Consider the following 115,343-nt stretch of genomic DNA (forward strand, 5'->3'; position numbering starts at 1 on the left):
ACCCGAATTTCTTGACGACCATAGAGCGTTGGAACCACCTGATCCCATCCCGAACTCAGAAGTGAAACGATGCATCGCCGATGGTAGTGTGGGGTTTCCTCATGTGAGAGTAGGTCATCGTCAAGATTAAATTCCGAAACCCCAATTGCGAAAGCAGTTGGGGTTTTGTTTTGCCCGCAGGAAAGTTTTCAATGGCGTCAACGAGCACGGTTACCATGAGCTTCAGTCCGGCAGGAGGCAGGCAGTGCAACTCAAGTTCAGTCACGTCGATGTATTGGTGAATAACCTCGAAGAAGCCTGTGCGTACTATGCGCATATATTAAAGGCGAGCATCTCCAGGACGCTGGTGTGGGAACGGGGCGGCCTGCATGTGCGCTATGCGATTGCGTTGGTCGGGCAGGAACGTTTCATGCTGGTTCAGCCATTGGCCGGGAATCTGCGGGAGCTCCTGGATAGTGCGGGCGAGGGCATGATCTATCGTCACTGCTATTCGACTCCCGACATCGAAAAAGCCTACGACGAACTGGTCGCTGAAGGCGTACAGCCTGAAGATGAAAACGGTAAACCGTTGCCCCGCGAACACCTGCAATCGCCGGCAGGGGCACGCATCATCTGGCTGCCCAAGCGCTTCGGTCACTTCTCGATCGAAATTCTGGAGGAGAAGACGTTGGAAGCGTTTATCGAAGAGGCCTTTACCTGACCGCTTTTCCTCTTGTGATAGGCCATGACTACCCCGTATAAGAGCGACTTTCACTTCCGATATAAGAAAAGGGTGCACGCATGAGCAATGCCTGGAACGAGGGATATTTCACGGACGAAGGCTACACCTACAGTTACAGCCGGGAAATCAATCCGGTTTTCCAGCGTTATTGTCTGCTGTTGCGCGGTTTTGCCACGCTGGAGAGTAGCGACGGTCACCACTGTGAGCTGGGTTTTGGTCAGGGTGTTTCGATCAATATCCATGCGGCGGGCAATCCGGGCTCTTATGTCGGCACCGACTTTCACCCAGGTCAGGCGTCCCATGCCATCTCGCTTGCAAGCGACTGGGGTAGTGATGCGCGACTGTATGACGACAGCTTCGAGCAGTTGCTGGCCCGTCATGATCTGCCTCAGTTCGACAGTATCAGTCTGCACGGCATCTGGACTTGGGTCAGCCGCGATAACCACAAACTGATCGTGGAATTTGTCCGTCGCCATCTCAAACCAGGTGGCCTGCTGTACGTCAGCTATAACTGCTTTCCGGGGTGGGCGCCTCAGGCACCTTTGCGTCAACTTTTCAGCCTGCACGACCGTTTCGCCAGTCAAGCCTGTGCGCGCCCTGATCAACGTATCGACGCTGCGTTGCAGTTTTCCGAAGCGCTGCTGGCTGCAAATCCGAAATATGCCAACTCGGCGCCAGGACTGGACGCCAAGCTCCGGAGCATCAAAGGCCAGGATCGTCAGTATATCGCCCATGAGTATTTCAACCGCGACTGGAACTGCATGTATTTCACCGACGTGGTTGATGCCCTGGCGCCCGCCAAGCTCGACTATGCCACGACAGCCGTCCCGCTGGACTCCGTCGATCCGCTCAATCTGAGCGCCGAAGGCATGGACTTTCTGGAAAATATCGACCATCCCGTCATGCGCGAGCAGGCGCGTGACTACTTTGTAAACCAGAGTTTCCGCCGGGATCTTTATGTGCGCGGCGCCAACAGGCTGTCCGCCTCCGAGCACCGCGAGCGTATGCTCAGCACGCGCTTCGTCCTGTTGCAGGCAGCCGACAGCGTGCCGGCCAACGTCACCGGCCCGGCCGGTGCAGCTACGTTGCAGGCGGAGATCTATGGTCCGGTACTCGCAGCGCTGGCGGATGACGCCTATGTGCCGAAGACCTTGCGGCACTTGCTGGATCTCGTGCCCCCGTTGACGTACGGCGACGTGGAGCAGGCCCTAAACGTGTTGATCGGCATGGGGGCCGTGGCGCCCTGTCAGAGCGAAGCGAATGAAAAACTGGTGCAGGCCCGTTGCAATACCCTCAACCTGCAACTGTGCAAGCGTTCGTTGTATGGCAACAAGATTCAGACCCTGGCGAGTCCGGTGACCGGGGGTGGGGTGACGGTCAGTCGCTTCCAGCAGCTGTTCCTGATATCGATCAAACAGGGCAAAAAGCACCCTGCTGAATGGGCGCAACTGGCATGGGGCATCATCGGCGGCCAGGGTGAAGGTCTCCTCAAGGACGGCAGGGCCCTGACCACCGCGCAAGAAAACCTTGCCGAACTGACCGAGCAGGCTCAAGCGTTTGCCGAAAGTACTCTGGTCATTCTCAAGGCTTTGAAAATCGTCTAGTGGAGAAGGGGACGGCAGGACGCCTCGCGCCGCCTGCCGTCGTCCGGGGCACCTCGGATTCTTGCGCAAAACCAACACGAGAGCACCGCGGCGGACGCGCGGTCGATGTAATGCCCCGGTCAAACAATAGCGGTGACGGAAACCGGACTTTCCATAGGTACTGAAGTGAAGCGTGATACTCACCTTGTAATGCTCTTGCTGTTGGTAATCGGCTGTTCCCTGGCATCGCTGACCATCTGGAAGATACTGGGCTCTCGGGATCGAGCGCTGGATGAAGTCAATGTCCATGGGTTGAACCTGACTCAGGCGCTCGCGACTTATTCCGAAGGCATTGTCCGGCAGAGTTCGCTGCTTCTGCTCGGACTCGTCGAACGGCTGGAAACCGAAGGCAGTGGCCCAGCGCAAATCGAACGGCTCAAGACTTTGATCAACCGGCAGCGACCGCTGATGCCGCAGCTCAGTGGCATCACTATCTACGACAACAAAGGTCACTGGTTGATGTCATCCAACCGACCGATTCCTATCGGTGCAAACAGCAGTGATCGTGCCTATTTCATTCATCACCGTGACGATCCATCTCGCGAACCCTTCATCGGCCCACCGATTCGCAGTCGTTCGAATCAGGAATGGGTGATTACCATCAGCCGGCGTTTCAATGACGATCGCGGAGAGTTTGCCGGTGTGGTGTCGGTCACCCTGGGGGTGGAAAACTTTCTGCGTCTGTTCGGCCAGCTCGATGTAGGGCAGGAGGGCGCCATCGGCTTGTCCTACACCGATGGCACGCTGCTGGTCCGTTACCCTTTCCGCGAACAGGACATGGGGCGCAACTTCTCCAATTCGCCGATCTATGCGAAGTACCTGATAGACAAATCGGTTGGCACTGCATCCTTCACGTCCAGTCTGGACGGCGTGGAACGGCTTTATGCCTTTCGCAAGAGTGAAACGTTGCCACTGATCACCACTGTTGCGCTCGGTAAGCGCGAAGCCCTGGCGGCGTGGCGATTTGAAGCGCTGCTGTCGATTGGTGTGGTTACCACATTGCTGGGGCTCACCGGCGTCATTGGCTGGTTCCTGATCCTGGATATTCGTCGCCGGACGCAGGTAGAAGGAGAGTTGCGCGATACCCAACAACAGTTGCTCGGCACGAACCGGCAACTTGAACTGTTGGCTATGAAGGATGCGCTGACAGGCCTGGCCAATCGGCGATGTTTCGATCAGACCCTGGCGATGGAGGCGCGCCGGTCGAAGCGTGACGCAACTTCGTTGGCATTGCTGATGATTGATCTCGACTATTTCAAACTGTTCAACGACGCCGAAGGGCACATTGCCGGCGATGCCTGTCTGCAGCAGGTGGCCAAGGTGCTTGAGACCTGCGTGCGCAGACCATCGGACCTGGTGGCGCGTTATGGGGGGGAAGAAATGGCGGTGATCATGCCCGATACCGACAGTGACGGCGCAGCGGTCGTGGCGCAAATGATCCTGAAGCGATTGGCGCAAGAGCCTATCGCTCACCGAACCAGTCCATTCGGCCGAGTGAGCGTGAGTATCGGCATCGCGGCCGCCACCGGATCGCAACTGGACACGGTACAAGGCCTGATCGCCGCGGCAGATCAGGCGCTGTATCAAGCCAAAGGGGCGGGCCGGAATCAGCTCGCCAACAGTGTCGCCAGCGAAAGCTAATCGGCGTACACCGGGTAATCCACATAGCCTTCGGCATGCCCGCCATACACTGTGGCCGGGTTCAGCGCGTTCAGCGGCCAGTCATTGGCGATGCGCGCCGGCAGATCCGGGTTGGCCATGAACGGGCGACCGAAAGCCACGAAGTCTGCCAATCCGGAGTCGAGCAACCGTGCCCCGGACTCCGCGTTGTAGCGACCGGCGTAGATGATCGCGCCGCTGAAGGTCTCGCGCACCGCTCGACGGAAGGTTTCCGGCATCACTGGCGCGTCGTCCCAGTCGGCTTCGGCGATCGACAGGTAGGCGATGCCGACGTCTTGCAGCACCTTGATCGCTTCGATGTAAGTGGTGTGCGGGTCTTCCTCGACCATACCCAGATAAGTCCGCGCTTCATCGGTGGTGGTGAACAGCGGCGCGAAGCGCACGCCGACCTTTTCCTTGCCGATGCATTCGGCGACGCCAGCCACCACTTCGCGCAGAAAACGCAGACGGTTATGCAGCGAACCGCCATATTGATCGGTGCGCAGGTTGCTGTGGGCGGAGATGAACTGGTTGACCAGATAACCATTGGCGCAGTGCAGTTCGATACCGTCGAAACCGGCGTCCATGGCATTGCGCGCCGCCTGGATATACAGCTGAACCAGTTCCTGCACTTCCTCGGTGGTCAATGCGCGAGGCGCGGACGGCGGTACCAGAGCCCCCATGCCCGGCCCGGTCTCGATGAAAACGCTGACCCGATCGGTGGCGACAGCGGAGGGCGCCACTGGCGCGGCGCCATCGGGTTGCAAAGCGCTGTGCGATACACGACCGACATGCCAGAGCTGGGCGAAAATCACCCCCTCTCTGGCGTGAACGGCCTCGGTGACCTTGCGCCAACCGGCAATTTGCTCAGGTGTATGAATGCCCGGGGTCCAGGCGTAACCCTGGCCACGGGGTTCGATCTGGGTGCCTTCAGTCACCAGCAAACCGGCACCGGCACGTTGCTGGTAATACTCGGCCATCAATTCGTTGGCGACATTGCCCGGTTGAGTGCTGCGTTGGCGGGTGAGGGGCGGCAGTACGATGCGGTTTTTCAGGGTGTGGTGGCCCAGGGTGGCGGGGGTGAAGAAACGGCTGTTATTCATGGATGCATCCTGTCCAAGGGTTTATTAGACCAGTCGACTATTTAATGGGCGAAAAAAAGAACACCGTGTAACACGCACACGGTGTTCGGATCGGTCATTGAAACGCGAAGCGAAATTCTTCAGCCGAGCAGCTTCAACAGTTTTTCGGCGACGGCCGCCGAGCTGGCAGGATTCTGCCCGGTGACCAGTTTTCCATCCGTCACCACATGAACCTGCCAGTCAGAGACTTTGGAGTAGCGGCCGCCAAGACGCTGAAATTCGTCTTCGATCAGGAAAGGCACGACATCCGTCAGACCGACCGCTGCTTCTTCGGAGTTAGTGAAACCCGTCACTTCGCGATGCTGGATCAGCGGTTTTCCGTCTGCGTCGACAACATGACGCAGCACTCCCGGCGCATGGCAGACGAAACCATGAGGCTTATTGCTGCGGGCGAAAGCTTCGATCAGCGCAATCGAGTGTTTGTCTTCGGCCAGATCCCAGAGCGGGCCATGGCCACCCGGGTAAAACACGGCATCGAAGTCTTCGGCACTGACGTCGGCCAGGCGGCCAGTGTTCGCCAATGCCTGTTGGGCGGCGGGGTCTTTGCGGAAACGGTCGGTTTCTGCGGTTTGTGCATCGGGCTCGTCGCTCTTCGGATCCAGCGGAGGCTGGCCGCCAGCGGGCGAAATCAGGGTGACGTCGGCGCCGGCGTCCTTGAAGGCGTAGTAGGGGGCGGCGAACTCTTCGAGCCAGAAGCCGGTCTTCTTGCCGGTATTGCCGAGTTGATCGTGGGAAGTCAGAACCATCAAGATTTTCATAGAGCACCCTGGGTTGGTCAGGTGGCGTTCATGAGCAAGGGATTCGCACAGGTTCGACACCGCGGAAAAGGTTTGTCGGAGCGCAGCATAGTTTCCAATTAGACCAGTCGTCTAGTAATTTTTTCTGTGAAGCTTTTTCATGGACAGATGTGGCAAACTCGCGTTCCTTTGAGTTAAACGACTGGTCTATTGCCTGGTAATCTGCGCCCCATGAAACCGACCTACGACGACACCCGCCAACATTTGCTCGACACCGGCCACCGGATGATGGCCGAGAAAGGCTTCACCAGTGTCGGCCTGAACGAGATCCTGCAGACCGCCGGCGTGCCCAAGGGCTCGTTCTATCACTACTTCAAATCCAAGGAACTGTACGGGCAGGCCCTGCTCGAGGATTACTTCGTCGACTATCTGGCCGACATGGAGCGACGCCTGACGCTACCGGATTTGAGTGCTCGTGAGCGGCTGATGGATTACTGGCAGGGCTGGCAGGATCGCTGCACCCTCGAAGGCCATGGCGACGAATGCCTGGTGGTCAAACTCAGCGCCGAGGTGTCTGATCTGTCCGAAACCATGCGCCTGACCTTGCGTGATGGCGCCGAGCGAGTGGTGGCGCGCATCACCACGTGTATCGAACAGGGTCAGGACGATAAAAGCCTGCCTCCGGGGGATGCCCGGCAGTTGGCCGAAACCCTGTATCAGCTATGGCTGGGAGCCAGTTTGCTGAACAAGCTGCAACGCACAGGGCAATCGTTGAGTACGTCGATGGCGACCACCGAGCGCTTGCTGAGCGTGTGAGAGGGAATGAACGCAAGAGGTTGAGAGTCAGCTGCATAAACGAATGGGAACGCCTATCAATTGCGTAAGGCTTGGTATACCATCCCTCGCGTTTCGCTGGCAGTTATCCCCTTCGTTCTGGCTTATCCGTAAGGTTCTCCCCTCATGCGTCGAACTCTGCTGTCCATCTGTGTGTTGCAAACGTTGTCTCCCTTGGCGTGGGCCGAGCTGTCCGATTCAACGGCGTCAGCGCTGGAGCTGGATGCAACCGATGTGGTCGGTACCGCTGACTACGAAAGAGCGGACGGCCCGGTACAGGGATATCGCGCGACCCGTTCGGCCAGCGCCACCCGAACCGATACCGCGATCCATGAAACCCCGCAGTCGATCAGTGTCGTCACCAAAGATGCGGTCGAAGACATTGGTGCTACCCGGCTGCAGGACGCACTGGATTACGCGGGTGGCGTAGGGCGTGCCAACAATTTCGGCGGCCAGGGACTGACCACGTTCACCGTGCGCGGATTTACCACTGGCGAGTTCTACCGCAATGGTTTCCCGATCAACCGCGGTTATCCGAACATGCCGGATGCCAACACCATCGAGCGTCTTGAGGTCCTGCGCGGTCCGGCGACCATGCTCTACGGCCGGGGCGATCCGGGCGGTACCTTCAACGTCGTTTCCAAACAACCGTTGCCCGAGCGCACGGTCACACTCGGCAGCCAGTTGAATGACCAAGGCATGCAGCGCGGCACCCTGGATGCTTCCGGTCCGCTCGATGAAGAGGGACGTCTGGCCTATCGCCTGAACGTGGTGGGCGAGGGCGGCGATACCTTCCGCGATCACGTTGAAACCGAACGCTACGGCGTGACCCCGGTGCTGACCTGGCAAGCCAGCGATGACACCCGAGTCATCTTTGAGGGTGACTTCATGCGCAACAACCATCCGCTGGACCGGGGCGCAACGCGTTATCCCCGGCAGATCGGCACCGCCTCCCGCGACACCTTCTTCGGTGAACCGGACGCTGGCAAGTTGCACAACGACAACAACATGGCGCAATTGCGCTTCGAGCATGTGCTCAATGATGACTGGACACTGGGCGGTGGTTTCCAGTGGCTCGACGGAACCTTGCAGGGCAATGCCATCGAAGCCAACGGCATTGCCGCCGACGGCCGGACTTTGGGACGAAACTTCAACTACCGCAAGCTGGAGTGGACGGACAAGGACACCCAGCTCAACCTGACCGGTCACTTTGCCACGGGCGGCCTGCAGCACACCTTGCTCACCGGTATCGAATACGAAGATTACGACTACCAGTCGATCATCCAGCGCTCCAGCGGCGCGGTAAGTGCCTATCCGATCGACATCTTCAATCCGGTGTATGGGCAGCCCCGTCCGGCACTGACGCGCACCCCGACCCACGACAAGGAAAATCTCAAGACCTACGCCGCGTTCGTACAGGATCAGGTGGCTCTGACCGATCGGCTGAAAGTCCTGGCCGGCGCACGTTTCGAACGCTTCGAACACGACTACGAAACCTACGTGCCCGGCGGCAAGAACTGGCAGGCCAGTGACAATGCCGTCACGCCCCGCGTCGGTGTGACCTATGACCTGACCGACACCCTCGCGGTTTACGCGGACACCGCGCGTTCTTTCAAACCCAATACCGGCGCGAGTCGGCAGGGTGGCGGCTTTGAACCGGAAAAAGGCAAGTCCTGGGAGATGGGCATCAAATGGGAAGCGCTGGATCATCAGCTGAGTGTTGACGCGGCGATCTATCAGATTGAAAAGCGTAATGTCCTGACCACTGACCCGGTGGACTCGACGTTCAGCGTGGCTGCCGGGGAAGTGCGCAGTCGAGGGTTTGACCTCAATGTTGCCGGCAATCTGACCCCCGAGTGGCGTGTCATCGGGGGTTACGCCTACGTCGATGCCGAGGTGACCAAGGACAACGTGATCCGCTCCGGCACGCGACTGATGAACATCCCGAAAAACAGCTTCAGCCTGCTCAATGTCTACGAGTTCCAGGACGGTGCGCTCAGTGGTCTGGGTCTGGGAACCGGCCTTAAATATGTCGATGAGCGCGCCGGTCAAACGGCGAACACTGCGTTCTCGATGGGGAGCTATACGGTTGTCGACCTGCTCAGCTACTACAAGGTCAATGACAAGGTACGCCTCAACCTCGACCTGAAGAATCTGTTTGACCGTGACTACGACGAGGGCGCATTCGGTAACGTCTACGCCTATCCGGGGGCACCGAGAACGGTGCAGGTCGGCATTTCCTACACGTTGTAGTCCGATCGAGTCTGAAATCCATCATCGGGGGCAGCGGCCCCCGATGACTGTGAGGCTCAGCTGGTCACACACCCTTGCGGAGTCTTTCCGGCAAAACTGTCCACCAGGCTCGCCACAACCATCTCGCCCATGCGGGTGCGGGTCTGCAGGGTCGCGCTGGCGCGGTGCGGTTGCAGTACCACCTGTTCCTGGGCAAACAACGCTTCAGGCACGTTGGGCTCATCGACGAAAACATCCAGCGCCGCACCCGCGATCTCACCGGCCGTCAGGGCCGCCACCAGATCGGTTTCATTGACCAGTTTGCCGCGCGCCACGTTGATCAGGTAGCCGCCCTTGCCCAGGGCCTGCAGCACGGAGGCATCGATGATGGCCTCGGCCTTGTCGGCGGCCGCCGCGAGAATCAGCGCATCACTGTCGCGGGCCAATTGCTTGAGGTCGGCGATGAAGGTGTGGCTGACATCGCTCATCGGTTGCAGATCGGTGTAGCTGATCGGACAGCCAAACGCGGCAGCGCGAGTGGCGACCGCTCGGCCAACCCGGCCCATGCCCACGATGCCGATTCGCATGCCGGACACCTGCCGCGCCAAAGGCAGCGGGGCCAGTGGCGTCGGGCTTTGCGGCCACTGGCCCGAGCGAACATAACGGTCACTGGTACACAGCCCGCGACACACGGCGATCAGCAAACCGATGGCCAGATCGGCCACGTCTTCGGTCAGTGCGCCGATGGTCGCCGTCACGCGAATCCCGCGATCCCGGGCGTAGGCCAGATCAACCGCATCGGTGCCGACACCGTTGACCGCCACCACTTCCAGTTTGGGCAGTTGCGCCATCAGCGTCTGGCTGATGCCCGTGTGGCCACCGGTGATCACGCCGCGAATGTTGGCGCCGTGTTCCTGCAAATACGCCGCTTTGTCGGCCTGCTCGAAATAACGCCTGATCGTGAACAGTTCGCCGAGACGGGCATTGATTTGCGGAATCAGGATCGGGCTGAGCTGCAAGACTTCTGGCTTCATGTAAACCTCACTTACGCAATAAAAAAGCCGGCTCAACCACGGCCGGCAAACGGCATGGCAGTCGCCATGACGGTCATGTTCAGGACGTTGGCCGACAGGGGCAGACCGGCGATGTAGCGCACGGCGTCGGCGACATGCTTGACGTCGACCATCGGCTCCACGGCGATGCTGCCGTTGGCCTGGCGTACGCCTTTGGTCATGCGCACCGACATTTCGGTCAAGGCATTGCCGATGTCGATCTGGCTGCAGGCGATATTGAAGTCCCGACCATCCAACGCCAGGGATTTGGTCAGCCCCAGCACCGCGTGTTTGCTGGCGGTGTACGCGCTGCTGAAAGGACGCGGGGTGTGCGCCGAAATCGAACCGTTGTTGATGATGCGCCCGCCCTGTGGCTGCTGCCGGCGCATGAGTCCGAACGCTCCTCGAGCGCAGAGAAAAACACCGTTGAGGTTGGTGTCGATCACATTTCGCCACTGCTCGAACGTCAGCTCATCCAGCGGCACGGCGGGGGCATTGACCCCGGCGTTGTTGAAGACCACATCCAGGCGTCCATAGACTTCGGCAATGGTTGCAAACAGCTGATCGACACTGGCCGGGTCGCGTACATCGGTGGGCACCGCCAGCGCTTCGTTTCCTTCGCTGGCCGCCAGATCGACCAACGCCTGCAAGGGTTCGGGGCGGCGTCCGGCCAATACCAGTGTGTATCCGTCGGCCAGCAGGCCCAAGGCCACGGAACGGCCGATTCCGCTACCGGCGCCGGTCACCAGGGCAACTTTCAAGGGTTGAGTGTCAGACATCTTGTTGTTCTCCTTTTTTCCAATCACTTAAGGCCAGACTCAAGACCGGGGGCCGACGCGCATTTCGAGTTGGCCGATGCCGTCGATCCCGGCGCTGATGACGTCGCCGGGTTGCAAGACATCGACGCCGGCGGGGCTGCCGGTCATGATCAGATCGCCGGCCTTGAGCGTGACGGATTGCGAGATGCGGCTGATGACTTCACTCACCGACCAGATCTGGCTGTCGAGTCGATCGCGCTGGCGTTCTTCACCGTTCACGCTCAACCATAATTCCCCTTCGAGCCGACCGGTCCGAGTGACCGGCACAATGGCGGTCATCGGTGCGGCGCCGTCAAACACCTTGGCACCTTCCCATGGCAAACCGTCGCGCTTGGCCAGTCGCTGTACGTCACGGCGGGTCAGGTCCAGTCCGGCGGCGTACCCCCAGACATAGGCCAGCGCCTGGCTTTCGGGGATCTGCGCGCCGCCTTCGCCGATGGCCACGACCAGCTCGATTTCATGGGCAAACTCTTCGGTCAGTGACGGGAAGGTCACTTCACCGACGGCGTCTAACACGCAGCTTGCCGGCTTCATGAAAAACACCGGCGGCTGGCGCGGCTGGCCCAGGGTGTCCGGCCACGGGTAGTTGCGGCCGACGCAGAACACGCGTCCGACGGGAAAGCGTTGCTCGCTGCCGACAACCGGCAAGGTCACTGGCAGATCCGGGGTAAAGACGTATTCGGTCATGTTCATCCTGCTGCAAGTCCTGTGTGAAAGGTAAGCGTACGGCGGCAAACGCTGGCGAAGTTGGACGAAAGCCGCCTCAAATTGGAGAAACCGGTTGTTCTGGCTTCAGCGCGTTTTCAACTCGATGCGGTACAGGCGACCGAGCAGCAAGGAATAGGAGAGGGTGCCGATCAGCGCCACGGCACCAATGAACCAGAACGCCCAGGCGAACGAGCCGGTGGCGTGGACGATGGCGCCGATCACGATCGGAGTGACGATGCCGCCGATGTTCGCGGCCAGGCTGGTGATCCCGCCGGTCAGCCCGATCAGTTCCTTGGGCGCCACCTCCGACACCGCCGCCCACGAGGACGACGCGATGCCCTGAGCGAAAAAGGCAATGGTCAGCACGGCGATGCAGATGACGTTCGAGTCGGTGAAGTTCACCAGCACGATCGACATGCCCAGCATCGACCCGACCACCAGCGGCAGTTTCCGGGCGAAAGACATTGAATAACCACGACGGATCAACAAGTCGGAGACGATGCCGGCGAGCAGGATGCCGACCGTTGCGCCCACGAAGGGCATCACGGCAAAGATCCCGGCCTTGATCGTGGTCAGATGGCGTTCTTCAATCAGATAGGTCGGGAACCAGGTAAGGAAGAAGTACAGCGCCGAGGTGCTGGCGAACTTGCCGATGCAAATGGCCCAGACCTGACGGTAACTGAACAGCTCGGCGATCTGCCGCCAGTTGAAACGAGTGCGTTCCTGACTGCTCTTGACCAGTCCGCCACCGGCCTCGATGTATTTCAACTCTTCTTTGCTGACCTTCTTGCAGTTCAGCGGATCGCGGTACAGATACAGCCACAGCACACCGAAGATGATGCCGAGCGCGCCGGTGCTGTAGAAGACATGGCGCCAGTCAAAGGTTGTGGCCAGCCACAGCAGGGCACCGGTAAACAGCGCCGTGCCCAGGTATTGCCCGCAGACGTAAATGCTGCTGGCCAGTCCCCGTTCCCGCGCCGGAAACCATACGGTTACCGCACGGCTGTTGGCCGGAAACGCCGGCGCTTCCATCGCCCCGACGGCCAGGCGCAGGCCGAACAGCGAAGCGAAACCCGTGGCGAAGCCTTGAAATACGGTGACGGTCGACCAACTGATCAGTGAAACCCCGTAGGTAAAACGTGAGCCGAAGCGGTCGGCGATAAACCCGGCCGGCACCAGCGCCAGTGCGTAGGTCCAGGCAAAGGCGGAGAAGATCAGCCCCATTTCAATCTTGTCCAAGCCCAGGTCCTTGGCCATGAACGGAGCGGCAATCGAGATGTTCACCCGGTCGATGTAGTTGATGATCGTCGCAATCAGCAGCAGCGAGAGCATGAACCAGCGCCGTCGTGTCGGCAGCCGCCGGGAGGAGACGGCGTCCCTGTCGCCGGCAATCAACGGCGGGGCGGTGGTGGGGGAGGTGTGTGAATTCGACATGAGTGGACCTCGTTATTGTTAGAAGTGTCGAGTTGTTTGCGGACAGCCGACGCCGTTGCCCGCTGTTCGGGGGCAAGGCAATCGAAGTTGAAACCAATGGCAAAAACGGCCAGGGTCAGACGTTCAGCTACGTCTTCCGGCTGGCATCGTCGGTAAAGGGTGGGGAGGGGCGGCGGGGAGCAATTGCAGATTCATGACGTGCGCACCTTTTTTGTTTTTGAATGAGGTTGGGCTGCATGGGGAAATACAGTGGTCGTACAACCTCTTGAAATCAATCAAGGTGTTAGATCATTTTTTCCGGAGAAGGGCGCGTCGGATAAACCTGTCCAAAAAAATCCACACCGTGAATTTTCCTTTTGTTTTTCGATTATTTTCATAAGTTGTTGTTTTTGATATTAAAAAAAATGCCTGTGTGGTCGCTTTTTTTGGACAGTGATCATCGGCAGTGGTGGTGTAAAAAATCACTGAACCTGATGTCATCGTATGACTGCTTGAAGGGCTGGCGCCGAACCTTCAAGATGAGCCACGCCGATTGCTCGGCAACGCCAGGAAAACCTGCCCGAGTACCTGTCGAGGATTCTCAAGAAATGACGTCACAATGCCGTGTGCCCACCTACGTCATGCAGCAACGCAGCGAGATGATGGACTTCTATATTCGTGACAAGAAAGGTCGCCGCGCCGAGACCAGCCCGCATCGACACGAATACTTCCAGATCCAGATCAACCTCGGCGGCGACACGGTGCAGCATATTGGCAACGCGGTTCGTCCATTTCCGCGTAACGCGCTGGCATTCATCCTGCCGCACCGCGTGCACGTGATCCCGCATCCGGCGGACAGCAACTTCATGGTGATCAACTTTTCCCAGACCTTTCTGCTGCCGCATTTGCAGTGCGACCCGATGGATCTGGAGGAGGTATCAATTCTCCTGGCGCCCGAACTGTCGCCGTTCCGCTTTCAGGAGCATCTGGATTTCATACTGGGGGATGAGGACTTCAACGAGGTCTGTGGCTTGATCGAACAGATGCGCGGCCTGGACGAGAATCGTCAGTTCGGTACACGCGAAGTGCTCAAGGGATTGCTGCTGCAACTGGTAGGCAAGGTGTGCGTCCTGTATGCCGAACCGCTCAAGCGCCTGGCAGAAGAGAATGCCGCGCAAGCCAGTCGGCGGGATGCGCTGAGCCGGATGTTCGAGTATCTGCGCAAGAACATTGCCGACCCCGATCTCAATCTGATCAAGGTCGCGGCGGCGACCTATCTGTCACCGACCTATCTCACGCACTGGCTGCGCAAGGAAATCGGCAAGACCTTCACCGAGCTGGTGCTGGAACGCAGAATGCACGCGGCACGCAATTACCTGCTCAATGGAACCCGGCCGGTGGGCGAGGTGGCGAGGTTGTGTGGGTTTGCGGATGAAGCTTATTTCTCCCGACGGTTTCGCCAGATCCACGGACAGCCACCTGGACAGTTCCGCCGTCGGCAACTGGACCCGGACACCCCGCAGTCACCTGTAGATGCCTGATCGGCTAATGCGACGAAACATAAACCGAGGCCGACGACGGCGCAGGCAACGCATACGTTGCCTTCATCCACTCGATCTCCGCTTGCGGCGTTCGGCCGAAGAAGCGTTTGAACTCGCGACTGAACTGCGAAGCGCTTTCATAGCCGACGCTGAATGCCGCCGCTGAGGCAGTCATGGCATGGCGCAACATCAAAAGTCGCGCCTGATGCAGGCGCGTCGATTTCAGGTATTGCATGGGAGAGGCGTCCGTCACACTGCGAAAATGCAGGTGAAAACTGGGCACGCTCATGCTCGCCTCGCGCGCCAGTTGCTCGACGTCCAGACGCTCCTGATAGCTGCTGTGGATCTTGCGGATCGCCCGCGTCACCTTGCCGAAGTGCCCCTGTCGATTGAGTGCGGCGCGCATCGAGCCGCCTTGTTCGCCGGTCAGGATGCGGTAATAGATTTCCCGCAACAGCGACGGCCCCAATATCTGCGCTTCACCCGCAATGCTCATGGCTTCGAGAAAGCGCAGCGTTGATGCGCGCAGGCGGTCGTCCATCGGCGAGGCGAACATGCCCTTGGGTAGCGCATCACTCGGGCCGTGAATCTCATCCACCTGCGGCATCAACTCGCTGGCCACCTGGAAATCTAGTTGCATATAGATCGCGAGCATTGGCTCGTCCTCAGAGGCATCGGTCTCCATGGTGAAGGGGATCGGAACCGACACCACCAGGTAATGCTGGGCGTCATACACGTAGACGTCATCGCCCAGATACCCGCGCTTCTGGCCCTGACAGAGAATCACGATGCCGGGGTCGTACAGCACCGGCGTGCGGGTCAGTGGCCGGTTCGAGCGCAGGAAGCGCACGCCCTCCAGCGCGCTGAGGTTATAGCCCTCGACCGGTGCCAGCGTTTCCATGAGCTGCACCATGCGCGAAGTGCTTGGGTCGGCCTGTTTCATCGGGTTCTCTCTGTGGGCCGTTCAATGGTCGGTGGAACGGGTCAGCGCTTCCCATTGATCGATCTCGCTGGCGGCGCGTTTCAGCTTGTCGCGCACCAGGCTCAATGCATCGCTGCCGAGCAACAGATGCGCCGGTGGAGCAGGGCTGGCGATGATCTGCAACATCGCCTGCGCCGCTTTGCGCGGATCGCCGAGCTGCTTGCCGCTCTTGTCTTCGCGCGCCTTGCGCACCGGATCGAAGCTGGCGTCATAGTCGGCGATGCTGCGGGGTGTGCGCTGCATCGAACGGCCGGCCCAGTCGGTCCGAAATGAACCCGGTGCGACGGCGGTCACGAAGATATTGAACGGCGCCAGTTCCTTGCTCAGGGTATCGGAGATGCCTTCGAGCGCAAACTTGCTGCCACAGTAGTACGCGATACCCGGCATGGTGATTGTGCCGCCCATCGAGGTGATATTGAGAATATGACCCGCCCTCCGCTGGCGAAAGAACGGCACAAACGCCTTGGTCACCGCGACCGCGCCGAACACATTCACGTCGAACTGGCGGCGCATGTCCTCCAGCGGCGATTCTTCGAAAATGCCTTCGTGACCGTAGCCGGCGTTGTTGACCAGCACATCGACCGGGCCGTGGGTCGCTTCGACAGTCGCCACGACGCCTTCGATGCGGTCGAAGTCCGTGACGTCCAGCAGCACGCCGTACGCATTATCGATAGAAAGAGCCTGAAAGGCTTGCAGGTCGGCTTCGTTGCGAACGGTGCCGATGACGCGGTGGCCGGCAGCCAGCGCTTCTTTGGCCAGCGCGTGGCCGAAGCCGCTGCTGACGCCGGTGATGAAGAGGGTTTTGGTGGTGGTCATGAAGGGCTCCCGTGAATGCGGTTTCAGCTCATGGTATCCATCGAAGGAACACTCACCTATGTCGGTTTGTCTTTGATCATTGCCTATTCCTATCAACGGGGCGACAAACGGCCAAAGAGCTTTTTGCGTTGCTCCGGGCATTCAGGCAGCAACAGATCCAATGTGCTGATATTTTTCCATTCTGCGCAACGCTCGCGAATAAAGAGGACGAAATGAAGAAATCAATGGACTGGCCCGCAGACGATAACGAGTTGGCGCAATTGCGCGCGTTCAACCGCAAGCTTGCCCGGCTGCCGCGCTTTCGCATCCGCAATCGCATCACGCCACGGGCGATTCAGTTGCTGTTGCGGCTAAGCCAATTGGGCGGCGCAAGAAAGTTGCTCAAGCACGGGCTCGAGGCTGAACGAACAGTGGTGGGTGTCGACGGCGCATCAGTGCCGGTGCGGATTATTCGGCCAAAGACAAAGGCCAAAGGTGTGGTGCTGGATATTCATGGTGGAGGCTGGGTCATCGGCAACGCGCAGATGAACGACCCCCTCAATATCGCCATGGTGAAAGCCTGCGACGTGGCAGTGGTCTCGGTCGACTATCGGCTTGTGGTCTCGACTCCGATCGAGGGCGCCATGCAGGACTGCCTCACAGCGGCCCGCTGGCTGCTGAGCGATGACTGCCGCGAGTTTGCGAACCTGCCCGTCATCGTCGTGGGCGAGTCGGCAGGCGGCCACCTCGCCGTCGCGACCCTGTTGCAACTCAAACAGTGGCCGGACCTGCTCGAACGGGTGAGCGGGGCGCTGCTGTATTACGGCGTCTATGACCTGACCGGAACCCCCAGCGTACGCAACGCCGGGCCCGATACCTTGCTGCTGGACGGGCCGGGAATGGTTGAAGCGCTGCAAATGCTCACGCCGGGATTGAACGATGAAGAACGCCGGCAGGCGCCGTTGTCACCGCTGTACGGTGACTTCACCGGTTTTCCGCCAGCGTTGATGTTTGCTGCGCAACTGGATCCGCTCAGGGATGACACGCTTGAGTTGGCTGAGCGTTGGGGCAGGGCGGCGGAAGTGGAGGTGCATCTGTTGCCGGAAACCGCACATGGGGTGATTCATTTTCCGCTGGGGTTGGCGGGGAGGGTGCTTGGGTATAGTCGTGCGTGGGTTGCGGGGCGGCTTGTTGAGGGGTGAGCCATCGACCCTCACTCAGCCGCCACCTTGAATTGCTCGAGAATAAGTTCAGCCAATTTCCTGACAGGCTCGGTGAAACTTCGCCGAGGCCTGTGCACCAGTCCGATATCACGATGGAACGTGTGTTGGCCGAGATCAAGCGCCCGCACACCTGACGGCCATTGCTGATGGGTGGCCGTCTGCGGCACAAGCGCGACCCCTACGCCATTTTCCACCAGCCTGATAATGGCCTCCAGCTCATCCAGCTCAGAGACTTCACGCAAAGTGAAATGCATCTGTCGCAGAAAACGATCGACCTGCCTGCCGCCGAATGAAGAGCGGTCATAGCGAATGAACGGCAGGCTTGAGAGCAGTTCGATCCAGTCTTCTCCCGGTACGTCCTTGGGCACGATCAGACGGTAGGGTTCAAGCGCCAGTGTGGTCCAGCGCAGATCGCTTTGAAGCGAGAAGGGTGGCCGAATGATCGCTGCCATGTCGATTTCGCCGGTGTCCACCAGGTTCACCAGCTCCATGGAAAGGCCGGGCACGACACGCGTTCGGCATTCCGGGCACTGTTGGTGAAACCTGGCGAGTGCGTCCGGGAGAAACGATCGCTGGACAGAGGCGATTGCGCCGACGTTGACCAGAATGCGGGTGGAAAGACCGACGGTGGTCGATCCCAGGTTGTCGTAAAGACGAAGCAGCTCCTGCGCCTGAAGCAGGACTTGCTGGCCCATCCTGTTGAGGTGGGCCGTGCGTCCTTTTCTGTCGAATATTTCAAAGCCGAGCTCGGCTTCCAGACGTTGAATCTGGGCGCTCACCGCCGCCTGGGTGAGGCCTATCCGGTTGCCGGCAGCCGCGAAAGTGCCTTCCCGGGCGACGGCAATGAGGGTCTTGAGTTCTTTGATCATTCACAAATATTAGTTGTGTTTCTGAGAAATATATATTGATTTTTTTGCTGTCAGTGTCGCCCTACGATGTGCTCACCAACCACAAAAACCGTATTGGAGTCCTGATGAGCCTTTCGCCATTCCACCTCGCCATCCCCGTTTACAACCTTGCTGCAGCCCGCACTTTTTACGGTGAGGTCTTTGGCCTGGAAGAGGGTCGTTCCAGTAACCAATGGGTCGATTTCAACTTTTACGGGCATCAACTGGTGATTCACGAACACCCGAAAACCGCGTCTCAGGAAAGCGTTCACAGCAACCCGGTCGACGGGCACGACGTTCCTGTTCCTCATTTCGGCATCATCCTGGGATGGGAAGAGTGGGAAGCGCTGGCAGAGCGCCTCAAGTCTTTCGGTACCGAATTTGTGATCGAACCTTACATTCGATTCAAAGGACAGGTTGGCGAGCAAGCCACGATGTTCCTGTTCGACCCTTGCGGCAATGCCCTCGAATTCAAGGCCTTCAAGGATATGAGCCAGCTCTTCGCCAAGTAAGAAACGCAATGGCACAACGGCGTTGTGCCATTTGATCTCAAATGAGCTGGAAGCTCATGACTCTAGCAACTGCCGAATTGATGCAGTCCTTTCATTCCAACAAGAAGGCTAGACATGAAACGTATTCCCCTGGTGTGGCAAATCGTTGCCGGGCTGTTGCTTGGCGTGCTCGTTGGTTGGTACTTCAACACCCATCCGCAGTATCAGTCGTGGGTCAGTGCGGAGATCCTGAAACCGCTTGGCGATATCTTCATCAAGATGATGAAGATGGTGGTCGTGCCCATCGTGTTCTGTTGCATGATCCTGGGTATCGCCGGTGGCGGGGATAACAAGTCGTTCGGCCGGATGGGCATCAAGTCGCTGGGCTATTTCTTTGCGATCACCGGCCTGGCCATCGTGATCGGCCTGTGTTTCGCGAACCTCTTCGAACCCGGTACGGGCACCGATATTTCGGGCATCGCGCACGGTACTACCGCCATCACGATGGAGCCTTCGAAGGGCGCGCTCGTGATTATGCAAAACATCGTTCCGGATAACGTTCTGGTGGCGATGTCCGAGGCGAAGCTGCTTTCGGTGCTGTTCTTCGCGGTGTTGTTCGGTGTTGCGCTGAACGCATTGCCCAAGGAAAAAAGTGCACCTGTGGTTGCGCTGGTTCAAGGCATTTCGGATGCGATGTTCAGGATCGTCTCGATCGTCATGGCCTATGCCCCGATAGGGGTGTTCGGCATGATCGGTGCGACCGTCGCGACCTTCGGTTTTGCCTCGTTGTTGCCCCTGCTCAAGTTGATTGGTGTGGTTTATCTGGCGCTGATCGTCTTCGCATTGGTAGTGCTCGGAGGAATCAGTTACCTGATCGGCGAGAACATCTTCAAGTTGATCAGGTATTTCCGCGACGAGTTGATTCTTGCGTTCTCCAGTGCTGCCTCCGCAGCGGTCATGCCGCAGTTGATGAGCAAGCTGGAGAACTACGGGGTGCCACGGCGTATTGTCAGTTTTGTGGTGCCAGTGGGGTACGCGTTCAACCTTGATGGCGCGTCGATCTTCCTCGGGGTGGCGACAATTTTTATCGCCCAGCTCTATGGAATCGATCTGTCGCTTTCTCAGGAAATCCTGCTGGTGGTGACCATGGTGCTGACCTCCAAAGGTGCTGCCGGGGTGCCTGGATTCGCTATCGTCATCCTGTCGGCCACATTGGCGTCTGCCGGTCTTCCGCTGGAGGGCGTGGCACTGATCGCCGGCATCTTCAGGATTATCGACAGCGGCACCACCACCCTGAATGTGTTGGGCAATGCGATCGCGCCCCTGGTGATCGCCAAATGGGAGAGGGTGACTCTTGAGCCTTCGCGCACCCGCCCGGACGTACAAAAGGCCTGACGATCACAAGGAGCACTGACGGCGCTGCACGAGTAAACGCCTGCTGATGTACAGGCGATTTTTTTCATCAAGTTACTAGACGACCGGTCTGATATTGAGGGTATGCAACATGATTGATAACAGTCGCAATACGGATCTTTTTTCTCCCATGCAAATGGGCGCCCTGCAATTGGCCAACCGGATTGTCATGGCGCCCGTGACCCGCAGCCGGATGGCTGAAGACGGCGTTCCGAACGAGTTGCACGCTACTTACTACGCACAGCGCGCGAGTGCCGGCTTGATCATTGCCGAAGCGACAAACATTTCGGCGCAGGGGCGTGGCTACGCCATGACGCCGGGGATCTGGTCGGACGCGCAGGTGGCGGGGTGGAAAAAAGTCACGGACGCCGTCCATGCCGCAGGTGGCAGGATTGTCAGCCAGCTGTGGCACGTGGGGCGTTTTTCCAGCGTCGAGTTGCAGCCCGACCGCGCCGCTCCCGTTGCGCCGTCGGCGATCAAGGCAGAAGGCAGCACCTACACCGAGAACGGCTTTGTCGAAGTGTCGATGCCCCGGGCGCTGGAGACGTCGGAGATTCCCGGCATCATCGAGCAATACAAGCGCGCCGCTGAAAATGCCAGGCGTGCCGGTTTCGATGGCGTGGAGGTTCATTCGGCGAACAGCTATCTGCTCGACCAGTTTCTGCGTGACTCGACCAATCAGCGCACTGACCGGTATGGCGGCACCATTGAGAACCGCGCCCGACTGACGCTTGAAGTCACTGAAGCGGTGATTTCGATCTGGGGCAGTGACCGCGTCGGCATTCGTCTTTCGCCGGTCACGCCCGATGCCGGAAACACACCTCCCGACAGCAATGTCATGGCGACCTACGGATATCTGATTCAGCAGCTCAACCGGCTCAATCTGGCCTATCTGCACTTCGTCGAAGGCGCCACCGCGACCTCGCGCACGGTTCCTGATGGCGTTGATCTGGATGCATTGAGCGCGCAGTTCGAAGGCCCCTTCATCGGCAATAACAACTACGACCTCGAGATGGCACTGGAGCGCCGGGCGCAGGGCCGGATTGACGCGGTGGCGTTCGGGCGCCTGTTCATTTCCAACCCCGACCTCGTGGAGCGCCTGCGTCGGGGCACCGAACTGACCATCGCACCACGCGAGAGCTACTACGGCGGCGGCGCCAAGGGCTACACCGACTGGCCAACGGCTGACCATTGATGTGTGCGCCCTGAACCGGATCGGCGCAGGGCGGCTTGATTGAAAAAACATTCACAGCAAACAGGAGTTCATCATGAGCCATCCAACTTACGTGCAGGAATACAACGCAATCGTCGAAGTGCTCAGCCAGTACAACGAAGGTGGAGCAAAGGCTGACAGCGCCTTGATGAAGCCCGCGTTCAATGCGCAGGCGACCATGTTCGGGGTTGACGACGGCAAGCTCGTCGGCGGCGCGATCCAGAATCTGTATGACGTCATCGACAGCGCGTTCCGTCCATCCCCCGAAGCCGAAGCCGCCATCGTTCGCATCGATATCGTCGGCACGGCTGCGAGTGCCCGGGTCGATACCGACAACGTGTCGGGGTTCCGTTTCACCGACTTCTTCAACCTGCTGAAGGTGGACGGCAAGTGGACGATCGTCAGCAAGATCTACCACACCCACCCGAGCGCCTGAGCCCTCGTCGTCTGCCCCGGCAGCACCGGGGCAGCACCGTTTACGCCTGATCCATCGCCTCAGTCAGTCCCTGATCCTCACCCAGAAACCCGCCACTCTGGTGCTGCCAAAGCCGCGCATAGGTGCCGTTCTTCGCCAGCAATTCGGTGTGGGTGCCTTGCTCAATGATGCGCCCCTCATCCATGACAATCAGTCGATCCATCGCCGCAATCGTCGACAGTCGATGCGCAATCGCGATCACGGTCTTGCCCTGCATCATTTCATCGAGGCTTTCCTGGATGGCGACTTCGACTTCGGAATCAAGGGCGCTGGTGGCTTCGTCGAGCAACAGGATCGGCGCGTTCTTGAGCATCACCCGGGCGATGGCGATGCGTTGGCGCTGGCCACCGGAAAGCTTGATGCCGCGTTCGCCCACCAGCGTGTCGTAGCCGGAGTGGCCCTGGCGGTCGCTGAGCTGGTTGATGAAGCCGGCGGCCTGGGCATTGGCCGCCGCGCGCTGGATCTGTTCGTCGGTCGCGTCCGGTCGGCCGTAGGCGATGTTGTCGCGAATCGAGCGGTGCAGCAGGGAGGTGTCCTGAGTGACCATGCCGATCGCGCTGCGCAGACTGTCCTGTGTCACCCGCGCGATGTTTTGCCCGTCGATGCGAATCTCGCCGCGATCGACGTCATAGAAGCGCAGCAGCAGATTGATCAGCGTGGATTTACCGGCGCCGGAGCGGCCCACCAGACCGATTTTTTCCCCCGGTCGGATGCTCAGGCTCAAGCCGTCGAGCACCTGGCGTTCGCCGTTGTAGTTGAAACTCACGTTGTCGAACTCCACGGCGCCGCCGGAAGGCACCAGCACGCCGGCGTCCGGCGCATCCTGCACCTTGGGGCCACGGGTCAGGGTGCCCATGCCGTCCTGCACAGTGCCGATGTTCTCGAACAGCGACGTCATCTGCCACATGATCCAGTGCGACATGCCATTGATGCGCAGCGCCATGGCCGTGATCGCCGCCACGGCCCCGGTGCCGACTTCGCCCTGATGCCACAGCCACAAGGCGTAGCCGCCGGCGCCCATGATCAGCCCGACCACCAGCGCCTGATTGACGATCTCGAACTGGCTGACCAGACGCATCTGGCGGAAGCCGGTCTGCTTGAAGTCCTCCATTGCCGCCCGAGCAAAGTGCGCTTCACGTTTGGAGTGGGAGAACAGTTTCACCGTGGTGATGTTGGTGTAGGCGTCCGACACCCGGCCCGTCATCGACGAGCGCGCATGGGCCTGTTCCTGGCCGACCTGGCCCAGGCGCGGTACGAAATACAGCATCGCCAGCCCGAACAGCGCGACCCAGGCAATGAACGGCAGCATGAGTTTCAGGGCGAAGCCGCCGGCCAGGGCGATGATCGCAATGAAATAGACGCCGATACCCGGTGCGATTTCGATGACGGTGAACAGCACCTCGCGCACGGCCAGCGCCGTCTGCATCACCTTGGTCGTGACCCGACCGGAAAACTCGTCGGAAAAGAACGAAAGGCTCTGCCGTAGCATCAGCCGATGGAAATCCCAGCGCAGGCGCAGCGGCAGATTGATCGCCAGCACCTGGTGCTGAACCATCGTGCGCAGCGCCACCAGCCCGACGCTGGTCAGCAACACGATGCCGATGCCCCACAGCACGCGGCTCTCCTGGCCGTTCACATCGCCGCCGGCCTGCCAGGTCGAGAGCAGATCCACGACCTGACCCAAAAAGGAAAACAACCAGGCTTCGTAGATCGACACACCGGCACTGAGCAGCGCCAGCGCGAGGATATAACCGCGAGCACCGCGGGTGCAGGCCCACAGGAATCGCGCCAGACCGACCGGCGGTGGCGGCGCTTCGTCGGGCGGGAAGGGGTCGAGCCGTTGTTCAAACAGGCGAAGCATTGGGGGTCTCCGAAATCATCAGTTGCGGGGGATTCTGCCACTTATCGATCACATTGAGGGGCTGCAGGTTCAGCGCATGATCTTTTGAGGGAAAACCCTCATTGTTGTAACGCTGACGCCTTACTAGCATGAACTCCGACGTTGACCCACTCGATGGAGAGCACCATGGCTACCACGCAGACTGACGACAAGCGCCCAACCCCCGATCCGGCCGAGGACAATGCGTTTTTCCCCTCGCCGTATTCCCTCAGCCAGTTTACTTCGCCCAAATCCGATCTCAGTGATGCCGAGTACCCCAATCGTTACAAGGGCGGGCGCTGGAAGATTCTGATGATCGGCGCGGACGAGCGCTATCTGTTGACCGACAACGGCACGATGTTCTCTACGGGCAATCACCCGGTTGAAACCTTGCTGCCGATGTATCACCTCGACAAGGCCGGTTTCGGCTTCGACGTCGCGACGCTGTCGGGCAATCCGGTCAAGTTCGAATTCTGGGCCATGCCCTCCGAAGACGCCGAAGTGAAGGGCTTCTACGAGCAATATCGTGATCAGTTCAAGCGTCCGCTCAAGCTGTCCCAAGTGATCGAAGAAGCGCTGGGCGAAAACTCGGACTACATCGGCGTGTTCATTCCCGGCGGGCACGGTGCGCTGATCGGCCTGCCGGAAAGTGAGGACGTGAAGAAGGTTCTGCAATGGGCCGTCGCCAAGGACAAATTCGTCATTACCCTGTGCCACGGCCCGGCGGCGTTGCTGGCGGCCGGCCTCGGTGAAACAAAAGATTCATGCATCTTCAACGGTTACCGGATTTGCGCCTTTCCCGATGCGCTGGACGCGACAACCCCCGACATCGGTTACATGCCCGGCCACCTGACCTGGAAGTTCGGCGAGCAGTTGCAGGCGCTCGGTGTGGAAATCACCAACCAGGACATTTCCGGGGCCACGCTTCAGGATCGCAAACTGCTGACCGGTGACAGTCCGCTGGCGGGCAACGCACTGGGCAAACTGGCGGCGGCCGCGCTCCTCAAAGAGGTCACGTCGGGGTGAGCTCCGGACCTGCCGAGGCACTCTTGCGCGCCGCCCTCGACATCGAGGCGGCGCAAACGCTGGTGGCGATCCAGAAGGTCGTTCGCGGTTTCGCCGGGGCCTATGGTTACGATCGGTTCGTCCTGTTCTCCGCCACCTCGGCATCGGAGGACGTGGTCGAGCGCATTTACTGGGTGGAAGGCGACTGGTTTGGCGACGGCATCGCTGTCGACGCCCAGACCTACGTTCAGCGCTGCCCAGTGACTCGCCACCTGTTGGACGCCCGCGAATCGTTCTTCTGGAGCAAGGTGCAGGAGCAGAGCGGCGAACTGTATCGGCTGGTTCGCGTGCCCAGTGGCTCTGGTGTGCATGGCTTGCAGATTCCGGTCTTCGGCCCGCAAGGGCTTGAAGGCGCCATGAGTCTGGGCGGCGAACAGATCGATGCCTCGGCGCGGGTTCGTCTGGCGCTGGGCATGCTCGCCTCGGTGGCGTTTTTCTCCGCCCGACGCTTGCTCGAAGCGCCGCTGGACGAGACGGCCGGAAAACTCTCGACCCGCGAGCGCGAAGTGCTGGCGTGGGTTGCTGCCGGTCGCCGGCAGGCCGACATCGCCGCCACACTGGGCTTGTCCGGGCGCACGGTGGAAAATCACCTGCGTTCGGCGCGTCGGCATCTGGGCGTGGCCACCACTGCTCAGGCCATCAAAATTGCCATTCGCAAGGGTGAAATAAAGGGGTGAGGTTCTCACTCTGCCGGTGCCGTGCTTGAACGGCTGCGCAAAACTCCTATGATGCAAAGGGCCTGCGCCGGCTGTCTGCAACCGGCTTCGCCCCCTACGTTTTTTAGAGAGATCGATCCTCGTGGAGTCTTTTCCGGACGCATTGCACGAATCCCTCACGACCGAATTCATTTTTGGACCGTTCTGCGTCGTTCCAGGCAAACGTCTGCTGACCCGCAACGGGGTGGCGGTCGAGATCGGCGGACGGGCGCTGGATCTGCTGATCGCCTTGCTCGAGCAGCCGGGGCGGGTGCTGTCCAAGTACGACCTGATCGACAAGGTGTGGCCCGACAGTGTGGTGGCCGAAGGCAGTCTGCGTTTCCATATGACCGGCCTGCGGCGGATTCTCGGCGATGGCGAGGAGCAGGCGCGTTACATCGCGACCCAGGTGGGCGTGGGGTATGCCTTCGTCGCGCCGCTGGAAAGAAAACAGACCGCTGTGCCCCCGGCGCCCATCGCGACCCGAGCCACAGAGGGCGTCTGCAGTCTGCCGCCACGGGCCAGACTGATCGGCCGCGAGACCGATCTGCAACTGGTCATCGACCATATGCAGCAACCGAGGCTGTTTACCATCGTCGGCCCCGGCGGCGTCGGCAAGACCAGCCTGGCCATCGAAGTGGCGCACCGCATCGCCGCCCAAGGCTATGAGCGCGTCAGCTTCGTCGATCTGGCACAAGTGGAAGACTGCGCGCTGGTGCCATCGGCACTGGCCCGATCGCTGGACATCCCGGTGCAGGCCGAAGACCCGATGTTCGTCCTGCTGGCGCATTTGCGCGAGCAGCGGTTGATGCTGGTGATCGACAATTGCGAACACCTGATCGACGCGGTCTCGATCCTTCTGGAACAGATCAGCGATACCGCGCCGGATGTTGGTGTTCTGGCGACCAGTCGCGAGCCGCTGCGGGTGCGTGGCGAATACGTGCACTGGCTCAATCCACTGGAATTTCCCCGTGAGCCGCAACACCTCTGCGTTGAGGAGTTGCTGGCATTCCCGGCCATCAAGCTGTTTGTCGAACGCGCGTCGTTGAGCAATGCCACGCTGCTGCTGGAAGCGGGCGGCGGGCAAATGATTGCGGACATTTGCCAGCGGCTGGAGGGCATGGCGCTGCCGATCGAGCTGGCGGCGATGCGGGTCGCCAGCCACGGATTGAAGGCCACCCACGCGCTGCTCGGCGAGCGTTTTTCGCTGGGCTGGTCGGGACGCAGGACGGCGGTGCCGCGCCATCAGACCCTGCGTGCCATGCTCGACTGGAGCTATGACCTGCTGTCGCCGCAGGAGCGTCTGGCGCTGGAGCGGTTCTCGGTCTTCGTCGGGCCGTTTTCCCAGGAAGCCGCCGCTCAGGTGGTGGCCGAATCACAACATGAAAGCGCTGCGGCGGCTGCGATTCTCGACGATCTGGTGTGCAAGGGACTGGTCACGGTCGATCACAGTGACTCGACGGATTCGTATCGCTTGCTGGAGATGACGCGCGCCTACGCCCGGGAGAAATTGACAGCGCGGGGAGAGGCCGAGGTCAATGCGCTGGCGTTCCGGCACGCGGCGTTTTACATGGATTTGCTTGGGCATCTGGGAACTTCCCCCGACGAAATTTTCCGTCACTCGGCGCGTCTGACCAGCCAGTTGGGCAACGTTCGCGGTGCGCTGGAATGGAGCTTCGGGCCCCACGGCGATCCCGGGCTGGCGTTGCCGCTGGCGGCCGCGAGCGCGCCGTTGTTCCTGCATTTTTCATTGCTGGTCGAGTGCCGCACTTGGTGCTCCCGGGCGGTGGAACTGCTGGAGCTGGGGTACTACGGCACGCCCACCGAGATGGAACTGCAAGCCGCGCTCGGTCTGGTGCTGATGTTCACCCGAGGCAACAGTGAAGCTGCCGAAAAGGCTTTGCTCCGGGCGCAGGACATTGCCGTCGCGTTGAACGACTACGGCTCACAATTGCGGCTGCTGGGCCGCTTGCAGATCTTCTACGAGCGCATCGGTGATTTCCCGTCGTCGCTGGCCTGGGCGGAGCAGGCCGCCGTGGTCGGCAACATCCTCAACGAGCCTGCCGCCATCGCGATTGCCTCATCGCTGACCGGCATCTCCCATCACTTGCTCGGCAACCAGCGTCTGGCCCGCCAGGAACTGGAAAGCTCGCTGCGCAACAGCTTGCCGTCCCATCCCAGCAACACGATTTACTACGGCTTCGATCACCGCAATCGCACGGGGCTGGCGCTGGCGCGTTCACTCTGGCTGCAGGGCTATCCCGATCAGGCCCGGCGCTTGGCCGAGCAGATCGAGGCCGAAGCATTCGCGCTGCAGCATCCGGTCACTTACTGCATCGCCATGGTCTGGATTTTGTGCATCTATATCTGGACCGGTGATCTGGCGAAGGCCACCGCGAGCCTCGAGCGGTTCCGCGCCATCGCCGAAACCAACGCGCTTGGCCCTTACATTGCCGCCTGCCACGGGTTGCGCGCGGCGATCGCCATCCGCGCCGAGGAGCCGGGGGATGCAGTTGCCATGCTGGAAGAAAGTCTGGCGCGGTTGCGCAGCATGCGTTACGAACTGCTCACGACCTCATTTGAAATCGCACTGGCCGAAGGCCTGATGCTGGCGGGCGAACACCAAAAGGCACTGACGCTGGTTGACGGCACCATCGCTCACTGCCGGCAAAGCGGTGATGCCTTTGCGCTGCCGGAGTTACTGCGGATCAAGGCCGGTATTCTCAAGGTCATCCAGGCCGAAGATGAACAAGTCATGCTGGCCGTTCTTGAGGATTCCATCGCGTTGAGCCGCGAGCAGGGCGCCTGGGCGTGGGAGTTGCGGTCAACGATGGATCTTGCCCGCTTCTGGCTTGAACAGGGTCAGCCGGATCAGGCCCGGACGTTGCTCGGCGCCTGTCGCGAGCGGGCTTCGGAAGGCTTCGACAGCCTTGACCTGCGTCGGCTGGAAAGCTTCTGGCAGAGCCTGCCCGCTACTCCGGCGTAATCAGGGCGGCCATTTTCACCAGGTCCGCCAGCGAACGGGCCTTCATCTTGCGCATGACCTTGCCGCGATGGGCCTTGACGGTGATTTCGCTGATGTTGAGGTCGGCGGCAATCAGTTTGTTGAGTCGCCCGCTGACCACCGAAGCCATGATTTCCTGCTCGCGCGGCGTCAGGGTCTTGTAAGCCTCAAGCAGTGCACGCAGATTCTTTTCTCCCTCCAGCGCCACACGACTGCTTTGCAGCGCATCGGCCATGGCGCCGAGAATCACGTCGTCGTTGAACGGCTTGGTCAGAAACTCCACCGCACCGGCCTTCAAGGCCCGCACCGTGCGCGGAATATCGCCGTACCCGGTGATGAAGATGATCGGCATGTTGTGGCGTTCATCGGCCAGGGCGGTCTGCAGATCCAGGCCGCTCAGGTCCGGCAGGTTGATGTCCAGCACCAGACAACTGGGCACCAGCGCCCGGGGCGCGTCGAGAAAATCCTGGGCGGACTCGAACAGTCGTGGTTGCCAACCGGCGAAGCGGATCATCAGTTCCAGCGACTCGCGCACGGAAATGTCGTCATCGACAACGAAGACGACGGGCGTGACATCACTCATCGGTAATGCTCCACGGGAAGGGGCGATTGCGTTGTTCGCGTTCAACATGTCGATTCCTTGTTCTGTTCGGCTTCACGCTCAATCGAGGGGCAGGGCGGCGCTCAGGGCCTTGAGCAATTGGGCTTCGCTGAACGGTTTGAACAGGCACTCGACCGCGCCACTGTTCAGCAGCTTCGCCTGTTCGCTGGCGTCGCCGTGCGCGGTGATGAAAATCACCGGAATGCGATAGTCACGCCGAAGCAGCTCCCGTTGCAGATCAGGTCCCGACATGCCGGGCATGGCCACGTCGAGAATCAGGCAATGGGTCAGGTCCAGATAGGGCGATGCCAGAAAAGCCTGCGCCGAGGCAAACGCCTGGACGGCAAAACCGAACTCCTTGATCAGGTCTGGCAGTGATTCACGAACCGATTCGTCGTCATCGACCACCGATACGAGCAAAGGCGTACCCATCAATCATTCTCCACGGTGCGATCGGCGAGGTCGCGGTTAGCGGTTTGCGGCAAGTCCGTCGAACTCGGGATGGCAAAGGTAAACGTCGCACCCGGTCCGTCGTTGGCGCTGGCCCAGAGTTTGCCGTCGTGGCGTTCGATGATCGAGCGACTGATGGACAGACCGACGCCCATGCCCGAGCTTTTGGTGGTGTAGAACGCATTGAAAATGCGCTCGATGTCCTGCGGATCGACGCCGTTGCCGCTATCCTTCACCGCCAGGTAAACGCTCTCGTCCGAGCCCAGACCGGTGCTGACGATCAATTGCCGGGGCCGGCCGTGGACCGCACTCATGGCCTCGGCGGCATTCATGATCAGGTTAAGGATCACCTGCTGCAGCTGGACCCGGTCGCCTCTGACCAGCGGCAGGGCTTCGGCAAATTGCGGATGCAGCACCACGCCGTTGCGTTGCAGTTCGCCCAGCAGCATGGCGATGACTTCCCGTGCCGCGTCATTCAGATTGACGTCCTCGATCGTGATGCTTTTTTTCGAGAACAGCGCCCGCAGTCGATTGATCACATCGGCTGCGCGATTGCCATCGCGAATGGTGCGGCGCGCGGTTTCCCGGGCGCCATCGACATTCGGCGGGTCGGCGCCCAGCATCCGCAGGCAGGTGCTGGCGTTGGTGATGATGCCGGCCAGTGGTTGATTGACCTCATGGGCAATCGACGCCGTGACCGCGCCGAGGCTCGCGACCCTGGCCAGATGCGTCAGTTCCGAGCGCGCCTTGCTCAAGACCTCTTCGGCGAGCCGGCGCTGGGTAATGTCCTGCAGGGCGGCGATGTATTCGAAACCGTCCGGCGCATGGGGGATCGAGTGCGCCACCAGTCGCACGTATTTCACCGTGCCGTCGGGCATCAGCAGCCGGTGCTCGTGTTCGAAGTCGCGCCCCTTGCGGCGTTGACGCTTGATCATTTCCCGATGACTAGAGATATCGTCCGGGTGCACGCGGCGATAGATCGCCTCGAAACCTGGCGGCGTGTCCGGGTCCAGTTCAAGGATGCGGTAGACCTCGTCCGACCAGGTGATTTCGTCGGTGCTCACCCGCCAGGAAAAAGTACCGGTGGCGCTCAGGCGTTGGGCCTTGGCCAGAAAGACTTCCGCCCGTTTACGGTCTTCGATGTCGGTGTTCTCGCCATACCAGCGCACGACCCGCCCCGTATCGTCGCGCTGGGGCACGGCGCGGATCAGAAACCAGCGGTAAATGCCGTCGAAGCGTTTCAGTCGAGCCTCGTATTCGCCGGCGCTGCCCGATTGCAGAAGCGCTTGCCAATAGCCTGCCAGCCCTGGTGCGTCGTCCGGGTGGATGGACGCTGTCCAGCCATCACCGCAGGCTTGTTCGAGGGACATGCCGGTGTAATCGCACCAGCGTTGATTGACGAAACCGACGCTGCCTTCCGGTGAGGCACTCCAGACAAAACCGGGAACGGCGTCGATGATCCCGCGCAGACGTTCTTCCGACGCACTGACTTCGGCCAGAGCACTGGCGATCAAGGCCTTGTCCCGCCGGCGCTCATCAATATCGACTTGCAGCACGCACCAGCGCGTGATGGTGCCTTCGCTGTCTCTGATCGGCAGGCCGCGCACATGGAACCAGCGATAGACACCGTCTGCGCGGCGAATGCGATGCTCGATCTCGTAGGGGGTGCCGGTGCTGACTGAATGCATCCAGGCGGCGATGACCGAGGGCAGGTCGTCCGGGTGCACGGTTTCGCCGGCCTGCCATTTTTTCAGTTCATGGAGAGGGGCGCCGATGTAGTCCATGATTTGCCGATTGACCTGTTCCAGTTCACCGGACGGCGTCATGAAGGCGACCATGGCCGGGATGCTGTCGATGATCGAGTCGACCCCCGGCGCTGGCATGGTCGCGTCACTGCTGCGGTCTGGACCGTCCTCGATGACGCGCTCCTGCTCGTTCGTCATACCGATTCTCATTGTGTGCAGTCACCGTTGAACAAAGATGCGCCTTCTGCTGGCACTCGCCCATCATACTTTGGTGTCGCCTGTAGCGAATATCGGTTGCCGTCGCACACTGCGACGGGCATCACAGTGGCGCTTTTGTAAGCCACTGTATCTACGGCCCTTCGAGCCATACAAGCATGCAAATGAGCCTGTTCGCGAAACTGCGCGGATACACCACCCGCTCACTCTTGGCCCTGGTTTCAACGTCCTTCGACGTTGAGTGAAAGCAACGTGACGTCCGCGCTCCTGCCTCCCGAAAGGCAGCAGGACCGGTCGTCCCGATGACAGGGCAGAACATTATGAAAGCAGTGGTAATCGAGGCCTTTGGCGGGCCTGAAGTGTTGACGGTACACGACATTCAACTGGCAGAACCAGGGCCCGGGCAAGTCTTGGTCAAGGTCATGGCGGCGGGTATCAATTTCATGGACACCGGTGTCCGACGCGGGCTCGGCGGCGCCTGGGAGTTGCCGCTGACGCCGGGTGCGGAAGGCGCCGGCATCGTCCTCGCCACCGGCCCGCAGGTGACGGAGTTCGCTATCGGTGATCGCGTGGCCTGGCATTACGTACCGGGCAGCTACGCCGAACAGGTGATCGCCCCGGTCAGCCAGTTGGTGCCGTTGCCGGATGATATCGACTTCAGCACCGCTGCCAGCCTGATGATGCAGGGCCTGACCGCCAGCAATCTGGTGGACAAGGTGCATGCGATCCAGCCGGGTGACGTGGCCTTCGTGCACGCGGCGGCGGGGGGCGTGGGGCTGATGCTGACTCAGTTGATCAAGTTGCGGGGCGGCAAGGTCATTGGCCGGGTGTCTCACGCCGACAAGATAGAAGCGGTGCTCGCGGCCGGGGCTGACTATGTCGTGATCGGGCGAGCGCAAAACATTGCCGGACAGGTCATGCGCCTGACCGACGGGCAGCGGGTGAATGTGGTGTACGACGGCACCGGCGCGGAAGGGTTCGCCGATTCGCTGGAGATGCTGGATTATTTCGGCACCCTGGCCTTGTACGGACCGTTCATGAATCCGACACCGCCGATCGATATCTTCAGCATGCCGCGCAGCATCAAGCTGTCGTATCCCTCGGTCATGCACTACGTGCGCAACCGCGAAGTGCTGCTGGAAAAGTCCCGGCAACTGTTCGCGTGGGTCAGTGCCGGCAAACTGAAAGCCGTGATCGGCAAGCGTTATTCACTGGATGATGCGCAACAGGCCCATCGCGATATCGAGTCGCGCAACACGACGGGCAAGCTGATCATCGTCCCTTGACGCCACGCCAGATCAGCAGGGCCGCCAACACCTGGCTAGCGGCGAAAAACGTGAACAGGTGTTGTGCGGTCCATCCGGCATCCAGCAGAAAACCGGCGACCAGCGGCGAAATGATCGCCCCCAGACGCCCCGTCGCCAGCACCACTCCGACGCCGGTCGTGCGAACCGAAGTGCAGAACGCTTGGGGGGCCAGGACATACAAAGCCGCGACTGCACCATTGAGCATCAGCCCCAGCGTGACCGCCACGAGTGTCGCCAGACCGGGGACGCGAGTGGCCGGCAGCATCAATGGCAGCAGGGCGGCGTTGAGCAGCAGAAAAGCCGATAGCAAACGTCGGCAGCCGTAACGATTGGCCGCCAGACCCAGAAGCAGGGCGCCGAGCATGCCCCCCAGCGCCAACAGCATCCCGATCCGGGCGCCTTGTTGGTCGGTAAAGCCATTGTCGACCAACAGGGCCGGCGTCCAGCTCATCACGAAGTAAAAGCAGAACATCAACAGAAAGAGTGCCAGTGCCAGCGATAGAGTTTGTTGCCATTGACCGGGCGAAAACGGCCGGCTGACGTCGTCAGGCGACAAGGGAGGAATAGGCGCGCGGTGTTCAAGTGCCAGAAATGACGGCGATTCTCGCAGCCAGAAGACACCGACCAACGCCGCCGCCAGCGTGATGCAACCCCCGGCCAGAAAGACATAACGCCAGCCCATGACATCATTCAGCACATGCGCCAGCACACCGCCCAGACTGGCGCCCATGGCGAAGGCGAGGGATTGCAAAGCGATGGCCAGGTTGCGCCGCTGCGGGCCGGCGTGCTCGAACGTCAGCACATTCGCCCCCACCAGCACCGCCCCCGTGCCGATGCCGGTCAGCAAACGCAGGAACATCAACACGTGATGATTCGGGCTCCAGAACGACAGCAACATGCTCAGACCACTGAGCAGCAGGCCGGCGAGCAATAAAGGCCTGCGCCCGAAGCGGTCGGCCCTGGGCGCGGCCAGCAGCGAACCAAGCGCCATCCCGACCAGGCTTGCGCTCAACAACAGGCCCAGTTGCGCGCCGCTCAACGCCCACTCGGCTGCAACCCGGCTGGCGGTGAAGGCCATGGCCATCACGTCCAGCCCGTCGATCACGTTGAACAGCATGCACAGCCCGATCACCCACCACGGCGAAGTGGTCGATGGCGTACTGCTCAGGCGTTCGAGCGCTGTTTCCCCACGCATCCGCGATCCTTGTTCCGCTCTGTGATTCAAATGGGTCTTTTCCCCGCCGCATTCTGCCCGTTAAGCGCTGCTGAGTTCGAGCGCGATTTTGTGCGCCAGGCCTGCGCGTCATACCAAGGTATCGACCGACACCATCGTGTAATCGCCCCGGTGCCAGCGCAGTGGTCTGATCCGATTGGCGATGCCTTTCGAATAATGACTACAAGGAGATCCATCATGGTTGCGGTTTCGTCCGGTCTTACCTGGCGCCATTGCCTGGCGTCATCCATCAGGGGCGGCGCGCTCGGCGTTGCCGTACTCGCTGGCAGCAGCGGCGCCTGGGCCGCGACCCCGGCCGCGGATCCGGAGCAAGCCATTCGCCCGTACACCATCCATGTGGACGAAGCGAAGTTGAGCGATCTGCGCAAACGCATCGCCGACACTCGCTGGCCGGACAAGGAAACGGTCAGCGACGTGTCCCAGGGTGTGCAACTGGCGCAGGTCCAGGCGTTGGTGAAGTATTGGGGTGACGGCTATGACTGGCGCAAGGCCGAAGCCAGGCTCAACGCCTTGCCGGAGTTCGTGACCACCATCGACGGCGTCGACATCCAGTTCATCCACGTGCGTTCGCGCAATCCCAACGCCATGCCGCTGATCCTTACCCATGGCTGGCCGGGTTCGCAGTTCGAATTCTTCAAGACCATCGGCCCGCTGACCGATCCCGTGGCCTATGGCGGCAAGGTCGAGGACTCGTTCGACGTGGTGATCCCGTCGATTCCCGGCCATGGTTTCTCCGGCAAACCGACCGAGCTCGGCTGGGGCCCTGACCGGGTGGCGAAGGCCTGGGATGTGTTGATGAAACGCCTGGGTTACAGCCATTACGTGTCCCAGGGCGGCGATCACGGTTCGGTGATTTCCGATGCGCTGGGTCGTCTGGCACCGCCCGGTTTGCTGGGTATCCACCTGAACATGCCGGCCACCGTGCCGCCGGAACTGGTCAAACCGATCAACAGCGGCGACCCGGCCCCGGCAGGGCTGACCGCGCCGGAGGTGACGGCCTTCAATTCGCTCAGCCAGTTCTTCGGCCGCAACGCTGCCTACGGCGCGATGATGGTGACCCGACCGCAAACCATCGGTTATCTGCTGGCCGATTCGCCCGCCGGCACGGCAGCCTGGATGTACGAAAAATTCGCCGCGTGGACCGACAGCGACGGTCAGCCCGAGAAGGTCCTGAGCCGCGATGAAATGCTCGACGACATCAGCCTGTACTGGCTGACCGACAGCGGGGCGTCGTCCTCCCGTTTCTACTGGGAGAACAACAACAATAACTTCAGCGCCGCCGCGCAGAAGACTGCCGACATCAAGGTGCCGGTGGCGATCACCGTGTTCCCCCACGAAATCTACCGGGCGCCGAAAGTCTGGTCGCAGCGCGCCTATCCGTCGCTGGCCTACTTCAGTGAAGTCAGCAAGGGCGGTCACTTTGCGGCATGGGAGCAACCGCAACTGTTCAGCGAAGAACTGCGCGAAGCCTTCCGGCCACTGCGCGCGGCGGCGCAGAAAACCGCTGCGCAGGCAGCCCGCTAGCCCTGCAATCCGCAAGCCCTTTAACCCCAAGCCCGGAACCGCCGCCCGGCGGTTCACGAGGGAGACTCGGCATGACTGACTCTAACGCTGTAACCACATCCCGGCGCGTGCTCGCCGGTTCGATCCTGGCGCTTGCGCTGGGCATCGCCTCGGCATACGCCAGCGCCGCCGAAGTGCCCGCCGGCAAGATCGACGCCATTACCGCCGGCACCCACGTTTCGTTCGGCGCGCTGAAACACGTCAAGGCCGGACTGCTGGACGTGTCCTACGCCGAAGTCGGTCCCGCCGACGGTCCGGTGGTCATCCTGCTGCACGGCTGGCCCTACGATATTCACAGCTACACCGATGTCGCCCCGGCGCTGGCGCAGAAGGGCTATCGGGTGCTGATTCCCTACGCGCGCGGTTATGGCGACACGCGTTTCCTGTCTGCCAAAACCGTGCGCAACGGCCAGCCGGCGGCGCTGGCCAAAGATCTGATCGACTTCATGGACGCCCTGAAGATCAAGCAGGCCGTGCTTGGCGGCTATGACTGGGGCGCGCGTACCGCCGACATCGTTGCAGCGCTCTGGCCCGAGCGGGTGAAGGCGCTGGTGGCGGTGAGCGGTTACCTGATCGGCAGCCAGGAAGCGGGCAAGACGCCGCTGCCGCCGGCGGCGGAGTTGCAGTGGTGGTATCAGTTCTACTTTGCGACCGAGCGTGGCCGTCTGGGCTATGAAAAGAACACCCACGACTTCGCCAAACTGATCTGGCAGCTGGCCTCGCCGAAATGGAGCTTCGACGACGCGACCTACGACCGCAGCGCCGCCGCGTTGCAGAACCCGGATCACGTCGCCGTGTCGATCTTCAACTACCGCTGGCGCCTGGGGTTGATCAAAGGCGAAGCGCAATACGACCCGCTGGAGAAAAAACTCGCGGCATTTCCCTCGATCAGCGTGCCGACCATCACTCTGGAAGGCGACGCCAATGGCGCGCCGCACCCACCAGCCGAGGCCTATGCCAAACGCTTCACCGGCAAATACGAATATCGGCTGATCAGCGGCGGCATCGGCCACAACCTGCCTCAGGAAGCGCCGCAAGCGTTCGCTCAGGCGGTGATCGATGCCGATCATCTCTGACTGCTGGCCTGAGGGGATCCGACCATGAAACTCAACCATTGGGCCGTGTTGCCAGCGGCGATTGCGATCGCGGCACTGGCGGCCACCGGTGTCGCGTTGGGCGAGGCCGATGACGGCGATGCCTCGCCGATCTACGGTGTGAAGCTGCCGAAAAACTATCGCCAGTGGGCGCTGATTGCCCCGGCCCAGGAAGCCGCGCCGCTGGATGAACTGCGCGCGGTGCTGGGCAATGACCGGGCGATCAAGGCTTACCAGAGCAAGACGCTGCCGTTTCCCGACGGCACGGTGCTGGTGAAGCTGGCGTGGAAACACGTGCAGTCGCCGGAGTTCGAGCCGGCCTCGATTCCGGGGGCGGCCACCACCGTTCAGGTGATGGTCAAGGACTCGCGCAAATACGCTTCGACCGGTGGCTGGGGATTCGGCCGGTTCATCAACGGCAAACCCGCCGATGAAGCCCAGCACCAGACCTGCTTTGCCTGCCATCAGGCGCGGGTGCAGAACCACGATTTTGTCTTCACCCGATACGCCCCCTGAACCCGTCATACGAGGAACATCCACATGAAAAAAACACTGACTGCACTCAGCATTGCCGTTGGCCTGTGTCTGGGTGCCAATGCCTTCGCCCAAACCGCCAAACCCACGGTCGTGCTGGTGCACGGCGCGTTCGCCGACGCGTCGAGCTGGAACGGCGTGGCGAAGATTCTCGAGAAGGATGGCTACACGGTGATCGCCGCCGCCAACCCGTTGCGCGGCGTCAAAAGCGATGGCGCAGCGGTATCGGCCTTGCTGAGCAGCATCCAGTCGCCGGTGGTGCTGGTCGGTCATTCCTATGGCGGGAACGTCATCAGTGATGCGGCCAACGATCATGCCAATGTCAAAGCGCTGGTCTACGTCAGCGCGTTTGCCCCAGAGGCCGGTGAAACCGTCGCCGGGCTGGCCGGCAAGTTTCCCGGCAGCACCCTCGGGCCAACACTGGCGCCACCCGTTGCGCTGGCCGATGGCGGCAAGGACTTGTACATCCAGCAGAGCAAGTTCCATGACCAGTTCGCCGCCGATGTCCCGGCTGCACAAGCGGCGCTGATGGCGGCTACTCAACGTCCGGTCACCGAAGCGGCGCTGAACGAGCAGGCCGGAACGCCGGCCTGGAAGCACATTCCGTCGTGGTACATCTACGGCGACAAGGACAAGAACATCCCGCCCCAGGCGATGGCGTTCATGGCCAAGCGTGCAGATGCCAGGGCCGTCGAGGTGGTCAAGGGCGCCTCGCACGTGGTGATGGTGTCGAACCCGGCACCGGTGGCGCGGCTGATTGAAAAAGCCGCGGCGGCCAACTGAAACCCTGCGACGTGCCGAGGCGCGTCGCAGGTCTGTCACCCCCCGCTCAGGCAACGGACACCTGCGGCGAAGTTGCCGGTGCCAGTCTGAGCAGGGGCGTGATGCCGAGCATCAACAGCAGTACCGCGAACAGCAAGGTGTACGCCGGGCCATAGTGTCCGGCGTATTCGCGCAGGGCACCGAACAGCAACGGCCCGAGCGCGGCGATCAGGTAACCGATGAACAACATGAACACCGTCCACAATCCGGCCTGTTCGCTGGTGCGGGCGTGATCCAGCGGCAAGGTCATGGCCACGGTGAAACCCATGCCCAGGCCGATGGCCGCGAGCACCACGTAGAGCATCGGCCAGTACGCCGGCAGGAACGCCATCCCGCCCACCCCGAGCAGGGCCAGCAACGCCGACAGCCCAAGCAAACCGCGCCGGTCGTGGGCCTTGCCCGGAATCAGCCCCGCACCGACGCTGGCCACGGCGAACACCGCCGTAAAAATGCCCAGCAGGACGCCCGGGGAAACACTCGATGTGGCCGCTTCCACCGAGGCGGGCGCCATCCAGGCGAAGAGGGCATAGACCACGAATTGCCCGGCCCCGAAATTCAACGCGATCAGCCAGGCCTGCGGATTGCCCCAGGGCAGGCGTTTGCTCGGGCTCGATGGCGATTTCACGGTGGGCGCCGGTGTCGCAAAACGGCGTGCCATCCACACCCAACTGGCGATGGCGGTGAGGCACAGCACGCTCCAGAACCCGGCGCTGACCCGCCAGTCCTGCGCCAGCTCGGCAATCGGTGCGCTGAGCACCGCCGCGAGGGTCGCGCCCAGACTCAAGCCGCCGCCATAGATGCCCATGAACAGCGCCGGGCGTTGCGCAAAGTGAGTCTTGATCCACGCGCCGGTCATCGCGCCGGCAACCGCAATGCCGATGCTGGCAAAGAACGTACTGCCGAGCAGGAAGAATGCATTCGGCGAGATCGCCCGCAACAAGGTCGAGGCGCCCAACAACGTCAGGGCGACCACCACACTGCGATCGATCCCGAAGCGCCTGGCCAGGCTCGGAACCACCAGCGCGAACACACCCATGCACACGTCAGGAATCGAGGTCAGCAGCGCGGCCTGGGTGTAGCTCAACTGAAAGTGCTGCTGGATCAGTAACAGAATCGGCCCCACCGAAATGATCGGCGGCCGCAGGGCGATGGACAGGATCAGCAGGCCGATCACCGCCGTGACGCTCTGCTGGTGGCCGGAGAGATTGCGGGTGATTGCCATGGGAAAGGCCTCATTGATGAACAATGAGCGCAAGGCTAACAATGGACCGGCCATGGCAAATGCCAGGATTAGTCGCCAAAGTGACAATCGCCGCTTTAACACGATCAAGGTCTGTTTTCAGGAGAAAGCACTCGATGAAACAAGAGGTGCGCAAGGTCGTCGCAAAGCGAGAATCCGCGCCGCGCAGCGAACGTTATCCCGACTATCAGGACGTGCCGCGAGTGATGACCGTGCTGGTGCGTGATCAGGCCACCGGCGAATACAACGAGCCGCACGTGCATCGGCACGGGCAGTTGCTGTATGCCTCGAACGGCGTGATGCGGGTGGCCACCGAGCGCGGGTTGTGGATCCTGCCGCCGAAGCGCGCGCTGTGGATTCCGCCCGGAATGATCCACGACCAGTTGATGCTCAGCGCGGTCAAGATGCGCTCGATCTACATCGAGCCGCAAGCCTGCGCAGAGCTGGGCCATCACTGCAAAGTACTGGAGATCCCCGGACTGCTGCGCGAGTTGATTCTGGCCCTGGCCGAGCAGCCGATCGAATACCCGCAGGAAGGTCGCAACGCGCACATCGTGGCGTTGATACTCAGTGAATTGAAGGGAGCCCGGACGTTGCCGATCGAAGTGCCATGGCCGGTCGACCGGCGACTGGTCACGGTGTGCGAGGCGATTCTGCAGGACCCCGGACAAGACCATTCGATCGGCTATTGGGCCGACCGGGTCGGCGCCAGTTCGCGCACGCTGATACGCCTGTTCGTCAATGAAACCGGTCTGAATTTCCGCCACTGGCTGCAGCAGGTACGGCTGGCGACCGCTATCGATCGGCTCGACAAGGGGCAATCCGTCGGGGTGATTGCCCGGGATCTGGGCTACTCCAGCCAGAGTGCCTTCAGTGCCATGTTCAGACGGGTGATGGGCGAATCGCCCCGTGAATTTCTCGTTCGCGATTAGCGCGTTTCGGCGATTCCGATACCTTCGTATTCTGTCGTCGAAGGGAGGCGGGTGGTATCAATGACACTGCTGTTGCAGGTGCACTGAACACCCAGCCTCGTTCCGCGAGGAACCTTCGAAGAGTGAGAATCCTGATGCTTTTATACCTATCGACCTGGTCCGAAATCGCCCAATTCCTCGAACGCAGCCGCACCATCGTCATCCCGATCGGTTCCAACGAACAGCACGGGCCGACCGGCCTGCTGGGCACCGACTGGATGTGCCCGGAAATCATCGCCCATGAAGCGCAGAAAAACGCCGACATCCTGATTGCCCCGACCTTCAACATCGGCATGGCGCAACATCACCTCGGCTTCCCCGGCACCATCTCGCTCCGGCCTTCGACCTTCATCGCCGCCATCGCCGACTGGACCCGTTCGCTGGCCGCCCACGGCTTTGAAAAGATCTTTTTCCTCAATGGCCACGGCGGCAACATCGCGTCAATCGAAGCGGCATTTTCGGAGCTGTACGCCGAAGCGAGTTTCGCCCGCCGCAAGGTCGGGTTCGCCCTGAAGCTGTGCAACTGGTGGGATCTGGAAGGGGTGAACGAGCTGGCCCGTGACCAGTTCCCGACCGGCCACGGCATTCATGCCACGCCTTCGGAAATCGCCGTGACCCAATGGGCCTACCCCGATTCCATCAAGTCGGCCGACTATTCGCCGCAGATCGCCAATTGGGGGCCGATCCGGGAAGCGGCGGATTTCCGTGCCCGTCACCCGGACGGCCGCATGGGCTCGGACCCGGCCCAGGCTTCGCCGGAAAAAGGCCGGCAACTGGTGGAAATGGCCGCTCGTGGTCTGGTCCAGGAGGTGCAAGCCTTCAGCCGTGAATCATTGCCCGACTGAGCCGTCGCCCTGACTAACGCCCGGATTTTCCGGGCGTTGCTGTTTCAACCCTTGGGAAAATCGCCATGTGGACTATCAAGCACAGCTACATCGATGGTGCGTTCGTGCCCGTTCAGGGCCGTGAAACGATCGAATGCATCAATCCGGCGACGGAATCCGTCATCGGCACGGTCACCTTGGCCAATCGCGAGGATGCCAGGCAAGCCATCGCCGCCGCCAAGCGTGCGCAAATCACAATGGGCCGGACCTCGAAAGCCGAGCGCATCGACATGCTCAGGCGCCTGCAGGCGGCGGTGCTGGAGAGCACCGAAGAGATACGCGACACCGCCATCGAGGAATACGGCGCACCGTTGGCACGTGCGCAATGGGTCAGCCAGTACGCCTCGCAATCCTTCGTCAACGCGGCGCAGATTCTCGAAAACTACGAGCTGGTGCGGCCTGTGGGCCGTGCAAGCGTCGTGATGGAACCGGTTGGGGTATCGGCATTGTTCGCGCCCTGGAACAGCACCGCCGGTACGGTGTGCAGCAAACTGGCGGCGGCGATTGCTGGCGGCTGCGCCTCGGTCATCAAGCCGAGCGAACTCAGCCCGTTGCAGACCCAGGTGCTCGCGCTCGCCTTGCACCGTGCGGAACTGCCAAACGGGGTGATCAATATTGTCTCGGGCCGTGGCGGCGAAGTGGGCGACGAGATCAGCACCAGCCCGCACATTGCGAAGATTTCGTTCACCGGTTCCACTGCCACCGGAAAACTCATTGCCCGCGCGGGTATCGAGACCATGAAGCGGGTGAGCCTGTCGCTCACCGGCAAGTCGGCGTCCATCGTGCTCGACGACGCGGATCTCGACGCGGCCATCCCCATGGCGCTGAATGCCGCCTTCATGAACAACGGTCAGGCCTGTGTCGCCGGCACGCGGCTGTTGGTGCCGCGCGCGTTCCTGCCGCAGGTGATCGAGCGGGTAAGAGCCTTGGTCGACGCCATAGTGGTCGGTAATCCCCATGATCCGGCGACGGCCATCGGCCCGTTGGTCAACCAGGCGCAGTTTGATCGCGTGCAGGGCTTTATCCGGCGCGGGCTGGAGCAGGGGGCGCGATTGATCGTCGGCGGGGAGGGCCGGCCTGCCGGGCTGAGCCAGGGCTATTTCGTCAAGCCCACGGTGTTTGCCGAAGTCAGCAACGACATGGACATCGCCCGGGAAGAGATTTTCGGCCCGGTGCTGTCGATCATCGCCTACGACGACGAGGAAGACGCCATCCGCCTGGCCAATGCCAGTGTCTACGGTTTGCAGGCCTATGTGTTTACCCGCGAGGTCGAACATGGCCGACGCATCGCTGCGCGGCTGGAGGCCGGTTCGGTGCTGATCAACCGGATCGCACCGGAGTTGCTTGCGCCGTTTGGTGGGGTCAAGCAGTCGGGGATCGGCAGGGAATTCGGGATATCGGGACTGGAAGCGTTTCTTGAAGCGAAAAGCATCGTAGAGGACTGACGACGACAGCAGGGCAAACAGGATCAATCCTGCTTGCCCTGCTTACGTCGTTATGGATCAGCTTAGTGCTTCGATGGCCTGCGCAACGCCTGCACCGTACGCCGGATCGGCACGGGTGCAGTTATCGATGTGGCGTTGCCGGGTCTGGGCACTGGCGCCATGGATCGAGCGCGCGGTGTTCTCGAACAAGACCTGTTGCTGGGCGGGGGACATGGCCCGGAACAGCGCGCCCGGTTGCGAGAAGTAGTCGTCGTCCTCGCGGTGATTCCAGTGCCCGGCGCTGCCTTTGAGGGCCAGCGGTGGTTCGCTGAAATCCGGTTGCTCGGCCCACTCGCCATAGCTATTGGGCTCGTAGCCGATTGTGCTGCCCGCGTTCGCATCGGTGCGCATCTGGCCGTCCCGGTGATAGCTGTTGACCGGGCAGCGCGGGGCGTTCACCGGAATCTGATGATGATTGACGCCGACGCGATAGCGCTGCGCATCGCCATAGGAGAACAGGCGCGCCTGGAGCATTTTGTCCGGTGAGAAGCTGATGCCGGGCACCACGTTGGCCGGGTTGAAGGCCGCCTGTTCGACGTCGGCGAAGTAGTTGTCCGGGTTGCGGTTGAGTTCGAGCACGCCGACTTCGATCAGCGGGTAATCCGCGTGGGGCCAGACTTTGGTCAGGTCGAACGGGTTGATTGGGTAGGTCTCGGCGTCCAGCTCCGGCATCACTTGCACGTAGAGCTTCCATTGCGGGAAGTGCCCTTCCTCGATGGCGTTGTACAGGTCGCGCTGGGCGCTTTCGCGGTCATCGCCGATCAGCGTCGCGGCCTGTTGATCGGTCAGGTTCTCGATGCCTTGTTGGGTCTTCCAGGTGAACTTCACCCAGAAACGCTCGTTCGCCGGGCTGATGAAACTGAAGGTGTGGCTGCCGAAACCGTGCATGTGGCGGTAGGTGCGCGGCAGGCCACGATCGCTCATGACAATCGTGACCTGGTGCAACGCCTCCGGCAGCAAGGTCCAGAAATCCCAGTTGTTGCGGGCGCTGCGCATGTTGGTGCGCGGGTCGCGTTTGACCGCATGGTTGAGGTCGGGGAATTTCAAAGGATCGCGCAGAAAGAACACCGGCGTGTTGTTGCCCACCAGGTCCCAGTTGCCTTGCTCGGTGTAGAACTTGATGGCGAATCCACGGATATCGCGCTCGGCATCCGCCGCGCCACGTTCGCCGGCCACGGTCGAGAAACGGACGAACACATCGGTGGTCTTGCCCACGCTGGAAAACAGCCTGGCCTTGGTGAAACGGGTGATGTCGTGGGTCACGGTGAAGGTGCCGAACGCGCCGGAACCCTTGGCGTGCATGCGCCGCTCGGGGATGACTTCCCGATCGAAGTGCGCCAGTTTTTCCAGTAACCAGACGTCCTGTAACAGCATCGGGCCTCTCGGGCCGGCGGTCTGTACGTTGTTGTTATCAACCACGGGCGCGCCCGCGGCAGTCGTCAGCTTGTTCATGCGCAACTCCTGGCTTTTGTCGGTTTCCCGTCATCACATCAAAAGCCCCGGGCGCGATCTATTGCACCATGGTGTCGCCGGATCGTACGAAGGTGTGGTTGGAAGACGCTGTGTTTTGGTGTCGGCGGGGGCTGGTCAGGCGAGGATGATGCTGACCTTGATGTTGTTGCGTGTGGCCTTGGAGTAGGGGCAGTTCTGGTGTGCCGCGTCGATCAGTTGCTGCGCCACTTGCGGTTCGATCTCCGGCAGTGACACTGCCAGTTTCGCTTGCAGGAAGAACCCGTGCTCGCCGTGGAGCAGGTCGATTTGAGCATCCACCCCGGCCATGGCCGGAAAAACGATCTTGCGCGCATTGCAGGCATGGCGCAGCGAGCCGAGGAAACAGGCTGACCAGCACACGGCGAACAATTGCTCGGGGTTGGTTCCGGTGCCGGGCGCACCCGGTGGCGACAGCTTGAGATCCAGTCGGCCATCGTGACTGCGTCCTGTGCCCTCGCGGCCGCCTGTGGTGCAGGTGTGCGCGGAGTAGAGGGTTTTTTCGATATCGATCATGGGCATTCCCTGAAGGGCATTTCACAGCGTGGAGGGCGGTTCATGTGGCCCGAGTGGGTTCATGACATTCGCGTGCCGACGCACCCGCCAGCGCGTCGGCCACGGCGTCAGCGCCGCGATGGCCAAGATTGTGGAGCAGGGTTGAGCGGGCGATCTCGATCAGCCAGGCGCGAAACGGAAAGCTCGGGTCATGGGCGGCCTGTTCCTGATAAAGCGCCCTGAAGGCCTGCTGAACGAGGCCGCCGGTGTCTTCACGACGGATCCGCCCGGCTTGCACCTGACCTTCGTAAAAGGCGATGAGCAACGGCGTCACCGTCGCGAACAGCTGTTGCGCTTCACTTCGGCCATGGCGGACGGCGCCCGCGACCAAGGCATACAGTTCGTCGTTGCCGAGCCGGTCGGCCTCGCACAGGCAATTGTGGCGATAACCTTCAGCCATGGTCGAATCCCTCGCAAAACCATCGTTCGACTGAGCGCCGCGACCGAAAAGGTTCGCAGGTGGCCTGGCGTTCAGCGGTGAGATTCAAGCCTGCCTTCACCGCTGAATGACTGCCAGTTATGCGTTGTTAGCGCTTGTTAGCGCCCGGAAACTGCGGTGACTATTGCGCTGGCCAGTCGGCATTTTGCGCGGGTTTTCGACGATCGGCGCCTGCCAGGAACAGAGGCTGGATTCTCGGCATTAATGACATCTCTGTCCCTTTGCCATCGTCTCGATCAGGTAGGAAACGTCCGATATTTATTTCGCAAATTTCCTACATTTTGTTTGCCTCCCTAACAAAAAACGTGGTTATTATCCGCCGGCGCTTCGGGTCACAAACCCGGCGCCAGAAGATTGCCGCGTGTCTACAGGCCCGGCAGTCGCAGCCGATCGGGACCACCCTGGCGCTGTCATCCCCGCGCAGGTTGTTCCTCGTCGTTGACCCTCAAATGGAAGTCGAGGTTTCAATTGGTCACGCGGTTTGCAATCGACGATGCAATGAACGGGGCGACTCCTGTCGCCAATGATCCGGCCCACTTTCCATCTGCCTGCGCCGACCGCGCTGCGGTGTTCTTCTCCAGCCTGTCTCCCCCCGAGTTTCTGCGTGTGCCCGCGTTCAACGTGAGTCTGCACGCGCGCGCCGCGCCATCCTCCTGAATTCGAAAGACCGTGCCGGCACCTGATGCCGGGGCCTGACTGGCAGGAAGCGTGCTGACACCTGCCTGATCACAAAAATAAAGTAGTCATGGACGGTAGCCTCCGATGTTCGACAACACTTCCTTGCGTGGGACGAATCCCGCGCAGCCCGACGTTTGCTCTTTGAAACCGTTCGATGCACACCTGTGCGTGCACGGTCTGTTTGAAGCGCAGGTGCTGCGCACCCCCGAGGCCATCGCTGCGCGCTGGCAGCAGGAGGCAATCAGTTACCGTGAACTGAACACCCTCGCCAATCGCTTGGCCCATCACCTGCGCAGCCTCGGGGTCGGGCCGGACGTGCGGGTCGGGCTGTGTCTGGAACGTTCGCTGGAGATGCTGGTCGGCGTACTCGCCGTGCTCAAGGCCGGTGGGGCCTATGTGCCGCTGGACCCGGCCTATCCGCAGGCGCGGCTGGCGCACATGCTGGCCGACAGCGCACCGCCGGTGGTGCTGACTCACGGCCAGGCAAGCAATGTTTTGCGGGCGGCGCTCGAACCGTCAGCGACTGCACCGACGGTGCTGGATCTGGCCGCCGCCCGTGATTGGGCTTCGCTCCCGGCAGACAACCTCGATCCTCACTCGATCGGCCTGACACCCCGTCACCTGGCTTACGTGATCTACACCTCCGGCTCCACCGGCACCCCGAAAGGCGTGATGGTCGAGCATCGCGGACTGGTCGCCGTGAGCGCCGACTGGGCCCGGCTCTATGGATTGGGCGAGCCGATCAACCACCTGCAAATGGCCGGTTTTTCCTTCGATGTGTTCAGCGCGGATCTGATCCGTGCGCTGGGTTTTGGCGGTACGCTGGTGCTGTGCCCACGGGACACCCTGATGGACCCGCCGGCCCTGTATCGTCTGATGCGCGAGGCGCAGATTGGCTTTGCCGACTTCGTGCCGGCGCTGCTCAATCCGCTGTTGGCGTGGGTCGAAGCGACCGGCCATGACCTGTCGTTCCTGCGCACCGTGGTCTGCGGCTCGGACATCTGGACCGCCCACAGCGCGCGGCAATTGCGCAGGCTGTGCGGTGATCGCGTGCAGATCGTCCAGGCCTACGGCGTGACCGAAGCGAGCATCGACAGTACCTGTTTCGAGTTCACCGAAAACAGCCAGATCGACGCGGTGCTGCCCATCGGCCGGGCACTGCCCAATACCCGGATTCACCTGCTCGACACTGACGGCGCACCGGTTGCCGAGGATGTCGCCGGCGAGCTTTACATCGGCGGCGTCGGCGTGGCGCGCGGTTATCTGAACCTGCCGCAACTGACCGCCGAGCGTTTCATCGACAACCCGTTCGTGACGGGCGAGCGTCTTTACCGAACAGGGGACCTGGCGCGCTATCGGGCCGACGGCCAACTGGAGTTCCTTGGCCGCAACGATTCCCAGGCCAAATTGCGCGGCCTGCGTCTGGAACTGGGGGAAATCGAAACCCGGCTGGCGGACATCCCGGGCGTGCGCGAAAGCGTGGTGTTGCTGCGCCAGGACAGTCCCGGTGAACCGCGATTGGTCGCCTACTACTGCGAAAAACCAGACTCAACGCTGAGCCCGCGCTTACTGCGCGAACAACTGCATATCAGCCTGCCGGACTACATGGTGCCGACCGCTTTCGTGCGTCTCGATGCACTGCCGCTGACCGCCAACGGCAAGGTCGATCGGCCAAATCTGCCGGCGCCGGACGTTGAGGCGTTCGATCAGCAGGACTATCAAGCCCCCAAAGGCTCGCTGGAAACCGCACTCGCCGCGATCTGGGCCGACGTACTCGGCGTCGAGCAGGTCGGGCGTCAGGATCAGTTCTTCGCCCTCGGCGGTCACTCGCTGCTGGTGATGCGGGTGCTGGCGCAGGTTCGCCACACGCTGGGGCTGGAAGTGGCGCCTTCGACGCTGTTTGCCGCGCCGGTTCTGGCGGAGTTTGCCGAACGGCTGCAAGCCAGTCAGGCGGCGGCTCGTCCGGCCATCACAGCCCTTGAACGCTCGGGCGCGCAAACGTTGTCGTCTGCTCAGCAGCGCCTGTGGTTTCTGGCACAAATGGAGGGTGGCAACGCTGCCTATCACATGCCGTTGAACCTGCGTTTGCGCGGTTCGCTGGACGTGCCGGCACTCGAACGCAGCTTCAACCAACTGGTGGCGCGCCATGCTGCGCTACGTACGACGTTCATTGCTGTTGAAGGGGAAGGGCGCCAACTGGTTTCGCCGCCTGCGCACAGTGTCCGGCTGACGGTGACCGACGTGCAGGGGCACGATGCGCAAGAGCGCCTGACCCGCTTGATCGACGAGGAAGGCGCACGACCGTTCGACCTGAGCCGGGGCCCGCTGATGCGGGTCAGCCTGCTGCGGCTGGCGGTGGATGACCATGTGTTGCTGCTGACCCAGCACCACATCATCTCCGATGGCTGGTCGATGGGCGTGCTCACCCGCGAGCTGGGGCAGCTGTACGCAGCGGCGTTGCAGGATCGCGACGATCCGCTGCCGCCCTTGCCGGTGCAGTACGTGGATTACGCGGTGTGGCAAAAGCAATGGCTGTCCGGCGACGTGCTGGAGCAGCAAAGCCGTTACTGGCGTGAAACCCTCACGGGCGCGCCGGTATTGCTGGAGTTGCCGACCGATCACAAGCGTCCGCCCGTGCAGGATTACCTCGGTGGCTTTGTTCCATTGGTCTTCGACGAAGCGTTGACCGCGCGATTGAAAGCCCTGGGCATGCAGCAAGGCACCACGCTGTTCATGACTCTGCTGGCCGGGTTTTCATTGCTGTTGTCGCGTCTGTCCGGGCAAAGCGACGTAGTGATCGGCGTGCCATCGGCCAACCGTCCGCAACAGGAACTGGAAGGGCTGATCGGTTTCTTCGTCAATACGTTGGCTCTGCGGATGACCCGATCAGGTGCGCCGTCGGTGGCGCAATGGCTGCAACAGGCGCGGCGAGTGGCGCTGGACGCTCAGGAGCATCAAGACCTGCCGTTCGAGCAAGTGGTGGAATTGCTCAACCCGCCGCGCAGCCTGGCCCACAGTCCGCTGTTCCAGGTGCTGTTTGCCTGGGAGCAGGATCAGGATTCCGACCTGCTGCTGACCGGGCTCGACGTTACGCCGGTCGAGAGCAGCCATCACGTGGCCAAGTTCGATCTGCAACTGGCGCTCAGTGAGCGCGACGGGCAGATCGTCGGTGGTCTGGAATATGCCTCGGGCCTGTTCGAGCGCGGCACTGTCGAGCAGTTCGGCGAGTACCTGCGTCGGGTGCTGACGCAGATGGTCGAGGACAGCCAGCAGTCGCTGGCGAGGATCAAGCTGCTGAGCGCCGAGCAACATCAGCAGATCGTTCATGACTGGAACCGCACCGCGCGGGATACCGCGTCGTTGCCCGGTTGCGTGGCGCGCTTCGAAACCCTTGCCCGGCAAACGCCCGATGCCGTGGCGTTGCTCGCTTACCGTGAGCAACTGAGTTATGGCGAACTGAATCGTGCCGCCAACCGCCTCGCGCATTACCTGATCGAACAAGGCGTCGGCCCCGAGCATCGCGTCGGCCTGTGCCTGGAACGCTCGCCACAAATGGTCATCGGCCTGCTGGCGATCCTCAAGGCTGGCGCTGCGTACGTGCCGTTTGACCCGGCTTACCCGAGCGAACGTCTGGCATTCATGTTCAGCGATGCGGCGCCGACCATGCTGCTGACCCAGTCGAGCCTGATGGCCGGGCTGCCGGCCAACGGGGCGAAAATCTGCTGCCTGGACACTGACGCATCGCATTGGGCACAGCACCCGGCGGATGATCCGCACGTCACGGTGAGCCCGGAACACCTCGGCTACGTGCTCTACACCTCCGGCTCCACCGGACGCCCGAAAGGCGTGGCCCACAGCCGTCGCGCGCTGGACAACCTGATTGCCTGGCAACTCGATCAAGCCGCAGCACCGCAGCGTGTGCTGCAATTCGCCTCGCTGAACTTCGACGTTTCGTTCCAGGAAATCTGCAGCACCCTCTGCCAGGGCGGCAGCCTGTTGCTGATGACTGAAGACAGCCGCAAGGACCTCGCCGCACTGCGCCCGACCCTGGTGGCCGAAAGCGTGCAGCGGGCGTTCCTGCCGTTCGCCGTGTTGCAGCAACTCGCCGGTCTGACCGAAGCCGATGCGCCGATGCCGGCCGGTGGTTGCGAGATCATCACCGCCGGTGAAGCCCTGCAAATCAATGACGAGCTGCGTGGCTTTGTCCGTGGGCTCGGCGGTGCGCAGTTGCATAACCAGTACGGGCCGACCGAAACCCATGTGGTCAGCCAGTTCAGCCTCGACTGCAACGACGCCGAGTCCTGGCCGGACGCGCCGCCCATTGGCCGTCCCATCGCCAATGCGCGGCTGTACGTGCTGGACGAGCATCTGAATCCGGTGCCGGTCGGCGTGGCGGGTGAGTTGTACATCGCCGGCGCCTGCCTGGCCCGTGGCTATCTGAACCGTCCGGACCTGACCGCCGAACGCTTCCTGCCGGACCCGTTCAGCGCCGAGCCGGGCGCGCGGATGTACCGCAGCGGCGACCTCGCGAAATTCCAGGCCGACGGCAACGTGCAATACCTGGGGCGCATCGACCAGCAGGTGAAACTGCGCGGCTTCCGCATCGAACTCGGTGAGATCGACAGTCTGTTGCATCAGCAACCCGGTGTGCAGGAAGCCGCCGTGTTGCTGCGTGAGGACGTGGCTGGCGACAAACGTCTTGTGGCTTACGTGGTCGGCACCGCGACCAGCGAATCCCTGCGCGCCGAACTGCAACGCCAGTTGCCCGAACACATGATCCCGAGTGCCTGGGTCCGGCTCTCGCATTTGCCGCTGACCCGCAACGGCAAGCTCGACCGTCAGGCGCTGCCGGCACCGGAACGCAGCGCCGGGGCGACTTACGAAGCGCCGCGCAACGACACCGAACGGCAAATGGCCGAGATCTGGGCCGAAGTGCTCAAGTGCGAACGGGTCGGCATCCACGACAACTTCTTCGACCTCGGCGGCCACTCGCTGCTGGCGACGCGGATGATCTACGCGATCAACCAGCGCATGGGCGCGCAACTGTCCCTGAGCAGTCTGTTCCAGACCCCGGTGTTGCTGGATCTGGCGGCGCAGGTGTCGCGTCAAGAGCAAAGCGTTGAACCGGCATTCATCCAGATCGAGCCGGATCGCGCTAATCGACATGAACCGTTTCCTCTGACCGATATCCAGCAAGCGTACTGGTTCGGTCGCGAGGCCACGGTCAGCCTCGGCGGCGTCAGTGCCCACGGCTACGAAGAACTGCGCATTCCCGAATTCGACGCCGAACGTTTCGAGCTGGCCTTGAATCGCATGATCCAGCGCCACGACATGCTGCGCGTGGTGTTCCTCAGCGACGGCACGCAACAGGTGCTGGCGCAGGTGCCGACCTATCGCATGCCCCGCAGCGACCTGCGCGGGTTGCCCGCCGATGTCGCGCAACGCACGCTGGAAGCGACCCGCGAACGCCAGTCCCATCAGGTGCTGGACGCCAGTCGCTGGCCGCTGTTCGAGTTCAGCCTGTCGCTACTCGATGACGGCATCACCCATTTGCACATCAGCCTCGACGCGCTGATCGTCGACGCCGCGAGCACGCAGATTCTTGCTCGCGAACTGATGGCGTTCTACCTCGATCCCGCGCTTGAGCTGGCGGAACCGGGCCTGACCTTCCGCGACTATGTGCTGGCCGAACAGCAGCTGCGCAATGGCCGCCGCTACGAGCAGGCGCTGGGCTACTGGCGTGAGCGGGTGACCACGCTGGCCCCGGCGCCAGACCTGCCGCTGGTACGCCAACCCGAAAGCATTGCCAACCCGCACTTCACCCGCCGCGACCGCGACATGTCGGCCGCGCAGTGGGCGCAGCTCAAAGCCGTGGCCAAGCAGTTTGCGGTGACGCCGTCGGTGATGCTGCTGACCGCGTTCAGCGAAGTGCTGGCGCTGTGGAGCCGCACCCCGCGTTTCACCCTGAGCCTGCCGCTGTTCAACCGCATGCCGCTACACCCGGATGTCGACGAGATCATCGGCGACTTCACCTCACTGGTACTGCTGGAAGTCGGCATCGACGGAACACAAACCTTCACCGACAAGGCCCGCGCGGTGCAGGCGCAACTGTGGCGCGACATCGACCATTCGGTGGTCAGCGGTGTGCGAGTGCTGCGCGAATTGTCCCAGGCCCGGGGCGTGCAGCAGACCGCGATGCCGATCGTGTTCAACAGCACGCTGTCGGAAGCGGCGCCGGAGCTGGCCGAATTCAACCTCGCCGACGCGTTGAACGCCAAACACATGCACAGCATCACCCAGACCCCGCAAGTGTGGCTCGACCACACGTTGCTGGAGCTGGAAGGACGCCTGTTGTTCAACTGGGACAGCATCGACGAACTGTTCCCGCAAGGCATGATCGAGCAGATGTTCGTCGCCTATAACTCCCTGCTCGACAGCCTCTGCGAGCCGGCAGCCTGGGGCGCAAACACGCCGCAGATGCTGCCGCAGGCACGCTTGCCGGCACCGGTCGACCATCAGCAAACGCTGCCATTGATGCACGAACTGTTCGAACGTCAGGCCCTCGCCACACCGGATGCATTGGCGGTGATCGGTGCGCGACAGCTGACGTACGCTCAATTGCGCAACGAGGCCCGGCAACTCGGTGCCCGATTGCAAGCGCAGGGTGTGCTGCCGAACCGCTTGGTGGCGGTGGTGATGGAGCGCGGTTGGGAGCAAGTGGTCGCAACGCTGGCGATTCTGTATGCCGGCGGCGCTTACCTGCCGATCGAACCGACCCAGCCGGCGGAACGGCTGCGGCATATTCTGGAACGGGCGGAGGCGAGTCTGGCCCTGACCCAACCGACGCTGCTCGACAAAATCGAATGGCCGGCGCAGGTCACGGCCATCGCGGTCACCGATGAAGTCTCGAACGATGAACTGCCACTGCAACCGGTGCAGGTGGACGAAAGCGACCTGGCTTACGTGATCTACACCTCCGGCTCTACCGGCCAGCCGAAAGGCGTGGTGATCGACCATCGCGGTGCGGTCAACACCTTGCTCGACATCAACCGGCGCTTTGCTGTCGGCCCGACCGACCGCGTATTGGCGATCTCGTCGCTGAGCTTCGACCTGTCGGTTTACGACTTCTTCGGCACGTTGGCCGTGGGCGCGGCAGTGGTCATCCTCGACCCGCAACTGACCCTCGATCCTGCGCACTGGCTGGCGTTGATCGAACGTCATCGGGTCAGCCTGTGGAACTCGGTGCCGGCGCTGCTCGGCATGCTGGTCGAGTACGTGGAGGGTGAGGGCGGTGCGCTACCTGCCAGCCTGCGGGTGGCGATGCTGTCCGGCGACTGGATTCCCCTGACGTTGCCCGAGCGGGCCTGGGCCTTGCAGCCGGATTTGCAACTGATCAGCCTGGGCGGTGCCACCGAAGCGTCGATCTGGTCGATCTGCTACCCGGTGCAACAGGTCGACCCGGCCTGGCGCAGCATTCCCTACGGCAAGGCCCTCGATCATCAGCGCTTCTACGTGCTGGATGAAGCGCTGCAAGTGCGCCCGACCTGGGTCGCGGGGCAGCTTTACATCGGCGGCATCGGTCTGGCGAAAGGTTACTGGCGCGATGAACAACTCAGCGCGGGCAGTTTCTTCGATCATCCACTGACCGGCGAACGGCTGTATCGCACCGGCGACCTGGGCCGTTTGCTGCCCGACGGCAACATCGAATTCCTCGGTCGCGAAGACAATCAGGTCAAAGTCCAGGGCTATCGCATCGAACTGGGCGAGATCGAAGCTGCGCTCAATCGCCATCCCGGCGTGCAGAGCGCGGTGGTGCGGATTCTTGGCAGCACGCTGGGCGAGAAGCGTCTGGCGGGTTACGTGCTCAAGGCCGATCCGGCGTTGCAGGCCAGCGATTTCAGCGCGTACCTGAGCGACAAGCTGCCGGCCTACATGATTCCGCCGTCGTTCACCTTTGTTGAAGCCTGGCCGTTGTCGTCCAACGGCAAGGTCGACAAGAAACGTCTGCCGGAGCCTGAGCAAGTCGAAGAGCAAGGGCCGGCGCTGGAAGTCGACGGCCCTCAGGAACATCGGCTGGTGGAAATCGTGCAGGATGTGCTCAAGCGCGAATCCATCGCCGCCAATGCCAATCTGCTGAACCTCGGCGCAACGTCGATCGATATCGTCCGGATCAGCAACGCGTTGTCCGGCGCCTTGCAGTTCCGCCCACACGTGGCACAACTGCTGGCCCAGCCGACGTTGCTGCACCTGCTCGGCATGTACCGCCAGAATCGGGCGCGTCAGGAATTGCTCGGCAACGTGCAGCAGGCTCCGGAGCCCGTGCAGGACATCATCGAGGATCCCCAGCAGCGGGCGCAGTTCAAAGCCGAACAGCGTGGGCGCCGTGACTTCGCTCAAGCCCTGCCGGCAGTGGCATTGGATCTGCCGCAAGACCCGGCCTTCGCCCGGCGTTTGAGCGATTACCGCTCGGTGCGTCAATACGATCGGCAACCGATCGCCACCCAGGCCTTTGCCCATGTATTGGCGGCACTGGCCCAGGGGCAACTCGACGGCGAGGTGAAATACCAGTTCCCGTCGGCGGGTGGCCTTTACCCGATTCAGGCGTACCTCTACGTCAAGCCGGATCGCGTGCTCGGCGTGCCCGGCGGCGCGTATTACTACGATCCCCGCCAGCATCGCTTGCTGGCGCTCCAGAGCGGAGCGCTCGACCCGGACACCTACGACTATTTCGTCAACCGACCGGTGTACGAGAACGCCGCGTTCTCGCTGTTCTTCATCGCCGACATGGCCGCGATTCGCCCGCTGTACGGCGAGCGCAGCCGCGACTTCTGCCACATCGAAAGCGGCGCCATGGCCCAGTTGCTGAGCATGACCGCCGTCGAGCACGGCCTGGGCCTGTGCGGTATCGGCTCGGTCGAGGAACAGCAACTGACGACGCTGTTCGATCTGGGGCCAAGCCATGAATTGATCTACTCGATGATCGGCGGGCTGCGCACGGCCGATGAACAACACCGCGCGCCGGTCGAGGCGTTTGCCATCGAGCCTGTGACCGCCAGCCTGGACGACGAAGACATGGAGGAGTTCGAAGTATGAATGCCGATCAATTGCTGGCGTTGTTCGCTCGCCATGGCGTGGTGCTCGAGGTGGACGGTGACAGGCTGCGCTGCAAGGCGCCGCGCGGGTTTCTCACCGAAGAACTGACCCAGGCGCTCAAGCGTCACAAACAGGAACTGATTGCCTTGCTCGGCGGGCACGATGACGCGGTGATTCCGCGCCGTGCTGGCGCGCACACGTCCTGGCCGCTGTCGTTCTCGCAGCGGCAACTGTGGTTTCTCGATCAACTGGAACCCGGCAACCCGTTTTACAACGTGCCCACGGCGGTGACGCTCAAAGGGCAGTTGGACGTCGCGCAGCTGGAGCGGGCGCTGAACCAACTGGTGGCCCGCCACGAAGTCCTGCGCACGACGTTTGGCAGCGTGGACGGTGAACCGCGTCAGGTGGTGCATCCATCGATGCCGTTGTCGTTGTCGGTGACGGATCTGCGCCAGTTGCCTGCCGACGAGCGTGAGCAGCAAGTGCGTTTCGCCGTCGAACAGGACGCACGTGCGCCATTCGATCTGGCCACCGGCCCATTGTTGCGGGCATCGTTACTGCGCGTGGCCGACGATGAATACCTGTGGTTGTACAGCGTGCATCACATCATCGCCGACGGCTGGTCGATGGGCTTGATCCTGCATGAGGTCGCCACGCTGTACGGCGATTATCTGCGTGGCGAAACCCCGACGCTTGCGCTGCTGCCGGTGCAATACGCCGACTACGCCTGCTGGCAAAAGCAGCGCATCGGCGGTGCGGCGCTGGACGCTCAGCTCGATTACTGGCGCCGTAACCTGGACGACGCGCCGCTGTTATCGACGTTGCCCGCCGACCGGCCACGACCGCTGGTGCAGCGTTATGTCGGCGCCACGTTCAGTTCCTCCGTCGATGGCGGCACCTTGCGCGAACTCACGGCGCTGGCCCGGCAGACCCAGGGCACGCTGTTCAACGTACTGCTCGGTGCTTTGGCGGTGCTGCTGTGGCGCCACAGCGGTCAGCAGGATCTGTGCATCGGCACGCCGTTCGCCAACCGCAATCGCCCGGAAGTCGAGCCGCTGATCGGCCATTTCGTCAATACGTTGGTGCTGCGCCAGCGCCTGAATCCGCAGCAAACCTTCGCCGAGCTGCTGCGCGACGTGCGGGGTCAGATGCTCGACGTCCACGCCCATCAGGACGTGCCATTCGACCGCGTGGTCGAGGCCGTCAACCCGCAGCGCGATCCCGGTCATTCGCCGTTGTTCCAGGTGATGCTGGTGCTGCAGAACACACCGGGCAACGCGGTGCAGATGCCCGGCCTGGAACTGGCGCCGTACGGCACCAGCAGTGCCACGGCCAAGTTCGATCTGGCATTCGAATGGGTCGAGCGGGCAGGGCGGCTGGACCTGCTGGTGGAATACAACACCGACCTCTACGACGTTGCGACCATCCAACGCCTGAGCGGGCACTACCGACATCTGCTCGAACAGATCGCCGCCGACGCCAAGCAACCGATCAATGCCTTGCCGTTGATGAACGAGGCTGAGCGTCAGCAGGTGCTGGTCGACTTCAACCGCGCCGCGCCACTGACGCAAGCGACGCCCTGCGTGCATCAACTGGTCGAAGCGCAGGCTGCGAGCAACCCTCGGGCCTGCGCGGTGGTGTTCGAGGGCGAATCCCTGAGCTACGCCGAACTCAATGCCCAGGCCAACCGACTGGCGCGGCATTTGCGCATCTTGGGCGTCGGTTCGGACGTGCGCGTGGCGGTGTGTATCGAGCGTTCGCTGGAGTTGCCGGTGGCGCTGCTGGCGGTGCTCAAGGCCGGCGGCGCCTACGTGCCGCTGGACCCGGACTATCCGCTGGGACGCCTGAGTCATATGCTCGGCGACAGCACGCCGGCGGTGCTGCTGACCCTTGGCTCGGCGCACGCAATCTTGCGTCAGGCCGTGCAGGGTTCGAACTGGGAAGCGCCGATCCTCGACCTTGAACAAGATGCGGCGAGCTGGGCGTCGTTGCCGGCGGACAATCTCGATCCGCGCAATGTCGGCGTTACCCCTGACCATCTCGCCTATGTCATCTACACCTCCGGCACCACCGGCTTGCCCAAGGGCGCGATGGTCGCCCACCGTGGCTTGAGCAATCTGCTGTTGTGGTGTTTGCAGGTCTGCGGCGAGGCGGGGGCGATGTTGCACAAGATCCCGTTCGGTTTCGATGCCTCGGCGTGGGAGACCTTCTGGCCGCTGGCAACCGGCGGGCGGCTGGTGATCGCACGGCCCGGCGGCCATTACGAACCGGCGTACCTGGCACGCGAGGTGCGCGAGCAGCAGGTCACGGCGCTGGTGTTCGTGCCGGCGATGTTGCAGCTGTTTCTGGAGGTCGACGAGGTCAGCCAGTGTGTGTCGCTGACCGATGTGTTCAGCGGCGGCGGTGAACTGCCGCCGGCTCTGGCCCGGCGCTTCCAGGAGCGTCTGCCCCATGCGCGGCTGCACAACGTTTACGGCCCGACCGAAACCACGGTGATCAACAGCATCTGGACCCTGGAGCCCGGCGCCGAGGTGCCGGCCCGGCAACTGCCGATCGGCCGGCCGATTGCCAACAACCGTTTTTACGTGCTCGATGATCGCGACCAGCCGGTGCCGGTGGGCGTGACCGGGCATCTGCACATTGGCGGCGTCGGTGTGGCCCGTGGTTATCTGGGGCTGGCGCAACTGAGTGCCGAGCGCTTTATCGACAATCCGTTCGTGGCAGGTGATCGGCTCTATCGCAGTGGCGATCTGGCGCGCTACCGCCCGGACGGTCAGCTGGAATTTCTCGGTCGCAACGATTTTCAGGTCAAGCTGCGCGGCGTGCGTCTGGAGCTGGGTGAAATCGAAGCCCGGCTCGAAGCATTTCCCGGCATCCGCAGCGCCGTGGTGCTGATGGTCGGCGAAGCGGCGCAGGATCAACGATTGGTGGCCTGTTGCGTGCTGGCCGAACCCGTGGACGAAGCAGCGGTGCACGCCCATCTGGCGACGACACTGCCCAGAGCGGTAATCCCCGGCAGCTATCTGTGGCTAGACGCGCTGCCGCTGACTGCCAACGGCAAGGTCGATCGCACTGCGCTGACGGCATTGGCGGATGAGGAATTGGTCAATCGTCAGGTCAACCTGAGCAGCCCGCGCGATCACATCGAACTGGCGCTGTACCAGATCTGGAAAAGCCTGTTGCTGGCGCCGCAGATCGGCATTCGCGACAACTTCTTCAATGTCGGCGGCACTTCGATTGCTGCGATCAAAATGGCCCATGAAATCAGCCAGCAGTTTGCAATCGAAGTGCCGGTGCGCGTGGTGCTCAGCTACCCGACCATCGAAGCGCTGGGCGGCTGGCTGCGGGTTGGGGCGAATCCGGCGCTGGCCCAGAGCAACCTGATCGAATTCCGTCGCGGCAGCGGCCAGCACAACGTGGTGTGCATTCACCCGGCGGGCGGTACGGCGTTCTGTTATCTGTCGCTGGCCAAGGTGCTGCCGGATGAAGCCGGCGTGTACGGGGTGCAATCGCCGGGACTGAATCCGGGGGAGAGCACCGAGCCGACGGTCGAAGCGATGGCCGAGGCCTACTTGCGCCAGATCGAACCGCTGACGCAGCAACCGCTGATCCTCACCGGGCTGTCGTTCGGTGGTCTGGTGGCCTATGAAATGGCGCGGCGATTGACGGCGGCCGGGCATCGTCAGGTGACGGTGGTGCTGCTCGACACCCAGGGCAGCGACGATCCGGGTTTCCGCGAGCAGATCGGCACCGTGGACATGGCCGAGTTCCGCGACAAGCTGGTGCGCTTCAATGGCATGTACCCCGGCATCGAAGACGCCCAGGTCGAACGCTACTTCAACATCTACAACCACAACCGGCTGGCCATGGCCGCCTATGAGTGCGCGCCGCGCGCCGGTCGCGTGGTGCTGATTCAGGCCCGGGAAGATTTCAGCCGCCATCAGTTGCATGAACTGCGTTGCTTCTGGCGGCGCCGCGCGGGTAGCGGCTATCTGGCGAAACTGGTCAGCGGCGGGCACTGGGACATGCTCGAAAGCGCGGAAATCCATCGGGTCTCGCAAATCATCCGTCAGGAGCTGCAACGCTTCGACGCGCAGGAGGCGAAATGATGAGTGCGTCCAAAGACATGCCGTTGCTCGCACGTTTTGCCGAGCAAGTGGCGCGTAATCCTCAAGCCCCGGCGGTGATCGATCAATCGCTCACGCTGACGTACGCGCAACTGGCCAGCGCCAGCGAACGCATCGCCCGAGGGTTGCTGGCGCGTGGCGTCGAGCCCGGTCAGTCGCTGGCGTTGTGCATGCCGCGCTGCTGGCAGTGGCTGGCAGCGATTATCGGCGCCTTGAAGGTCGGCGCGGTGGTGGTGCCGCTGGATCGGGCCAGCCCGCGCCAACGTCGGGAATTGATGCTGGCGGATGCGGCGTGTGTCGGCCTGATTACCCTGGATGAAGAAGCGCTGTGGTCGCCTTCACTGTGGCAAATTAGTGTCGAGGCTTTGCTCGATCAGCCGGACGCTCCAGCGCAAACGCTGGCCGAAGATTTTGCCGAGGTGATGTTCCTGTTCTACACCTCGGGCACCACCGGCACGCCGAAAGCGGTCGAGGTGGGCGAGCGCGGCTTGCTGCGGCTGGCGCACACCAACGGCTATATCGAGATTCGCCCGACGGACCGGTTTGCCTGCCTGTCCAACCCGGCGTTCGATGCGTGCAGTTTCGAGCTATGGGCGCCGCTGCTCAACGGCGGTTGCTGCGTGATGATCGCCGACGACGACGTGCTGGATGCGCGGCGTCTGGCCGAGGTGCTGGAGCGGACGCAGGTCGACAACCTGTTCATGACGGTATCGCTGTTCAACACTTTGATTGCCGAGTGGCCGTCGTGCTTTTCCAGCGTCCGTCAGGTGCTGATCGGCGGTGAGCAGATCAGCGCTGCCGCCGTGCGCGGCTGGTATCGGGCCAATCCTGAGAGCCGCTGCCGGATCTTCAACGTCTACGGCCCCACCGAGTGCACCACGTTTGCCCTGTGTTGGCCGATCAGCCGCGACTTTGCCGCTGACTCGGCGCCCATTGGCCGGCCGTTGCCGGACACTGGCGTGTTGGTGCTGGATGAGCAGCAGCGTCCGGTGCCGGCGGGCGAGGTCGGCGAGCTGTATTTGAGTGGCAGCGGTGTCGCCCGTGGCTATCGCAACCGGCCTGAAGAAACCGCCCGCCAGTTCGTCCGTTTGCTCGACCTCGACGGTGGCGCGCAGGTGCATTACCGCACCGGCGATCTGGTGCGGCGCAATGCCGAAGGCTTGATCGAGTACCTGGGGCGCGTCGACCGGCAGGTGAAAATTCGTGGTTTCCGGATCGAGCCGGGGGAGGTGGAGCAACGGATGCTGGAGTATCCGGGCGTGGCGCAGGTGTACGTCTGCACCCGGCGTCAGGCGGCTGAAGATCATCAGTTGCTGGCGTTCATCGTGCCGCGCGGGGATCTGGACTATCACGCCTTCGAAAACCATCTGCGGGCACAACTGGCGCCGTATATGCGGCCGCATCAGTTGTTTCTGCTGGAGCGCTTGCCGCTGACGGCGAATGGCAAGATCGACCGTGACGGCTTGCTGGCCCAAGGGTTGAGTCCGTGGCACCCAGTCCTGGCAGCTACGGATAACGAAAGCGTTTCACCGGCGCTGGACTGGTTGCTGAGCCAGGCCCGTTCGCTGCTCGGTCAACCGGCCCTGAGCGGGCAGGATGACTGGCTGGGCAGTGGCGGCGATTCGCTCAAGGCCATGCGCCTGCGTTCGGCGATCCGTGTCCGCTGGCAGCGCGAGATCGCGATCGATACGTTGCTCAACGAGTCGTTCTTGTCGTTGGCCGCACAACTGACCGGTGAAACGAACCGCGAGTCGATCTACCCACCTGCGCCTCCGATCAGCAGCGCCAAACGCCTGCCGGCCACCGCCGAACAGCGACGGCTGTGGCTGTTGCAGCAACGCTCGCCGACCTCGACCGCCTACAGCGTGCCGTTGATTCTGCATCTGGCGGCAGGTGTCGAAGTTGCGGCACTGGCCGAGGCTTTGGGGCGTCTGGTGCAGCGTCATCCGGGATTGCGCACTGCATTCGCGGCGGGTGCCGACGGACTCGATCAAGTAATCACCGAGCAGGGTCCGACCTGTCGCACCTTCGCGGTCGGGCATTTCACCGAGAACAACTGGCAGGCCTTCGCCGAGCTGGTGTTCGCCGCGCCGTTCGACCTGACCACGCCGAACCTGTTTCAGGCCTGGCTGTTGCCGTTCGCCGATGGCAGCTGCCGACTGTTGCTGAATCTGCATCACATCATCGTCGATGGCTGGTCGGTGAACCTGCTGTTCGAGGACCTGACGCAGCTTTACACCGATGTCCTGCAAGGCCACGACAGCCCGCAACCAGCCGCCCGATTGACGACGCTGGAGTTTGGCCAGTGGCAGCGCCAGTGGAGCGTCGATCCGCATTATCGCGACCAGCGCCGCGCCCTGGCCGAGCTGCATCGCCGTCAGGAAGAACCGTCGCCTGCATTGACGCCAATGCGCGAAATCAGCCCGGACGCCCGGTTGCACCGCGAGCCCTTGGGCACAGTGCGCAGCGCCGCCCTCGAACGCTTTTGCACCCAACAACGGCTGACCCGTTTCGAAGTGCTGTTCAGTGTCTTCGCCTGGAGCCTGTACGCCCTGACCGGGTGCGAGCGGCCACGGATCGCCAGCCCGGTGTCCAACCGGCCGCTGGCGGAGTTCGAAGACAACGTCGGCATGTTTGCCAACACCGTGCTGATCCCCACCGTCGTTGAAAACGCATGGCCCCTGAGCGAGCAATTGCGCAAGCAGACCACCACGGTGCGCGAGGTGCTGGCGTTGCAGGACGTGGCGCTGGCGGATCTGGTGGAAGACCTGCGGCTGTCGTCGAGCCCGTCGCTGTTCGATTTCATGTTTGTGCTGGAAAACACCGATTACGCGGCGCTGACCGATTCCAGCCTGCGCGCCACGCTGGAATTCAACGAGCAGTTGCACGCCAAGTGCCCGCTGACGTTGTTGATGGTGGGCAGCGGTTCGCAGCTGGAATGCTGGTGGGAATATCAGTGCAGCTATTTCGATGCCGAACAGATGCGGGCGGTGAACGCGTTGTTCCGCCGTGGTCTGGATTTGTTGCTGGAAACTCCGGCGGCCAATCTCAACGATTTGCTCGGTCCGTATCGAAGCAGCCTGCCACCGGCCAGCGAAGGTCCGCAGATTGCGCTGCCGTTCAACACACTGTCGGACGGGTTCGAGCATCAAGTGCATTGCACGCCGGAGGCGGTCGCGCTGGTTCAAGGCCAGCAGCGCCTCACCTACAGCGAGCTGAATGCGCTGGCCGATGTTCTGGCGGCAAACCTGATCGAGCGCCATCCGTTGCCGGCCGGGAACGCGCCGTTGCATGTCGTGCTGTTTCTCGATGCCTCGGTGGAGCACATCGTCGCCTTGCTGGCGCTGGCCAAACTCAACCTGACGGCCGTGCCGCTGGACCCTGCTTACCCGGTGGCGATCCAGCGTCAGGTGCTGGAGCAGGCGCAGCCGCTTTGTGTGCTGTTCAGCGACGCGACCAAGGCTGCACTGGATGACCTGAACGCCGGACGATTCGCCACCCATCGGGTTGATCTGCGCGCCGATGCCGGAACGTTCGAGCGTCCTCGCCACGCTGGCGAACGGCCGTTGTACACGCTGTTCACTTCCGGATCGACCGGCACGCCCAAAGGTGTGCAAGTGTCGGAACGCACCCTGTGCAACCTGCTGCAATGGCAGCGCACCGAAGGGCAGTTGCCGGCGAAAGCGGTGACCCTGCAGTTCTCGATGCTGTCGTTCGACGTGTCGTTCCAGGAGATTTTCAGCACCCTGTGCGGCGGCGGTTGTTATCACCTGATCACGCCGCGCTGGCGTCAGGATGCCGAGGCGTTGCTGGATTACATGGTCGAGGCGCGGATCGAGCGGTTGTTCCTGCCGTACGTGGCCTTGCAGCATCTGGCGCAAACCGCCGTGACCAGGGGCATTTACCCTTCGGCGTTGCGCGAGGTGATCACGGCCGGCGAGCAACTGCTCTGCACCGAGGCGCTGCGCAACTGGTTCGGCGGCATGCCGCACGCCTCGTTGTTCAACCACTATGGCCCGACTGAAACCCACGTGGTCAGCGCCTTGCGCCTGCCGCCCGTGGCACGGGACTGGCCGCTACGCGCGCCGATCGGCCATGCCGTGGGCAATGCGCGGTTGCTGCTGGTCGATGAGCACGACCGCCCGGTGCCGATCGGCAGCCGTGGCTATTTGCTGGTGGCCGGGCCGATGGTTGCTCGCTGCTATCTGGCAGACCCTGAAATGAATACCGCGCGGTTTGTCGAGCTGGCGGACGGCTGTTTGTACTACCGCACCGGCGATCTGGCGTGGGCCGATGCCCAAGGCTGCCTGCATTACCTGGGACGTGACGATCAGCAGATCAAACTCAGCGGCCATCGGCTGGAGCTGGGGCAGATCGAGGCGGCGCTGATGCAGGTGCCGGAAGTGGTCAACGCGGTGGTGGCGGTGCAGGCCGATCCACCACGGCTGATCGCCTGGCTGCAGCTTGAGGGTGAGCCTGCGACTTCCGGTGAACTGGATCGTCAGGTGGCGCGGCTAATGCCGGCCCATGTGCGAATCGATGAATACCGACGGATCGACCGCTGGCCACGCACCCCCAGCGGCAAGATCGATCGCAAGGCCTTGCCGGATTTGGGCGAGGCTTTGGAGCGGCGCAGCACGCCAGCAACGGCTGTTCAATTGACCGCACTGGAACGGCAACTGAGTGAGTTGTTCCAGGCTGTAATCGGCCGTGACATCGAGCCGGAACAGACCTTCTTCGAGGCCGGCGCCACCAGCCTTGGCCTCATGCGTTTGCATGGCCGTTACGCCGAAGAACTGCCGTACAAGGTGACGATGGCCGATCTGTTCGAACACGTCACGGTGCGGCGTCTGGCGGCGCATCTGTCGACGGCGCCGGTCGCAGCGGTGCAGCAGACACGGCAAACCGACGCAGGTCACCAGCCGATGGCGATCATCGGCATGTCGGTCAATGTGGCCGGGGCGCAGAACCTGTCCGAGTTCTGGGCGATGGTGCAAGGCAATGGGCTGGGCATCGAGCACTTTGCCGCCGCAGAGGGCCTGGTCGGCGCCCGCAGCCAACTGGCGGGCCTGCTTGATTTCGATCCCGAGTACTTCGGCATCAGCCGCCAGGAAGCGCGCCTGATGGACCCGCAACAGCGGCATCTGCTGATGGCCTGCGTGCAGGCCCTGCAACACGCGGCCATCGTTCCGTCGGCGGACGGCCCGCGCATCGGTCTGATCGCCAGTTGCGGCGAAACCACGTACTTCCAGCAAATGTTGCGTGAAACCGCCGACGACGATCTGCCGGACGGCTTCCAACTGGCGCTGCACCACGACAAGGATTTTCTGGCGACCAAAGCCGCGTATCACCTGGACCTCAACGGCCCGGCCCTGAGCGTGCAGGCCGCTTGCGGCAGTTCGCTGATCGCCGTGCACCTGGCCAGTTCGATGCTGCGTCAGGGCGACAGCGACGTGATGCTCGCGGCCGGGGTGCTGATCGACCCGACCCTGACCGAGGGCTACCGGCACCGCTCGCAGCACATTTTTTCCGCCGATGGTTTGTGTCGTCCGTTCAGCGACGATGCCAGCGGCACCCTTGGCGCCAGCGGCTACGGGGTGGTGGTGCTCAAACCGCTGGCCAAGGCGCGGGCCGATGGCGACCGGATCTATGCGTTGGTCGAAGGTTCGGCGTTGAACAACGATGGCCGGGCCAAGATGAGTTACACCGCGCCGTCGGTGGCGGGGCAGAGCGCGGTTATCAGTGATGCCTTGAACCGGGCCGGATTGACCGGTGCCGACATCGGCTACATCGAGGCCCACGGCACCGGCACCTTGCTGGGCGATCCGATCGAAGTCGCGGCGTTGACCAAGGCTTTTGGCGATGCGCCGGCCGGCAGTTGCGCGCTGGCCTCGGTGAAAAGCCAGATCGGTCATCTGGGCGCGGCGGCGGGGGTAGTCGGGCTGATTCGCGCCAGTCTCGCGGTGTTCCATGGCGTGCTGCCGCCGAACCTCGGTTTTGGCCGGATCAACCCGCAGATCGATCTGCAGCATTCGCCGTTCTATGTGCCGACCACGTCCCGGCCATGGCCGCAAGGACGGCGGCGACTGGCCGGTGTCAGCAGTTTCGGGATTGGCGGGACCAATGCGCATGTCATCGTCGGCGCTGCGCCCGCGGCGCAGGAGGGGGGCGAGGAAACGCTGCCACTGCTGATGATCTCGGCCCATAGCCGGGCGGAGTTGCTGCGCGATATCGCGGCGATTCGCGAATACCTGCATGCGAACCCGGAACAGCAGACTGCGTTGCTGCGGCACTTGCAGTCAGGTCGCCGGCAACTGCGCTGGCGCTTCGCGATGGTGTGCCGGCCGGGTGACGACATTCCATTGCAGCCGCCAGCGATCAAGGAAGTCACGGTCTCAAGCGCGCAGGTGATCGCCCGTGATCAATCGCCGCAGGAACTGCTGGACGCCTGGTACGAAGGCGCGAATATCCAATGGCCGCAGCGCTCGGCGCCGCCGCCGTGGGATTTGCCGCCGTCATCGTTCGATCTTCAGACCTATCGTTTCCAGACGCCTGTGGCTGCTGAACCTGAAGCGCCAGCCCTTGCGCGACAACCGCTGGCGGACTGGTTTCACCAACGACAATGGGTGCGCACCCGGCGCCTGAGCACGACAGCGACGGCGCAATCCCGTGAGGTGCTGATTCTGTGCAGCCATGAAACGCCGGAATCGACGTTGCTGGCGAGCCTGCACACTGTCTATCAACGCGTGATTCAAGTGCGCGCGGGCAATGGCTTCAAGCGCTTGAGCACGGACCGTTTCGAACTTGATCCGCTGGACACTGAAGCCCTGAACCGTTTGCTCGCCGAAGTCGCAGAACCCGACCTTGGCGAACTCGACTGGTTGCATGCCTTGCCGCTGGCGGTGTCGGGCGAGGTAAACGAGCAATCGCTGGATCTGGCGCAGTGGGCCTGCCTGGATACGGTCAGTGCATTGATGCAGGCCTGGGGGCAGACCCCGCGCACGACACGGCTGCGGTTGTGGTTGATGTCGTGGCAGGCGTGTCCGGTGGATGGCGAGGTGCGACGGCCCGAGCTGGCGGCGCTGGCCGGCATCACCGAAGTGGTGCCGCAGGAATACCCGGTACGTTGTCACTGGCTGGATTTGCCGTCGTCACGCCTCGAAGCGCAGGCCGGCGAGTTGGCAGCGTTGCTTGCCGATCCGGCCTCACTGCCTCGGCGAATGGCGGCGCGCGACGGATACCTGTGGCAGCCACGCTTGCTGCCTCAGCCATTGACCGGCCCGGCGACGCCATCAGGGCTTCTGCCGGAAGACGGTACGTTCCTGGTGCTGGGCGGCAGCGGCGGCATCGGCCGGACCCTGTGTGAACACCTGCTACAGGCACCCGCGCGCCGTGTGCTGCTGATCTCGCGCCAAGGGCAATTGCCTGAGTCACTGGCGGCGTACGCGTCGCGGATCGACTGCATCAAAGCGGACATCGCCGACCTGCCGCGCTGGCCGCAGATCCTCGATCAACTGGCCGTGCGTTACGGTCGCCTTAGCGGCGTGATTCATGCGGCGGGCGTCGGTGCAGGCAGTCTGATTCGCCACCGTGATCCTCGGCAAATGGCCGAGGCCATGGCCGCCAAGACTCGCGGCATGCTGGCGGTCGAGGCCTTGATCGAGCACCTGACACCGGGTTTTGTCCTGTATTGCTCGTCAATGTCGGCAATGTTCGGCGGCGCGGGGCATGTGGATTACGCGGCGGCCAGCGGGGTACTCGATGGCTTCACCCACTATTGCCCGAACCCGGCCGACACCTGCCTGCGCCTGGGAATCAACTGGGACATCTGGCGCGACATCGGCATGGCCACCACCAGCAACGGCGGTGACGCCGCGCACCTGGAGCATCTGACGGTCGGACTGTCAGCCGAAGAGGGTTGCCGGGTGTTCGATCTGGCGATGGCGACGCAGTTGCCGCAGCTGTTGATTTCCACCACCGGCATCGACACGGCGCGGCGGTTTTATCCGGTTCGCCATGGTGCCGTGGCCGCAACGGTAGAGGCGCCGAAGGGCGTGGATCTGTCGGCGCGCTTGCGTGAGTGCCTGTGCAAGTGGCTCGGTGTGGCCGAGCTGGAAGATGACGACTCGCTGTACGACCTGGGCGCGGATTCGCTGACACTGCTCGATCTGATCGACGAACTGCAAGCGGCCACCGGTGAGGTGTTTCAGCTGTCGCAATTCAGCCACAAGGTCAGCCTGAGCGAAGTGCTGGGGCTGGTCTCGACCGCCACGGTTGAAGAGGCTCCCGGCGTAACACTGCAGGGCTGGCACGACGCAGTGCGGATCGATCAATGGCATGCCGGAGCCGGGCGTGACTGGCTGTACCTGATCCACCCGGTGGGTGGCGATGTTCAGGCCTATCGGGAACTGGTCTCGGCGCTGCCGGCGGAACTGGGCGTGTGCGTGATCGGCGATCCGGCGCTGCGCTTGCCGCAGTTGCCGAACGTCAGCGTGGAAGAACGTGCACGCTGGTATCTGGAGGCGATCAAGGAGCATCTTCCGCACGGCAGCACTTGGCGCCTTGCAGGGTGGTCCTTCGGAGCATGGGTGGCGCAAGCACTGTGTCATCAGGCCCAGGCTGAGGGCTTCAGGCAACCGTTGTTGTACCTGATCGACCCGCCCGCGCCGAATGCCGGTGCGGAACTGGCCGGCATTGATGAGCAGACCATCGAGCAGGTGTTCCAGCGCGAGTTTGCCCAGCGCTGGCCGGCGGTCGAAGGGCAGGGCATGGCCGAAGAACGCCAGGCGTATCTGCAACGGCTGACGGTGTGCTGCCGCAACAACATGGCCAGCATGATCGACTTCCAGCCGCCAGCATTGGCGACCACAGTGGTGCGGCTGTTCAGCGCCGGGCACGCCAATCCTTACGGGCTGGGCAATGCCTGGAATCCGGATGACCTGCAACGCAACTGGCAGGCCTTGCTGCCGCAGTTGCGCAGCTGGCAAACCCTGGACACCGATCACTACGGCATCGTGGCGGGCCGCTGGGCGCGGTTGCTGGCCGAAGTCATCGGTACGGATGAGCCATCGCCATGAGTGAACCGATCTTGATGCCGCTATGGCTGCTGAATTTAGTGCAAGTGCTGTGCGAAACCGGACAGGCCGACGACCTGCGCAAGCGGATAGACAATGACGAGGGTCCCGTGCCGCTGCGGCTGTTTCATCTCTGGCAGGCCGACGTGGTCCTGCCGATGCTCGGCGAAGCCTTGCCGGAGCATCAGCAGGCGCTGCTCGCGTTGCAAAGCCTGCATCAGCGGGCGGCGCTCGGTGTGATCGGGCGTCAGGGCGAGTGGCGGGCCAGGCTCAAACCGGTGTTGCTGGCGCTGTATCGCAAGGCCTACGCCTACGACGCGGCGTACGCCAAGGCCCACGCCAGTGCGCTGACTTACGGCCTGGCACCGGCCAACAGCGCCATGATTGCCGAGCACTTTGGCGACGCCGAGGCGTTCGCCGAGTATTACGCGCAATTGAATACCGAAGCCGCCGCCACGGCGTTTGCCCAGGCTCATGCCAGCGCCAACGCCGAAGTGTCGGCCCGGGCTTTCGCGGACGACGATGCAGACACCTGCGCGCAGGTCTGCGCGGCGTCCGTGCGGGTTTACGCCGGGGCCTGCGCTTCAAGCGACGAACAGCGGCATGCCGTATTCAACCATCTCGCCGCCGGGCTCGACCGGAGTCTGGCCACGCTGCAATCCCGTTCAACAGGAGAACGACATGAATGACGCACAACTGCAATTCGATGTGGTGATCAACGCCCAGGGCCAGTATTCCCTGTGGCCGGCGGGCAAGCCGATGGCCAGCGGCTGGAGCGAGGCGGGGATGCGCGGTGAGCGCCAGGTCTGCCTGGATTACATCAACGAGCACTGGATCGACATGCGCCCGCGTTCGCTGCGCGAGCAGTCGTCGGTGTCGTTCCAATAAAAAAGGTGAGGGAACATGGATCAGTTGGCACTCAAGGCAATCGAGCGCATCGCCGCCGAACGGCGCGCGCCGTATCAGCACATCAAGGTCGAGCGGATCACGCCGATCATCGGCGCCGAGATCGGCGGCGTCGATCTTTCACAGCCGCTGAGCGACGAGCAGCTCGGGGAAATCCGCCGGGCCTTTCTGGAGAATCACGTGGTGGTGTTCCGCGATCAGCACCTGACGGTGGACGAGCACAAGGCGTTTGGCCGGCTGTTCGGTGAGCTGCGGGCGCTGCCGGTGGAAGACATCGACGGCGATGACCCGGAGTTGGTGGTGATCCGCGCCAATGCGCAATCGCGCTACGTCGCCGGCGAAACCTGGCACACCGACGGCACCGCCGATCTGGCGCCGTCCATGGGCTCGATGCTGTACGTCAAGGAAACCCCGGCCATCGGCACGGGCGGCGATACGTTGTTCGCCAACATGCACCTGGCGCTGGAAATGCTCTCGCCGACGATGCAGCAGTTTCTCGGCGAACTCACGGCGATCCACGACGGCGCGATCCCATGGAAGGGTTATGAGGCGCCGGCCAACCTGCCGAAAACCGAACACCCGGTGGTGGTTCGCCACCCGGAAACCGGGCGCAAATCGCTGTTCGTCAATTCCGGGTTCACGTCGCACATCGTCCAGTTATCCGGCGGTGAAAGCCAGGTGCTGTTGAACATGCTGTTCGATCTGGTGGCCCGAGAGCCGGTTTTGAGTTGTCGTGTGCGTTGGACGCCGAACAGCCTGGTGTTCTGGGATAACCGCTGCACCCAGCACCATGCGGTCTGGGATTATTTCCCGCACTCGCGGTATGGCGAGCGGGTGACAATTCTGGGGACGCAGCCGAAGGCGTGATGACCCGGACCTGTGGGAGCGAGCAAGCGCGCTCCCACAGGTCCGGGTCTAAATTCCTTGTTTGAGCAGTTGCTCGACGATCAGCTCGCCGAACGCCAGATTCCCGTGCAGCGGGTCATCCACTTCGCAATACGCCGAACGCTGAAAACCCTGCTCATCGTTCGCCGCTGCGCGCACGTCGATCAGCTCGATGCCGAGCCCTTGCAGGCGCTCGATCAGCAGCGCCTGCGCTGCCATGAACACCCGCGAATCGGACAACTCCGGCACCCGCTGCGGCGGCAATACGGCGAACACCTTGAGGTTCATCGCCCGGGCCTGTTCATAGAATGCCAGCGCAGGCCGGGACAGGGTGTCGACAATGGATTCGAACAGCGGCCCGGCAAAAAAACCTTCGTCGAATTCGCCGTCGGGTGACTGGTAGCACGTCCAGTTCGGCGCGGTGGCGAGGTAGTGCAGGCTCAGGCCAATGGTACTCACCAGCGGCACCCCGACCTTCGCCAGTTGCGGCACTTCAAAAGGCGCCAGAGCCTGGCGATACAGACGTTCCATCTCGGCCTCGCGAAACACCACGTCATGGCGGGTCAGGCTGAAAAAATCCACCGCGAAATCCCGGCCGGTGCCCAGCGGGCCGCCGCTGAACGGCAACTCGCGGGCCTGCGCTGCCTTGCCGATGACCCCGGCATGGGAGTCGCCCAGCAGCAGAAACCTAGGCGTAGTAATCGAGCACGGCGTCTTCACAGACAAGCTCCTCGCTGGACACGCAGGTGGAGGGAACGCTGGCCGGCGCGTGCAGCGGTTGAACCGCATCGAGCCCGGCGAAAAACTGCTGCATGACGAACGCCACGCCTTCGGGCGTGACTTCCCGCTGGTTGGGCTGGTAGAAGGCGCCCTTGAACGGTGTGCCGGTGATGATTTCGTAAGAGGGGAAATAGTCGACGTCGTGCAGGTCTTCACACAGCTGCCCGGCAACGGCGCGCAGGACCGATTTGGAATAGGTGGTGGCGCTCAGCACATGTTCGCCCGTGGCCGTCGCCGTCAGGGGCACCGGTGACACCGTGAGCAGCAGGCGCAGTTGCGGGTTGATCGAACGCATCAACTCCAGCGCCCGCACCATGTCGCCATAAGTGTCCATGAAGCCGAAGTTGCAGAAGCGGTGCAGCTGCGGATCGAAAATGCCACGCACGGTGCCGGGGCACACGGGGTACACCAGACCGGTCTGGCGGTTCTGCCAGGCTTCGGTCAGGCCGAGGGTAAACACGAACACTTTGGCTCGGCGCAGAGCCGTGCGGATGGCGTCGAGGGTGGCTTCGCGCGAGGCGAACAGCGCGTCCTCGCTGGCAAAGCCGTCGGGCTCCACGGCGGGGCGGAACGGGTCGAAGAAACGCCCGTCATGGGCCCAGGTTTCGTCGGGTGGCAGGCTCACACCCAGCGCCCATTCCAGCCACTGGCACAGCATCGCCGGGGTGTACAGATTGCCGGTGCGGAACGAAAACACCCCGTAGTTATGGGCCTTCCAGTCGGCTTCGGGCAATTCGGCCGGGGCCGGTTCCGCGTCCAGCCAGTTCATGCCGCGTTCCACCAGCGCCCGACCGATGTGCTGGGCGAAACACGAGCCAGCGGTGACGATGGCGTCCTTGTTGCCGATCTCGAATTGCGGTGTCCACAGTTGATCAATGTCCAGCGCGGGCTTGTCGGCCACGGCGGTGCGCCAGAAAGCGCGGGGTGGCAGGCATTGATAAGGATTCACGACGAGGGCCTCCTTGGCGGTCGCTGATAAAACGGGGTCAGCTGATTTGATAGCGGTAGATCAGGTCGTCAAACCACCGATCTCCAATCTGATAGGCCTGCGGCACGCGGCGCTCGAATACAAAACCGCATTTCTCCAAGACCTTGCAGGAGGCGATATTACCGTCGGTCACGGTCGACTCCAACGAGTCCAGGCCGATGGCGGCGGCATAGTCGATGATCGCCTGCCGCGACTCGGTGCCAAAGCCTTTGCCCTGATGCTCGGGCAACAGCAGGCAACCCACCTCGGCATGCCCCGGCGACAGGATGCGGAATCCGGTCACGCCCAGTTCCTGCCCACTGGCCCTGTCGGTCACCACCAGACATAACCAGTGATCCGACTGCGGCCCCCAGGCCGGAAGCCTGTGTTCGAAGCCTTTGCGCACCTGTTCCTCGGCGATTTCACCGAACACGTATTGCATGGTTTGCGGCTCGGAATGCAGCCGGAGAAACAGCGGCCAGTCGGATTCGACCATCGTGCGCAGATCCAGGCGTTGCGTGGTGAGCTCGAGCATCCGCTGCTCCTTGCAAGGGTGGGAAGGGAAGACGGTTTTTTACTGGGTGTGGGGCGAAAGATCAATGTTTTGATCGGGCATGGTTTGCAAAGCCGACCCTGATTGCCTCCATAAGCGGTGGCCCCCGGCAGCCGGGCTGCCGAAGGTGGATCGGCGAATGGATCGGTTACGGCTTGACCGGTTTGACCAGGTCGGTCTCGTTGCTGTCGAGCACGAACACTGCCAGCAGACGTGATGGTTCGGTGGTGCTGGCATTGGCGCTCACCGCGTGGAAGTCGCCCGGTTGTTCGACGAAATTTTCCCCGGCCTTGTAAACCTTCTCCGGCCCGTCACCGACCTTGCTGCGTACGGCGCCCTCAAGCACCGTGGCGTAGATGAACGCGGACTTCGGATGAAAGTGCGCCGGCGAAGAACCACCGGGTGCGTATTCCACCAGCACGCCCCGCATGGATTTACCGGGGACGTTGGGCAGGGCGCGGTCGAACACCACGGTGACCTTGCCTGCCTGCGGCTCGGCGGCCGAGGCGGATGAAATCGAAACGGCCGCAAACGTGGCGGCCAGCAGGATTCGGCTGAACATGGCGATACTCCTTCAAACAGGTGGGGTGTTTCAGCGCTGGGTCGATTTCGCCAGCCAGTCTTCAAAGCGCGTTGGACCCAGGCGCGGGTTGCTGCTGCCGGGTGTGAGCGACTGGTCGTCAAGCACATCGCCGAAGTAAAGGGCGTGGACGTCCGGGATCACTTTGCGGGTGTCGTCGGTAGCGCGGAAAAAACGCCGGACCAACTCGTCGAGGGGCATGGCTTCGGGGCCGGCAATTTCCTGCGTGCCGTTGATCGGCGCGGCCAGTGCCACGTCGGTGAGTGCAGCGGCCACATCGTCAGAGGCCATGGGCTGGATCAATGCCGGCGACAGGCGCACTTCGTCGCCGACGGTAGCGGATTGGGCAATGCCGCCGACGAATTCGAAGAACTGCGTGGCCCGCAGCAGGCTGTACGGAATGCCCGATGCCTTGATCAGGTTCTCCTGCGCGACCTTGGCGCGGAAATAACCGTTGGCTGGCAGGCGCTCACTGCCGACGATCGACAGCGCCACGTGATGGCGAACCCCGGCGGCGGCTTCGGCGGCGAGCAGATTACGGGTGGAGGTTTCGAAGAAATCGAGCACGGCCTGGTCTTCCCACGACGGCGCGTTGGATACGTCGATTACTACCTGTGCGCCGTTCATCGCATCGGCCAGGCCTTCGCGGGTGATGCTGTTGACGCCGGTGTTGGGGGAGGCGGCAAGTGCATCGTGGCCGCGTTCGCGCAGATTGTTCACAAGTTTCGATCCGATGAGGCCGGTGCCTCCGATAACGACGATCTTCATGGCATCTCTCCACTGGCCGACGGCAACCGTTGCTGTCGATGTGGGTTGAGCTTGCCTGTGACGCTCTGGCAAATCCTTGTGATGACCTTGGATTTGCCTTGGTTTTTTGTCCAGACAGGCCAATCCGTCGGCAGATGCGTAGACCAGTGTGCAGACCGGTGCGACGGCCGGAGGTCTGCCGTATGATCGAGCGCAAAACAATCGCCTGCCCGGACACGGCGTCGGGGGGCGCCAGACCAGAGAACAGCCACCGTGCAATTCGTGTTTGAAGACTACGTGCTCGATCAGCAGCGCCGGGAACTGACCTTGCGCGGGCAAGTCGTGACTGTCGGGCCGCAGGTCTTCGACTTGCTGCTGCTATTGGTCAGCAACCGCGAGCGGGTGGTGAGCAAGGACGAACTGTTGAGCGCCGTATGGAGTGGCCGGATCGTTTCCGAATCAACCATCACCAGCCACATCAACGCTGTGCGCAAGGCCATCGGCGACACCGGTGAGCAGCAGCGCCTGGTGCGTACGGTGCCGCGCAAGGGCTATCGCTTCGTCGGCGAAATCAGCCCGTGCGACAGCCCCGTCAATGCACCGGAAGCGCCTGCGAAACCCGAAGTGGCCACGACACTTGTCCTGCCGGAAAAACCTTCGATCACCGTCCTGCCCTTCCAGAACCTCAGTGGAGACCCCGAGCAGGACTATTTCGCCGACGGCATCGTCGAAGACATCATCACCGCGTTGTCGCGCCTGCGCTGGCTGTTCGTCATCGCCCGCAACTCCAGTTTCACCTACAAGGGCAGGGCGGTGGATGCGCGAGGCGTCGGTCAGGAACTGGGTGTGCGTTACGTGCTGGAAGGCAGCGTGCGCAAGAGCGGCAACAAGATCCGCATCACCGGCCAGTTGATTGATGCGTGCAGCGGCACGCACCTGTGGGCCGAGCGCTTCGAAGGCCTGCTCGACGATATTTTCGAACTCCAGGATCAAGTGGCCGAGAGCGTTGTGGGCGCCATCGCGCCGCAGCTGGAGCGCGCGGAAATCGAGCGGGCCAAACGCAAGCCCACCGACAGCCTCGATGCCTACGATTACTACCTGCGGGGCACGGCCAAACTGCACATCGGCACCCGAGAGGCGATCGAACAGGCGCTGGCGCTGTTCTACCGGGCAATCGAGCTGGATCCGGAATTCGCCTCGGCATACGGCATGGCGGCGTGGTGCCATTTCTGGCGCAAGCTCAACGGCTGGATGACCGACCGGCCCCGGGAAATCGCCGAAGGTGCACGGCTCGCGCGCATGGGCGTGGAGCTGGGGCGCGATGACGCCGTGGCGCTGACCCGCTGCGGTCATGCCCTGGCCCATCTGACCGGGGATGTCGATTGTGGCATTGCTTTGCTGGATCGGGCTCGATTGCTCAACCCCAATCTGGCGCCGGCCTGGTATCTGGGAGGCATCCTGCGCGCCTTGGGTGGTGAAACCGAGGCCGCCATCGCCAACCTCGAACACGCCGTGCGCCTGAGCCCGCTGGATCCGGAAATGTTCCGCATGCAGGTCGGGATGGCGCTGGCGCACTTCTTCGCCGATCGCTTCGAATGTTCGGTTTCCTGGGCCGAGAAAGCGCAGGGAAACCTGCCCAGTCTGCTGGTAGCGGCGGCCCTGATCGCCGCGAGCCACGCGCTCAATGGGCGAGCCGACAAAGCCGGGCAGGCCATGGAACGGCTGCGTCAGCTGGACCCGACGTTGCGGGTGTCCAGCCTGAGCGCGTGGCTGCCCATTCAACGGCCTGAAGACGTTGCCCGGTTTGCCGAAGGTTTGCGGTTGGCGGGGTTGCCGGAGTAAGGGCTCAGCCGGCCAATCAATCCATCGAAAAATGCATTTGCATGTTCATCGCGGCATCGTACTGATTGCTGGCCACGCGGCGTTCGATCAGGCGATCAGATCCGCCTTCGGCCACGCGGCGTTCGATCAGGCGATCGGAGCCGCCTTCGGCAACACGGCGTTCGATCAGGCGATCAGAGCCGCCTTCGGCAACGCGACGCTCCATCAAACGATCGGATCCGCCTTCGGCAACGCGACGCTCCATCAAACGATCGGATCCGCCTTCGGCAACACGACGCTCCATCAGCCGATCCGAACCCCCTTCGGCAATCTTGGTCGGCGCCTTTCTGGCTCGGTGCTGTTGCACTGATGAAGTTTCTGAAACCGGAGCACTGGTTTCCTGTCTGTTGGCCACCGGCATATCGGGCAGGCAACTTGCGCCGAATGCATGAGTGGCAACTATCCAGGTGGCTGAAACAATGGCGACGGGCAATACCAATCCAATAGTTTTCATCGTGATCATCCTGAGTCGTAGTGGGATTTCGTTAATGAACTTCCGGTTGCAACCAGACAGGTTTGAACTCAATCGAATACTTCTAATGGGAAACTCCATGTTCCTGTGCTGCCAGGCGAATACGGTTGTACGCAATCAAGCGCATGACGTAGCCCAGCTTGATCGCGGTCGGCCCGAGGATCGTCATCCCGTGCGCGCCGACCAGCGTGGGCAAGTTCAAGTGAGCGTCAAACACATAAGCCAGGAAAATCCCCACCATCAACATGCCCAGACCGCCGATCAGCAATAAGTGGGACAACTTCAGTACGCGGTACGAGTCTTCAAAAAAGTCATACATGTTGATCATTCATCCCTGAGTCAATGAGTGGATCGACAAGTGTCGGCGCGCGAGGAAACCACGAAGTCAATGACTTTGCCGGCCGTCGCATTTGATGGAGGGATTTTACTGTTGCCGGTAGGGATCAACCATGTTGCATAAGTTTGGTTTTATCCTGCCAGCGTATGGAGAAGTCATACCAACGTATATAAACGACTAGTAATGTGCGCCGCATTTGGGCGTTAAATCTAATGGTTGATACCCAGACTTTCTGCCATTCGAACCAGATCGGCAAACGACTGCGCGCGCATCTTGCGCATGGCCTGGCTGCGGTGAATCTTCACGGTGATCTCGCTCAGGCCGATGGCACTGGCGATCTGCTTGTTTATCAGACCCGAGACGGCCAGCGCCATCACCGCTTGCTCTCTGATCGTGAGTGTCCCATGGCGTGTGCGCAATTCATGATGGCGGCGTTCGCACTCGCGGCGCGACCTGTCCCGCGTATGCGCGGCGACCACGGCGTCGATCATGGCCTGCTCGCGAAACGGTTTTTCCAGGAAATCGACGGCACCGGCTTTCATGGCGCGAACGGTCATGGCGATGTCGCCGTACCCGGTCATGAAAATGATTGGCAAATGGATGTTGGCGTCGGCGAGCGCCTGCTGAAAGACCAGCCCGCTGGTGCCTTGCAATCGCACATCCAGCACCAGGCAACTGGGCAGGTCAGGTCGCTGGTATTGCATGAAGTCGGCGACCGATCCGAACAGCTCGACCCGCAGGCCGATGGAGCGTAGCAGGCTGCCAAGCGCCTCACGCAGAGGAGCGTCATCATCAATGATGAAAACGATGGATTCGAGGTTTCGCTCGGGTGCAGGTTCTACGTCCATACGCTGGATGGCTTCGCGGCGATCGGGTTGCGCAGGATGCTGAACAATCCAATGGAAAGCTTTGCCCGAGCCTCCGGTTTTCATTGGATTTTTCTTGGGTAAGCGTCCAGAGGCCATCGACCGCGTGTTCCTTCAGTCGATGGCCTCGGCGGGTCAGCTTCCTGCCCTGGCGACGATCGCAAAATTCCCCGGCGCCTTTTCCAGCAGCCCCAGAAATCTCACCAGATCGACCTTGCTGCCATCCACTTTCAGATCATCGGAAGTTAGCGTTTCCTTGAGTCCGGCGGTGCCGCCCAGCAGTTGGACGAACAGGTCCTTGGTGACGGTCAGCGTTGCGTTGGCGTTCGCCGCCGTCGGGCCTTTTCGGTAGTGCAGCACGGCGTTCTCGACCCATAGCACGAACGATTCATTGGTATCGGTCAGCACCAGATTGAACGTCCAGTTCTTGCCATCCGCCGCCGGCCCGTCGAGGCTCGCGGCCATGGCTTCGAGGAAACGTTCGGTGGGCGTCTGTTTCATCAGTTCGATCAGGTCGGAGCGTTTGACGCCCTTGGCCGGCGGGCCGTTGCGCAGCTCCATGGCTGCGGTCAGGTAGCTGTTGCGCCAGGTCGCCGATTCCGCCTGATAGCCCATCTGTTCGTAGGCGCGGGCCAGCAGTTCCTTGGCGGCGGTGTCGTCGGGTTTGGCGAGCACGGCCTGATCCAGCAGCTCGGCGACCCAGCGGTATTCGCCCTTGTCATAGGCCACGCGAGCGGCTTCGACCACTTTGGCGTTGCCTCCCATCAATTCGACGTAGCGTTTTGCCGACTCTTTGGGCACCAGCGGATTCAAGTGCGCGGGGTTGCCATCGTAGGCGCCCAGGTACAGCTGGTAGATCGCCTTGACGTTGTGGCGCAGGTCGCCGTAATAGCCACGGGTGCCGAAGTACGACGCCAGCGAATCCGGCAGCTGGATCTTGTCGGCGATCTCGTTGGGGGTGTAGCCGGCGTTCATCAGGCGCACGGTCTGGTCGTGCAGGTATTTGTAGACGTCGCGGTGTTTGGTGATGAATTCGCGGATCCGCTCGTTGCCCCAGATCGGCCAGTTGTGCTGACCGAAATAGACCTCGGTGTCGCCCAGCTCGTCGAGGGCGATTTGCATGTAGTCGGACCAGCGCAGCGCATCGCGGACCTTGGCGCCACGGATCGGCAGCAGGTTGTGCATGGTCTGCGTCAGCAGCTCCGCACCGCCGTATGCCTTGAGCGCGGGGATCGAAAAGGTCAGCTCGGCCGGGGCTTCCGCGCCGGGCATGTTGTGGAATACGAAGCTGACGCCGTCGAGTTCCAGCGGCTGGATCGGCTGGTCGATGATCTGCGTTGGCGGCAGGATGCCCATGCTGCCGTAGGCGACGTTTTTGCCCAGCCCGGTGTCGACGATGCCGGTGGCGCCCGGCGTCAGGTTCTTGCCGAACTGATACATCGACCGCCGTGCCATCGCCGGGCCCGCCAGGATGTTTTCACTGGTGGCTTCCTCCATGAAGCCGGCGGGCGCGACGATGGGAATGTTGCGCTGGGCCACTTCGCTGCTTGAGGTGATGCCCAGCACACCGCCGAAATGGTCGGCATGGTCGTGGGTGAAAATGATCGCGGTGACGGGCTTGTTGCCCAGATGCTCGCGGGCAAATGCCAGCGCTGAGGCGGCGGATTCCCGGGAGGTCAGCGGGTCGACCACGATCCAGCCGGTCTGCCCGTCGATCAGCGTCATGTTGGCGATGTCGAAACCGCGCAACTGGTAAATCCCGTCGCTGACCTTGAACAGGCCGATCTGTGCGTTGAGCATCGCGTGCCGCCACAGGCTCGGGTTGACGGTGGCCGGCGCCTGGCCTTCGACGAAACGGTACGCGTCGAAATCGATCAGGACATTGCCGTCAGCGCCGAGGATCTTGCCGGTGGGCCGGGCGATGAAACCGCGCTGGGCATCTTCCATGTCCCGGTTGTCGCTGAGGTCCAGGCCCTTGATCGACGCCTGGATCACCGCTGCTGTGGCGGGCGTGGCGTCGCCGGCTGCGACGCTGGGCTTGTTGTCGCAGCCGGCGAGGGACACCAGCGTCAGGGCGAGGATCGTGTAGAGGGTCGGTTTCATTCTTGTTGTTCTCCGAGGGTCGAGTGCGCTCCAGCCTAGGGGGAGGTTGGCGATGTATCCAATGCATTATTTACATCCGGATAATGCGTTGCTAGCATCGGGCGAATGGACCTAAAACGACTGTCACACCTACTCGCGCTAGCCGATGAACGCCATTTCGGACGCGCCGCCGAGCGCGTCCACCTCAGCCAGCCGGCCCTGAGCCGCAGCATTCAGGCGCTGGAGAGCGAAACCGGACAGCGCCTGTTTGATCGCGACACCGGCGATGTTCGTCCGACGCCGGCGGGGGAGTTCCTGATCGAGCGGGCGCGACGGTTGCTGTTCGATGCCCGGTCGCTGGAGCGGGACATGGCTCTCTATAGCGATCGCCAACTGGGCAGCCTCGCTTTTGGCGTCGGGCCTTTCCCGGCTGCGATGTTGATGCATCAAGTGGTGCCGCGACTGCGTCAGGATCACCCGGCGGTCACCCTGCGTGTGGAAGTGAACAACTGGCAGATTCTCGAAGCGCGGCTGCGCGCTGAGGCGATCGAATTTTTTGTCGCCGACATCCGCAACTTCACGGCGGAATCCGACCTGTTGATCCGTTCGCTGGGCCAGGCCTCGGCAGGCTTTTTCGTACGGCCGGAGCACCCGCTGGCCGGGCATAAAGTGACGATGGGCGAACTGGAAGGCTACGGCATCGCCACAACGCGCCTGCCGGAAGTAGTGAAACTCGAGACCGCCCGAACCCTCGGCATCTCCACCCGCCAGGCGCTGCCCATTGTGCTGGAGTGTGATGACGTGGCGTTGCTCAAGACCGTCGCTGGCTCAACCGACACCATCCTCGGCGTTATCCATGGCGCCGTGGCTGAAGATATTCGGGCGGGGCGTTTGATCGAGCTTCATGTTGTCGACAGGCCGGGGTTTCATTCGGAAATTGGCGTGGTGAGTTTGCAGGGTAGAAGCCTGTCGCCGACGGCTCTGTGTGTGATTGAGGCGGTCGTTGCCGAGATGCAATCCGTTCACGTCGAACAATCCCCACGTCTTTAAAGACGCGTCCTACAGCCACGATTTTCCTGCTTCGTTAACGTCGTGCAGCCCTTTGCGAGGGCTGTCGATGCATGAACGAAAGGACAATCAGTGGCTGGTCAAAAGGACATTCCCCGGGTTCCCAACCCACCGGCGGGCGACGGGCATCACGTCTCCTACCGCTATATGACGGCCACCGAACTGGCCGATCAGCAAGACCGACAAGACAAGTACGACGCCATGCTGGCGAGACAGGACGCCTTCGAGCGCAGCCGTGAGGTGGCGGCGAACAAGCCTGAGCCGGTGCGCGCCGGCTGCGTGTTTGCCAAGTCCTGCAAGCTGCCGGACGCGATCATCGATTACTCGAATCCTGCAGGGATGGTGCCGACTGACAGTCTGAAGGATTACGGCGAGCTGATTTTGCTCGGTGGGCGTGAGGCCGATGACAGTGGCGGCGTTGAGCTCAAGAAAATCAGCGGCACGGCAATTCCTGCGGGGCTGGGCACTTTTGCCCTTGCCGGTGAGGCGTTCAAGGCATTGCCCGCGATGGCCTCTGCTGCTGTCGCGACCCCGCTGCTCGGTTTGCTGGCGATGTTGATGCCCTCGAACCTGGGCGACAGCGCTCTCTACACCGAAGACCAGTTGCTCGCCCTCAAACAGGCCCGAACCCGCGTGCGCTTGCGTGTTGAACAGCAGGCCGATGGCAGCCTTAAGGGTTACGGCTTCTATACCGGCAAGAATCGCGACTGGGAGATGGTTGATGTCGTGCAGTTCGCGGCACGCGATAGCCGGTTTGTTGCAGACCTTGGCGAAGGGGTTGAGCTGGTCTGGACGCCTGCCGTGGATGGTTCCGACATTCTTGGTATTCCGGCACTGGAGGCTGCTCCGCAGGCGCCGCATATCTGGGTGTATCCACCGACGAAAGCGGCGGAGGGGATTCTGGTGAATCCGGTTTATCCGCCGGAGTATCGGGATTTCATTCTGGTGTTTCCGGCGAATTCCGGGGTCCGGCCGCTGTACATCGTAGTCAACACCTCACGTAAAGGCTTACCGTCAGAGGGGCATAGCTATCATAAACCTCCAGAAGCAGAAGAAATTACTGCTTTTCCCGGTTTGAAAAAAGCACAGAAAATGAACCCTATACAGGGAGGCGGCGGACTTCGGGAACGGTGGAAGGATGCAAAAGGCAGGAGAATTTATGAGTGGGACTCAAGGCACGGAGAGTTGGAAGTTTATCGTGCAAGTGACGGAACTCACCTAGGAGCGTTTGACCCTTTTACAGGAGAACGACGCGGGGATCCGAAAGATGAAAGAAGCATCAGAAAAAAATACTTGTGAGGTTGATGATGGGACTAAAGCTGAGACTGGAGTGGTATGACAAGCACACTCAACTATGCGAGGGCGAAGAGTACTCCAAGGATTTAGGCGACGATGAAACCGTTTTGAATGCCTTGGGCATCCCAGTGGAAAACAACATAAATAATGGCGGCTTCAATGTAGTCGAAAATTGGACGCCTATTATCCAACCTTACTTTCAACACAATATTTTCCTTACGGCTTACAACTATCAAATCTCGTTTGACTACAGCGACGTCTGGTAACTGACCTTATGATCTACAGAATCGAAGCCTTCGATCAAAAAACGGAGCTTCTGGTGTTCGAGGCGCAGCTTCCCGGAGGATGCGACGACCAGATCGCCGCCGTTATGGGATGGACAACAGAACAGCAAGGTTGGGAAGGCTACGATCTGACGAGTGATCAGATCGCCGCCTTGGAGAAGCTATTGGGAAGGACGGTCTTCGATCCGACTTATCTCTTCCAACTGAGCTGCAACGTTAATTAAACGGCCCTTTGCCAATTGATCCTTAACAGGAACAATCAGCCCCGCTGACCCCGCCCCGGATAATTCAGCACAAACTGCACATGCGCCTTCACCCCGGTGGCCAGTGTCGCGTCATCGGCGGTGAAGTAGGGGCTGTGGTTGTTCGGCGCCTTGCTCATGTCCTGGCCTTCCGGCGTTGCGCCGAGGAACACGAACAGCCCCGGCACTTTGCGCGCGTAGTAGGAGAAGTCTTCGCTCGGCGACAGCGAGGCGGGCAGGCGCTCGACCTTGCCCGGTGCTGCCCGTTCAAGGGCCGGGATCATGGCTTCGGTCAGGGCCGGATCGTTGGTGGTTACCGGCGCATTGTTCACCAGCAGCAAATTGGCCTGGGTCTCGTAGGCGCTGGCGATGCTGTTCACCAGCGGCGGCATCTTTTTCAAGATCGTGTCGCGGATGTCGGCGTTGTTGGTGCGGATGGTCCCGGTCATTTCCACGGACTCGGGAATGATGTTGGCCGCCGAACCGCCATTGATCGTACCGACGCTGATCACGCCCATGCCTTGGGTCAGGTCGATGCGCCGACTGACCAGCGTCTGCAATCCGCTGATGATGCCTTGGCTGGCGACAATCGGATCGACACCGCTCCAGGGCGCCGAGCCGTGAGTCTGCTGGCCCTTGACCGTGATGCGGAACGAATCGCTGCTGTTGAGCACGGTTCCGGATTTATAGAACAGATGCCCGGTCGGATAACCCGCCATCACATGCACTCCGAACACCGCCTCGACCTTGGGCGAATCGAGCGCGCCATCGCGGATCATCGCTTGCGCACCGATCAGGGTGTCAGTCTGGAATTCATCAACATCGGCCGCGCCTTCTTCAGCCGGCTGAAACAGAAACACCACCGTCCCGCGCACCTGATCGCGATGCTCGGCCAGCACCTTCGCGGCGCCCAGCAACATGGCGGTGTGGGTGTCGTGCCCGCAGGCGTGCATCACCGGCACGCTCTTGCCGAGCCGCGTGCTGGTGGCCTGACTGGCGAACGGCAGGTTCGTCATCTCCTTGACCGGCAAGGCGTCCATGTCGGCGCGCAACGCCACAACCGGCCCTGGTAATCCGCCTTTCAACACCCCCACAACACCCGTCTTGCCAACCCCGGTACGCACTTCAATATTCGACGCCTTCAGCCGCTCGGCCACCAGCGCAGCGGTCTTGAACTCAAGATTGCCCAACTCTGGATGCTGGTGAATCGTGTGGCGCAGGTCGATGACATCCTGATTGACCGCGCTCACGGCGCCATCGACCCAGGGCGCATCGGCGGCATGGCTGGCAGTGGCAACAAACGAAGACAGAACGGCGAGGCAGAGCGAGGTTTTGCAGAAACGGATCAAGGCGGGACTCTCTCTTATGGTTTTTATTGGCGTCAGAGGGTATGCCGCGATGCAAGACGGAACAAACGAGTCTGGCCGGTAATCGCACGGCTTTTGGTTTTTCGTGTTTTTGCCTGAACGCGGCGTTCAGCGGATTGTTTTCCATCGCCTGATCCGCTTCACTGTGGCTCTTTTGCCTGAGCGGAAATCAATCATGGAACGATGCGAAGCACTGGTCATCGGCCTCGGCGCCATGGGCGCGGCCACGATGTATCAACTGGCGAAAGCCGGGGTCAACGTGGTCGGCATCGACCGCCACCATCCGCCGCACGCGTTTGGCTCCAGCCATGGCGACACCCGCATCACCCGGTTGTCTGTGGGCGAGGGCGCGCAATACGTGCCCATCGTGCGCAACTCCCACCGCATCTGGCGCGAGCTGGAGGCGCTGTCGGGCGAGTCCCTGTTCGAACAGACCGGTCTGCTGGTGCTGACCTCCAGCCCCGACTTCGATCCCGCCGACGAAACCGACTTCACCCTGCGCACCATCGCCCTGGCGCAGACCTACGGCATCGAACACGAAGTCCTCGACGCCGGCCAGATCCGCCAACGCTTTCCGCAGTTTGCCCAGGTGCGCGACGACGCCATTGGCTACTTCGAACCCGAAGGCGGTTTTGTACGGCCCGAAGGCTGCATCGACGTGCAACTCAGACTGGCCGAACAACACGGCGCCACGCTGTACAAGGGCGAGACCGTGACCCACATCAGCTCGGACGAACAGGGCGTCACCGTCACCACCGACCAGCGCACCATACGGGCGAACAAACTGGTGGTCACCGCCGGCAACTGGGCGGGCGGCTTGCTCGGCGCGCCGTTCGACAGACTGCTCAGCGTCTATCGGCAAAAACTGTTCTGGTTCGAAACCGAGCCCGACGCGGAACTGGTCGGCCACTCACCCACGTTCATCTTCACTCACGGCCAGGACGACGATTTCTATGGCTTTCCCGCATTGCCGGGGGAGGGCAGTTTGAAGGTGGCGACGGCGCAGTATCACAGCACATCCACGCCCGAGACTCTGGATCGCACAGTCTCGGCCGAGGAAGAACGCGAGATGTACGAACAGCAGGTGAAGGGGCGCATTGCCAGGCTGACGGATCGGGTGGTGAAGTCAGCGGTTTGCGCCTACACCGTCACGCCGGATCGGCATTTCATCATTGATGAGCATCCACGGTTGCAGCACACGTTGGTGGTGTCGGCATGCTCCGGGCACGGGTTCAAACACTCGGCGGCGCTGGGGGAGGCGTTTGCGCAGTGGTGTTTGCGGGGGGAGAGTGAGCTGGATCTTTCGTTGTTTTCGGTGGGGCGGTTTGAGAGGGAGTGAAGTAAAGCGAGTGACTGCTATCGGCCAAAAGCGGACGTTCAGGAAAGACGGTATCTTTCAAAATGCAGCGGTCGAAGCAAGCGACTAATAACCCACTGCGACCATCCAGAAAGGTTCAATTGGCAAAAGCCATATTACGGCACGATCATGAATCTAGAGGAGACTAATTCTCTACCTCTGAACCTAATAAAGCTCACATCGGGTGTGCATCATGTTGGAGGAGAATCGAACAGCACGCCAAAATGCTCTATCACTGCCGTCAGAAGCCTTCAGAAGGGATGGTTCATAGTCCGATTGCAGTCCGGCTAAACGGTACAATTCTCTGTAGGTTTCAGCTCCGAGCTCTTGATTACAGGGAGCGCAAAGCGTCACCAAATTTCTAAAACTGGTTTCTCCTCCTTTTGAATGAGGCCTGACATGTTGAAGAGTCAACTGCTCCCGTCCTGTGCATAGGACACATTGATTATTGTCTCGATCAAGTATTCGCTTCTTGAACTTTCCTCGAAAAGTACGCCTTCTAATAGATGGAGCAGCTATCTCAATATCAGTGAAGGAACCATATGGGGAAATAAGACACTCACGTTTTTTGAGCCAGTGACTCATGTGTTCTCTGGCAAAATCAGAGCTCACTAGTGCCCAGCCTTGAATGCACGTCCAGTCATAATAGGTACGTTCGTCGTCAACCCACATGTAATTAAATCCAAGTTCCTCCAAAGCAACACCAAACTTCTCCCTGCTCACTTGCGACGGTTTACGAAACTCAAGTCCATCAGGGCCTGGTTTACTGCCCAGAGTATCAGTTGAAAAATAGGCATAACCTCCACATACCAGCTTTAAATCAAATGCATAGGAAGCGCTCATTCTTATGATCTCCAACTGTTTAAATGGGCTAAAACCATGACGAAATCGTGTCGAAATTAATTTGGCTCGTGACTTAGCGCTCAGAGTCTAGAATCACTGCAACTTGAAATTTTTAACTATCCAAAGAAAAATATTTGCTCTTCCTCAGGATCAAATAGATCATCAGATACAAGATAGCATCGAGCTTTTTCGAAAACCAAGTTTCGATCAAAAGAGTTTTCAATGTTTTCGTGGTCATCATCACCAACAGATCGCCATTGAGTACCGTAGTAAAATTTAAAAACCAGCAATGCGAATGCAGTGGGTGTGAGCACTCTTCTTACAGGCCATCTATTTTCGGAATGAAAGCCAATATGAAAGTGCGAGCAAGGATGATGAAGCTTTTTACGTTGCGCTGGTGCGTTCTCGTAACGCAATAATGGCACACTCCCAACGCCGGTCTTATCCGATAGCAATGATAAAAATTCTTCGTGAGTTAAAAGGCCAGCTTCTACCATTTCATGCCGACTTCTAAACCAATTATTGTACTCATTAGAGTTCGAGGAGTACGGGTTCGGATAGAAGGCATACCGAACATTGCCTTCGCCCTCGATGCTGAACTGAAAGAATGAATAGTCAATGAGCAAGATATTATAATGCGAAAGTCCAAGCCCTTTGTTGTAGACGTCGATATAGTTAGACGAGCTAGAAAGGATTAGATCCCGAAATTCTGCATTAACTGGGAGCGGGCTTGGGTTTGAAAAAATCTCTGCAACACCCAGCTCTTGTGCAATTCGCCAAACTTGATGAATACCAGATCTTACATCCTCCTTATTCATCTTTTATTTCCTGCCCGACGAGTAAGTCGTCAATTTCGTTATCCGTGAACCCCTCGTCACGAAGGCGGTCAATAAATTCCTGCCGGATTTGTCTAGCTCGGAGAGTCTTTTGACTGGTGTCGCGTTGAATGAGGTTCATTTTTGAAAGATCTGGCATATTGAATCGCAGATAGGGAAAGTCACCAGACGCAGCATCAATTTCATTCCCAATTGCAGATGTCGCTCCTCCACAGCCGGAAACGCGGAGCCAGGCCTTTGTTCGAGTGAAAGCAACAAATAGCTTATTACGCTCGCTTCGTCGTCCTAGCCAGATCGCGTCGACTCCGACAACATAAACCACAGACGCTTCGTTACCCTTAGCTCGATAAACCGTAGATAGTGTTATTTTATCGGATATAGAGAATGGTGGTTCGGAATAGGGGTCAGCATGAATATTGTTTGTAGCAATCCCAGCCAAAGAAAAGCTCTCTGACAACTTCTTAAAATAACCTCGAGCATTTCGATCGTCCAGGGCGATAACGATTATATCCTCGGGGGAAAGACCTCCTTTCAAAAACGAACAAGCATCATTTACAACCCATTCCACCTCCTCCTCAAAATTATTGGCCGAATGATATTTGATTAGGCGTGGCAAGTCCTCCCCTTGCAAGGAAACAGGACTATTGCCTTCGGGGCGCATAATTTCAACCCGTTTGCCAGTTTCAAAGTTGTCGGTCTGGACTATATATCCTACATCTCGCCAGTGATCAGGACTCTCAAGGAGCTGCACTATTTCGGAGTAAATCCCGAAGCCCATGGCGTGAGCAGTTACTAAAATCTCACGCTGATTACGGTAACATTTACTCAGTACAGTATCGTTAACTGCTCCTGGCGGAAGGCCAGCGGCAGCTCGATCAAGAGAAATGCAAGGTTCATTATTCTCGTCAAATCCGAAAAGCTCCTCTGAGGATGGCATTTTCACATTGAGAATGTTTTGCAGTTCATCATATGCCCAAACTATATTTTTTTTATCACGAACACCTTTTGTTAGCTGAAAGCATAATTGATAAAAGGCGGCTGGAAAGTCTTGCCTTTCATCAATAAGGACGTGATCATAATAAGGCTGCACACTCCCGGTTGCGACCAGTTCAGAACAAGCATGTTGGAATGGATCTACCCCGACTGGAGCCGAACTTCTCGCAGCGCTAAAATTCATAGGCATTCGTCCAGCACGGCGGCTGGCATCTGAGTATGCGCCAGGAGCGTTTGACCCGCCCCATCCGTGTAGAATATTGATTTTTGACCAGTCGGGATCTACTTCCGTGTAATGCCGGAAGAATTTTGTAATCATATTCTGAATTGGCGATCGCAAACTTTTTGTGAAAAAAGTAACCAAGATTGTATCGTTTGGTTTAGTCATGTGTAGGTGAGCGGCTTTCATCGCCAAAATCACCGTTTTTCCTGATCCTGCTAAGCCTCTAATCCGTTGTGGACCATTGATGGTAACAAGGGCGGCTCTTCGCTGCTTCTGATCAAAGTTGGCAATTTCAGCTTCGAGATTGGATAAGGCAAAAGCTACCTTATGTTGCTCGGGATTATCAATAATTCGACTACCGATACGAGTGAGGGCTTTTGCACCCTCAATTACTGAGCGAGCTTCATGCATTTGCTCAAGACTTAGAGGCGCTTCGACTTGTAGATCTTCAAGTAACGCTTTTAGTGCAGCATTGGAATTGATTACATCGCAGTCGCCGCCTTCAAAAATCCGATCAGCCATATCCGAGTCACAAAAAATAACCGGAGTTATTTCTATCGCAAGCGATGCTCGTGTGCGGCGTAGCGTTTTACTCTTTAAAAGTCGACCTATTAAAATGCTGCAAAATTGATTTAGAGACTCTCCAATTTCAGAAATCTTAGGCGTGGGCAGTTTCTCTGCTTGAGATGCGCTTACAAATCTTAGTGCGATAATTCCATGCATCCCACTTAAAAGAAGTGCGTCAGGCTTATGCGTAACAGTCTCGTAATCGGAGTAGCTGGGGAAGTCATAATAAAGAACCGCATCCGATAGTTCTAGTTCCGAGGTAGAAGCTTTAACATACGTAATAAATTCTCTAGCTAAAGGGTCGCTATTTATCCGATCGCTTGTTACAAGTATGTCGATATCCATTTCTTAGCGCTCTTTGCCTTGAATTAATCGGATTAGTAATCTCAGAAAGATAATGACTTTGAACGACCCTGTCTAGTTTAGAAAGAAATCTGTGCTTTCATCGCCATGCCATCAGCTTAAGCATGCCGGCTTTCCGATGGTGCGTATTGTCGACGCGGATGGAATCCTCCATGACTCGACCGAAAACTCCATTTGAAGCGTCCATAAATGCCATATCGAACCGCTTATTAGGGTTGAGAATGAAGCGTGAGGGGATCAGCTTCTAGGACGTATGCAACCGTTGCGCATGCCCGCTTTTTGCTGATTGCTGATTGCTGATTGCTGTTTGTCGCAGAAGGCAGTATCCGCACCATCGGCTACGTTCGTCGATTGAACAACGGCATCGATGGCTCGGGCCGTCGAACGTCAGGGACCTGAAACCTGGGTCGAGAGCTACCCGCTATGACAAATAGCTCTGGACCAGGCGGCATTTCTAACGGAAGCCGCTAGCGAACATTCACGCTACGCCTGCTAGCGGAATTCGCGCGATGGACTATCGTTTGTGCCAGCAAATTGGAATCACGATCTGAAGCGCAGGTGATTTCGAGCCATTAAGGATGGGCTGCGGTGTTTTCAAAAGCTGATGGCTCAGTACACCCGCTGCTTAAACATATTCAGGACGAGCAGCTTAAAACGGAAGGTTTACGATATGTCTAGATGTACAGCACCGGTACATGGTCATCGTTCGGCAAGCGCAAGAGCAGCGTGTCCCGCATGTGGCGGCGGATATAGCGGGTACGGATCGCGATCGTATTCATCCTCGTCCTACGCATCATCCTATTCGTCCCCGTCTCATGGAGGGGGTGGTCGCAGTAGCGGCGGTTCATCCAGCAGCGCAAAGCCGCGCTGGTCGAAACCCGGTTCCTCTGTGGCTTACACCTCCGCCGAGGTACGAACACTCACGCCGGTACGCGAAAATGTCGAAAGGCGTGCGACAGTACCTGATCTACGTGACGTCTTTCTTTGTCACGCCTGGGACGACCGGAAAGGATCCGCGAAGGAGCTGCATGACTTGCTTGAGTCTCTCGGTGTTTCCGTTTGGTTCAGCGAGAAAGATGTCCTTCTGGGCACTTCGTTACTGCGTGAAATTGATAAGGGATTGGCTAAGTCGCGAGTAGGAATTGTGCTAGTCACCCCTGCTTTGCTGCGTCGCCTAGCAGCCGAAGGCATCGCCGACAAAGAGCTTTCTGCACTCCTCGCAAGGGATCTGCTGGTTCCCATCATTCACGACACAACATACGAATCGCTGCGCGAAGTTAGTCCTCTACTCGGTTCGAGAAGCGGCCTGAGCACTGCTGAAGATACGTTTGCAGATATCGCGGCCAAGCTTTCCGAGTTGGTCGCCCCGTAGCTTCACTGTCCATGCTTACGGCTTTACTTACAGACCCGTTATCATTCTAAGGAGTTGAACACATGAGTATCAAACCCGGCCCCAAACCGATCGCTGAATCCACCGGCAAAAAGGACCAGCGCCGTCGTGTTACTGAAGAAAACAAACCTAAACACCCTGATCTGGAAGTACATAAACACAAAAAAGGTGACTGACCTTAATAGCAGTGAGAGGGTGGGGGCGAGTCACGTAGGTTAGGCCGCTTCTGGTCGATTACCGCCCTTTGTGACCGGCACCTACTGGCCGGAAGCAGCCGGATATGACCGACCGCTGCTGGCCGAACTGCGACCACCGCTCGTTCTGACTGATCCATCCTTGTCCTCCATCAACATGGAGGACACGCCATGAATACCGCTACTAGATCCCGCCATCAGCCTTGGAACAAGGGAAAGCTTGTCGGGCAGAAAGCCCTGCTCCGAGTCAGAGATATCTGGGCCATCCGGATCAGACTCCAACTCGCAGAGAAGACACGTGATTTGGCGCTTTTCAACTTGGCCATCGATAGCAAACTGCGTGCCTGTGACTTAACCAAGCTGCGAGTCCGAGACATCGCCCATGGGGAGTATGTGTCCTCACGGGCCATCGTGATGCAGCAGAAAACTCAGCATCCAGTGCAATTTGAAATCACTGAGCAAACTCGAACGGTATTGGAAGCTTGGATGCATCGGGCGCGTCTTCGAAGCGAGGACTTTTTGTTTCAGAGCCGATTGCACGACTCAGACCATCTTTCCACCAGGCAGTACGCCCGAATAGTCAAAGCGTGGGTGACCGCTATTGGCCTTGACCCAACCATGTACGGTACTCACACGCTACGGCGGACAAAGGCATCGTTGATCTATCGCAGGACGAAGAATCTGAGAGCTGTCCAACTCCTGCTTGGTCATACGAAACTCGAAAGCACTGTCAGGTACTTGGGCATCGAGGTCGATGATGCTTTGGAAATGGCAGAGCAGACAGAGGTTTAACCAACACTGCGACGGTCTGGGCCAGACCGTCGCTATCCGGCCAACAGCGGTCTCTTGTCGATGTCCGCATTGATCCGATAGTAGCTGCTCGCGTATGGACGCTTTCGGCCGAAAGCGTCTTTCCACAAGGCCGAGCATTCAGCCGGGGTTATAGCCACCTTGCCTAACGAGTGGTGGTCACTGGATCACTCACTCGCAATTTCTGCGAAAAAAAGAGCGTTACTGCATCCAATCCGAACGCCGCCGCGTATACCAAGCACGGACAGAATCTCCTGGCCGATCTTCCTCACAAAGGATCATCACGATGAAACGCATTTCGATCAAAACGCAATTGATTGCGGGCCTTCTGACCTTGGTGGCAGGTAGCGGATTAGTGTTCAACGCTGCGCATGCTGCATCGATGAGTCACGACAGCGTCATGGTCGGCGGTCAAAGCATGTTGCCGAACAAGGACATCGTCGACAACGCAGTGAACTCGGCCGATCACACCACCCTGGTCGCCGCTGTGAAAGCTGCCGGTCTTGTCGACACCCTCAAGGGAAAAGGACCCTTTACTGTGTTTGCACCAGTCAATTCGGCCTTTACTGCTCTGCCCGCAGGAACCGTCGATACGTTGCTAAAACCGGAAAACAAGGCAACCCTCACCAAGATCCTTACTTACCACGTCGTGAGCGGCAAACTGGACATGGCCACTCTTGCCGAAAAGATCAAGGCCGGAGGTGGCAAGACCGAACTGACCACCGTCTCGGGCGGAAAACTGTGGGCAATGATGAATGGTCCGCACAACATCACCATCAAAGATGAGAAGGGCGACGTCGCCGACATCAGTACTTATGACGTATACCAGTCGAACGGTGTGATACAGGTCATCGACAAAGTCCTGATGCCGAAAAGTTGACCGGCGTCGCCGGTCGATTTCAGCATGACCGGCGAGTCCTCCGAGGAGCCCACCCGTGAATGGAACAACCGCGCGCTGTGGGCTAACCTCTGGCTGCAATCGACTTGTAGAACCTCACGATCCATTCGTTTGGAGAAAGGCTATTCCCATCGCCGACACTGACCAACTCAAACACCTTCTAGCCCAGTGTTCCTTGGGTGACCGACGCGCTTTTGAAGCGCTGTATCGTAGCGTGAGTCCGCGTCTGCATGGCGTGGCGCTGCGGTTCATGGGGCGCCCAGATCTGGCTGAGGAGGTGCTACAGGAAAGTTTTGTGCGTATCTGGAACAATGCTTCACGCTACCAATCGCAACTGTCGGCGCCGATGACCTGGATGATCAATATCACGCGAAATCAGGCCATCGACCAATTGCGAAAGCGTCGCGAACGTCCCCTGAGTGACCTCGACGCGCAGATGCTGGTAGACGACAGCCCCTCGGTACATGAACAGTTGAACAGCTCCCGTGAGACCACTTCATTGAATCGGTGCCTAGATGAGCTCGAAGGGATGCAACGTCAGTCAATCACCATTGCTTATTTTGAAGGGCTTTCCTGTTCAGAACTGGCGGAGCACCTGTCGGCACCGCTCGGGTCGGTAAAGTCTTGGATCCGCCGAGGGATGGAGCGTTTGCGCAGGTGCCTTGAGTCATGAACTACCAAACTCCAAGTCTTCGTCGCGCACTTGCCGCAGATTATGCCATTGGGTTGATGCCACCAGCCGCACGCCGGCGCTTTGAGCAGCTTTTACTGGAGGACTCGGAACTTCGCGCAGAACTTTCGCAATGGCGGGAAAGCCTTGCGAGCCTTACCCAGTCTCTGCCTGAATCACCTGTACCGGATCGTGTATGGCGCGGAATTACGGCGCGTATAGATCCGCAAACAATGCAGTTGCCTGTAAAGCGACCATTCTGGAGCTGGCTCTGGGTGACGATTGCAACATGTTCACTGGTAGCAGCGGTAACGCTGAGCGTTATCTATAACCGTGACGAAGTTCGCTACAGTGCAACGTTGCGTAGTGCCGACGCACAGTCGTGGATGAGCATTGAAGCGCACGAGAATTATCTAAAAATCAAAACGCTGGCTTTGGTGAAGATAGAAAAGAATCGTAGCTTGGAAATGTGGGTTATTCCTTCAGATGGAAAGCCTGTTTCGCTTGGGGTGATTCCCCCAGGCGGAGACGGGGAGATCAAGTTGGGCGGTGCGCAGAAAGCGTTTATTGGTGAGTCAATCACGTTGGCCATCAGTCTTGAACCCGAGGGTGGATCGCCAACAGGACAGCCGACTGGTCCTGTGCTGTATCAGGGCGTGCTTTCGGCTCTATGACTCAGGGCAGCAAACCGTTAATTTTCGTGAGTAAACGGCTCACTGATCGGTCGCCCAGAATTCTGCTTCAACGCAACGCGCTCATGAACATAAACGGCAGCTTTTGGCCGATAGCTGCCATTTACTGTGGCAGCTTCGGCTGGCATAGTTTTCTTAAGCCGTCATGACTGAGGGGTTGGCTTTCAGGTCTTCACCTCAACATGATCCAACGCCTGATTCACCGCCAACTCACTCAACATCACCAACTGCGCAATTCCGATCGCAGTCTTGCGATGGGCAGGCTCCAGCGTGGCCGCAAAGTTATTGAGCATTTCACTGGCCGATCCCAATGATTCGCTGGCGTTGGCCAGGAGTGATTCGGTGTTGTACGCCGGGTTGGCCATGTACATGGGGTCGTGTTTGTGGTGGCTGCCCATGATGCGTTGTTGTGGGGTGAGGTAATGGTCGAGCGCGCGTTCGGCCGCTTCGTTAAGGGTTCGAGAATCGGGGAATTTGTAGGGAGATACCGGATCGGTTTCCGGTGGGTTCGGTGTTGGCTTGAACATAGATGTAACTCCAGGGTGAGAAAGTGGAGCCATCAGCCTCGCTACCAAACGAGGGTGGTGGCCATACGGAGGTTGGTAGACCGGTCACCTGGATACCCGGCGCGTCCGAAGACGCCCTACGCATGGCCACCATAAAACAGCGGACGAAAGAGTCCCTGCAATCCGGCGTTGCGATGCGACAGGTAATCCGGGCTACCAAACCCGATCACTGTTTTTCAGTGACCCGGAAACGATAAAACCCGCACCCCAGACGCACAAGCCGGCGGATTCTGGCGTAGTCGTAGGCAATGACGCAAGACGCTGTAGCCGTGGGGAAGTAATGCCGGGCGTTTCTAAACATCATTCGAAAAACGCTTAAACACGCCGCCCTCGCCATGTCGAAATCAGACGCCCATGCCGCTCCGGAATAAAAGCGGACTCCCGTCTGCGGGATAACGCGACCACATCGATTTCATTTTTCCTGTCCGTCCCCATTCTTTCTGGGCACCTACCAACGCACGTCGCTTTTTAAGCTTGATGAAACGTTTCAGCAGGTTTATAAAAACGGCACAACTCCAAGAAAGGCTGCTCCCATGACCCCGCTCAAACTCGTTGTTGCCCTCAGCGCACTGTCCGCAGCTTCCCACGCCATGGCCTGGGATTATGTTCTGCTCGACACCGACAAGGCCGCTCAGAACTGGCAGATCACCAGCCAGCAACTCGGCGTGAAAACCGACAAACCTTTCAGCGTCAGCCTGCGCACCTTGCATGGCGGTCGGCAGGAGGGCGTCAGCATTGTCGACATCGATAACGGCACGATGAAACTCTCAGTGGTGCCGACGCGGGGAATGAACGTCTTGCAGGCCTCGGTCGGCGATGTGCGCATGGGCTGGGATTCGCCGGTCAAGGAAGTGGTCAATCCGTCCTTCATCGAACTCAATGGCCGCGGTGGTCTGGGCTGGCTGGAAGGCTTCAATGAACTGGTGACCCGCTGCGGATACGAATGGGTCGGCCACCCCGGCGTCGACAACGGCGAACTGCTGACCCTGCACGGCCGGGCCGCCAACATTCCTGCGAATAAAGTCACCCTGCACATCGATGAAACGCCACCGTACGCCATCACCCTGCGCGGTGAACTGAAAGAGCAGGCGTTCAAGAAAGTCGACTTCTCCGTCGCCACCGAACTGGTCACCGAACCCGGCAGCGCAGTGTTCGCCCTTAACGACACGCTGACCAACAACGGTGACTATCCGAAGGAATATCAGGCGCTGTACCACAGCAACTTCAGCACCCCGTTCCTGGAGCAGGGCGCTCGTTTTGCCGCGCCGGTGAAACAGGTGTCGCCGTTCAACGACAAGGCCAAGGGCGATTTGGCTGAATGGCAAACCTACCGCGCACCGACCAAGGACTACGACGAAACGGTTTACAACGTCGTGCCGTATGCCGATGCCAAGGGCGATACGTTAACCGTGTTGCATAACAAGGCTGGCAGCCTGGGCGTTTCGGTTGGCTTCAATACGCAGACATTGCCGGTGTTTTCCCTGTGGAAGAACACCGATACCCAAGGCCAGGGTTATGTCACCGGGCTGGAGCCGGGGACGAGTTTTTCCTACAACCGCCGTTATCAACGGCCACTGAACCTGGTGCCCACCATCGGGCCGAAGGAACACAAACAGTTCCGCATCAGCTACAGCTTGTTGGCAGATAAGGCAGCGGTGGACAAGGCCTTGAAGCAGGTGAGCGACATTCAGGGCGGGCGGGAGACTGAGGTGCGGCAAACGCCGCTGGTTGATCTGACCAAGGGCTGACACCGGCCAAACATGGGGGACTGATTTATTTTTCCTGAATAAATCAATCCCCTTTTGTATTTGATCAAGAGAGCGGGTTCGGCTTTCTTGCGAGTCAAAGTGCTTGATCCGCCACTCAGCCGGCTTCCAGCACCACTGCCGGTTGCAAAGGTGTCGCTTGATAGACCAGCAGTTGCCATTGCTCGTCGGTTTTCTGCCAGGCGGTGAGCGTGCGATTGTGAAGATATTTTCGTACGCCACCGGAGGTGACAGTGGTGGTCATTTCACCTAGCGCGATGGCCAACTCGCCAACCCTTGTCACTTTGTCGATCTGATGGTCAAGGGCGTGATAAATGAACTCACGGGAGCGACATTTATCCAGATAGGTTTTCAGGTTGTCGACGACGCCGCTGGAATGAATGTAGGTCAGATCCGGATGGAACAAATAGCTGAAGATATCCAGGTGCCCACCGAGCATCGCGGCGCTGCGTTGTGCTTCGCAGGTTCGGATGACCAGATCGATTTGATCGTTAGGCATCATCTGTTGCTCCTCGCGCTGCCGTGACGATTATTTCAATCAGCAGTCTGCCGCCCAGATCGACACCGTAGCAGGCGCGCTGGGGCCAATGCTGCGGATTGTCACCGATCCATTTTGCCCAGATTTCATCCACTTCGGGTTTGTCGGCCATGTCCGCCAGCAGTACCTGGGCGCTGAGCATGCGCGAGGTATGCGAGCCAAGACCTTCAAGGCTGGCGCTCAGCGTGGCGAGGGCCTGATGAGTCTGTCCGACGATATCCAGCGACGTGTCTGCGCTGGTGGCGACTGTGTAAACGATATCGGCGTAGGCGCAGGAACGGCTACGTCCTGCGTGGCCGCTTGGGACGCGTTCAATTGTCTGCATAGTGGGTCTTCATCCAGATTGAAGTGAGGCAGAAGCTGGTATCGACCAGCTTCTATCGTCCATGTTTAAACCGGCTGTGTTGCTTCTTCTGCGGCAATGGCCGCCTGCACGCTTGGACGTGCTTCGATACGCTCCATGAACGAGGCCAGTTCTGGCCAGGTATTGATATCGATGTTGAAGAACGGCAACCATTTAAGAACAGTGAACAGATAAGCATCGGCGAGACTGAAAGTGCCCAGCAGATAGTCATGCTGCACCAGGCCTCTGTTCAGGTAATCGAGGCGTTTGAACAGTTTCTGACGGAAAATTTCCTTTACCGGCTCGGGGATGTCCGAGTTGAACAACGGAGCGCTGCCACCATGGATTTCCGAGGTGATGAAGTTCAGCAATTCCTGCAGGCGTGTGCGCTCCCAGGTGCCATTGGCCGGTGCCAGTGAGTTGCCGGGAACCTGGTCGGCGAGATACTGGACGATGGCGGGGCCTTCGGTCAGCACCTGGCCGTTATCCAGCACCAGTGCAGCGACGTAGCCCTTGGGATTGATGTCGCGGAAGTCACGGCCATCTGCCGTGGCTTTGGTTTTGTTGTTGACGCGGATCAGCTCGAAAGGCAGGCCCAACTCCCGCAACACGATGTGCGGTGACAGTGAGCAGGTCATGGGAGCGAAGTACAGTTTCATGAGTATCTCCTTGATAAGAGGGCAACGCGTACCCGAACGTGTTGCCGTATCACGCCAGAAACGGCTGTGAACCTTGTTCCAGACATATTGGTGTCATATCGCCGATCGGTAAAATTACGATCTTATGTGCCCATCATTAGGTCGTCTTATGTCCATTCAGGCGACTTTCGCTTCAATACTGCGAACCGTCATCGGAATGTCACTGCCCAGTGTCGACTTGCGGATTTCATTGAGAAATGCCTGCGCGGAGGGCGTGCGTTCACCGGCCGCGGAACACACCAGTCCGAATTCCCGGTAGATCGGTTTGCTCAGTTCAAAGACTCGGATGCCGCGGCGATCCACGGGCAATGTCGAGGCCGGCACGATGGAAATGCCCATGCCTTCGCTGATCAGCGCAAACGCCGTGGTCCAGTCACGCACGGTGATCTTGATGTCTTTAAGGGTGAGGTTTTCTCGCTCGACCAGCGTCTGACCGTTGAGGTGGCAGCCACCGGTCGCCAGGATGAAGGGTTCTTCCACCAGGTCGCTGAGCGCGACCGTGCTGGCTGAGGACTTGCGTGCCAGGTCATGGGTCGCAGGCACCACCGCCACCCACGAGTCGCGTCCCAGCAACAGCGCACCTCGGGACGGGCAGGGGTTCATCACAACGCCGAGGTCGATGCTGCTGTTGGCCAGCCACTGTTCGACTTCTTCGTCAGTGCCTTCGAGTGAAACGATTTCGATGCCCGGGTGCAGCCGACTGAAACTTTGCAAAAGCGGCGGCAGGAGATTGGCGAATACCGAAGGGAAACTTGCGAGCTTGATCCGTCCCAAATGACAGCCGCGTGATGCATCCACCAGGTTCTGGATCGATTCGAATTCGCTGAGCATGCGGCGGGCGCGATCAATGATCTGCTGGCCGATGGCGGTCGCGGTCGTCTGCCGTCGATCGCGCACGAATACTTTGACTCCCAGCGCTTCCTCCATTTGCGTCAGGGCCTGGCTGGCGCCTGACTGGGTGATGCCATAGCGCTCGGCGGCGCGGGAAACGTTTTCGGCGTCAGCCACGGCGACCAGCAGTCGCCAATGCATCAGGTTCATCATCTCAGTAGTTCCTCTTATGTTCGGGTAATAGAGAATTAATTTTACGAAGTGTGCGCGCCACCTCAGGATCACCTCCTTAACGCAAAGGGAGGTGTTGGAAAGTGGGCAAAACCCTGTCGATGGATCTGGTGGGTGGACCTGCCTCAACGGCGCCCGTTTTACTGGGCGTGGCGTTGAGCTCGTTCATGGTCGCGCTGGATGTCACAGCGCTGAATGTTGCGCTGCCAGGCATTGGTCAGGACCTGGCAACGGGGATGGACCGGCTGCAATGGATTGCCGGCGCCTACACGCTGGTGTTTGCCAGCCTGCTCCTGTCCGCCGGTGCGCTGAGCGATCGTCTGGGGGCCAGAAAAGTGTTCCTGTGTGCCTTGATGATATTCACGGGGGCATCGATAGCCTGCGGATCGGCTGATGGTGTGGTGGCGTTGATTGCCGCGCGCGCCGTGCAAGGTATTGGCGCGGCGTTGATGTTGCCCAGTTCCATGGCCTTGCTGGTCGAGGCCTACCCCGATCCCGAAGCGCGGGCCAGGGCAGTCGCCTTGTGGGGCGGTATCTCGGCACTCGCGCTGGTGAGTGGCCCGTTGTTGGGCGGCATGCTGATACAGCTGGTCGACTGGCGCTCGATCTTTTATCTGAACGTACCGTTCTGCCTGATTGCCCTGGCTTGTTTTGCACTGCGCAGAAGTGTCATTGCCGTTCAGCCCCGTTCCATTGACTGGACCGGACAGTTGCTTTCGGCGCTGGCTCTGGTGTCGTTGATCTTTGCGTTGATTGAAGGCCCGGTTTGGGGCTGGAGGCACCCTTGGGTCATCGCGACTTTGCTGGTGGCAGTGATCGCGGGGCTGGCATTTATCTATTCCCAGCGGGTGCAGCGCGAGCCGATGCTGCCGCTGAGTCTGTTTCGATCCAGAACATTTTCTGCGGCGATCGGCGCCGGATTTCTGCAAACGCTGGCGTACTACGGCAGTCTGTTCGCGCTGCCGTTCGCGTTGCAGGGCCAGGGCCGCACGCCTGTCGAGATTGGCGTAGCGATGATTCCGATGACCATTGCGACGGGGGTAATGGCCAGTGTTTCAGGGCGATTGTCCAACGTGTTCGGTGCTCGCACCGTGGGTGCAGCAGGCATGTTGTGCGGTGCGCTTGGCGCGGCATTGCTCGCGTTGTTCGGCCTTGATCCTGTGTGCCTGGTGTCTGGCGGTCTGTTGATCGGTCTTGGTGGTGCGACCTTGCCGGTGATCGTCGGTGCCTGTCTGGCGAGCGTGCCCAATGGCAAGGTCGGCGTCGGTTCCGGCGTGCTCAACGCAGCGCGCCAATCCGGCGGGGTGACGGGGATTGCCTTGCTCGGCGCGGCCCTGGAAGGATCGGGACACGCCACCGGCGCGCTGTCGATCATTGCGCTGTCGTTCGTGGCTGCGGCTGTGCTGACCGTGATGCGGCTCTACACCGATGAAGTCGATGTAGTCAGTGAATGCTGACCGGCGCGCCGAAGCTTGCCAGTGAGGTTTTGAAGAAGTGATGTGGCATTCGCCTGCCAGCGCCCATTGGCGCGGGCAGGTAAATGCCACGGTCATGTAGCGGTTCGGGTTGTGAAAGAGCGATTCGTCAAGACGTTGATGTGCGCTTGCCGAAGATGCAGCCAACAATGGAGTTCAACCCCAGCGACGTACCGTCCCGCAATCCAGCCCCAACAGGTCGAGCATGCGGCCTACCGTGTGATCAACCATGTCCTGGATCGATTGCGGTCGAGCGTAAAACGCCGGTACCGGCGGCATCACGATGCCGCCCATTTCACAGACCTGCGTCATGCTGCGCAGATGGCCCACGTGCAACGGTGTTTCCCGAACCATCAGAACCAGTGGCCGGTGCTCTTTGAGGGTTACATCGGCGGCGCGGGTGAGCAGGCTGCCGCTGATGCCGACGACGATGCGTCGTTCAGGGCTGCTCATGGGTATCCACCGTATTGTCGAATGCGCTGACCGATGGAGCTTCACCGGGCAGACCCAGATCGGACCAGCGTTCACGCACTCGCGCATAGACCGAGGGGCGCAACAGGGTACGCATCGGGAAGTTGCGAATATTGCGGTAATCCTTGCAAGCGTTGATCAGCGCCTTGGAGCCAAAGAAGCGTTTCTCTGGTGGATTTTGTGCCGGGTCCAGCGGTGAGCCGCGGGTGTTGCGCAGGATATCGATGTCATCACTGGGGGTTGCGCGCGTGGCCATCGCCCACAGCACCTGGTTCATGTCGGTGGGATCGACATCCTCATCCACGGCGACTATCCACTTGGTTATGTAGGCGCCGCCGGGTACCTGGCCGGCAAGTGCCAATGCTTGCGCAGCATGCCCGGCGTATTTCTGTTCAAGACTGATGACGATCATGCCGAATGCTCCGGCGGCAGCGGGCGGACAATACACCCCCTGTATGCCCTGGATGCCGAGCTTGTCGAGGTCGCTCCAGATCTTGGCCGAGCGAATGGTGGAGAAAAACGCACTTTGCTCGTTCGACGGAAAATCGGCCATCAATGCATTGGTCAGAATCGGTCGGTTGCGGTAGTGCAGGGCAGTGACTTCGATCAGTGGGCAATCGATGTCTTTGTAGCCGTAGTAACCGGTGAACTCACCGAAAGGCCCTTCCTCACGCGTCGAGCCGGGACGGATCAGGCCTTCAATGACGATCTCCGCGGCGGCGGGAATCAATAAATCGGAATGTTTTGCCCGTACCACTTCGATGGGCTTTCCTTTGATGCCGCCGGCAAAGTCATATTCGCTGACGCCTGGCGGCAAGGATTGCGACCCCACCACCATCATCAAGGGATCGACCCCCCACGCCGCTGCAACGGGCAACGCCTCGCCCTTGGCCCATGCCTGATGAATGTGACGCAGAGCATCCTTGCCCGGTGCCAGCGACAGACCGACTTCCCGTGGCCCCTGAATCATCATGCGATAAGTGCCGACATTCAGGTAACCCGATGCCTGATCCCGGGTGAATACCGCGTCCGCGGTCCCGGCGTACGCACCGCCATCTCGAGGCCAGTGCCTGGGGATCGGAAGGCGGGTGAGGTCAATGTCATTGCCAGTGAGTGTGTTCTGGTAGATCGGCGCGCTTTCGGCGTTGATTTCCAGTGGGGCCAGGCTGTGTTTGAGCTTGTCCTTTGTACGACGGATCAGCTCCATCGTCGGTGTATCCGGCGCCTCTTCGAGAGTAATCGCGGTGCGGGCCACGCTCGGGCCGAAGATATTCCACAGGTGGCGCAGGCCCAGTGGCGAATCTTCCTGGTCGAACAGCACAGCGGGGGAGTGGCTCTGGCGGGCCACCAGATAAGTGATGGCGCTCATTTCTTCGATTGGATCGACAACAGAGGAGACGGTCTGCAATTCGCCGATTTTCCCGGCTCGTGCCAGCCAGTCGCGCAAGTCGGCAACCGGTTCAATCAATTCGTTCATTTTCATTATCCGCAGGGACTGAAATGGAAAAACGACGGGCGCATGGATGCGCCCGTCGTCAGGAGATCAACGTTTGTCGATCGAGTACTTTCCAGGCCCCAGAAGGCAGAGGAAAAGGAAGCCGCCGGCGATGCTCACATTCTTGAAGAAGTGCACGAACAACGTGTGATGATCGACCGGATTGGTGCTGTTCCAGAACGCATGGCCGATGATTCCGGTCCCGATGGTGTACACCACGAAGATCGCCGCGATCGGCCGAGTCCAGAAACCGAACAACAGCGCCAGACCACCGAAGAACTCGATGATGGTGGCGACGATGGCAGTGAACTCGGGTATCGGGGCGTCCACTGATTTCAGGTAGCTGACAAAGCTTCCATGATCGGTGACGTAGGTGAAGCCGAAGTATCCGTACAGGATCAGAATCATGATCCGTGCGATGAGGATCATCGCGTCGCGCTGGTCGTCGAATAGCTGATAGCGTAGGTACATTCCATTGCTCACAAGTCAGATTGGATAAGGGATCGTGCTGGCCGACTCTGGATCGGGCAGGTGAAACGCACGATCGAACACTTGAGGGTTCACTGCGTTTTCGGGGTTTGGTTGTGCGTCGAACACGTCGAGAACGTTGCCCGCCGCCAATTTCGCCATACGGCTGACCGCCTCGCGGGAGACCCCCGCCAGGTGCGGCGAGCAGATGACGTTGTCGAGACTCGGCAAACCGCTGCCATGCACCGGCGGTTCTGGCAGGAACACATCCAGCGCGGCACCGGCCAGACGTTTTTCCAGCAATGCCTGATAGAGCGCCTGCTCGTCGACAATGCCGCCACGGGCGGTGTTGATCACGTATGCCTGAGGTTTCATCAGGGCCAGCCGTTCGGCGGACAGCAAACCGATCGTTTCATCGGTCTTCGGACAATGCAGGCTGACGTAGTCGGCCTCCGCCAACGCATGTTCCAGAACGGCAACCGGTTGCGCACCGGGAGGCAACTGTTGCGGTGCAAGGTACGGGTCATACACCTTGACCCGCATGCCCAGTGCCAGAAGAAGCGTGGCGACACGAGCACCAATTCGACCACATCCGATCAACAGCGCTTCGCGACCTTCCAGTTCACTCGGCAGGTACTCGTAGCGCCGATGCCAGTTGCCGCTGCGCACCAGGTGGGTGAGTGCCTCGGTACGTTTGGCCAGCGACAGCATGAACCCAAGCGTATGCTCGGCCACTGCCCGGTGGTTGGCGTTGGCACAGACCATCACCGCAATGGCTGCCTCGGTCATCACCGGGATATCGACCGCATCGAAACCTACGCCGATTCGCGACACGACTTGCAAGCCTGGTGCCCGCTGCAACTCGGCGGCGCCGAACCGGGTCAGGCCGAGGATCACTCCATGGACAGCGTCGAAACTCTCGAGCAAGGCGTGGAACTGGCTCTGCGGGATCGTATTCTCGAACTCCACCACTTCGATATCGTCACGCTTGCGCAACATCTGCTTGCCTTCGTCGCCCAGAATGTGAGCGATCAAAACGCGTTTGCGGCTCATGCGACCTGCTCCTGTAACGCATTCCCGGCAAAGAACTCACCGTCGTTGACACCAATGCGAAACATCACCCGCCGAGCTTCTCGCGGCAGTTCGGTCGCGCAATGCAAGACAGAGCGGTTATCCCATATCAGCAAGTCGTGTGGCTCCCACTGATAGTTGAAGATCCGCTCTGGGGTCAGCGCGAACTCGAACAGCTCGTCGAGCAATGCCTTGCTCTGTTCTTGCGAATAGCCGTTGATGTTCACGGTATAACCCGGGTTGACGTAAAGACTTTCCCGCTGAGTGCGCGGGTGTACAGCCACCGTCGGGTGAGTGCTGGCGGGGAATGTCTGCTCGAGGCGTGCGAAAATTTCCTGTATCGACTCCCCGACATCGTCTTCCTTGACTTTGTAAGTCCAGCGCACATCGTGTACTGCCTGACGATTCCTGACACGCTCGTACAGGTCCTTCGGCAAATCGTCATACACCGATTGCATATCCACGAACAACGTATCGCCACCCGTTTCGGGCAGTTGTTGTGCGTGCAGCATGGTCAGTGGCAGTGGTTTGGCCAAATAGCTGGAGTCGCTGTGCCACATGTTGCCGAGCTTGCGTGCACCTACCGCACCTTCGCCATTACGGTTATTGATCACCAGAATGTTCGGGTAGTCAGGGTCGTGGTAACTCTTGAGCTTGAACTGCTCAAGTTCCCCGAAGCACGCGGCGAACTGTTGATAACCGTCCCGGGTCAACCTCTGATTTTTCAACGCCACCACTTTGCGTTCGTAGACAAGTTCCTGAATGGCACGAATCTCATTCAGGGACGCTGTATTGATATCGAAATTCGTCACCGCGGTGACAAAGGTGTCCGCCAGATCCGTTCGTTTCACGTTGAAAGTCTCCTGCACGACGTCGGTCAAACAGCCAGCGCGGGCTGGACCTGGCCAACACCAGGGCTGACTTGCGATGAATCGCTGCTTTTGAGCATCAGGCTCAGGTCGAGAATATCGGCCGGGTTGTGAGCGCAGGTGACCGACATGCGCAGCGCTGCCTGACCGCGCGGTACGGTCGGGAAGAACACGACAGACGTGTAGTGGCCCTGTTGCAGCAGGTATTCGCCTTTGGCGATGGCTTCTTCTTCGTTACCGATGCGCACGATACGGATCGGCAGTTCACTGCCGCTGGTTTCCGTAGGGATCAGGTTGTCGAACAGCTGCATGTTGTTGCGCAGCGCGCGTTGCAGTTTATGCAGTTCTGGTGTGGCATGAATTTCCGCCGAAGCCAGTGCCGCGCCCACGGCCGCCATGTTGGGTGCGCAGGAGAATCCGTAGGTCGGCGCATAGCGACGAATCGAATTCTCGATATGTCGGGTGCCCAACATCAACAGACCGCCCGCTGCGCCGTAGCCCTTGCCCAGCGATGCGGCGACGATGGTGTTCTCGTCCAGACCGTCGAGTTGCGAGCGGACAAAACCTTCACCGTGCTGACCCACCACCGAAATGCCGTGGGCGTCGTCCAGATAGACGAACAGACCGTATTTGTCCTGCAGCGCGCGCAATTCGCGGACCGGCGCAGCGCCGCCCATCGAGTAAGCGCCGTCGCCGACGTAGGCAACCTTGCGCCCGCTTTTGCACAAACGCTCCAGGTGGTCGAGGTCGTTGTGCTCGATGACGATGACTTCAGTCTCTTCGCGCAGGACCGGAATGTGATATTGCAGAGTCACGTGGGCAAAGCGGTCGAACGCGATCAGCGGCTTTTCACCGCCCGTGAACAGCCCGGCGGCCAGCAGGGGCAGGGCGCCCATGTTGGCGGCAGCCACAGTCGGGAAAACCACCACGCCGTTTACATCGAACAATTTGGCGAGGGTTTCTTCCAGACGCATCAGTGGCTCTGCGGTGAGACGAGTGCGGGCCACCGAAAAGTGCGTCGACGGGGTTTCATCCATCGAGGCCCTGGCAGCTGCGAGGACTTTCGGGTGAGCGTCCAGGTTGAGGTACCCACAGCGGGTGTAATCGATGACTTCCCTGCCGCTGGTGGCGATTTCGATACGGCGGTTGTCCAGTACGCGGCAGGAAACCCCCATCAAGCCTTTTTCATACGCAGCATCGAAATGCGGGCGGCTGATTTCAGCCATTCTCGAGGCATTGCGCGCTTTGAGTTGTGGTGTTTTTTCGTCGGCGCTGTTGTTGATTTCAACTGTCTTATTCACGGCGATCTCATCCTTTGAGTGGTTGTTTCAAGCCGTTGTGGCTTGAAAACAGCACTAGAATCCCCGACCGCTGAAACATTTTGCAAAGGACTTCTTGGGTGATACCTTATGACAAAATCTCATGAGCATAACGAAGTCTTATGGTCGCCAGAATTCCCTCTCTCAATGGATTGAAAGCGTTTGAATCTGCTGCGCGCCACATGAGTTTCACCAAGGCCGCCGAAGAGTTGAATGTCACGCAGACGGCCATCAGCCATCAGATCCGCCGACTTGAAGATGAGCTCGGCGTTCGCCTGTTTCTGCGGCTCAAGGATGGTCTGGCGCTGACTACCGAAGGTCATGCGTATCTGCCCGGAATTCGCTCGGCTTTTCATGAGTTGCGTTACTCCACGGAAATGCTGCTGGAATCGACCAACAACAGCGCATTGACCATCAGTACTCTGGTTTCTCTTGCCTCCAAATGGTTGTTGCCGCGTCTGGCGTCTTTTCAGGAGGCGTTTCCCAATATTGACGTGCGTGTGACCGCTTCGACCGATCTCGTCGACTTCCGCAAGGGCGGCATAGACGCCGCCATCCGCTACGGCTTTGGCGACTGGAAAGGGTTGCGGGCGGACTGGCTGATGTCAGACGAAATCTTTCCGGTGTGCAGCCCCAAGCTGCTGACCGGCCCCATGGCCCTGAAGAACCCCGTTGACCTGGCCAATCACAAGTTATTGCAGGTCAGCGGGATGACCAGCAATGACTGGAACATGTGGTTGAGTGCTGCGGGTCAGCCGAAGAAGCTGGCTGAGGGCACTCGGCTGACGTTCGATCTGGCGATGATGGCGGTACAGGCTGCCATCGACGGATTAGGGGTCTGTATTGGTCGATCGACCTATGTCGATGACGATTTGAAGGCCGGGAAATTAGTGGCGCCATTCAACCTGAAACTGAAATCCGATCTGGGCTTTTATCTGGTGACACCGCTGGAAATCGCCAACTCGAAGAAAGTCGTGGCGTTCCGGACCTGGCTGATTGATCTTGTACAAGGCGCTGGATCTGCAGCGATCGAATCAGTTCACGCATAAAGGCGTGTGCAAATTGATTGGCCGTTGCGCTGTTGCATCTCTGCCACGCGATGTTCAACGCAGCACTTCGACTGTCCCGCAACAATCGGCGACTGGCGCGCCTCGAGCATTGGGTGAGTCTGGCTGAATGTGCCGGGATTCACCCTCGGGATTCACCATGTCGAAATCAGACGCCCCCATGCCGCTCCCAGGCTATTTGCGATCAACGCCAGGCACGTAAGGTGACGCATCATTTCATCGCCCTGCGTCGTTGTCCGACCGAGTTGTAACGCTGCAGCGCTTGAGGTGCGCCGCTCTGGAGCAGGGCAACAGGAAGAAATGATGATCGCCTGACACGTCGTCAGTACGCCCAAACGTCGATCACCAGAGAACAACAAAAACAATGAATAGCTTGAACTCGAAGGACTCGAACGGTCAGTTGGCGCAGGGCTTCAAGCCGCGTCATGTCACCATGCTTTCCATTGCCGGCATCATCGGTGCCGGGCTGTTTGTCGGCTCCGGCCACGCCATTGCCGCCGCCGGCCCGGCTGTCTTGCTCGCTTATCTCTTCTCCGGTCTGCTGGTTGTGCTGGTCATGCGCATGCTCGGCGAAATGGCCGTGGCCCATCCGGACACGGGATCGTTTTCCACCTACGCCGATCAGGCCATCGGCCGTTGGGCGGGGTTCACCATCGGGTGGTTGTATTGGTGGTTCTGGGTGCTGGTCATTCCGATTGAAGCGCTGGCCGCCGGGCATGTCTTGAACCAATGGTTTCCTCAGGTCGATACGTGGCTGTTCGCATTGTTGTCGATCATTTTGCTGGTGGTGACCAACCTGTTCAGCGTGTCCAAATACGGCGAGTTCGAGTTCTGGTTTGCGATGGCCAAAGTGGTGGCGATCATCGGGTTCATCGGCCTGGGTTTTGCGGTGTTGATGGGCTGGATTCCGGAACGTGAGGCCAGCGGTTTGAGCAGATTGATGGAAGAGCACGGTGGATTCGCGCCCAATGGTTTGTCGGCGGTTGTCGGGGCCTTCATCACGATCATGTTCAGTTTTATCGGGACCGAAGCGGTGACCATCGCGGCCGCCGAATCGAGCAACCCGGCGCAGAACATCGCCAAGGCGACGCGCTCGGTGATCTGGCGCATCGGCGTGTTCTATCTGCTGTCGATTTTCGTGGTGATTTCCGTGGTGCCCTGGAACGATCCGCTGCTGGCGTCCGTTGGCTCTTACCAGCGCGCGCTGGAGCTGATGAGCATTCCCCACGCCAAGTTTCTGGTCGATGTGGTCGTGCTGATCGCGGTGGCCAGTTGCATGAATTCATCGATCTACATTTCCTCGCGGATGCTGTTCTCGCTGGGGCGTCGCGGCGATGCCCCGCAACCACTGAAAGTGACCTCCGCTGCGGGCGTGCCGAGGGCGGCGGTGATCGCCAGCACCGTGATCGGTGCCGGGGTGACGCTGTTCAGCTATTTCATGCCGGCCGGGTTGTTCCAGTTTCTACTCGCCAGCTCCGGCGCGATTGCGTTGCTGGTGTATCTGGTGATCGCGATCTCGCAATTGCGCATGCGCCGGATGTTGCGTCGGCAGAACGTCGAGCTGACGTTTCGCATGTGGCTGTTTCCGTGGCTGACGTGGCTGGTGATTGCGTTCATCTGCGCCGCGCTGGCGGTGATGATGGTAACGCCCGAGCATCGTCTGGAAGTGACGTCGACCATCGGCCTGGCGCTGGCGATTTCCTTTATCGGACTGGTGACCACGCGCCAGCATGGGCAGGCGAGGGCGGCGGTTGCGGCGGGCAAGGCCTAGGTTTTTCTGATGCTTGAACGGTGGGCTATCCCCCCATGGACGCAGAGGGTGTCCGATCACCGGGCTTCGGCTCGCAGCCAACGTCTGACTTCGCCCTGTATCGCATAGGCCGGTGCCTCGACCGCATTGAAATCCTGCGTATACCGCTGAGCAAACCCATCGACGCCCCATTCCTGAAACTGCTGCACATGCTTCAGTTCGTGGGCCCAGAGCGCGACGTTGTGTTCTGCGGTTTCAGCGTCGCGGAACAGGATGATGTCGATCAGCGTCACTGCACCGACATCCGGGTTTTGAAGAATGGCCGTGGCGGCGTTGTATTGGCCGTCGTCGGTGATTTTGTAGTGCACGGCATCGAGGACGCCAGGGTCATACCAGCGCAGCAGTTGCTCCCGAATGTGCGGCGGAATCGGTTTGATGTCGGTGCTGGCGGCTTCATCGCGGGCCTGGGTCAAGGCCATCGCCAGAGCGGGAGCCGCGATCCGAAAGAGGTCTTCAGACAGGCGCACCGGGTCCGGCAGGCAAATGCAGCTGTCGAGACACACTTGTTTTTCGCCGGCAGGGCATGGGGCAGCCTGGGCCGGTGCTACAAGGGCAAGCCAGGTGACGAGGCTGATGAGCGTGGAGGGCATGGGCGCTTTTCGATCGTAAGGCCGCACCAGAGAAAGGGATCAGGCACAACGCGACAAACAACGCGTTGCGCACCGACCCCATTGGACCTCAACCGCGTTTCGGCAGCTTCCAGTTCGGGCGAATGAAGTGGCAGGTGTAGCCATTCGGAATGCGCTCGAGGTAATCCTGATGCTCCGGCTCCGCCTCCCAGAACGGTCCCGCCGGTTCGATTTCGGTGACCACACGACCTGGCCACAGGCCCGATGCGTCGACATCGGCCGCAGTGTCTTCGGCGATATCACGTTGCTGCTCGTTCAGGTAATAGATCGCCGAACGATAGCTCGGACCGAGGTCGTTGCCCTGGCGGTTGGGCGTGCTGGGGTCGTGGATCTGGAAGAAGAACTCGAGGATCTGCCGATAGCTGATCACGGTGGGGTCAAAGACGATTTCGATGGCCTCGGCGTGGTTGCCATGATTGCGGTAGGTGGCGTTCGGCACATCGCCGCCGGTGTAACCGACCCGCGTCTGCAGCACGCCGGGGTAGCGGCGCAACAGATCCTGCATGCCCCAGAAGCAGCCGCCGGCGAGGATTGCAGTTTCGGTTTGAGTGGTCATGGCATGTCCTTCCTCTCGAATGGGTCGCAGATGTTCCTTGATATGAGGGAGTGTGGGCTGATTCCAAGGTTGATTCGGTAAATAAATCGTGAAGCGTGAAGTTGGCTGGTGGTCATTGCACTCAGCGATCCATGCGCGGCATCGCCGCAATCGGCTGGATTTGCCGGGAAGCCTGCGCCGAACACCAGCGATTCCTGCCTTGCTGTTTCGCCTGATAGAGACAAGTGTCCGCCGACTTGAGCAAACTGGCCGGGGTCACCGTCTCGTCTACCGGATAGCGGGTGGTGATCCCGGCGCTCGCGGTGACATACCCCAGCGGGTGCGCGGCATGTTCAATCTCCAGCGAACGAATGGTCTGCAGAATGTCTTCAGCCACCTGAATCGCCCCGGCGCTGTCGGTGTTGGGCAGCAGCACGGTGAACTCCTCGCCGCCGTAGCGCACGGCCAGATCCGAGGGCCGCTTGACCGCTTTGCGGATACCGTCGCCGACCGCGATCAGGCAATCATCGCCGGCAGCGTGGCCGTACTGGTCGTTGTAGCGCTTGAAGTAGTCGACATCGAGCATGATCAATGACAGCGGCGATCCCTGACGGCGTGCCAGACGAATCTCGTCCGTCAGCGCCGCGTCCAGGCGCCGGCGGTTGCCCAGGCCGGTGAGGCTGTCGGTCAGCGCCATGTCGCGCATCGTTTTGTGCGCGGAACGGATCTCCCGCTCCATTGCCATCCGCTGACGCAACTGGCTCAGCACGATGAGCCCGAAACAGGCCAGCACCAGGATCAGGAACACCAGCACGAAACCGTTTTTCAGCAAGTCCTGGCGCCACGGCGCAATGATGGAGTCACGGGATAAACCGGCCTCGACCACCAGCGGGTAGGTAGTCAGGGCGCGATAGCCGTAAAGGCGTTCGGTGTCGTCGACCACCGCCCTGATCTGGACAATGCCCTGGTTGGCGTTGGGCAGGTAGGTCTTGAAGATCTCGCTGTTCGCCAGGCTTTTGCCGACCACCGAGGCAATGAACGGCCGGCGCACAAGGATCGTGCCGTCGCGCATTGCCAGCACCAGCGCGCCTTTGTCATCGATGCGGAAGTCACCGTAATAGTCGACGAAATAACTGACCTTGACCGTCCCCAGCAACACGCCAGCGAACGAGCCGTCGGGGTTATTCAAACGCCGTGAGATCGGAATGATCAGGTCATGGGTGGAACGGCTTTCCACCACCTGACCGATGCGCACGCCTCGGTCTTCATGGGTGCGGTGGTACTGAAAATAATCGCGGTCGGCGTTGTTGGCGGTTTCGGGCGTGACCTCCTTGTCGGTCACGATCCAATGGCCGTCCGGGCCGTAAATGAACAGGCCGTGCAGCTGCGGCATGATTTTCGATTGCTGAATGAGCAGTTTGTGAATCCGCGCCACATCGAGGTTCTGCAACCCATCGCCCTCGACACGCTCGGCCAGCCCCGCAGTCAGCACATCGACCTGGCGGATGGTGTCCTCGGCGTGCTGCGCCGTGGCGCGGGCGAGGTTGGTCACCGAATCACGCGCGGAAGCAAAGACCGAGCGATAGTCGCGCCACGTCCGCCAGCTCTCGACCGCCAGAAAGGCCACAACCACCATCAGCATGAAACTGACGGTCAGCCGAAAGGTCGAGCCGGCGTTCACGCCTTGGCGGGGCGCGCGCGGTGTTTCATCTGGCGTGGGCGCTTGCGTGTTGCGTCCGGGCATCAACATTTCCCTGGAGGTCGTTCTGAGCGGGTGAGCATTATGACAAGGATAGGCGCGAAGGTCGGGCTGGCTGTGTGAACTGCCTGGCAGTTTGAGTGGATTGTCCGCTTTGGGTTGACGGTTAAACGCTTTTCAGACGATTTATCGCTTTAAGGCGAGTCAGTAATCTGTGCCCATCTTGAACGCAAACGCACTTCCACAACTAAAAAGGGATTCACACATGAGCACTCCAACCTACAACCGCCTGAACAAAGACGACGCCGTAGTTCTGCTGGTCGACCACCAGACCGGTCTGATTTCTCTGGTTCAGGACTTCTCGCCAAACGAGTTCAAGAACAACGTACTGGCGCTGGCCGATCTGGCCAAGTTCTTCGAATTGCCGACCATCCTCACCACCAGCTTCGAACAGGGCCCGAACGGCCCTCTGGTGCCGGAACTCAAGGAAATGTTTCCGGACGCGCCGTACATCGCCCGCCCAGGCCAGATCAACGCCTGGGACAACGAAGACTTCGTCAAGGCGATCAAGGCCACTGGCCGCAAGCAGATCATCATTGCCGGTGTCGTGACCGACGTGTGCGTAGCGTTCCCGACCCTGTCGGCGCTGGCGGAAGGATTTGACGTGTTCGTGGTGACCGACGCCTCCGGCACCTTCAACACCACCGTGCAGCAAGCCGCGTGGAATCGCATGACCCAGGCCGGCGCACAGATGATGAACTGGTTCTCGGTGGCCTGCGAACTGCACCGCGACTGGCGCAACGACATCGAAGGCCTCGGCAACCTGCTGTCCCAGCGCATCCCGAACTACCGCAACTTGATGAACGGCTATGCCGCACTGACGGCGCATCAGAAATAACCGGATGCCGGATGGACGAAAGCCTGCTTTGAAAAAAGCAGGCTTTCGTCGTTTTTACCGCAAACAGCAGAGCAGGGTGCTCGTCGCCTCAAACCGTGACGACAATCTTCCCGACCTGCTGATTGGCCTCCAGAAAGCGATGCGCTTCCTGAATATCATCCAGGGCAAATGTCTTGGCAATGATCGGTCTCAGCGCACCCGACGCCAGCCCGTCGCCGATGAAAGTCTTGGCGCGCGCCAAGATGGCCGGGTCGGAGACGATCTCCGTGTAGAGGTAACCCTTGAGGGTCAGGCATTTGCCGAGCACGGTGAACAGCGGGAATGGCGTCGGCTCCGGGCTCAGGGCGCCGTACTCCAGCAGGATGCCGCCCCGGGCCATGCTTTGGGTCAGCGGTTCGAACGACGGGCCGCCCACCGGATCGAACACCACCCGCGCGCCATTGCCGTCGGTCAGCGCCATGACCGCTGCAACCATGTCTTCTTCGTCGCTGACGATCACGTGCGCCGCGCCGGCGTCGAGCAAGGCCTGTTTCTTGGCACGGGTGCGGGTGACGGCAATCGAGGTGGCGCCGACCATTTTGGCGATCTGGAAAGCTGCCAGGCCGACGCTGCTGGAGGCGGCGGTGACGATCACGAAATCGTCCTTGTGCAATTTGGCCTGTTCGACCAGCGCACCCCACGCGGTGACGTATTGCATCCAGGATGCTGCCGCTTGTTCAAACGACAGGTTCTGCGGGTGCTTGACGGTGAGGTGGGCGGGTATGTTGGCCAGTTCGCCGTAAGTGCCCCAGCGCGCGATGTCCAGCGGCGGAATCAGACTGACGGCATCACCGATCTTGAACTCGCTGGCGTTGGCGCCAACCGCGACCACCACGCCTGCAGCTTCGTAGCCGAGACGGCTGGGAAACTCTGCTTCCTGCAGATAGGCGTGATTGCGGAACATCACTTCGGCGCGATTCAGACCAAAGGCTTTGACCTCGATCTGCACTTCGTCCGCCGCAGGTGCCGGGACGTCGACGTTTTCCAGTTTCAGGACGCTCGCGTCACCGTATTCATGAATCCTGACAATGCGTGCCATCTGTACTTCCTCGGTTATCGATGATATTGCACCGACGTGATCCGGTGCCATGGACGCCAATTTAGGCTTTGGTCTGCTCCGGATAAAGTCCTGTGATGGCAGCAGCCTGTTAACGCCGCCCAGTCCGCGTACTCACATCCACCCAAACCGCCAACACCAGAATGCTGCCCTTGACGATCATCTGCCAGTAGCTGTCGACGTCGAGCATGGACATGCCGTTGTCCAGGCTGGTGATGACCAGGGCGCCGAGGAGGGCGCCGTAGACTGTGCCGGAACCGCCGCGCATCGAGGTGCCGCCGATGAAGCAGGCGGCGATGGCGTCGAGTTCGCCCATGCTGCCGGCCGAGGGTGAGCCAGCGGCCAGGCGTGCAGTGTTGACCACACCGGCGAGGGCGCACATCACGCCCATGATCCCGAAGATCCAGAGCTTCACGGCCTGCACATTGATGCCGGACAGACGCGTCGCTTCCATGTTGCTGCCCACGGAATAGACGCGTCGGCCGAACACGGTCTGGCTGGTCACGTAGCTGAAGCCGCCCAGCAGGATCAGCAGAAGCAGGACCGGCACGGGAATGCCGTCATAGCTGTTGAGGGTCTGGACGAAACCGGCCAGCACCGCGCCGATCAGCAACACGCGTGCCACGTCTCGCGCCAGTGAATGTGCCGCGAGGCCATGAAGGGCGCGATTGCGTCGCTGTTTCCAGGTCAGTAACAACGTCAGTGCGAACAGCAGTACGCCCAGACCCGCGCCGACCGTATGGGGCAGATAACCCTGGCCAATGTAGACGAGTTCCGGCGACACCGGCGCAATGGTCGTGCCGCCGGTTATTCCCAGCAAAATCCCCCGAAAAGCCAGCATGCCTCCCAGCCCCACGATGAACGACGGAATGCGCAGGTAAGCAGCCATGTATCCATTGGCGAGGCCGATCAGCAGTCCGCACACCACCACAAGGCTCAGGTTCGCCAGCAGCGGTATGTGATAGACAACATCGAGAATGGCTGCCACGCCACCGAGCAGGCCCAGCAATGAGCCGACCGACAGATCGATCTCGCCGCTGATGATCACCAGCACCATGCCGCAGGCGAGGATCCCGGTGATGGACATCTGGCGCAGCAGGTTGGAGAGGTTGCGTGGTGTCAGGAATCCACCCTCGGTCTGCCAACTGAAGAACAGCCAGATCAGCGCCACGGCAAACACCAGTGCGAGCATCTTGTAGCGGGTGAAGAGTTGTTTGACCTGATTCATTTACGCGGATTTCCGAGCTTTATTGTTATGGCTGTCAGGCTGGCTGAGTGCGGCGGCGAGCACCTGTTCCTGAGTGAGTTCGCGGTTGATGAAATCGCCCTGCAACCGGCCTTCGCCGATGACCAGTACGCGGTCGGAAACGCCGAGCACCTCGGCCAGTTCCGAAGACACCATGATGATCGACACGCCTTCGGCGGCCAGCATCCCCATCAACTTGTAGATCTCGTACTTGGCGCCGACGTCCACCCCTCGGGTCGGCTCGTCGAGAATCAGCACCCGGGGCCGGGTCAGCAGCATCTTCGCCAACACGGCTTTTTGTTGGTTGCCCCCGGACAGGCTGGTGATCGGCAGGAACGGGCTCGCGGTCTTGAGGTGCAGGCGCGAAATTTCCCGGTCGATGCTGCCCAGTTCGGCTTCGGCGTCGATGCGGGTCAGTTTCGAGAAACTGTCCAGCACGGCCAGGGTGATGTTCTGGCCGACACCCAGGTCGGGAATGATCCCCTGACGCTTGCGGTCTTCGGGTACCAGGCACACGCCGGCGCGGATTGATTTGAGCGGCGTGCAGGTGTCGATGAGTTGGCCGTCCAGCCAGACTTCGCCTTCGTGGCGACCTGGGTAGGCGCCGAACAGCGCGGTCACAAGCTCCGTGCGGCCTGCACCGACCAGCCCGGCGATGCCGAGGATTTCCCCGCGTCTGAGGCTGAACGAAACGTCGTCGACCCGCTTGCGTTTGGGGTTGTCGACGTCGTAGCAGGTGATGTGGCGCGCCTCGAAAATCACCTCGCCGATGTCGTGGGGTTCGGTGGGGTAGAGGCTGCTCATTTCCCGGCCGACCATCTGGGTGATGATCTGTGGAATATCCATATCCGC

92 protein-coding genes, 1 rRNA gene and 1 pseudogene (1 of these 94 running past the window's edge) are annotated in these 115,343 nt (G+C 60.5%); 46 read left to right on the forward strand and 48 right to left on the reverse strand.

Features of this window, described 5'->3' with window-relative positions; genetic code table 11:
• The first annotated feature begins 10 nt into the window (after positions 1–10).
• The 4 genes from rrf to CAF77_RS22705 all read left to right on the forward strand — a co-directional run bounded on the left by rrf (position 11) and on the right by CAF77_RS22705 (position 4,005).
• Positions 11–126 (forward strand): 5S ribosomal RNA (gene rrf / locus CAF77_RS22690).
• 118 nt (positions 127–244) lie between these two features.
• Positions 245–700: a VOC family protein gene (locus tag CAF77_RS22695; protein ID WP_085655436.1), complete on the forward strand. Its 456-nt coding sequence runs from the start codon at positions 245–247 to the stop codon at positions 698–700.
• A gap of 80 nt (positions 701–780) precedes the next feature.
• Positions 781–2,325, forward strand: coding sequence for a class I SAM-dependent methyltransferase (locus CAF77_RS22700; RefSeq protein WP_085655435.1), 1,545 nt, complete (start codon positions 781–783; stop codon positions 2,323–2,325).
• A 165-nt stretch (positions 2,326–2,490) separates the two neighbouring features.
• Positions 2,491–4,005 carry a sensor domain-containing diguanylate cyclase gene (locus CAF77_RS22705; RefSeq protein ID WP_085655434.1) on the forward strand — a complete coding sequence of 505 codons (1,515 nt, stop codon included), beginning with the start codon at positions 2,491–2,493 and terminating at the stop codon, positions 4,003–4,005.
• Here CAF77_RS22705 and CAF77_RS22710 read toward each other — a convergent pair.
• Together CAF77_RS22710 and CAF77_RS22715 are read right to left on the reverse strand one after the other, a co-directional pair.
• On the reverse strand, positions 4,002–5,126 hold the full coding sequence (locus CAF77_RS22710) for an alkene reductase (protein ID WP_064382047.1): 1,125 nt from the start codon (positions 5,124–5,126) through the stop codon (positions 4,002–4,004). The two genes, CAF77_RS22705 and CAF77_RS22710, sit on opposite strands and share 4 nt — an antisense overlap.
• Positions 5,127–5,245: 119 nt before the next feature.
• Positions 5,246–5,923, reverse strand: a complete 678-nt coding sequence (locus tag CAF77_RS22715; RefSeq protein ID WP_064382046.1) for a type 1 glutamine amidotransferase domain-containing protein — start codon at positions 5,921–5,923, stop codon at positions 5,246–5,248.
• Positions 5,924–6,133: 210 nt separating this feature from the next.
• Between CAF77_RS22715 and CAF77_RS22720 the strand changes: the two genes are divergently transcribed.
• Both CAF77_RS22720 and CAF77_RS22725 read left to right on the forward strand, forming a co-directional pair.
• The gene (locus tag CAF77_RS22720) at positions 6,134–6,718 is read left to right on the forward strand and encodes a TetR/AcrR family transcriptional regulator (RefSeq protein WP_064382045.1); all 585 of its coding nucleotides are present in this window, start codon (positions 6,134–6,136) and stop codon (positions 6,716–6,718) included.
• Between the two features lie 144 nt (positions 6,719–6,862).
• Positions 6,863–8,989, forward strand: coding sequence for a TonB-dependent siderophore receptor (locus tag CAF77_RS22725; RefSeq protein WP_064382044.1), 2,127 nt, complete (start codon positions 6,863–6,865; stop codon positions 8,987–8,989).
• A 56-nt stretch (positions 8,990–9,045) separates the two neighbouring features.
• On the opposite strand, the gene CAF77_RS22730 is transcribed toward CAF77_RS22725, so the two are convergent.
• From CAF77_RS22730 to CAF77_RS22745, 4 genes are all read right to left on the reverse strand, one after another.
• Positions 9,046–10,002 carry a 2-hydroxyacid dehydrogenase gene (locus tag CAF77_RS22730; RefSeq protein WP_064382043.1) on the reverse strand — a complete coding sequence of 319 codons (957 nt, stop codon included), beginning with the start codon at positions 10,000–10,002 and terminating at the stop codon, positions 9,046–9,048.
• Positions 10,003–10,034: 32 nt separating this feature from the next.
• Positions 10,035–10,799: an SDR family oxidoreductase gene (locus tag CAF77_RS22735; RefSeq protein WP_064382042.1), complete on the reverse strand. Its 765-nt coding sequence runs from the start codon at positions 10,797–10,799 to the stop codon at positions 10,035–10,037.
• 39 nt (positions 10,800–10,838) lie between these two features.
• On the reverse strand, positions 10,839–11,531 hold the full coding sequence (locus tag CAF77_RS22740) for a fumarylacetoacetate hydrolase family protein (protein WP_064382041.1): 693 nt from the start codon (positions 11,529–11,531) through the stop codon (positions 10,839–10,841).
• A gap of 99 nt (positions 11,532–11,630) precedes the next feature.
• A complete protein-coding gene (locus tag CAF77_RS22745; RefSeq protein WP_085655433.1) occupies positions 11,631–12,980 on the reverse strand; it encodes an MFS transporter in 1,350 nt (449 codons plus the stop codon).
• A 587-nt stretch (positions 12,981–13,567) separates the two neighbouring features.
• Here CAF77_RS22745 and CAF77_RS22750 point away from each other — a divergent pair.
• Positions 13,568–14,500, forward strand: a complete 933-nt coding sequence (locus CAF77_RS22750) for an AraC family transcriptional regulator (RefSeq protein ID WP_011333664.1) — start codon at positions 13,568–13,570, stop codon at positions 14,498–14,500.
• A 4-nt stretch (positions 14,501–14,504) separates the two neighbouring features.
• On the opposite strand, the gene CAF77_RS22755 is transcribed toward CAF77_RS22750, so the two are convergent.
• Together CAF77_RS22755 and CAF77_RS22760 are read right to left on the reverse strand one after the other, a co-directional pair.
• Positions 14,505–15,443, reverse strand: a complete 939-nt coding sequence (locus CAF77_RS22755; RefSeq protein ID WP_085655432.1) for an AraC family transcriptional regulator — start codon at positions 15,441–15,443, stop codon at positions 14,505–14,507.
• Positions 15,444–15,464: 21 nt separating this feature from the next.
• Positions 15,465–16,298, reverse strand: a complete 834-nt coding sequence (locus tag CAF77_RS22760; protein WP_085655431.1) for an oxidoreductase — start codon at positions 16,296–16,298, stop codon at positions 15,465–15,467.
• A 212-nt stretch (positions 16,299–16,510) separates the two neighbouring features.
• Between CAF77_RS22760 and CAF77_RS22765 the strand changes: the two genes are divergently transcribed.
• Positions 16,511–17,479: an alpha/beta hydrolase gene (locus CAF77_RS22765; RefSeq protein WP_085655442.1), complete on the forward strand. Its 969-nt coding sequence runs from the start codon at positions 16,511–16,513 to the stop codon at positions 17,477–17,479.
• Positions 17,480–17,490: 11 nt separating this feature from the next.
• Here the strand turns inward: CAF77_RS22765 and CAF77_RS22770 are convergent, their stop codons facing one another.
• Entirely contained in the window at positions 17,491–18,369 is an 879-nt protein-coding gene (locus tag CAF77_RS22770) for a LysR substrate-binding domain-containing protein (RefSeq protein ID WP_085655430.1), read from the reverse strand.
• Between the two features lie 104 nt (positions 18,370–18,473).
• Between CAF77_RS22770 and CAF77_RS22775 the strand changes: the two genes are divergently transcribed.
• The 4 genes from CAF77_RS22775 (at position 18,474) to CAF77_RS22790 (ending at position 21,940) form a co-directional block, all read left to right on the forward strand.
• A complete protein-coding gene (locus CAF77_RS22775) occupies positions 18,474–18,899 on the forward strand; it encodes a VOC family protein (protein ID WP_011333668.1) in 426 nt (141 codons plus the stop codon).
• A gap of 114 nt (positions 18,900–19,013) precedes the next feature.
• Complete coding sequence (locus CAF77_RS22780) at positions 19,014–20,273, forward strand: cation:dicarboxylate symporter family transporter (protein ID WP_085655429.1); 1,260 nt, start codon at positions 19,014–19,016, stop codon at positions 20,271–20,273.
• A 109-nt stretch (positions 20,274–20,382) separates the two neighbouring features.
• A complete protein-coding gene (locus CAF77_RS22785) occupies positions 20,383–21,486 on the forward strand; it encodes an alkene reductase (RefSeq protein WP_085655428.1) in 1,104 nt (367 codons plus the stop codon).
• A 73-nt stretch (positions 21,487–21,559) separates the two neighbouring features.
• Positions 21,560–21,940, forward strand: coding sequence for a nuclear transport factor 2 family protein (locus tag CAF77_RS22790; RefSeq protein ID WP_039771019.1), 381 nt, complete (start codon positions 21,560–21,562; stop codon positions 21,938–21,940).
• A gap of 40 nt (positions 21,941–21,980) precedes the next feature.
• Here the strand turns inward: CAF77_RS22790 and CAF77_RS22795 are convergent, their stop codons facing one another.
• Entirely contained in the window at positions 21,981–23,840 is a 1,860-nt protein-coding gene (locus CAF77_RS22795; protein WP_085655427.1) for an ABC transporter ATP-binding protein, read from the reverse strand.
• Positions 23,841–24,005: 165 nt separating this feature from the next.
• Here CAF77_RS22795 and hchA point away from each other — a divergent pair, with 165 nt between their 5' ends.
• The 3 genes from hchA (at position 24,006) to CAF77_RS22810 (ending at position 28,604) form a co-directional block, all read left to right on the forward strand.
• On the forward strand, positions 24,006–24,884 hold the full coding sequence (gene hchA / locus CAF77_RS22800; RefSeq protein WP_085655426.1) for a glyoxalase III HchA: 879 nt from the start codon (positions 24,006–24,008) through the stop codon (positions 24,882–24,884).
• The gene (locus tag CAF77_RS22805; protein ID WP_085655425.1) at positions 24,881–25,600 is read left to right on the forward strand and encodes a PA1136 family autoinducer-binding transcriptional regulator; all 720 of its coding nucleotides are present in this window, start codon (positions 24,881–24,883) and stop codon (positions 25,598–25,600) included. The genes hchA and CAF77_RS22805 overlap by 4 nt, the downstream gene beginning before the upstream one ends.
• Positions 25,601–25,721: 121 nt before the next feature.
• Complete coding sequence (locus CAF77_RS22810; protein WP_085655424.1) at positions 25,722–28,604, forward strand: winged helix-turn-helix domain-containing protein; 2,883 nt, start codon at positions 25,722–25,724, stop codon at positions 28,602–28,604.
• Here CAF77_RS22810 and CAF77_RS22815 read toward each other — a convergent pair.
• From CAF77_RS22815 to CAF77_RS22825, 3 genes are all read right to left on the reverse strand, one after another.
• Positions 28,591–29,205 (reverse strand): response regulator transcription factor, encoded by a 615-nt coding sequence (locus CAF77_RS22815; RefSeq protein WP_085655423.1) that lies wholly within the window; start codon positions 29,203–29,205, stop codon positions 28,591–28,593. The genes CAF77_RS22810 and CAF77_RS22815 overlap by 14 nt on opposite strands.
• A gap of 78 nt (positions 29,206–29,283) precedes the next feature.
• On the reverse strand, positions 29,284–29,655 hold the full coding sequence (locus tag CAF77_RS22820; RefSeq protein WP_085655422.1) for a response regulator: 372 nt from the start codon (positions 29,653–29,655) through the stop codon (positions 29,284–29,286).
• Complete coding sequence (locus tag CAF77_RS22825; RefSeq protein WP_256576173.1) at positions 29,655–31,616, reverse strand: PAS domain-containing protein; 1,962 nt, start codon at positions 31,614–31,616, stop codon at positions 29,655–29,657. Before CAF77_RS22825 ends, CAF77_RS22820 begins: the two co-directional genes overlap by 1 nt.
• 338 nt (positions 31,617–31,954) lie before the next feature.
• On the opposite strand from CAF77_RS22825, the gene CAF77_RS22830 reads away from it, so the two are divergent.
• Positions 31,955–32,920, forward strand: coding sequence for a quinone oxidoreductase (locus CAF77_RS22830; RefSeq protein WP_256576172.1), 966 nt, complete (start codon positions 31,955–31,957; stop codon positions 32,918–32,920).
• On the opposite strand, the gene CAF77_RS22835 is transcribed toward CAF77_RS22830, so the two are convergent.
• Complete coding sequence (locus CAF77_RS22835) at positions 32,907–34,136, reverse strand: MFS transporter (RefSeq protein ID WP_085655419.1); 1,230 nt, start codon at positions 34,134–34,136, stop codon at positions 32,907–32,909. The genes CAF77_RS22830 and CAF77_RS22835 overlap by 14 nt on opposite strands.
• A 216-nt stretch (positions 34,137–34,352) precedes the next feature.
• On the opposite strand from CAF77_RS22835, the gene CAF77_RS22840 reads away from it, so the two are divergent.
• The 4 genes from CAF77_RS22840 to CAF77_RS22855 all read left to right on the forward strand — a co-directional run bounded on the left by CAF77_RS22840 (position 34,353) and on the right by CAF77_RS22855 (position 38,149).
• A complete protein-coding gene (locus CAF77_RS22840; RefSeq protein ID WP_085655418.1) occupies positions 34,353–35,699 on the forward strand; it encodes an epoxide hydrolase family protein in 1,347 nt (448 codons plus the stop codon).
• A 71-nt stretch (positions 35,700–35,770) separates the two neighbouring features.
• Positions 35,771–36,814: an alpha/beta fold hydrolase gene (locus CAF77_RS22845; protein ID WP_085655417.1), complete on the forward strand. Its 1,044-nt coding sequence runs from the start codon at positions 35,771–35,773 to the stop codon at positions 36,812–36,814.
• A gap of 24 nt (positions 36,815–36,838) precedes the next feature.
• Positions 36,839–37,348, forward strand: coding sequence for a cytochrome P460 family protein (locus CAF77_RS22850; protein ID WP_085655416.1), 510 nt, complete (start codon positions 36,839–36,841; stop codon positions 37,346–37,348).
• 24 nt (positions 37,349–37,372) lie between these two features.
• Positions 37,373–38,149 carry an alpha/beta fold hydrolase gene (locus tag CAF77_RS22855; RefSeq protein ID WP_085655415.1) on the forward strand — a complete coding sequence of 259 codons (777 nt, stop codon included), beginning with the start codon at positions 37,373–37,375 and terminating at the stop codon, positions 38,147–38,149.
• 46 nt (positions 38,150–38,195) lie between these two features.
• On the opposite strand, the gene CAF77_RS22860 is transcribed toward CAF77_RS22855, so the two are convergent.
• Positions 38,196–39,410: a CynX/NimT family MFS transporter gene (locus CAF77_RS22860; protein WP_085655414.1), complete on the reverse strand. Its 1,215-nt coding sequence runs from the start codon at positions 39,408–39,410 to the stop codon at positions 38,196–38,198.
• A 134-nt stretch (positions 39,411–39,544) separates the two neighbouring features.
• On the opposite strand from CAF77_RS22860, the gene CAF77_RS22865 reads away from it, so the two are divergent.
• The 3 genes from CAF77_RS22865 to CAF77_RS22875 all read left to right on the forward strand — a co-directional run bounded on the left by CAF77_RS22865 (position 39,545) and on the right by CAF77_RS22875 (position 42,728).
• A complete protein-coding gene (locus CAF77_RS22865; RefSeq protein WP_085655413.1) occupies positions 39,545–40,360 on the forward strand; it encodes a helix-turn-helix transcriptional regulator in 816 nt (271 codons plus the stop codon).
• Between the two features lie 134 nt (positions 40,361–40,494).
• Positions 40,495–41,244 carry a creatininase family protein gene (locus tag CAF77_RS22870; RefSeq protein WP_085655412.1) on the forward strand — a complete coding sequence of 250 codons (750 nt, stop codon included), beginning with the start codon at positions 40,495–40,497 and terminating at the stop codon, positions 41,242–41,244.
• A gap of 65 nt (positions 41,245–41,309) precedes the next feature.
• Positions 41,310–42,728: an aldehyde dehydrogenase family protein gene (locus CAF77_RS22875; RefSeq protein ID WP_085655411.1), complete on the forward strand. Its 1,419-nt coding sequence runs from the start codon at positions 41,310–41,312 to the stop codon at positions 42,726–42,728.
• Between the two features lie 57 nt (positions 42,729–42,785).
• Here the strand turns inward: CAF77_RS22875 and CAF77_RS22880 are convergent, their stop codons facing one another.
• From CAF77_RS22880 to CAF77_RS22890, 3 genes are all read right to left on the reverse strand, one after another.
• A complete protein-coding gene (locus CAF77_RS22880; RefSeq protein WP_085655410.1) occupies positions 42,786–44,219 on the reverse strand; it encodes a catalase in 1,434 nt (477 codons plus the stop codon).
• Positions 44,220–44,354: 135 nt separating this feature from the next.
• On the reverse strand, positions 44,355–44,771 hold the full coding sequence (locus tag CAF77_RS22885; RefSeq protein ID WP_085655409.1) for an organic hydroperoxide resistance protein: 417 nt from the start codon (positions 44,769–44,771) through the stop codon (positions 44,355–44,357).
• A gap of 40 nt (positions 44,772–44,811) precedes the next feature.
• Complete coding sequence (locus tag CAF77_RS22890; protein WP_085655408.1) at positions 44,812–45,210, reverse strand: hypothetical protein; 399 nt, start codon at positions 45,208–45,210, stop codon at positions 44,812–44,814.
• A gap of 801 nt (positions 45,211–46,011) precedes the next feature.
• Here CAF77_RS22890 and CAF77_RS22895 point away from each other — a divergent pair.
• From CAF77_RS22895 to CAF77_RS22920, 6 genes are read left to right on the forward strand one after another with little or no spacing between them, the layout of a single operon-like run.
• Entirely contained in the window at positions 46,012–55,020 is a 9,009-nt protein-coding gene (locus CAF77_RS22895; RefSeq protein ID WP_085655407.1) for a non-ribosomal peptide synthetase, read from the forward strand.
• Entirely contained in the window at positions 55,017–59,129 is a 4,113-nt protein-coding gene (locus CAF77_RS22900) for a non-ribosomal peptide synthetase (protein ID WP_085655406.1), read from the forward strand. Before CAF77_RS22895 ends, CAF77_RS22900 begins: the two co-directional genes overlap by 4 nt.
• Positions 59,126–68,224: a hybrid non-ribosomal peptide synthetase/type I polyketide synthase gene (locus tag CAF77_RS22905; RefSeq protein ID WP_085655405.1), complete on the forward strand. Its 9,099-nt coding sequence runs from the start codon at positions 59,126–59,128 to the stop codon at positions 68,222–68,224. Before CAF77_RS22900 ends, CAF77_RS22905 begins: the two co-directional genes overlap by 4 nt.
• Complete coding sequence (locus CAF77_RS22910) at positions 68,221–68,910, forward strand: hypothetical protein (protein WP_223290686.1); 690 nt, start codon at positions 68,221–68,223, stop codon at positions 68,908–68,910. Before CAF77_RS22905 ends, CAF77_RS22910 begins: the two co-directional genes overlap by 4 nt.
• Complete coding sequence (locus CAF77_RS22915) at positions 68,903–69,109, forward strand: MbtH family NRPS accessory protein (RefSeq protein WP_011333696.1); 207 nt, start codon at positions 68,903–68,905, stop codon at positions 69,107–69,109. The genes CAF77_RS22910 and CAF77_RS22915 overlap by 8 nt, the downstream gene beginning before the upstream one ends.
• A 15-nt stretch (positions 69,110–69,124) precedes the next feature.
• A complete protein-coding gene (locus CAF77_RS22920) occupies positions 69,125–69,994 on the forward strand; it encodes a TauD/TfdA family dioxygenase (RefSeq protein ID WP_064382011.1) in 870 nt (289 codons plus the stop codon).
• A gap of 48 nt (positions 69,995–70,042) precedes the next feature.
• Here the strand turns inward: CAF77_RS22920 and CAF77_RS22925 are convergent, their stop codons facing one another.
• The 5 genes from CAF77_RS22925 to CAF77_RS22945 form a co-directional block, all read right to left on the reverse strand.
• Positions 70,043–70,732, reverse strand: coding sequence for a hypothetical protein (locus tag CAF77_RS22925; RefSeq protein ID WP_170928995.1), 690 nt, complete (start codon positions 70,730–70,732; stop codon positions 70,043–70,045).
• Positions 70,701–71,741, reverse strand: a complete 1,041-nt coding sequence (locus CAF77_RS22930) for a GSCFA domain-containing protein (RefSeq protein ID WP_085655404.1) — start codon at positions 71,739–71,741, stop codon at positions 70,701–70,703. The genes CAF77_RS22925 and CAF77_RS22930 overlap by 32 nt, the downstream gene beginning before the upstream one ends.
• A 37-nt stretch (positions 71,742–71,778) precedes the next feature.
• Entirely contained in the window at positions 71,779–72,294 is a 516-nt protein-coding gene (locus CAF77_RS22935; protein ID WP_064382008.1) for a GNAT family N-acetyltransferase, read from the reverse strand.
• Between the two features lie 166 nt (positions 72,295–72,460).
• A complete protein-coding gene (locus CAF77_RS22940; RefSeq protein WP_064382007.1) occupies positions 72,461–72,874 on the reverse strand; it encodes a cupin domain-containing protein in 414 nt (137 codons plus the stop codon).
• Positions 72,875–72,904: 30 nt separating this feature from the next.
• Entirely contained in the window at positions 72,905–73,660 is a 756-nt protein-coding gene (locus CAF77_RS22945) for an SDR family oxidoreductase (RefSeq protein WP_085655403.1), read from the reverse strand.
• A gap of 252 nt (positions 73,661–73,912) precedes the next feature.
• Here CAF77_RS22945 and CAF77_RS22950 point away from each other — a divergent pair, with 252 nt between their 5' ends.
• The gene (locus tag CAF77_RS22950) at positions 73,913–75,481 is read left to right on the forward strand and encodes a winged helix-turn-helix domain-containing protein (RefSeq protein WP_064382005.1); all 1,569 of its coding nucleotides are present in this window, start codon (positions 73,913–73,915) and stop codon (positions 75,479–75,481) included.
• Between the two features lie 16 nt (positions 75,482–75,497).
• Here the strand turns inward: CAF77_RS22950 and CAF77_RS29570 are convergent, their stop codons facing one another.
• The 4 genes from CAF77_RS29570 to CAF77_RS22970 form a co-directional block, all read right to left on the reverse strand.
• Positions 75,498–75,974 (reverse strand): phage infection protein, encoded by a 477-nt coding sequence (locus CAF77_RS29570; RefSeq protein ID WP_223290685.1) that lies wholly within the window; start codon positions 75,972–75,974, stop codon positions 75,498–75,500.
• An 82-nt stretch (positions 75,975–76,056) separates the two neighbouring features.
• Positions 76,057–76,311 carry a hypothetical protein gene (locus CAF77_RS22960; protein WP_064384115.1) on the reverse strand — a complete coding sequence of 85 codons (255 nt, stop codon included), beginning with the start codon at positions 76,309–76,311 and terminating at the stop codon, positions 76,057–76,059.
• A gap of 227 nt (positions 76,312–76,538) precedes the next feature.
• On the reverse strand, positions 76,539–77,177 hold the full coding sequence (locus CAF77_RS22965) for a response regulator transcription factor (RefSeq protein WP_064384114.1): 639 nt from the start codon (positions 77,175–77,177) through the stop codon (positions 76,539–76,541).
• Between the two features lie 153 nt (positions 77,178–77,330).
• Complete coding sequence (locus CAF77_RS22970) at positions 77,331–79,298, reverse strand: alkyl/aryl-sulfatase (RefSeq protein ID WP_064382003.1); 1,968 nt, start codon at positions 79,296–79,298, stop codon at positions 77,331–77,333.
• 105 nt (positions 79,299–79,403) lie between these two features.
• Between CAF77_RS22970 and CAF77_RS22975 the strand changes: the two genes are divergently transcribed.
• The 4 genes from CAF77_RS22975 (at position 79,404) to CAF77_RS22990 (ending at position 82,149) form a co-directional block, all read left to right on the forward strand.
• Positions 79,404–80,327 carry a LysR family transcriptional regulator gene (locus CAF77_RS22975; protein WP_085655402.1) on the forward strand — a complete coding sequence of 308 codons (924 nt, stop codon included), beginning with the start codon at positions 79,404–79,406 and terminating at the stop codon, positions 80,325–80,327.
• A gap of 90 nt (positions 80,328–80,417) precedes the next feature.
• Positions 80,418–81,644, forward strand: a complete 1,227-nt coding sequence (locus tag CAF77_RS22980; RefSeq protein WP_085655401.1) for an S-type pyocin domain-containing protein — start codon at positions 80,418–80,420, stop codon at positions 81,642–81,644.
• Positions 81,645–81,652: 8 nt separating this feature from the next.
• The gene (locus CAF77_RS22985) at positions 81,653–81,907 is read left to right on the forward strand and encodes a colicin E3-like toxin immunity protein (RefSeq protein ID WP_064384113.1); all 255 of its coding nucleotides are present in this window, start codon (positions 81,653–81,655) and stop codon (positions 81,905–81,907) included.
• 8 nt (positions 81,908–81,915) lie between these two features.
• Positions 81,916–82,149, forward strand: a complete 234-nt coding sequence (locus CAF77_RS22990) for a hypothetical protein (RefSeq protein WP_064382000.1) — start codon at positions 81,916–81,918, stop codon at positions 82,147–82,149.
• Positions 82,150–82,184: 35 nt separating this feature from the next.
• On the opposite strand, the gene CAF77_RS22995 is transcribed toward CAF77_RS22990, so the two are convergent.
• Complete coding sequence (locus CAF77_RS22995) at positions 82,185–83,516, reverse strand: amidohydrolase (RefSeq protein WP_064381999.1); 1,332 nt, start codon at positions 83,514–83,516, stop codon at positions 82,185–82,187.
• A gap of 193 nt (positions 83,517–83,709) precedes the next feature.
• Here CAF77_RS22995 and solA point away from each other — a divergent pair, with 193 nt between their 5' ends.
• Positions 83,710–84,873, forward strand: coding sequence for an N-methyl-L-tryptophan oxidase (gene solA / locus CAF77_RS23000; RefSeq protein WP_170928994.1), 1,164 nt, complete (start codon positions 83,710–83,712; stop codon positions 84,871–84,873).
• A 183-nt stretch (positions 84,874–85,056) separates the two neighbouring features.
• Here the strand turns inward: solA and CAF77_RS23005 are convergent, their stop codons facing one another.
• The 3 genes from CAF77_RS23005 to CAF77_RS23015 all read right to left on the reverse strand — a co-directional run bounded on the left by CAF77_RS23005 (position 85,057) and on the right by CAF77_RS23015 (position 88,698).
• Complete coding sequence (locus CAF77_RS23005; RefSeq protein ID WP_085655400.1) at positions 85,057–85,734, reverse strand: HNH endonuclease; 678 nt, start codon at positions 85,732–85,734, stop codon at positions 85,057–85,059.
• A gap of 116 nt (positions 85,735–85,850) precedes the next feature.
• Complete coding sequence (locus CAF77_RS23010; RefSeq protein ID WP_085655399.1) at positions 85,851–86,552, reverse strand: DUF2290 domain-containing protein; 702 nt, start codon at positions 86,550–86,552, stop codon at positions 85,851–85,853.
• Positions 86,545–88,698: a DEAD/DEAH box helicase gene (locus tag CAF77_RS23015; RefSeq protein WP_085655398.1), complete on the reverse strand. Its 2,154-nt coding sequence runs from the start codon at positions 88,696–88,698 to the stop codon at positions 86,545–86,547. The genes CAF77_RS23010 and CAF77_RS23015 overlap by 8 nt, the downstream gene beginning before the upstream one ends.
• 907 nt (positions 88,699–89,605) lie before the next feature.
• Here CAF77_RS23015 and CAF77_RS23020 point away from each other — a divergent pair.
• From CAF77_RS23020 to CAF77_RS23040, 6 genes are all read left to right on the forward strand, one after another.
• Positions 89,606–90,088, forward strand: a complete 483-nt coding sequence (locus CAF77_RS23020; RefSeq protein WP_256576171.1) for a toll/interleukin-1 receptor domain-containing protein — start codon at positions 89,606–89,608, stop codon at positions 90,086–90,088.
• A 62-nt stretch (positions 90,089–90,150) separates the two neighbouring features.
• Positions 90,151–90,282, forward strand: coding sequence for a hypothetical protein (locus tag CAF77_RS29575; protein ID WP_017337405.1), 132 nt, complete (start codon positions 90,151–90,153; stop codon positions 90,280–90,282).
• A gap of 189 nt (positions 90,283–90,471) precedes the next feature.
• The gene (locus tag CAF77_RS23025) at positions 90,472–91,092 is read left to right on the forward strand and encodes a tyrosine-type recombinase/integrase (RefSeq protein ID WP_085655397.1); all 621 of its coding nucleotides are present in this window, start codon (positions 90,472–90,474) and stop codon (positions 91,090–91,092) included.
• A 304-nt stretch (positions 91,093–91,396) separates the two neighbouring features.
• Positions 91,397–91,990 (forward strand): fasciclin domain-containing protein, encoded by a 594-nt coding sequence (locus tag CAF77_RS23030; RefSeq protein ID WP_064381908.1) that lies wholly within the window; start codon positions 91,397–91,399, stop codon positions 91,988–91,990.
• 55 nt (positions 91,991–92,045) lie between these two features.
• A complete protein-coding gene (locus CAF77_RS23035) occupies positions 92,046–92,681 on the forward strand; it encodes a sigma-70 family RNA polymerase sigma factor (protein WP_085655396.1) in 636 nt (211 codons plus the stop codon).
• Complete coding sequence (locus CAF77_RS23040; RefSeq protein ID WP_064381906.1) at positions 92,678–93,352, forward strand: anti-sigma factor domain-containing protein; 675 nt, start codon at positions 92,678–92,680, stop codon at positions 93,350–93,352. Before CAF77_RS23035 ends, CAF77_RS23040 begins: the two co-directional genes overlap by 4 nt.
• Positions 93,353–93,534: 182 nt before the next feature.
• On the opposite strand, the gene CAF77_RS23045 is transcribed toward CAF77_RS23040, so the two are convergent.
• Positions 93,535–93,897, reverse strand: a complete 363-nt coding sequence (locus tag CAF77_RS23045) for a DUF6124 family protein (RefSeq protein WP_007958158.1) — start codon at positions 93,895–93,897, stop codon at positions 93,535–93,537.
• Positions 93,898–94,469: 572 nt separating this feature from the next.
• On the opposite strand from CAF77_RS23045, the gene CAF77_RS23050 reads away from it, so the two are divergent.
• Complete coding sequence (locus CAF77_RS23050; protein WP_085655395.1) at positions 94,470–95,684, forward strand: aldose 1-epimerase family protein; 1,215 nt, start codon at positions 94,470–94,472, stop codon at positions 95,682–95,684.
• 115 nt (positions 95,685–95,799) lie between these two features.
• Here CAF77_RS23050 and CAF77_RS23055 read toward each other — a convergent pair whose 3' ends face one another.
• From CAF77_RS23055 to CAF77_RS23070, 4 genes are all read right to left on the reverse strand, one after another.
• Positions 95,800–96,201: a nuclear transport factor 2 family protein gene (locus CAF77_RS23055; RefSeq protein WP_139831627.1), complete on the reverse strand. Its 402-nt coding sequence runs from the start codon at positions 96,199–96,201 to the stop codon at positions 95,800–95,802.
• Entirely contained in the window at positions 96,194–96,565 is a 372-nt protein-coding gene (locus tag CAF77_RS23060) for a Rid family hydrolase (RefSeq protein WP_064381993.1), read from the reverse strand. Before CAF77_RS23060 ends, CAF77_RS23055 begins: the two co-directional genes overlap by 8 nt.
• Positions 96,566–96,630: 65 nt before the next feature.
• Entirely contained in the window at positions 96,631–97,242 is a 612-nt protein-coding gene (gstA, locus tag CAF77_RS23065; protein WP_064381992.1) for a glutathione transferase GstA, read from the reverse strand.
• Positions 97,243–97,398: 156 nt separating this feature from the next.
• Positions 97,399–98,322, reverse strand: coding sequence for a LysR family transcriptional regulator (locus tag CAF77_RS23070; protein WP_064384112.1), 924 nt, complete (start codon positions 98,320–98,322; stop codon positions 97,399–97,401).
• Positions 98,323–98,426: 104 nt separating this feature from the next.
• Here CAF77_RS23070 and CAF77_RS23075 point away from each other — a divergent pair, with 104 nt between their 5' ends.
• Positions 98,427–99,800: an MFS transporter gene (locus CAF77_RS23075; protein WP_084776999.1), complete on the forward strand. Its 1,374-nt coding sequence runs from the start codon at positions 98,427–98,429 to the stop codon at positions 99,798–99,800.
• Positions 99,801–99,974: 174 nt separating this feature from the next.
• Here CAF77_RS23075 and CAF77_RS23080 read toward each other — a convergent pair.
• The 6 genes and pseudogenes from CAF77_RS23080 to CAF77_RS23105 all read right to left on the reverse strand — a co-directional run.
• Positions 99,975–100,250, reverse strand: a pseudogene (locus tag CAF77_RS23080) (UbiX family flavin prenyltransferase); the annotation flags it as partial.
• Between the two features lie 7 nt (positions 100,251–100,257).
• Positions 100,258–101,766, reverse strand: coding sequence for a UbiD family decarboxylase (locus tag CAF77_RS23085; RefSeq protein WP_218190063.1), 1,509 nt, complete (start codon positions 101,764–101,766; stop codon positions 100,258–100,260).
• Between the two features lie 66 nt (positions 101,767–101,832).
• Complete coding sequence (locus CAF77_RS23090; RefSeq protein WP_064381990.1) at positions 101,833–102,255, reverse strand: DoxX family protein; 423 nt, start codon at positions 102,253–102,255, stop codon at positions 101,833–101,835.
• Between the two features lie 15 nt (positions 102,256–102,270).
• On the reverse strand, positions 102,271–103,305 hold the full coding sequence (locus tag CAF77_RS23095) for a hydroxyacid dehydrogenase (RefSeq protein WP_084776995.1): 1,035 nt from the start codon (positions 103,303–103,305) through the stop codon (positions 102,271–102,273).
• Positions 103,302–104,204 carry a TauD/TfdA family dioxygenase gene (locus tag CAF77_RS23100; RefSeq protein WP_064381989.1) on the reverse strand — a complete coding sequence of 301 codons (903 nt, stop codon included), beginning with the start codon at positions 104,202–104,204 and terminating at the stop codon, positions 103,302–103,304. Before CAF77_RS23100 ends, CAF77_RS23095 begins: the two co-directional genes overlap by 4 nt.
• Positions 104,201–105,493 carry an aminotransferase class I/II-fold pyridoxal phosphate-dependent enzyme gene (locus tag CAF77_RS23105; RefSeq protein ID WP_218190062.1) on the reverse strand — a complete coding sequence of 431 codons (1,293 nt, stop codon included), beginning with the start codon at positions 105,491–105,493 and terminating at the stop codon, positions 104,201–104,203. The genes CAF77_RS23100 and CAF77_RS23105 overlap by 4 nt, the downstream gene beginning before the upstream one ends.
• 140 nt (positions 105,494–105,633) lie before the next feature.
• Here CAF77_RS23105 and CAF77_RS23110 point away from each other — a divergent pair, with 140 nt between their 5' ends.
• Positions 105,634–106,560 (forward strand): transcriptional regulator GcvA, encoded by a 927-nt coding sequence (locus CAF77_RS23110; protein WP_064381988.1) that lies wholly within the window; start codon positions 105,634–105,636, stop codon positions 106,558–106,560.
• A 382-nt stretch (positions 106,561–106,942) separates the two neighbouring features.
• Positions 106,943–108,349 carry a GABA permease gene (gabP, locus tag CAF77_RS23115; protein WP_064381987.1) on the forward strand — a complete coding sequence of 469 codons (1,407 nt, stop codon included), beginning with the start codon at positions 106,943–106,945 and terminating at the stop codon, positions 108,347–108,349.
• 56 nt (positions 108,350–108,405) lie between these two features.
• On the opposite strand, the gene CAF77_RS23120 is transcribed toward gabP, so the two are convergent.
• The 3 genes from CAF77_RS23120 to CAF77_RS23130 form a co-directional block, all read right to left on the reverse strand.
• Entirely contained in the window at positions 108,406–108,978 is a 573-nt protein-coding gene (locus tag CAF77_RS23120; protein WP_085655393.1) for a DUF4157 domain-containing protein, read from the reverse strand.
• An 88-nt stretch (positions 108,979–109,066) separates the two neighbouring features.
• Entirely contained in the window at positions 109,067–109,573 is a 507-nt protein-coding gene (msrA, locus tag CAF77_RS23125; RefSeq protein ID WP_064381985.1) for a peptide-methionine (S)-S-oxide reductase MsrA, read from the reverse strand.
• Positions 109,574–109,694: 121 nt separating this feature from the next.
• Positions 109,695–111,296, reverse strand: coding sequence for a sensor domain-containing diguanylate cyclase (locus tag CAF77_RS23130; protein ID WP_085655392.1), 1,602 nt, complete (start codon positions 111,294–111,296; stop codon positions 109,695–109,697).
• A gap of 220 nt (positions 111,297–111,516) precedes the next feature.
• Here CAF77_RS23130 and ycaC point away from each other — a divergent pair, with 220 nt between their 5' ends.
• Entirely contained in the window at positions 111,517–112,149 is a 633-nt protein-coding gene (gene ycaC / locus CAF77_RS23135) for an isochorismate family cysteine hydrolase YcaC (protein ID WP_007958138.1), read from the forward strand.
• An 88-nt stretch (positions 112,150–112,237) separates the two neighbouring features.
• Here the strand turns inward: ycaC and CAF77_RS23140 are convergent, their stop codons facing one another.
• From CAF77_RS23140 to xylG, 3 genes are all read right to left on the reverse strand, one after another.
• On the reverse strand, positions 112,238–113,227 hold the full coding sequence (locus tag CAF77_RS23140; protein WP_085655391.1) for a zinc-dependent alcohol dehydrogenase family protein: 990 nt from the start codon (positions 113,225–113,227) through the stop codon (positions 112,238–112,240).
• Positions 113,228–113,336: 109 nt separating this feature from the next.
• Complete coding sequence (locus CAF77_RS23145; RefSeq protein ID WP_064381980.1) at positions 113,337–114,473, reverse strand: sugar ABC transporter permease; 1,137 nt, start codon at positions 114,471–114,473, stop codon at positions 113,337–113,339.
• Positions 114,474–115,343, reverse strand: the 3' portion of a protein-coding gene (xylG, locus tag CAF77_RS23150; RefSeq protein WP_085655390.1) for a D-xylose ABC transporter ATP-binding protein. Its footprint extends 687 nt past the window's final position; 870 of the gene's 1,557 nt are visible here — the last part of the coding sequence; its start codon lies off the right edge, out of view; the stop codon is at positions 114,474–114,476.

The organism is Pseudomonas sp. R15(2017) (assembly GCF_002112685.1).
GTDB classification, from domain to species: domain Bacteria; phylum Pseudomonadota; class Gammaproteobacteria; order Pseudomonadales; family Pseudomonadaceae; genus Aquipseudomonas; species Aquipseudomonas glycinae.

What these genes read in the sequence shown, in the direction of transcription:
- CAF77_RS22700 (WP_085655435.1), top strand. Translation starts at nt 781, where the DNA reads ATGAGCAATGCCTGGAACGAGGGATATTTCACGGACGAAGGCTACACC.
- CAF77_RS22710 (WP_064382047.1), bottom strand. Translation starts at nt 5,126, where the DNA reads ATGAATAACAGCCGTTTCTTCACCCCCGCCACCCTGGGCCACCACACC.
- CAF77_RS22715 (WP_064382046.1), bottom strand. Translation starts at nt 5,923, where the DNA reads ATGAAAATCTTGATGGTTCTGACTTCCCACGATCAACTCGGCAATACC.
- CAF77_RS22720 (WP_064382045.1), top strand. Translation starts at nt 6,134, where the DNA reads ATGAAACCGACCTACGACGACACCCGCCAACATTTGCTCGACACCGGC.
- CAF77_RS22725 (WP_064382044.1), top strand. Translation starts at nt 6,863, where the DNA reads ATGCGTCGAACTCTGCTGTCCATCTGTGTGTTGCAAACGTTGTCTCCC.
- CAF77_RS22730 (WP_064382043.1), bottom strand. Translation starts at nt 10,002, where the DNA reads ATGAAGCCAGAAGTCTTGCAGCTCAGCCCGATCCTGATTCCGCAAATC.
- CAF77_RS22735 (WP_064382042.1), bottom strand. Translation starts at nt 10,799, where the DNA reads ATGTCTGACACTCAACCCTTGAAAGTTGCCCTGGTGACCGGCGCCGGT.
- CAF77_RS22740 (WP_064382041.1), bottom strand. Translation starts at nt 11,531, where the DNA reads ATGAACATGACCGAATACGTCTTTACCCCGGATCTGCCAGTGACCTTG.
- CAF77_RS22745 (WP_085655433.1), bottom strand. Translation starts at nt 12,980, where the DNA reads ATGTCGAATTCACACACCTCCCCCACCACCGCCCCGCCGTTGATTGCC.
- CAF77_RS22750 (WP_011333664.1), top strand. Translation starts at nt 13,568, where the DNA reads ATGACGTCACAATGCCGTGTGCCCACCTACGTCATGCAGCAACGCAGC.
- CAF77_RS22755 (WP_085655432.1), bottom strand. Translation starts at nt 15,443, where the DNA reads ATGAAACAGGCCGACCCAAGCACTTCGCGCATGGTGCAGCTCATGGAA.
- CAF77_RS22760 (WP_085655431.1), bottom strand. Translation starts at nt 16,298, where the DNA reads ATGACCACCACCAAAACCCTCTTCATCACCGGCGTCAGCAGCGGCTTC.
- CAF77_RS22765 (WP_085655442.1), top strand. Translation starts at nt 16,511, where the DNA reads ATGAAGAAATCAATGGACTGGCCCGCAGACGATAACGAGTTGGCGCAA.
- CAF77_RS22770 (WP_085655430.1), bottom strand. Translation starts at nt 18,369, where the DNA reads ATGATCAAAGAACTCAAGACCCTCATTGCCGTCGCCCGGGAAGGCACT.
- CAF77_RS22775 (WP_011333668.1), top strand. Translation starts at nt 18,474, where the DNA reads ATGAGCCTTTCGCCATTCCACCTCGCCATCCCCGTTTACAACCTTGCT.
- CAF77_RS22780 (WP_085655429.1), top strand. Translation starts at nt 19,014, where the DNA reads ATGAAACGTATTCCCCTGGTGTGGCAAATCGTTGCCGGGCTGTTGCTT.
- CAF77_RS22785 (WP_085655428.1), top strand. Translation starts at nt 20,383, where the DNA reads ATGATTGATAACAGTCGCAATACGGATCTTTTTTCTCCCATGCAAATG.
- CAF77_RS22790 (WP_039771019.1), top strand. Translation starts at nt 21,560, where the DNA reads ATGAGCCATCCAACTTACGTGCAGGAATACAACGCAATCGTCGAAGTG.
- CAF77_RS22795 (WP_085655427.1), bottom strand. Translation starts at nt 23,840, where the DNA reads ATGCTTCGCCTGTTTGAACAACGGCTCGACCCCTTCCCGCCCGACGAA.
- hchA (WP_085655426.1), top strand. Translation starts at nt 24,006, where the DNA reads ATGGCTACCACGCAGACTGACGACAAGCGCCCAACCCCCGATCCGGCC.
- CAF77_RS22815 (WP_085655423.1), bottom strand. Translation starts at nt 29,205, where the DNA reads ATGAGTGATGTCACGCCCGTCGTCTTCGTTGTCGATGACGACATTTCC.
- CAF77_RS22820 (WP_085655422.1), bottom strand. Translation starts at nt 29,655, where the DNA reads ATGGGTACGCCTTTGCTCGTATCGGTGGTCGATGACGACGAATCGGTT.
- CAF77_RS22825 (WP_256576173.1), bottom strand. Translation starts at nt 31,616, where the DNA reads ATGACGAACGAGCAGGAGCGCGTCATCGAGGACGGTCCAGACCGCAGC.
- CAF77_RS22830 (WP_256576172.1), top strand. Translation starts at nt 31,955, where the DNA reads ATGAAAGCAGTGGTAATCGAGGCCTTTGGCGGGCCTGAAGTGTTGACG.
- CAF77_RS22835 (WP_085655419.1), bottom strand. Translation starts at nt 34,136, where the DNA reads ATGCGTGGGGAAACAGCGCTCGAACGCCTGAGCAGTACGCCATCGACC.
- CAF77_RS22840 (WP_085655418.1), top strand. Translation starts at nt 34,353, where the DNA reads ATGGTTGCGGTTTCGTCCGGTCTTACCTGGCGCCATTGCCTGGCGTCA.
- CAF77_RS22845 (WP_085655417.1), top strand. Translation starts at nt 35,771, where the DNA reads ATGACTGACTCTAACGCTGTAACCACATCCCGGCGCGTGCTCGCCGGT.
- CAF77_RS22850 (WP_085655416.1), top strand. Translation starts at nt 36,839, where the DNA reads ATGAAACTCAACCATTGGGCCGTGTTGCCAGCGGCGATTGCGATCGCG.
- CAF77_RS22855 (WP_085655415.1), top strand. Translation starts at nt 37,373, where the DNA reads ATGAAAAAAACACTGACTGCACTCAGCATTGCCGTTGGCCTGTGTCTG.
- CAF77_RS22860 (WP_085655414.1), bottom strand. Translation starts at nt 39,410, where the DNA reads ATGGCAATCACCCGCAATCTCTCCGGCCACCAGCAGAGCGTCACGGCG.
- CAF77_RS22865 (WP_085655413.1), top strand. Translation starts at nt 39,545, where the DNA reads ATGAAACAAGAGGTGCGCAAGGTCGTCGCAAAGCGAGAATCCGCGCCG.
- CAF77_RS22870 (WP_085655412.1), top strand. Translation starts at nt 40,495, where the DNA reads ATGCTTTTATACCTATCGACCTGGTCCGAAATCGCCCAATTCCTCGAA.
- CAF77_RS22875 (WP_085655411.1), top strand. Translation starts at nt 41,310, where the DNA reads ATGTGGACTATCAAGCACAGCTACATCGATGGTGCGTTCGTGCCCGTT.
- CAF77_RS22880 (WP_085655410.1), bottom strand. Translation starts at nt 44,219, where the DNA reads ATGAACAAGCTGACGACTGCCGCGGGCGCGCCCGTGGTTGATAACAAC.
- CAF77_RS22885 (WP_085655409.1), bottom strand. Translation starts at nt 44,771, where the DNA reads ATGATCGATATCGAAAAAACCCTCTACTCCGCGCACACCTGCACCACA.
- CAF77_RS22890 (WP_085655408.1), bottom strand. Translation starts at nt 45,210, where the DNA reads ATGGCTGAAGGTTATCGCCACAATTGCCTGTGCGAGGCCGACCGGCTC.
- CAF77_RS22895 (WP_085655407.1), top strand. Translation starts at nt 46,012, where the DNA reads ATGTTCGACAACACTTCCTTGCGTGGGACGAATCCCGCGCAGCCCGAC.
- CAF77_RS22900 (WP_085655406.1), top strand. Translation starts at nt 55,017, where the DNA reads ATGAATGCCGATCAATTGCTGGCGTTGTTCGCTCGCCATGGCGTGGTG.
- CAF77_RS22905 (WP_085655405.1), top strand. Translation starts at nt 59,126, where the DNA reads ATGATGAGTGCGTCCAAAGACATGCCGTTGCTCGCACGTTTTGCCGAG.
- CAF77_RS22910 (WP_223290686.1), top strand. Translation starts at nt 68,221, where the DNA reads ATGAGTGAACCGATCTTGATGCCGCTATGGCTGCTGAATTTAGTGCAA.
- CAF77_RS22915 (WP_011333696.1), top strand. Translation starts at nt 68,903, where the DNA reads ATGAATGACGCACAACTGCAATTCGATGTGGTGATCAACGCCCAGGGC.
- CAF77_RS22920 (WP_064382011.1), top strand. Translation starts at nt 69,125, where the DNA reads ATGGATCAGTTGGCACTCAAGGCAATCGAGCGCATCGCCGCCGAACGG.
- CAF77_RS22935 (WP_064382008.1), bottom strand. Translation starts at nt 72,294, where the DNA reads ATGCTCGAGCTCACCACGCAACGCCTGGATCTGCGCACGATGGTCGAA.
- CAF77_RS22940 (WP_064382007.1), bottom strand. Translation starts at nt 72,874, where the DNA reads ATGTTCAGCCGAATCCTGCTGGCCGCCACGTTTGCGGCCGTTTCGATT.
- CAF77_RS22945 (WP_085655403.1), bottom strand. Translation starts at nt 73,660, where the DNA reads ATGAAGATCGTCGTTATCGGAGGCACCGGCCTCATCGGATCGAAACTT.
- CAF77_RS29570 (WP_223290685.1), bottom strand. Translation starts at nt 75,974, where the DNA reads ATGAAAACTATTGGATTGGTATTGCCCGTCGCCATTGTTTCAGCCACC.
- CAF77_RS22960 (WP_064384115.1), bottom strand. Translation starts at nt 76,311, where the DNA reads ATGTATGACTTTTTTGAAGACTCGTACCGCGTACTGAAGTTGTCCCAC.
- CAF77_RS22965 (WP_064384114.1), bottom strand. Translation starts at nt 77,177, where the DNA reads ATGGACGTAGAACCTGCACCCGAGCGAAACCTCGAATCCATCGTTTTC.
- CAF77_RS22970 (WP_064382003.1), bottom strand. Translation starts at nt 79,298, where the DNA reads ATGAAACCGACCCTCTACACGATCCTCGCCCTGACGCTGGTGTCCCTC.
- CAF77_RS22975 (WP_085655402.1), top strand. Translation starts at nt 79,404, where the DNA reads ATGGACCTAAAACGACTGTCACACCTACTCGCGCTAGCCGATGAACGC.
- CAF77_RS22985 (WP_064384113.1), top strand. Translation starts at nt 81,653, where the DNA reads ATGGGACTAAAGCTGAGACTGGAGTGGTATGACAAGCACACTCAACTA.
- CAF77_RS22990 (WP_064382000.1), top strand. Translation starts at nt 81,916, where the DNA reads ATGATCTACAGAATCGAAGCCTTCGATCAAAAAACGGAGCTTCTGGTG.
- solA (WP_170928994.1), top strand. Translation starts at nt 83,710, where the DNA reads ATGGAACGATGCGAAGCACTGGTCATCGGCCTCGGCGCCATGGGCGCG.
- CAF77_RS23005 (WP_085655400.1), bottom strand. Translation starts at nt 85,734, where the DNA reads ATGAGCGCTTCCTATGCATTTGATTTAAAGCTGGTATGTGGAGGTTAT.
- CAF77_RS23010 (WP_085655399.1), bottom strand. Translation starts at nt 86,552, where the DNA reads ATGAATAAGGAGGATGTAAGATCTGGTATTCATCAAGTTTGGCGAATT.
- CAF77_RS23015 (WP_085655398.1), bottom strand. Translation starts at nt 88,698, where the DNA reads ATGGATATCGACATACTTGTAACAAGCGATCGGATAAATAGCGACCCT.
- CAF77_RS29575 (WP_017337405.1), top strand. Translation starts at nt 90,151, where the DNA reads ATGAGTATCAAACCCGGCCCCAAACCGATCGCTGAATCCACCGGCAAA.
- CAF77_RS23025 (WP_085655397.1), top strand. Translation starts at nt 90,472, where the DNA reads ATGAATACCGCTACTAGATCCCGCCATCAGCCTTGGAACAAGGGAAAG.
- CAF77_RS23030 (WP_064381908.1), top strand. Translation starts at nt 91,397, where the DNA reads ATGAAACGCATTTCGATCAAAACGCAATTGATTGCGGGCCTTCTGACC.
- CAF77_RS23040 (WP_064381906.1), top strand. Translation starts at nt 92,678, where the DNA reads ATGAACTACCAAACTCCAAGTCTTCGTCGCGCACTTGCCGCAGATTAT.
- CAF77_RS23045 (WP_007958158.1), bottom strand. Translation starts at nt 93,897, where the DNA reads ATGTTCAAGCCAACACCGAACCCACCGGAAACCGATCCGGTATCTCCC.
- CAF77_RS23050 (WP_085655395.1), top strand. Translation starts at nt 94,470, where the DNA reads ATGACCCCGCTCAAACTCGTTGTTGCCCTCAGCGCACTGTCCGCAGCT.
- CAF77_RS23055 (WP_139831627.1), bottom strand. Translation starts at nt 96,201, where the DNA reads ATGCCTAACGATCAAATCGATCTGGTCATCCGAACCTGCGAAGCACAA.
- CAF77_RS23060 (WP_064381993.1), bottom strand. Translation starts at nt 96,565, where the DNA reads ATGCAGACAATTGAACGCGTCCCAAGCGGCCACGCAGGACGTAGCCGT.
- gstA (WP_064381992.1), bottom strand. Translation starts at nt 97,242, where the DNA reads ATGAAACTGTACTTCGCTCCCATGACCTGCTCACTGTCACCGCACATC.
- CAF77_RS23070 (WP_064384112.1), bottom strand. Translation starts at nt 98,322, where the DNA reads ATGAACCTGATGCATTGGCGACTGCTGGTCGCCGTGGCTGACGCCGAA.
- CAF77_RS23085 (WP_218190063.1), bottom strand. Translation starts at nt 101,766, where the DNA reads ATGAACGAATTGATTGAACCGGTTGCCGACTTGCGCGACTGGCTGGCA.
- CAF77_RS23090 (WP_064381990.1), bottom strand. Translation starts at nt 102,255, where the DNA reads ATGTACCTACGCTATCAGCTATTCGACGACCAGCGCGACGCGATGATC.
- CAF77_RS23095 (WP_084776995.1), bottom strand. Translation starts at nt 103,305, where the DNA reads ATGAGCCGCAAACGCGTTTTGATCGCTCACATTCTGGGCGACGAAGGC.
- CAF77_RS23110 (WP_064381988.1), top strand. Translation starts at nt 105,634, where the DNA reads ATGGTCGCCAGAATTCCCTCTCTCAATGGATTGAAAGCGTTTGAATCT.
- gabP (WP_064381987.1), top strand. Translation starts at nt 106,943, where the DNA reads ATGAATAGCTTGAACTCGAAGGACTCGAACGGTCAGTTGGCGCAGGGC.
- CAF77_RS23120 (WP_085655393.1), bottom strand. Translation starts at nt 108,978, where the DNA reads ATGCCCTCCACGCTCATCAGCCTCGTCACCTGGCTTGCCCTTGTAGCA.
- msrA (WP_064381985.1), bottom strand. Translation starts at nt 109,573, where the DNA reads ATGACCACTCAAACCGAAACTGCAATCCTCGCCGGCGGCTGCTTCTGG.
- CAF77_RS23130 (WP_085655392.1), bottom strand. Translation starts at nt 111,296, where the DNA reads ATGCCCGGACGCAACACGCAAGCGCCCACGCCAGATGAAACACCGCGC.
- ycaC (WP_007958138.1), top strand. Translation starts at nt 111,517, where the DNA reads ATGAGCACTCCAACCTACAACCGCCTGAACAAAGACGACGCCGTAGTT.
- CAF77_RS23140 (WP_085655391.1), bottom strand. Translation starts at nt 113,227, where the DNA reads ATGGCACGCATTGTCAGGATTCATGAATACGGTGACGCGAGCGTCCTG.
- CAF77_RS23145 (WP_064381980.1), bottom strand. Translation starts at nt 114,473, where the DNA reads ATGAATCAGGTCAAACAACTCTTCACCCGCTACAAGATGCTCGCACTG.